This is a genomic window from Sphingopyxis sp. JAI128, assembly GCF_014207235.1.
Classification (GTDB): Bacteria; Pseudomonadota; Alphaproteobacteria; order Sphingomonadales; family Sphingomonadaceae; genus Sphingopyxis.
On the sequence record NZ_JACHDA010000009.1, the window covers coordinates 1 to 114731 of the forward strand.

Annotated in this window: 104 protein-coding genes and 1 pseudogene; 67 read left to right on the forward strand and 38 right to left on the reverse strand. The window is 63.1% G+C overall.

Going from position 1 to position 114731, the window contains the following annotated elements; all coding sequences use genetic code 11:
• Window positions 1–285: 285 nt before the first annotated feature.
• The 4 genes from HDC35_RS19980 to HDC35_RS17785 all read right to left on the reverse strand — a co-directional run bounded on the left by HDC35_RS19980 (window position 286) and on the right by HDC35_RS17785 (window position 5208).
• On the reverse strand, window positions 286–519 hold the full coding sequence (locus tag HDC35_RS19980; RefSeq protein ID WP_184648736.1) for a hypothetical protein: 234 nt from the start codon (window positions 517–519) through the stop codon (window positions 286–288).
• 288 nt (window positions 520–807) lie between these two features.
• Window positions 808–2085 carry a 2-oxo acid dehydrogenase subunit E2 gene (locus HDC35_RS17775; RefSeq protein ID WP_184648737.1) on the reverse strand — a complete coding sequence of 426 codons (1278 nt, stop codon included), beginning with the start codon at window positions 2083–2085 and terminating at the stop codon, window positions 808–810.
• 1 nt (window position 2086) lies between these two features.
• Window positions 2087–4429: a transketolase gene (locus tag HDC35_RS17780; RefSeq protein ID WP_184648738.1), complete on the reverse strand. Its 2343-nt coding sequence runs from the start codon at window positions 4427–4429 to the stop codon at window positions 2087–2089.
• 17 nt (window positions 4430–4446) lie between these two features.
• Complete coding sequence (locus HDC35_RS17785; protein WP_184648739.1) at window positions 4447–5208, reverse strand: hypothetical protein; 762 nt, start codon at window positions 5206–5208, stop codon at window positions 4447–4449.
• Here HDC35_RS17785 and HDC35_RS17790 point away from each other — a divergent pair.
• From HDC35_RS17790 to HDC35_RS17825, 8 genes are all read left to right on the forward strand, one after another.
• Window positions 5192–7330: a TonB-dependent receptor gene (locus HDC35_RS17790; protein WP_184648740.1), complete on the forward strand. Its 2139-nt coding sequence runs from the start codon at window positions 5192–5194 to the stop codon at window positions 7328–7330. The genes HDC35_RS17785 and HDC35_RS17790 overlap by 17 nt on opposite strands.
• Window positions 7331–7438: 108 nt before the next feature.
• Window positions 7439–9160: an FAD-dependent monooxygenase gene (locus tag HDC35_RS17795; protein WP_184648741.1), complete on the forward strand. Its 1722-nt coding sequence runs from the start codon at window positions 7439–7441 to the stop codon at window positions 9158–9160.
• On the forward strand, window positions 9157–10167 hold the full coding sequence (locus HDC35_RS17800) for an NAD(P)H-quinone oxidoreductase (RefSeq protein ID WP_221438327.1): 1011 nt from the start codon (window positions 9157–9159) through the stop codon (window positions 10165–10167). Before HDC35_RS17795 ends, HDC35_RS17800 begins: the two co-directional genes overlap by 4 nt.
• On the forward strand, window positions 10164–11519 hold the full coding sequence (locus HDC35_RS17805) for an MFS transporter (RefSeq protein ID WP_184648742.1): 1356 nt from the start codon (window positions 10164–10166) through the stop codon (window positions 11517–11519). Before HDC35_RS17800 ends, HDC35_RS17805 begins: the two co-directional genes overlap by 4 nt.
• A complete protein-coding gene (locus tag HDC35_RS17810; protein ID WP_184648743.1) occupies window positions 11516–12361 on the forward strand; it encodes a fumarylacetoacetate hydrolase family protein in 846 nt (281 codons plus the stop codon). The genes HDC35_RS17805 and HDC35_RS17810 overlap by 4 nt, the downstream gene beginning before the upstream one ends.
• A complete protein-coding gene (locus tag HDC35_RS17815; RefSeq protein WP_221438328.1) occupies window positions 12358–12894 on the forward strand; it encodes a VOC family protein in 537 nt (178 codons plus the stop codon). Before HDC35_RS17810 ends, HDC35_RS17815 begins: the two co-directional genes overlap by 4 nt.
• The gene (locus HDC35_RS17820) at window positions 12891–13607 is read left to right on the forward strand and encodes a 3-oxoacid CoA-transferase subunit A (RefSeq protein WP_184648744.1); all 717 of its coding nucleotides are present in this window, start codon (window positions 12891–12893) and stop codon (window positions 13605–13607) included. The genes HDC35_RS17815 and HDC35_RS17820 overlap by 4 nt, the downstream gene beginning before the upstream one ends.
• The gene (locus tag HDC35_RS17825) at window positions 13604–14239 is read left to right on the forward strand and encodes a 3-oxoacid CoA-transferase subunit B (protein ID WP_184648745.1); all 636 of its coding nucleotides are present in this window, start codon (window positions 13604–13606) and stop codon (window positions 14237–14239) included. The genes HDC35_RS17820 and HDC35_RS17825 overlap by 4 nt, the downstream gene beginning before the upstream one ends.
• Window positions 14240–14270: 31 nt before the next feature.
• On the opposite strand, the gene HDC35_RS17830 is transcribed toward HDC35_RS17825, so the two are convergent.
• A complete protein-coding gene (locus HDC35_RS17830; RefSeq protein ID WP_184648746.1) occupies window positions 14271–15032 on the reverse strand; it encodes a GntR family transcriptional regulator in 762 nt (253 codons plus the stop codon).
• A 178-nt stretch (window positions 15033–15210) separates the two neighbouring features.
• Here HDC35_RS17830 and HDC35_RS17835 point away from each other — a divergent pair, with 178 nt between their 5' ends.
• The gene (locus tag HDC35_RS17835; RefSeq protein ID WP_184648747.1) at window positions 15211–16233 is read left to right on the forward strand and encodes an aromatic ring-hydroxylating dioxygenase subunit alpha; all 1023 of its coding nucleotides are present in this window, start codon (window positions 15211–15213) and stop codon (window positions 16231–16233) included.
• A gap of 12 nt (window positions 16234–16245) precedes the next feature.
• Here HDC35_RS17835 and HDC35_RS17840 read toward each other — a convergent pair whose 3' ends face one another.
• The 5 genes from HDC35_RS17840 to HDC35_RS17860 all read right to left on the reverse strand — a co-directional run bounded on the left by HDC35_RS17840 (window position 16246) and on the right by HDC35_RS17860 (window position 20277).
• Complete coding sequence (locus HDC35_RS17840) at window positions 16246–16719, reverse strand: Lrp/AsnC family transcriptional regulator (protein ID WP_184648748.1); 474 nt, start codon at window positions 16717–16719, stop codon at window positions 16246–16248.
• Between the two features lie 29 nt (window positions 16720–16748).
• Window positions 16749–17396, reverse strand: a complete 648-nt coding sequence (locus HDC35_RS17845; protein WP_184648749.1) for an aspartate/glutamate racemase family protein — start codon at window positions 17394–17396, stop codon at window positions 16749–16751.
• Between the two features lie 65 nt (window positions 17397–17461).
• Window positions 17462–18115, reverse strand: a complete 654-nt coding sequence (locus HDC35_RS17850) for a glutathione S-transferase family protein (RefSeq protein WP_184648750.1) — start codon at window positions 18113–18115, stop codon at window positions 17462–17464.
• Window positions 18116–18428: 313 nt separating this feature from the next.
• Window positions 18429–19748 (reverse strand): PAS domain-containing sensor histidine kinase, encoded by a 1320-nt coding sequence (locus HDC35_RS17855; protein WP_184648751.1) that lies wholly within the window; start codon window positions 19746–19748, stop codon window positions 18429–18431.
• Window positions 19738–20277 carry a response regulator transcription factor gene (locus HDC35_RS17860; protein ID WP_184648752.1) on the reverse strand — a complete coding sequence of 180 codons (540 nt, stop codon included), beginning with the start codon at window positions 20275–20277 and terminating at the stop codon, window positions 19738–19740. The genes HDC35_RS17855 and HDC35_RS17860 overlap by 11 nt, the downstream gene beginning before the upstream one ends.
• 214 nt (window positions 20278–20491) lie before the next feature.
• Between HDC35_RS17860 and HDC35_RS17865 the strand changes: the two genes are divergently transcribed.
• From HDC35_RS17865 to HDC35_RS17900, 8 genes are all read left to right on the forward strand, one after another.
• Window positions 20492–21739 (forward strand): efflux RND transporter periplasmic adaptor subunit, encoded by a 1248-nt coding sequence (locus HDC35_RS17865; protein ID WP_184648753.1) that lies wholly within the window; start codon window positions 20492–20494, stop codon window positions 21737–21739.
• Window positions 21740–21748: 9 nt separating this feature from the next.
• Complete coding sequence (locus HDC35_RS17870; RefSeq protein WP_184648754.1) at window positions 21749–22429, forward strand: ABC transporter ATP-binding protein; 681 nt, start codon at window positions 21749–21751, stop codon at window positions 22427–22429.
• Between the two features lie 2 nt (window positions 22430–22431).
• Complete coding sequence (locus HDC35_RS17875) at window positions 22432–24852, forward strand: ABC transporter permease (RefSeq protein ID WP_184648755.1); 2421 nt, start codon at window positions 22432–22434, stop codon at window positions 24850–24852.
• Window positions 24853–24957: 105 nt separating this feature from the next.
• Complete coding sequence (locus HDC35_RS17880; protein ID WP_184648756.1) at window positions 24958–25644, forward strand: hypothetical protein; 687 nt, start codon at window positions 24958–24960, stop codon at window positions 25642–25644.
• A gap of 59 nt (window positions 25645–25703) precedes the next feature.
• The gene (locus HDC35_RS17885) at window positions 25704–26585 is read left to right on the forward strand and encodes a DUF4189 domain-containing protein (protein WP_184648757.1); all 882 of its coding nucleotides are present in this window, start codon (window positions 25704–25706) and stop codon (window positions 26583–26585) included.
• A 40-nt stretch (window positions 26586–26625) separates the two neighbouring features.
• Window positions 26626–26925 carry an alpha/beta fold hydrolase gene (locus HDC35_RS17890; protein ID WP_184648758.1) on the forward strand — a complete coding sequence of 100 codons (300 nt, stop codon included), beginning with the start codon at window positions 26626–26628 and terminating at the stop codon, window positions 26923–26925.
• Between the two features lie 36 nt (window positions 26926–26961).
• On the forward strand, window positions 26962–27639 hold the full coding sequence (locus HDC35_RS17895; protein WP_184648890.1) for an alpha/beta fold hydrolase: 678 nt from the start codon (window positions 26962–26964) through the stop codon (window positions 27637–27639).
• Window positions 27640–27796: 157 nt separating this feature from the next.
• Window positions 27797–28285, forward strand: coding sequence for a hypothetical protein (locus HDC35_RS17900; protein ID WP_184648759.1), 489 nt, complete (start codon window positions 27797–27799; stop codon window positions 28283–28285).
• 85 nt (window positions 28286–28370) lie between these two features.
• On the opposite strand, the gene HDC35_RS17905 is transcribed toward HDC35_RS17900, so the two are convergent.
• The 3 genes from HDC35_RS17905 to HDC35_RS17915 all read right to left on the reverse strand — a co-directional run bounded on the left by HDC35_RS17905 (window position 28371) and on the right by HDC35_RS17915 (window position 31365).
• Window positions 28371–28865, reverse strand: a complete 495-nt coding sequence (locus HDC35_RS17905) for a hypothetical protein (protein ID WP_184648760.1) — start codon at window positions 28863–28865, stop codon at window positions 28371–28373.
• A 221-nt stretch (window positions 28866–29086) separates the two neighbouring features.
• Window positions 29087–29860 carry a hypothetical protein gene (locus HDC35_RS17910; RefSeq protein ID WP_184648761.1) on the reverse strand — a complete coding sequence of 258 codons (774 nt, stop codon included), beginning with the start codon at window positions 29858–29860 and terminating at the stop codon, window positions 29087–29089.
• A gap of 38 nt (window positions 29861–29898) precedes the next feature.
• On the reverse strand, window positions 29899–31365 hold the full coding sequence (locus HDC35_RS17915; RefSeq protein WP_184648762.1) for a serine hydrolase: 1467 nt from the start codon (window positions 31363–31365) through the stop codon (window positions 29899–29901).
• 176 nt (window positions 31366–31541) lie between these two features.
• Here HDC35_RS17915 and HDC35_RS17920 point away from each other — a divergent pair, with 176 nt between their 5' ends.
• From HDC35_RS17920 to HDC35_RS17945, 6 genes are all read left to right on the forward strand, one after another.
• Window positions 31542–32324, forward strand: coding sequence for a winged helix-turn-helix domain-containing protein (locus tag HDC35_RS17920; RefSeq protein WP_184648763.1), 783 nt, complete (start codon window positions 31542–31544; stop codon window positions 32322–32324).
• 105 nt (window positions 32325–32429) lie between these two features.
• Window positions 32430–32975, forward strand: a complete 546-nt coding sequence (locus HDC35_RS17925) for a hypothetical protein (RefSeq protein ID WP_184648764.1) — start codon at window positions 32430–32432, stop codon at window positions 32973–32975.
• Window positions 32976–33343: 368 nt separating this feature from the next.
• Window positions 33344–35446 (forward strand): TonB-dependent receptor, encoded by a 2103-nt coding sequence (locus tag HDC35_RS17930; RefSeq protein ID WP_184648765.1) that lies wholly within the window; start codon window positions 33344–33346, stop codon window positions 35444–35446.
• A 91-nt stretch (window positions 35447–35537) separates the two neighbouring features.
• A complete protein-coding gene (locus tag HDC35_RS17935; RefSeq protein ID WP_184648766.1) occupies window positions 35538–36899 on the forward strand; it encodes an MFS transporter in 1362 nt (453 codons plus the stop codon).
• Window positions 36900–36909: 10 nt separating this feature from the next.
• Entirely contained in the window at window positions 36910–37959 is a 1050-nt protein-coding gene (locus HDC35_RS17940; protein WP_184648767.1) for a serine hydrolase, read from the forward strand.
• Window positions 37960–37969: 10 nt separating this feature from the next.
• On the forward strand, window positions 37970–38713 hold the full coding sequence (locus HDC35_RS17945) for a carboxymuconolactone decarboxylase family protein (protein WP_184648768.1): 744 nt from the start codon (window positions 37970–37972) through the stop codon (window positions 38711–38713).
• Window positions 38714–38734: 21 nt separating this feature from the next.
• Here HDC35_RS17945 and HDC35_RS17950 read toward each other — a convergent pair whose 3' ends face one another.
• The 7 genes from HDC35_RS17950 to HDC35_RS17980 form a co-directional block, all read right to left on the reverse strand.
• Complete coding sequence (locus tag HDC35_RS17950; RefSeq protein WP_184648769.1) at window positions 38735–40093, reverse strand: L-serine ammonia-lyase; 1359 nt, start codon at window positions 40091–40093, stop codon at window positions 38735–38737.
• Between the two features lie 2 nt (window positions 40094–40095).
• The gene (locus tag HDC35_RS17955; RefSeq protein WP_184648770.1) at window positions 40096–40629 is read right to left on the reverse strand and encodes a sarcosine oxidase subunit gamma; all 534 of its coding nucleotides are present in this window, start codon (window positions 40627–40629) and stop codon (window positions 40096–40098) included.
• Window positions 40622–43600, reverse strand: coding sequence for a sarcosine oxidase subunit alpha family protein (locus HDC35_RS17960; protein ID WP_184648771.1), 2979 nt, complete (start codon window positions 43598–43600; stop codon window positions 40622–40624). The genes HDC35_RS17955 and HDC35_RS17960 overlap by 8 nt, the downstream gene beginning before the upstream one ends.
• Window positions 43597–43878, reverse strand: a complete 282-nt coding sequence (locus tag HDC35_RS17965) for a sarcosine oxidase subunit delta (protein ID WP_184648772.1) — start codon at window positions 43876–43878, stop codon at window positions 43597–43599. The genes HDC35_RS17960 and HDC35_RS17965 overlap by 4 nt, the downstream gene beginning before the upstream one ends.
• 10 nt (window positions 43879–43888) lie before the next feature.
• Window positions 43889–45142, reverse strand: a complete 1254-nt coding sequence (locus HDC35_RS17970; protein ID WP_184648773.1) for a sarcosine oxidase subunit beta family protein — start codon at window positions 45140–45142, stop codon at window positions 43889–43891.
• A gap of 23 nt (window positions 45143–45165) precedes the next feature.
• A complete protein-coding gene (gene glyA / locus HDC35_RS17975) occupies window positions 45166–46476 on the reverse strand; it encodes a serine hydroxymethyltransferase (RefSeq protein WP_184648774.1) in 1311 nt (436 codons plus the stop codon).
• A 120-nt stretch (window positions 46477–46596) separates the two neighbouring features.
• The gene (locus HDC35_RS17980) at window positions 46597–47637 is read right to left on the reverse strand and encodes a GlxA family transcriptional regulator (protein WP_184648775.1); all 1041 of its coding nucleotides are present in this window, start codon (window positions 47635–47637) and stop codon (window positions 46597–46599) included.
• Between the two features lie 282 nt (window positions 47638–47919).
• Here HDC35_RS17980 and HDC35_RS17985 point away from each other — a divergent pair, with 282 nt between their 5' ends.
• From HDC35_RS17985 to HDC35_RS18045, 13 genes are all read left to right on the forward strand, one after another.
• On the forward strand, window positions 47920–50136 hold the full coding sequence (locus HDC35_RS17985; protein ID WP_184648776.1) for a TonB-dependent receptor: 2217 nt from the start codon (window positions 47920–47922) through the stop codon (window positions 50134–50136).
• A gap of 160 nt (window positions 50137–50296) precedes the next feature.
• Entirely contained in the window at window positions 50297–51526 is a 1230-nt protein-coding gene (locus tag HDC35_RS17990; protein WP_184648777.1) for an acetyl-CoA C-acetyltransferase, read from the forward strand.
• A 38-nt stretch (window positions 51527–51564) separates the two neighbouring features.
• On the forward strand, window positions 51565–52650 hold the full coding sequence (locus HDC35_RS17995; protein ID WP_184648778.1) for a DUF2817 domain-containing protein: 1086 nt from the start codon (window positions 51565–51567) through the stop codon (window positions 52648–52650).
• Window positions 52644–53741 (forward strand): DUF2817 domain-containing protein, encoded by a 1098-nt coding sequence (locus HDC35_RS18000; protein ID WP_184648779.1) that lies wholly within the window; start codon window positions 52644–52646, stop codon window positions 53739–53741. The genes HDC35_RS17995 and HDC35_RS18000 overlap by 7 nt, the downstream gene beginning before the upstream one ends.
• A 52-nt stretch (window positions 53742–53793) precedes the next feature.
• Window positions 53794–54225 (forward strand): Zn-ribbon domain-containing OB-fold protein, encoded by a 432-nt coding sequence (locus tag HDC35_RS18005; protein ID WP_184648780.1) that lies wholly within the window; start codon window positions 53794–53796, stop codon window positions 54223–54225.
• Window positions 54222–55376: a thiolase family protein gene (locus HDC35_RS18010; protein WP_184648781.1), complete on the forward strand. Its 1155-nt coding sequence runs from the start codon at window positions 54222–54224 to the stop codon at window positions 55374–55376. The genes HDC35_RS18005 and HDC35_RS18010 overlap by 4 nt, the downstream gene beginning before the upstream one ends.
• A gap of 2 nt (window positions 55377–55378) precedes the next feature.
• Window positions 55379–56962: an AMP-binding protein gene (locus HDC35_RS18015; protein WP_184648782.1), complete on the forward strand. Its 1584-nt coding sequence runs from the start codon at window positions 55379–55381 to the stop codon at window positions 56960–56962.
• 26 nt (window positions 56963–56988) lie between these two features.
• Complete coding sequence (locus HDC35_RS18020) at window positions 56989–58062, forward strand: serine hydrolase (protein ID WP_184648783.1); 1074 nt, start codon at window positions 56989–56991, stop codon at window positions 58060–58062.
• Window positions 58063–58153: 91 nt separating this feature from the next.
• Entirely contained in the window at window positions 58154–58915 is a 762-nt protein-coding gene (locus tag HDC35_RS18025) for an SDR family NAD(P)-dependent oxidoreductase (protein WP_184648784.1), read from the forward strand.
• 208 nt (window positions 58916–59123) lie between these two features.
• Window positions 59124–60197, forward strand: a complete 1074-nt coding sequence (locus tag HDC35_RS18030; RefSeq protein WP_184648785.1) for a CaiB/BaiF CoA-transferase family protein — start codon at window positions 59124–59126, stop codon at window positions 60195–60197.
• A gap of 71 nt (window positions 60198–60268) precedes the next feature.
• Window positions 60269–61072 carry an enoyl-CoA hydratase/isomerase family protein gene (locus tag HDC35_RS18035; protein ID WP_184648786.1) on the forward strand — a complete coding sequence of 268 codons (804 nt, stop codon included), beginning with the start codon at window positions 60269–60271 and terminating at the stop codon, window positions 61070–61072.
• The gene (locus HDC35_RS18040) at window positions 61069–61848 is read left to right on the forward strand and encodes an SDR family NAD(P)-dependent oxidoreductase (RefSeq protein ID WP_311770799.1); all 780 of its coding nucleotides are present in this window, start codon (window positions 61069–61071) and stop codon (window positions 61846–61848) included. The genes HDC35_RS18035 and HDC35_RS18040 overlap by 4 nt, the downstream gene beginning before the upstream one ends.
• A gap of 440 nt (window positions 61849–62288) precedes the next feature.
• The gene (locus HDC35_RS18045) at window positions 62289–64505 is read left to right on the forward strand and encodes a prolyl oligopeptidase family serine peptidase (RefSeq protein WP_184648787.1); all 2217 of its coding nucleotides are present in this window, start codon (window positions 62289–62291) and stop codon (window positions 64503–64505) included.
• Between the two features lie 376 nt (window positions 64506–64881).
• Here HDC35_RS18045 and HDC35_RS18050 read toward each other — a convergent pair whose 3' ends face one another.
• Both HDC35_RS18050 and HDC35_RS18055 read right to left on the reverse strand, forming a co-directional pair.
• On the reverse strand, window positions 64882–66471 hold the full coding sequence (locus HDC35_RS18050; RefSeq protein WP_184648788.1) for a S10 family serine carboxypeptidase-like protein: 1590 nt from the start codon (window positions 66469–66471) through the stop codon (window positions 64882–64884).
• A gap of 219 nt (window positions 66472–66690) precedes the next feature.
• Window positions 66691–67752 (reverse strand): aminotransferase class V-fold PLP-dependent enzyme, encoded by a 1062-nt coding sequence (locus HDC35_RS18055; protein WP_184648789.1) that lies wholly within the window; start codon window positions 67750–67752, stop codon window positions 66691–66693.
• A 736-nt stretch (window positions 67753–68488) separates the two neighbouring features.
• Between HDC35_RS18055 and HDC35_RS18060 the strand changes: the two genes are divergently transcribed.
• The 10 genes from HDC35_RS18060 to HDC35_RS18105 all read left to right on the forward strand — a co-directional run bounded on the left by HDC35_RS18060 (window position 68489) and on the right by HDC35_RS18105 (window position 77591).
• Window positions 68489–68695 carry a hypothetical protein gene (locus tag HDC35_RS18060; RefSeq protein WP_184648790.1) on the forward strand — a complete coding sequence of 69 codons (207 nt, stop codon included), beginning with the start codon at window positions 68489–68491 and terminating at the stop codon, window positions 68693–68695.
• A gap of 458 nt (window positions 68696–69153) precedes the next feature.
• Window positions 69154–71358 (forward strand): TonB-dependent receptor, encoded by a 2205-nt coding sequence (locus HDC35_RS18065; protein ID WP_184648791.1) that lies wholly within the window; start codon window positions 69154–69156, stop codon window positions 71356–71358.
• 305 nt (window positions 71359–71663) lie between these two features.
• Complete coding sequence (locus tag HDC35_RS18070; RefSeq protein ID WP_184648792.1) at window positions 71664–72707, forward strand: ornithine cyclodeaminase family protein; 1044 nt, start codon at window positions 71664–71666, stop codon at window positions 72705–72707.
• A gap of 9 nt (window positions 72708–72716) precedes the next feature.
• Window positions 72717–73949, forward strand: a complete 1233-nt coding sequence (locus HDC35_RS18075; RefSeq protein ID WP_184648793.1) for an MFS transporter — start codon at window positions 72717–72719, stop codon at window positions 73947–73949.
• Between the two features lie 196 nt (window positions 73950–74145).
• A complete protein-coding gene (locus HDC35_RS18080) occupies window positions 74146–74814 on the forward strand; it encodes a transcriptional regulator (RefSeq protein WP_184648794.1) in 669 nt (222 codons plus the stop codon).
• 796 nt (window positions 74815–75610) lie between these two features.
• Window positions 75611–76192: a helix-turn-helix transcriptional regulator gene (locus tag HDC35_RS18085; protein WP_184648795.1), complete on the forward strand. Its 582-nt coding sequence runs from the start codon at window positions 75611–75613 to the stop codon at window positions 76190–76192.
• Between the two features lie 33 nt (window positions 76193–76225).
• Complete coding sequence (locus HDC35_RS18090; RefSeq protein WP_184648796.1) at window positions 76226–76594, forward strand: hypothetical protein; 369 nt, start codon at window positions 76226–76228, stop codon at window positions 76592–76594.
• Between the two features lie 46 nt (window positions 76595–76640).
• Entirely contained in the window at window positions 76641–77066 is a 426-nt protein-coding gene (locus HDC35_RS18095; RefSeq protein WP_184648797.1) for a hypothetical protein, read from the forward strand.
• Window positions 77053–77295 (forward strand): hypothetical protein, encoded by a 243-nt coding sequence (locus HDC35_RS18100; protein WP_184648798.1) that lies wholly within the window; start codon window positions 77053–77055, stop codon window positions 77293–77295. Before HDC35_RS18095 ends, HDC35_RS18100 begins: the two co-directional genes overlap by 14 nt.
• Window positions 77296–77387: 92 nt before the next feature.
• Window positions 77388–77591 carry a hypothetical protein gene (locus HDC35_RS18105; protein ID WP_184648799.1) on the forward strand — a complete coding sequence of 68 codons (204 nt, stop codon included), beginning with the start codon at window positions 77388–77390 and terminating at the stop codon, window positions 77589–77591.
• A 5-nt stretch (window positions 77592–77596) separates the two neighbouring features.
• Here HDC35_RS18105 and HDC35_RS18110 read toward each other — a convergent pair whose 3' ends face one another.
• Window positions 77597–78184, reverse strand: a complete 588-nt coding sequence (locus tag HDC35_RS18110; protein WP_184648800.1) for a winged helix DNA-binding protein — start codon at window positions 78182–78184, stop codon at window positions 77597–77599.
• A 266-nt stretch (window positions 78185–78450) separates the two neighbouring features.
• Here HDC35_RS18110 and HDC35_RS18115 point away from each other — a divergent pair.
• Both HDC35_RS18115 and HDC35_RS18120 read left to right on the forward strand, forming a co-directional pair.
• Window positions 78451–78933, forward strand: a pseudogene (locus HDC35_RS18115) (IS110 family transposase); the annotation flags it as partial.
• Between the two features lie 124 nt (window positions 78934–79057).
• On the forward strand, window positions 79058–79282 hold the full coding sequence (locus HDC35_RS18120; protein ID WP_184648801.1) for a DUF2274 domain-containing protein: 225 nt from the start codon (window positions 79058–79060) through the stop codon (window positions 79280–79282).
• Between the two features lie 111 nt (window positions 79283–79393).
• Here HDC35_RS18120 and HDC35_RS18125 read toward each other — a convergent pair whose 3' ends face one another.
• From HDC35_RS18125 to HDC35_RS18150, 6 genes are all read right to left on the reverse strand, one after another.
• On the reverse strand, window positions 79394–80617 hold the full coding sequence (locus HDC35_RS18125) for a site-specific integrase (protein WP_184648802.1): 1224 nt from the start codon (window positions 80615–80617) through the stop codon (window positions 79394–79396).
• Window positions 80618–80749: 132 nt separating this feature from the next.
• Window positions 80750–81463: a tRNA (guanosine(46)-N(7))-methyltransferase TrmB gene (locus HDC35_RS18130; protein ID WP_184648803.1), complete on the reverse strand. Its 714-nt coding sequence runs from the start codon at window positions 81461–81463 to the stop codon at window positions 80750–80752.
• Between the two features lie 52 nt (window positions 81464–81515).
• On the reverse strand, window positions 81516–82736 hold the full coding sequence (gene metK / locus HDC35_RS18135; protein ID WP_184648804.1) for a methionine adenosyltransferase: 1221 nt from the start codon (window positions 82734–82736) through the stop codon (window positions 81516–81518).
• A gap of 52 nt (window positions 82737–82788) precedes the next feature.
• Window positions 82789–84576: an apolipoprotein N-acyltransferase gene (lnt, locus tag HDC35_RS18140; RefSeq protein ID WP_184648805.1), complete on the reverse strand. Its 1788-nt coding sequence runs from the start codon at window positions 84574–84576 to the stop codon at window positions 82789–82791.
• Window positions 84577–84931: 355 nt separating this feature from the next.
• Window positions 84932–85342, reverse strand: coding sequence for a DUF2141 domain-containing protein (locus tag HDC35_RS18145; protein ID WP_184648806.1), 411 nt, complete (start codon window positions 85340–85342; stop codon window positions 84932–84934).
• Window positions 85287–86063 carry a sterol desaturase family protein gene (locus tag HDC35_RS18150; protein ID WP_184648807.1) on the reverse strand — a complete coding sequence of 259 codons (777 nt, stop codon included), beginning with the start codon at window positions 86061–86063 and terminating at the stop codon, window positions 85287–85289. Before HDC35_RS18150 ends, HDC35_RS18145 begins: the two co-directional genes overlap by 56 nt.
• Window positions 86064–86136: 73 nt before the next feature.
• On the opposite strand from HDC35_RS18150, the gene crtY reads away from it, so the two are divergent.
• The 6 genes from crtY to HDC35_RS18180 all read left to right on the forward strand — a co-directional run bounded on the left by crtY (window position 86137) and on the right by HDC35_RS18180 (window position 91501).
• Entirely contained in the window at window positions 86137–87294 is a 1158-nt protein-coding gene (gene crtY / locus HDC35_RS18155; protein ID WP_184648808.1) for a lycopene beta-cyclase CrtY, read from the forward strand.
• Complete coding sequence (locus HDC35_RS18160) at window positions 87291–88760, forward strand: phytoene desaturase (protein ID WP_184648809.1); 1470 nt, start codon at window positions 87291–87293, stop codon at window positions 88758–88760. Before crtY ends, HDC35_RS18160 begins: the two co-directional genes overlap by 4 nt.
• A gap of 107 nt (window positions 88761–88867) precedes the next feature.
• Window positions 88868–89449 (forward strand): TIGR00730 family Rossman fold protein, encoded by a 582-nt coding sequence (locus HDC35_RS18165; protein ID WP_184648810.1) that lies wholly within the window; start codon window positions 88868–88870, stop codon window positions 89447–89449.
• A complete protein-coding gene (locus HDC35_RS18170) occupies window positions 89449–90420 on the forward strand; it encodes a phytoene/squalene synthase family protein (protein WP_184648811.1) in 972 nt (323 codons plus the stop codon). Before HDC35_RS18165 ends, HDC35_RS18170 begins: the two co-directional genes overlap by 1 nt.
• A complete protein-coding gene (pnuC, locus tag HDC35_RS18175; RefSeq protein WP_184648812.1) occupies window positions 90417–90986 on the forward strand; it encodes a nicotinamide riboside transporter PnuC in 570 nt (189 codons plus the stop codon). Before HDC35_RS18170 ends, pnuC begins: the two co-directional genes overlap by 4 nt.
• On the forward strand, window positions 90983–91501 hold the full coding sequence (locus tag HDC35_RS18180; RefSeq protein ID WP_184648813.1) for an AAA family ATPase: 519 nt from the start codon (window positions 90983–90985) through the stop codon (window positions 91499–91501). Before pnuC ends, HDC35_RS18180 begins: the two co-directional genes overlap by 4 nt.
• A 56-nt stretch (window positions 91502–91557) precedes the next feature.
• On the opposite strand, the gene HDC35_RS18185 is transcribed toward HDC35_RS18180, so the two are convergent.
• The gene (locus HDC35_RS18185) at window positions 91558–91833 is read right to left on the reverse strand and encodes a hypothetical protein (protein ID WP_058804742.1); all 276 of its coding nucleotides are present in this window, start codon (window positions 91831–91833) and stop codon (window positions 91558–91560) included.
• Window positions 91834–91965: 132 nt separating this feature from the next.
• On the opposite strand from HDC35_RS18185, the gene HDC35_RS18190 reads away from it, so the two are divergent.
• Window positions 91966–93162 carry a YdiY family protein gene (locus HDC35_RS18190; RefSeq protein WP_260397827.1) on the forward strand — a complete coding sequence of 399 codons (1197 nt, stop codon included), beginning with the start codon at window positions 91966–91968 and terminating at the stop codon, window positions 93160–93162.
• On the opposite strand, the gene HDC35_RS18195 is transcribed toward HDC35_RS18190, so the two are convergent.
• The 7 genes from HDC35_RS18195 to HDC35_RS18225 all read right to left on the reverse strand — a co-directional run bounded on the left by HDC35_RS18195 (window position 93159) and on the right by HDC35_RS18225 (window position 100519).
• Window positions 93159–93614, reverse strand: coding sequence for a VOC family protein (locus tag HDC35_RS18195; RefSeq protein ID WP_184648814.1), 456 nt, complete (start codon window positions 93612–93614; stop codon window positions 93159–93161). The two genes, HDC35_RS18190 and HDC35_RS18195, sit on opposite strands and share 4 nt — an antisense overlap.
• Window positions 93611–95146 carry a M20/M25/M40 family metallo-hydrolase gene (locus HDC35_RS18200; protein WP_184648815.1) on the reverse strand — a complete coding sequence of 512 codons (1536 nt, stop codon included), beginning with the start codon at window positions 95144–95146 and terminating at the stop codon, window positions 93611–93613. The genes HDC35_RS18195 and HDC35_RS18200 overlap by 4 nt, the downstream gene beginning before the upstream one ends.
• A gap of 110 nt (window positions 95147–95256) precedes the next feature.
• Complete coding sequence (locus tag HDC35_RS18205) at window positions 95257–96780, reverse strand: fumarate hydratase (RefSeq protein ID WP_184648816.1); 1524 nt, start codon at window positions 96778–96780, stop codon at window positions 95257–95259.
• Between the two features lie 69 nt (window positions 96781–96849).
• Window positions 96850–97692, reverse strand: a complete 843-nt coding sequence (locus HDC35_RS18210; protein ID WP_184648817.1) for a hypothetical protein — start codon at window positions 97690–97692, stop codon at window positions 96850–96852.
• 31 nt (window positions 97693–97723) lie between these two features.
• Complete coding sequence (locus HDC35_RS18215; protein ID WP_184648818.1) at window positions 97724–98188, reverse strand: Fur family transcriptional regulator; 465 nt, start codon at window positions 98186–98188, stop codon at window positions 97724–97726.
• Window positions 98189–98289: 101 nt separating this feature from the next.
• Window positions 98290–98724, reverse strand: a complete 435-nt coding sequence (locus HDC35_RS18220) for a MerC domain-containing protein (RefSeq protein ID WP_184648819.1) — start codon at window positions 98722–98724, stop codon at window positions 98290–98292.
• 127 nt (window positions 98725–98851) lie between these two features.
• Window positions 98852–100519: a long-chain fatty acid--CoA ligase gene (locus HDC35_RS18225; RefSeq protein ID WP_184648820.1), complete on the reverse strand. Its 1668-nt coding sequence runs from the start codon at window positions 100517–100519 to the stop codon at window positions 98852–98854.
• 137 nt (window positions 100520–100656) lie between these two features.
• Between HDC35_RS18225 and HDC35_RS18230 the strand changes: the two genes are divergently transcribed.
• From HDC35_RS18230 to HDC35_RS18285, 12 genes are all read left to right on the forward strand, one after another.
• Window positions 100657–101190, forward strand: a complete 534-nt coding sequence (locus HDC35_RS18230; protein WP_184648821.1) for a hypothetical protein — start codon at window positions 100657–100659, stop codon at window positions 101188–101190.
• Window positions 101191–101241: 51 nt separating this feature from the next.
• Window positions 101242–103059, forward strand: coding sequence for an aminodeoxychorismate synthase component I (pabB, locus tag HDC35_RS18235; RefSeq protein WP_260397828.1), 1818 nt, complete (start codon window positions 101242–101244; stop codon window positions 103057–103059).
• A 241-nt stretch (window positions 103060–103300) separates the two neighbouring features.
• Entirely contained in the window at window positions 103301–104512 is a 1212-nt protein-coding gene (locus tag HDC35_RS18240) for a pyridoxal phosphate-dependent aminotransferase (protein ID WP_184648823.1), read from the forward strand.
• 328 nt (window positions 104513–104840) lie between these two features.
• Window positions 104841–105533: a peptide-methionine (S)-S-oxide reductase MsrA gene (msrA, locus tag HDC35_RS18245; protein WP_184648824.1), complete on the forward strand. Its 693-nt coding sequence runs from the start codon at window positions 104841–104843 to the stop codon at window positions 105531–105533.
• 115 nt (window positions 105534–105648) lie between these two features.
• Window positions 105649–106794: a class A beta-lactamase gene (gene bla / locus HDC35_RS18250; protein WP_184648825.1), complete on the forward strand. Its 1146-nt coding sequence runs from the start codon at window positions 105649–105651 to the stop codon at window positions 106792–106794.
• A 4-nt stretch (window positions 106795–106798) separates the two neighbouring features.
• A complete protein-coding gene (locus tag HDC35_RS18255) occupies window positions 106799–107104 on the forward strand; it encodes a hypothetical protein (RefSeq protein ID WP_184648826.1) in 306 nt (101 codons plus the stop codon).
• 128 nt (window positions 107105–107232) lie between these two features.
• The gene (gene sucC, locus HDC35_RS18260) at window positions 107233–108441 is read left to right on the forward strand and encodes an ADP-forming succinate--CoA ligase subunit beta (protein ID WP_184648827.1); all 1209 of its coding nucleotides are present in this window, start codon (window positions 107233–107235) and stop codon (window positions 108439–108441) included.
• Window positions 108442–108712: 271 nt separating this feature from the next.
• Entirely contained in the window at window positions 108713–109462 is a 750-nt protein-coding gene (locus tag HDC35_RS18265) for an electron transfer flavoprotein subunit beta/FixA family protein (RefSeq protein ID WP_184648828.1), read from the forward strand.
• Complete coding sequence (locus HDC35_RS18270) at window positions 109459–110388, forward strand: electron transfer flavoprotein subunit alpha/FixB family protein (RefSeq protein WP_184648829.1); 930 nt, start codon at window positions 109459–109461, stop codon at window positions 110386–110388. The genes HDC35_RS18265 and HDC35_RS18270 overlap by 4 nt, the downstream gene beginning before the upstream one ends.
• 12 nt (window positions 110389–110400) lie before the next feature.
• Window positions 110401–111759 (forward strand): DUF389 domain-containing protein, encoded by a 1359-nt coding sequence (locus HDC35_RS18275; protein WP_184648830.1) that lies wholly within the window; start codon window positions 110401–110403, stop codon window positions 111757–111759.
• Window positions 111760–111850: 91 nt separating this feature from the next.
• A complete protein-coding gene (locus HDC35_RS18280) occupies window positions 111851–113131 on the forward strand; it encodes a serine hydrolase domain-containing protein (protein WP_260397829.1) in 1281 nt (426 codons plus the stop codon).
• 54 nt (window positions 113132–113185) lie between these two features.
• Window positions 113186–114181 carry a cupin-like domain-containing protein gene (locus HDC35_RS18285; RefSeq protein WP_184648831.1) on the forward strand — a complete coding sequence of 332 codons (996 nt, stop codon included), beginning with the start codon at window positions 113186–113188 and terminating at the stop codon, window positions 114179–114181.
• Between the two features lie 176 nt (window positions 114182–114357).
• Here the strand turns inward: HDC35_RS18285 and HDC35_RS18290 are convergent, their stop codons facing one another.
• A complete protein-coding gene (locus HDC35_RS18290; protein ID WP_184648832.1) occupies window positions 114358–114528 on the reverse strand; it encodes a hypothetical protein in 171 nt (56 codons plus the stop codon).
• Window positions 114529–114731: the final 203 nt, after the last annotated feature.

The following is a 114731-nucleotide window of genomic DNA, read 5'->3' on the forward strand; positions in this document are numbered from 1 at the left end:
GCCACCCGCTATGACAAAACCCTGCTCTCGTTCGAGAGCTTCCTCAACCTCGCCGCAACGCGCCTATGGCTGAAGTCTTTTGTCAACACGACCTAACAACTTCATTCCCTATCGCACGGTGGAGACGGCCTCGGTCGATTTTTGAGCGCCAATGGGAATTGCGCCCCCGGCTGACGTGATGATTGCCTGTGCTCGTGTGGATTCACCCCAATCACGCTGCTCGCCGTCGATGATCCGCAAATCTCAACCGTTCTTATGTTGGCCATGCTGGCCATAGGAGAACAATCATGGGAAGGTCAGAATTCGACTGTGCAACTCGGCGCCCCGCGTGGAACGCTGGAAGAAAGGTCGGTGATCTGGGCGATACACTTCTTTCTCGATCGCGAGCAAAGGCTTCGGGACCGAGCGCGGTTCGACCTTGCGATCGACTGTAAGTTGCAGGGCTGCGATGTGGTAAAAATCAAGATTGGCGATCTCGTCACCGGCAGAGAGATGCGCACGCGGGCGATCGTAATTCAACAGAGGATCGATCGACCGTGCAATTCGAGTTGATGACCCATGCTCGCGGCCGCTTGCTCGTTTAGCTTGAGCGACGCGGAGGCTCAGCCGACAACCCCGGTACGCTATCTTGGTGTCGATGTTGAATACGCGTTGATGCTGGCGGGAGGCGCCAAAATCTAGCGGTCTATACCATCCAGACGTGGAGATAACCGGGAGAGCGGGCGTCTGTGAGAATCCATCTCAAACGTCCGCTCTCATCATTCCATGCCCAAAACCGGACAGTCAACTAGCGGCCAGTATACGATCCTATGCGGCGATCCGCAGAGGGTTTTCGACGAGCGTCTTGAAGCTCCGCAAGAACTCTGCACCCGTGGCGCCGTCGACCGCACGATGGTCGAAGCTGGCGGTCGCGGCCATGATCGTCGCCAGCTTGATCCCGCCATCGACCTTCCATGGCTGTTCGATGCCGGCGGCTGTGCCGAGAATCAAGGCCTGGGGCGGGTTGATCACCGGCATAATCTCGTCGATGCCGAACATGCCGAGGTTGGAGAGCGACACGGTGCCGCCCTCAGAGTCATCGGGGACTAGCTTGCCGTCGCGCGCTTTCGCCGCGAGCGCCTTGCTCTCCGTAGCGATCGCCGACAGCGACTTCGCGCCGACGTCGCGCAGGACGGGGGTGACGAGCCCGCCGTCGATCGCAACCGCCATCGACACGTCGACGCGGCCGAAGCGGTGCAGCATTTCGCCGCCGAACTGAACATTCGCATCGGGCACTTCCTGGAGCGCAAACGCGAGCGCCTTGATCAACAGGTCGTTGACGGACAGCTTGACGCCGCTTCCTTCGAGCGCCGCATTGAGCTGACCGCGAAGGGCCAGCAACGGATCGAGATTGCAGCGCGCCGTGAGATAGAAGTGCGGTACGCTGGTCTTGCTCTCGGTCAGGCGGCGCGCGATCATTCTGCGCATCGAGCCGAGCTTGACGCTCTCGACCGGCACCCCAGCAGGCGGCGGCGCTATTTCCGGCGCCGCAATGACGGCGGTCGCCACCGGTCCCGCGGGGATGGCGAGCAGCGATGCGACGCCGAGGTCGGCACGGACTATGCGGCCGTTGGGCCCGCTTCCGGCGATCGCCTCGAGGTCGATGCCTTTGGCGTCAGCGATGCGCGCGGCGAGTGGACTGACCTTGATACGGTCGGCGGGCGACGGCCGCTTGCGCATCGGTTCGGGCGCGGGCGCCACGGGCTGTGCCACGGGTGCCGGCGTCGGCGGGATTTCGGCGCGCGCAACCGCCGGAGCCTCCGTGGGCACGACATCGGTCATCGCAAGCTCGGGCGCCGCCTCGTCTCCGCTCGCGAGCAGCGCGATCACCGCTCCCACCGCGACGTCGTCGGTTCCTTCGGCGATCACCAGCCTGGCGATGCGGCCATCCGCGGCCGCCTCATATTCCATCGTCGCCTTGTCGGTCTCGATCTCGGCGATGAGGTCGCCCGCCTTTATGGCGTCGCCTTCCTTGACGAGCCATTTGGCGAGCGTACCTTTTTCCATTGTCGGCGAGAGTGCCGGCATCGTCAATTCTGTTGCCATCTCAGTTCCCCAAGAAGAGCTCAGCCGCGGCGTCGACGATCGCTTCGGCGTCGATCCTGTAAAGGCTGTATAGGTCAGGAGCGTCGCCGGTTTGTCCGAACCGGTCGGTGCCGAGCGGGCTGACACGGCTACCCGCGACACCGCCGATCCACGACAGCGCGCCGGGCGACCCGTCGAGCACGGTGACGAGCCCCGCACCCGGGGCGAGCTGCCCAAGAAGCTGCTCAATGTGGCTCGGTGCCGGCGTATTTCCAGTCCAGCGAGCCGCGCGCCGCTCCGACCAGCCGCGATGCAGCAGGTCGGGCGATGTGACATTCAGGAGGCCGATGCCGGGCAAGTCCTCGCTGAGGATTTCCCATGCCGCGAGCGCTTCGGGGGCGATCACACCGGTGAAGACGATCGCCGCCTCGGCGTTTGGGGCAGGCGGCTTCAGCCAATAGGCTCCCTTGATGGCATCAGCCTGCCAGCCGTCGTCGCTGCGCTTGGCCTGCGCGATTGCCCGGGTGGAGAGGCGAAGATAGACCGAGCAGCCGCCGGGCTGCTGTATATGCGCGAACGCGTGGCGCATCAGCAGCGCGACCTCATCGGCATAGGCCGGCTCATAATAATCGAGGTTCGGCTGCCCCATGCCGATCAGCGGGGTGTTGATCGACTGGTGTGCGCCGCCTTCGCCCGCGAGCGTGATCCCCGACGGGGTGCCGACGAGCAGGAAGCGCGCGTCCTGGTAACAGCCATAGTTGAGCGCATCGAGCCCGCGCGACACAAACGGGTCGTACACCGTGCCGACGGGCAGCAGCCGCGTCCCGAAGTGGGGTGCGGCAAGTCCGAGCGACGCGAGCAGCAGGAAGAAATTATTTTCGGCAATGCCGAGTTCGATATGCTGGCCCGCGGCGTGCTGCGTCCATTTCTGCGCCGAGGGGATCTTCGCCTTCTGGAAGACGTCGGCAAGTTCCTGGCGCCGGAATAGCCCGCGCTGGTTCACGAAGGCACCGAGGTTCGTCGTCTGCGTCACGTCGGGCGCGGTCGTCACGATGCGGTCGGCGAGCGGTTCGCCCGATTTGGCGAGATCGAGCAGTACGCGACCGAATGCGGCCTGCGTCGATTGCTCGGCGCCGTCCGGCACCGGCAGCGCGGCGGGGACGGGGACCGCTTCGGCAGCCTCTTCGCGCAGCTTACGAGCGATCGGGCTTGCATCGACGAACGCCTGCAGGGTCGCTGTGACATTGTCGCCAAGGCCGCCCCATTTGTCCCACTCGCTGCCTTCGGGAACGCCGATACTGTCGCGGAACTGATGGATCTGCCCCGCATTCATCATGCCCGAGTGGTTGTCCTTGTGTCCCGCGAGCGGCAGGCCTTTGCCCTTCACCGTATAGGCGATGAACAGCGTCGGACGCTCGTCGTTCGCACCGTCGAAGGCCTCGACGATCGTCTCGATGCAATGCCCCCCCAGATTGGTCATCAGCGCGCCAAGACCGTCGTCGTCGAAGCTGCTCAGCAGCTTCTTCAGATGGGGCTTGTCGCCGATGTCGGCCATCAACCGGGCACGCCACGCCGCTCCGCCCTGATAGGTCAGCGCCGCAAAGTCTGCGTTGGGACAGCTATCGATCCATTGCTGCAGCGTCTTGCCGCCGGGACGTGCGAACGCTGCCTGTTGCAGCTTGCCATATTTGAGCGTGACGACGCGCCAGCCGCAGGTCTCAAAGATATCGTCGAACCGGCGAAACATACGCTCGGCAGTCGTCGCGTCGAGCGACTGGCGATTATAGTCGACGACCCACCAGCAATTGCGAATATCGTGCTTGTAACCCTCGATCAGGCATTCATAGATGTTGCCCTCGTCGAGCTCGGCGTCACCCATCAGCGCGATCATGCGCCCGACCTCCTCCTCCTCGACCTTGCCATGCGCGATCAGGTAATCCTGCACGAGGCTGGTGAAGGCGGTGATCGCTACGCCAAGACCGACCGAGCCGGTCGAGAAGTCTACCGGGATCGCGTCCTTGGTGCGGCTGGGATAGCTTTGCACGCCGCCGAGGCCCCGAAACTTTTCCATTGCCTCGCGCGACTGCTCGGCGATCAGATAGTGGATCGCGTGTAGCACTGGTCCAGCGTGCGGCTTCACCGCGACCTTGTCCTGCGGCCGCAGCGCATGGAAATAGAGCGCCGACATGATCGCCGTCATCGACGCGCAGCTCGCCTGGTGTCCACCGACCTTCAGCCCGTCCCGCTTCGGACGGATATTGTTCGCATTATGGATCATCCACGATGACAACCACAAAAGGCGCGTGTCGAGCATCTCGAGCGCGTGGATCAACTGCGATCGATCAGATTTTACGGCGGATGCCATCGGGATGTCCATTCCAGCTATGTAGTGATGCCGAAGGTGATGTGTTCCGCGGCGATTTGGTCCGAAGTCAGGCGTAGCGCGCGACGGCAAGATCGCCGGCTTCTATCCTGGGCGTCATTTTCGAAACAAGGTCCGCGATAAGGCGAGCCAAACGACCGGCGGTGGCCCACACGATCGTGCCGTTGGGGATCATCCATGAGGTAAGCCATAAGAAGGCGTGCGTCGATCCGCTTCAACCCGCGAAAAAGCACATCGCGATCATCAGACATGGTCGGCTTCATAGTCTCACCTCTTCTCCAGCCGCCCCTATAGCGCGGGCACCCGGCGCAAATCCTTGCGAAGATCGCCGCGAAAGCCGGGTGGAACAGCATAATCTGCCGCGATCCGGCGCATCCTGGCGGAATATTGCGCAACCCATCTCTTCGGGCAGCATCTTGAACACAAAAAGCAGATATTGGCATGCCAAATTGGCAATGGCTTAGCGATTGTGGCACATTTCCGCTTGCAAGAATCATTTTTGGCATGCCATTTAGGCGCCAGCCAAAAGATTGGCATTCATGAGGGAGAGTGGAGATGTCGAACGGAGCTGCGCGCGCTTGCAGATTGTCACAATGGTTGCTTGCCGGCACGGCCTTGATGTGGGCCCCGGCGGCGCTGGCCCAGCAGTCCGGCGAAGCAACGGCGAACGCGGCGCCGGCGCAAACGGATGACACATTCGAAATCGTGGTCACGGCAAACAAGCGTGCCGAGAGCATCCAGGACGTGCCGATCTCGGTCATCGCGGTGTCGCCCGTGGCGCTGGACCAGGCAGGGATCGCGAGCACCAGCGAACTTCCCCAGCTTGTCCCCGGCCTGACCTTCAATCCGGCCGGTGAAGCAAAGCTTAACAGCTTCAATGTCCGCGGCGTCGGAACCTACGCGCTGACAGCCACCCTTGAATCCTCGGTCGGGGTCGCGGTGGACGGCGTGCCATTGGCGCGGGTGGGAGGAAGTATCACCGACATGGTCGATGTCGAGCGTGTCGAGGTCCTCAAGGGGCCGCAAGGCATGCTGTTCGGCAAGAACGCCACCGCCGGCCTGATCAGCATCGTCAACCGGAAACCCGAAATCGGGACGACCGGAGGGGCGTTCAACGTCGAATATGGTTCGCACAATGAGCTCAATATCGACGGCGTCGCGAATGTTGCGCTCGGCGACAAGGCCGCGCTCCGCGTCACGGCCTGGAAATACGGCCATGACGGCTTCATCGAAGGGCCCGACGGCCAGGACTATAACCAGAAGAACAGCTACGGCATCCGCGCGGGATTGACCATCGAGCCAGCCCCCGACGTTACGGTCACGATCATCGGCCAATATGACGGCCGGGATGAACGCGCCAACGCGAATACCCATCGCCTCTTCACCGCAACGACGCCGTTCGGGATCATCGTCGAAAACTGGGCGCGCTCGCGCGGCATCACCCCCGGACCGCGTAACGAGCAAGGCGAATTCTTCGCCAGCCCCTACGCCAAGGGCAACAACTATTATCTGACCGGGCTGGTCGATGCGGATCTCGGTGGGGGCTATACGCTGTCTTCGGTCAGCTCCTACCGGTCGGTTTCGGTCGAGGGCCATATGGATCCCTTCGTGACCAGCTCGCCGCTGCTCCATCTGACCCGCCTCGAGGACCGTGAGGACTATGACCAGTTCACGCAGGAACTGCGCATCGCATCGCCCTCCGAGAAGCCGCTGAGCTTCGTTGCCGGCCTTTTCTACTATCAGTTCAAGGTCAAGGACGTTCAGGACCAGAATTTCTTCGGTCTGGTCCAGCCGGGGATATCAAATTTCTACCGGGTCAACACGGTGACCGATAAATTGCGGAACGTCGCGGCGTTTGGCGAACTGACATACCGCGTCACGCCCGGCCTTCGGCTGATCGGCGGTATCCGCATCTCGAACGACCGGACGTCGGCAACCTTCGACCGGGCCCGCGTCGGCACCGACACGGGGATTATTCCGGGCAATGTCCCGGTCTTCTCCTATGCTACGAAAAGGGTAAGCTACGACGCGGTCTCCTACCGCTTCGGGGCGCAATTCGATGTGGCGCCCGACGTCATGCTCTATGCGACCGCGTCGCGCGGCTACAAGGGGCCGGGTTTCAATCTGACCCAGACGAGCACGCCCGCGTCGATCATCGACGATGCTCGCGTGGCTCCCGAAATCGCCAAATCCTATGAGATCGGCATCAAGTCGCAATTCTTCGACCGGCGTCTCACCTTCAACCTCACCGCCTTCGATTCGACATTCGACAATTTCCAGACGACCGTCGGGCTTCCGACCAATCCGCCGACTTTCGTGATCCAGAATGCCGGGCAGCTGAAGTCGACCGGCGTCGAACTCGAGATCAACGCGCGCCCCGCGCAGGGGCTCAGCCTCGGTCTCAACGGTGCCTATATCGACGCGCGCTACACCGACTTCGACAATGCGGCCTGCTATTACAACGAGCCGACCCTGCCTGCGGGCAGCCCGCTCGCGCCAGGCGTGTGCGTCGGCGGCGTGCAGACGCTCGATGGCTGGAGCCTCGCGGTCTCGCCCAAGTGGAGTTTCAATGCATCGGCGCGCTACGAAGCCCCGATCTCCCCGGACTTCAGCGCGTTCGTCAATGCGACCTATTCGTGGCGGAGCAGCGTTGTCTACGAAGCCCGGCGCGATCCGCTGGAAGTGCAGAACGGATATGGTTTTGCGAACCTCAACATCGGCTTCAAGACCGCGGACGATAATATCTCCGTAGCGCTCTACGTCCGCAACCTCTTCGACGAGCATTTCGTGTCCCGCGTGCGGCAAGAGTTCGGCGTCTATTACCAGGCGCCTGCTTATGAAGCGCGCCGCCGCATCGGGATCCAGCTCTCCGGAAAATTCTGATCGCCCCGCCGGGCTACGCCGCGCAGCGGAGCCCGGCGCATCCTCGCATGAACAACGCGGCCCATCCTGTCGTGCCGCCAACCAAGAAAAGGACTCGCAGTTCAACCTATGTCGCACCAAACCGATATTCTCATAGTCGGCGCCGGTCCCGCGGGACTGCTCGCCGCCATCATCGCGACGCAGCTGGGGTTGAGCTTCGAAATCATCGAGGCGCGGGACGGCCTCCACCCCGAGCCGTCGGCCCATGTTCTCAAGACCCATTCGATGGAGGTCTATCGCCGGATAGGCATCGCCGACGCCATTTTCGCCCAGTCGACGCCCGAGGAGCTGCAGCGCTGCATCGTCTGGTGCGAAAGCCTCACGGGTCTGTGCTACGGTCGCCTCGATCTGAGCGGAAAGAAGGGGTTGTCTCCTCGATTTACCCGGATCAGCCCGGTCTATTCGGCGAATGTGCCGCAGAATATCCTCGAGCCGCTTCTCAAGGCGCGTCTCGTCGAGCGCCACGGTTCCGATCCGGTGCGATTTGGTCACCGTCTGGTCAATTTCTCCCAGGACGATGAAGGCGTGTCGGCTCGGGTCCAATGCGGCGAAACCACGTGCGAGTTGCGCGCGCGTTATATCATCGGCGCTGACGGTGCCGGCAGCAGCGTCCGCCGGAGCGCGGGTATCGCGATGGACGGCCCGCCGGCGCTCGCCCATTTCCTCGCGATCCATATCCGGTCCGACGCAATGCCGATTCTTGCGCGCCACCCGGGCGTCGTCTTCTTCGTCCGCGCGCCGGGGCTCAGCGGCTTCTTCATCGTTCATCAGCCCGTCGGGTCGCAGGTTTTCATGCTCCGGATCGACCCGGAGATTGATCCTCCCGAAGGGTTCGACGAAGCACAGTGCCGTGAAATCGTCGACCGCGTCATCGGATGCGCTCATGATTATTCGATCACCTCGGTCGGCAACTGGGTCATGTCGGCGCAGATCGCGCGGCACTACCGCGCAGGGCGGGCCCTTCTCGTCGGCGACGCGGGGCACCGTTTTCCGCCCACCGGCGGGCTCGGCCTCAATACCGGCGTCGAAGACGTCGAGAATCTGATGTGGAAGCTCAATGCCGTCATCCGCGGCAAGGCGGGCATCGACCTGCTCGACAGCTATGAACAGGAATGCCGGCCGATCGCCATCCGAAACACCGAGCAGTCGGTTCGCAACAATGACCGGATGCAGATCATTGAAACGGCGCTCGGCGGCGACCGGGGAGACACCGTCCTTGCCGAGACGATTGGCGAACTCCGCGGGGACGAAGCACATCCGCAGTTCGCTACGCTGCACGCGGCGGTGGAAAACCAGATCGACCATTTCGCGTTTCTCGAACTTGAGATGGCGGCGCGCCTCACCAACGGGGCGTTCGTACCGCCGGCGCGTACAGTGCCAACGCCGGTTCTCCCGTTGGAAGGCTTTCAGCCTTCGTTTCAGCCCGGAAACCATGTGCCCCATTTCTGGCTTTCGCCGGGCCGTGCCGCGCTCGACGCGCTGCGCTTCGATGCTTTCACGCTCTTCGTCCCCGCCGAAACCGAGGCGGCATGGCGGGCCGCCGCCGGCGCGATCGATGGCGACTATCTGGATCTGGACATTATCGCCCTCGATGGGACGATGCGAAGCGACCAGGCGAGCGTCGCCGATTATTGGGGACAGGATCCCTTCGCGGTCCTCGTTCGCCCCGACGGACGCATCGGCTGGATCGAACCGCCCGGACTGGCCGACCGGGCCGCCGCGCTCGAGGAGGCGCTGGGACATATCGCCGGCCGCGCCAGCGGACCTGTGCCGAAGGAGCGTGTGGCATGAGCGGCGGATCGGACATGATGCGCGCAGTCGAATTTCGCAGGGAGGCGGGACATTTCGTCGCGTCGCCGACGCTGCGTCCCGTTCCGGAAGTCGCCCCCGGCGAGGTCCTGATCGCGGTCCGGTCCGCCGGCGTGAACGGCCATGACGTTCACCAGCTCCACGCGGGTGGTCATCCGCTTCGTCCCGGCGAGACCGACATTCCGGGCCTCGAAGTGTCTGGGGAGATCGTTGCGCTCGGCGCGGGGGTCGCGCGCTGGTCGGTGGGCGAGAGCGTCTGCGCTTTGCTGCGCGGCGGGGGCTACGCCGAATATGCCGTCGCCCCCGAAGGCAATATCTTCCCGATGCCCGTCAATCTCGACTGGAACGCGGCGGCCGCCTTGCCCGAGACCTATTGTACCGTCTGGAGCAATGTCTTCATCGACAGCGCACTCGGCCCACACGAAACCTTCCTGATGAACGGCGGAACCAGCGGCATCGGCGTCGCGGCGATCCAGATAGCGCATAGCCTCGGTCGCCGCGTCTTCGCCACCGCGCGCGGCGCCGACAAGGCAAGGCGCTGCGAGGCGCTAGGGGCAGCGCGCGGTATCGATTATGAGACCGAGGATTTCGCCGAGGTCGTGATGGCATTGACCGGCAATCGCGGGGTCGACGTGATCCTCGATATCGTGGCGGGCGACTATCTGGCGAAGGATATCGATGCGCTTGCCGAAGGCGGCCGGCTCGTCTTCATCGGCGGCGCGCGCGGCTTTGCGGCCGAACTCGATATCCGCAAACTCATGCGCAAGCGTCTGCGGGTCGGCGGCAGTCTGTTGAGGCCCCGCTCCGATGCGTTCAAGGCGCGCGTCGTCGCGGAACTCGTCGAACAGGTCTGGCCGCATGTCTGCTCCGGCCGCATCGATCCGATGGTCGATCGCAGCTTTGCTCTCGAGGAGGCCGCCGACGCGATCGCCCATGTCGAAGGCCGCCGCCATTTCGGGAAAGTCGTGCTCGAGGTCTCACGGCCATGAGGGCGCGCGCGCCCGAAGGACAGGTGCCGCCGCCGCTCTCGTCGCTGCGCGTTGCGCTCGTCGTGGCGGCGCTCATGACCGCCTACGCGTTGTCCTTCGTCGATCGTCAGATATTGGCCCTGCTCGTCGAGCCGGTGCAGGACAGCCTTGGAATAAGCGATACGAGCTTCGGCCTGATCCAGGGACTGGCGTTCGCGCTCTTCTACTTCGGCTTTGGAATTCCGCTCGGCCGCATGGCCGATCGCGGCAGCCGGCGCAACCTGATCGCTGCGGGCATATTGATGTGGAGCGTGATGACGATGATGTGCGGGACCGCCCAGTCGTTCCTCGCGCTCTTCGCATGGCGGGCCGGTGTCGGCATCGGCGAGGCGGCACTTTCGCCTGCCGCCTATTCGATGATCGCCGATATGGTGCCGAAGCGCCGCCTGTCATTCGTGCTCGCGCTCTACAGCTCCGGGGTTCATGTGGGGGCCGGGCTGGCGCTTCTGGTCGGGGGCTTCCTTCTGAACTGGATCGAGCATTCGGGTGCCGCGACGTGGATGGCGGGGGCCGAGCCGTGGCGGCTCGTCTTCTTCCTGGTTGGTGCGCCCGGCATCGCGATGGCCGCGATCATGCTGCTCCTGCCCGAGCCGCCGCGGCGGCAGTTCGGCGGTGCGGTTGCGGCGGAGGCACCGTCGATCCGCGAAACCGTCGAGCTCGTTATCCGGGAACGCCGGTTATTTGCCGGTCTGATCTTCGGCTTCGCGTTTCACAACGGTATTTTCTTTGCCCTTTTGAGCTGGATGCCGACCTTTGTCGAACGCGTCCACGGCCTGTCACCCGGTGAGTTCGGGACCCAGCTGGGTCTGGCCACGGCTGTCGGGGGCGTTCTGGGGCTGCTCAGCGGCGGGCTTGTCAGCGACCGGCTCGTCGCCAGCGGCCGGCAGGACACGCCGATCGTCATGGGACTCGCCGCGATGGCCGGAATGCTGTTTTGCGCACTGGCGGCACTTTATGGCGGCTCGACGGAACTCACCTTCGCCTTCTTCGGTGCAGCCATGTTCTTCCAGGCGGCCCCCATCGGGACGATCGCGGCAGCGCTGCAGCTGGTAGTGCCGAACCGGTTCAGGGGACAGATTTCGGCGCTCTATCTGATCTCGATATCGATCGCAGGCATGACGCTCGGCCCGGCGCTCCCGCCGTTGATAAGCGACAGCCTGTTTCGCGACCCTGCCCGCATCGGTGACGCGCTTGCCATAACGCTGGTCGTGATGGCCGCGGCCGGGATCCTGTTCCTCCTGAACGGCAGGTCCGCATATGCGCGGCGCTATGCTTCCATTCATCACCCCGACAGCGAACGAGGACCGATATGAGAATTGCAAGTTTTATCGATGGTGAAACCGTCAGCTACGGGCTGGTCAAGGATGGCGGCATCATCGATGCCGGTGCCCGCTTCGGCGGACAGCCGCTCGAAGCGATTCTCCCCGATCTGACCAGGCTCGGCGAGCTTTCGGCCCTGTCGCCCGATGTTGCCTTGTCGGACGTCTCGCTCCTGCCCCCGGTGCCGAATTCGGGGCGTATCGTCTGCGTCGGGCTGAACTACAAGACGCATATTGAGGAAACCGGAAATGCGACGCCGCCCTATCCCATCCTCTTTCCCCGCTATCCCTCGTCGCTCGTGGGGCATGACGCTCCGCTCGTGAAGCCGCGTGTGTCCGAGCGTTTCGATTTCGAAGGCGAACTTGCGGTGATCGTCGGGAAAGGCGGGCGGCACATCCCCGCCGCGCGTGCCCTCGACCATGTGGCGGGATATGCCTGCTTCAACGACGGGTCGATCCGCGACTTCCAGCGCCACACGTCGCAGTTCATGCCCGGCAAGAATTTTGATCGTTCGGGGAGCTTCGGGCCCTGGCTGGTGACGCCGGACGAGGCGGGCGACGTCAATGCGCTGACGCTGACGACCCGCCTGAACGGCCGGATCATGCAGCAGAGCGGCATCGACGACCTCTTGTTCGGCGTCGAGGCGCTGATCGCCTATATGTCCCAGATCTGGGAAATCCGCCCCGGAGACGTCATCGCGACAGGCACCGCCGGCGGCGTCGGCGCGGCGCGCGAACCTCAGCTGTGGATGCGGCCCGGCGACCGGATCGAGGTCGAGATCGACCGGCTCGGCATTCTCGCCAACACCATTATCGAAGAGGAGAAGGAGCGATGATCACGCGTCCCATACGCCTGGCGCATATCGTCTTCTACACCGCCGATCTCCGCCGGATGAGCGACTGGTATTGCACCGTGCTCGGCGCGGAGGTTGTGAATGGCAATGATTTCATCGCCTTTCTTACCTACGACGACGAGCATCACAGGATCGCGCTGATCGCGCCGCCGAATATTGCGCCCAAGCCGCCGGGTGTCACCGTGGGCTTCTATCATTCGGCCTTCACCTACGCGGGGCTGACTGAGCTGCTCGAAACCCACGACCGCCTTCGCGGTCTCGGGATCACCCCGCGCCGCACGATCCATCACGGGCCGACAATTTCCTTTTACTATACCGATCCCGACGGCAACGACGTCGAGCTACAGGTCGACCGGTTCGATAATGCCCGCGACGCCCAGGCATGGATGAAGGGACCCGCTTTCACCGCCAACCCGATCGGGATTGATTTCGAGGTCGGGGATTTGCGGCGCCGGCTGGCGTCGGGCGAGCCCGTCGCCTCGATCATGATCCGTCCCGACGAAATCGTACGATGATCGACAAGCGCTTCAGAAGGGCGCTCGACGCGCTCCACGACGTCCCCGACGGCGCGACGATCCTCGTCAGCGGGTTCGGCGAGGCGGGAAACCCGACCGAATTGATCCACGCGCTGATCGAACAGGGCGCGCGGGACCTGACCGTCGTCAACAATAATGCGGGAAACGGGGAGATCGGGCTCGCTCTTCTTCTCAAGGAACAGCGCGTGCGCAAGATCGTCTGTTCCTTTCCCCGGGGGTCGCACAGCCACGTCTTCGACGAACTCTACCGTGCCGGCAGAATCGAACTCGAACTTGTCCCGCAAGGCACGTTGGCCGAGCGCATCCGCGCGGCGGGAGCCGGCATACCCGCCTTCTACACGCCGACAGGCGTCGGAACCGAAATTGCGCGCGGGAAGGAAACGCGCTCGTTCGGCGGCCGCGACTATCTGCTCGAAACCGCGCTTTCTGCCGATTTTGCCCTGATCAAGGCCGAGCGGGCCGACCGCTGGGGCAATCTCCTGTACAACAAGGCGGCGAGGAATTTCGCGCCGGTCATGGCGGCGGCGGCCAAGGTCACCATCGTTCAGGCTCGCCATGTTCTGGAACCCGGCGACCTCGACCCGGAGACGATCGTGACGCCATCGATCTTTGTCGACCGGATCGTGCATGTACCCGATCCGGTTCGCGAAAGCGATCATCTCGCGGCGCTCGACAAGGCGCGGCCCGCATGACCGGCTGGAATCGCGAAGAGATCGCTGCGCGCGCCGCGCTGGACATTCCCGATGGCGCCTATGTCAATCTCGGCATCGGGCAGCCTGAGCGCGTTGCGGACCTGATGCCGGCAGGACGCGAGATCATTCTCCACAGCGAGAACGGGATCCTCGGCATGGGCGCGTCACCCGCGCCCGGCGAAACCGATATGGAGCTCATCAACGCCGGCAAGAAGCCTGTCACGCTTGTCCCCGGCGGGGCTTTTTTCCACCACGCCGACAGTTTTGCGATGATCCGCGGCGGCCATATCGATGTCTGCATCCTGGGGGCATTCGAGGTGACCTGTTCCGGCGATATCGCCAACTGGTCGAGTGGCGGCAATGCTGCCCCGGCGGTAGGGGGCGCGATGGATCTCGTCGCCGGCGCGCGCGAGGTTCGGGTTATCATGTCGCATCAGACCGCATCGGGCCGTCCCAAGCTTGTCGAGGCGCTCACGCTGCCGGCGACCGGCCTCGGGGTCGTGAAGAGAATCTACACCGAACTCGCGGTTCTCGATCCTGCAAGAGGCGGCTTCAGACTTGTCGAGCTTGCCCCTGGCGTCGATCTGCCGATGCTGGAACGGGCGACCGGGGCGTCGATCCTTGCCGGTTGATTTCTCCGCCGCCTTGCCGCGTGCCGTGCGATCAGTCCGTCGTCGCGCCTGCCGTCGGCCGCGCCCGGCGCGTCCGGCGCGCGGGCTTTGCGGCTTCGTTCGCGGACTGCGCGGCGCGCCCGGAGCGCAACAGCCGCCCCAGATGATCGCGCGACCGATGCGCATGTTCGCGCATCAGATATTCCGCGCGCGCACCTTCGCCGCTCCGCAGAGCGTCCAGAATATGGACGTGATCGATATGCGCTTCTTGCATTCGCGATTGCGCGTCGTCCTGCTGATCGTTGGTGAACAGGATCGCGACCGGAGCGACAAGCGGCATCTTCGACAGATAGGCGTGAACTTTTTCGAGCGTTCCCAGCTTGGAGGCTTCGATGATGGCGCGGTGGAATTCGTCATTGGCGAGCGACCAGGATCGCATGTCGTCGGCGCCGCATAATCCCGTGGCAACAAGCCTTTCTCCCTCTGCGACGCATGCCTCGAGGCGCGCTATTGTGTCCGGCGGGATGCCTCGCTCGACCGCCGAGCGGGCGGCCAGTCCCTCGAGCGCGCCGCGTACGTCAAAGGCCGAGAGCACGTCGTCGATGCTGAAATCGCATACGACGAAGCCTCGGTTGGGCTCGCCGGCGACAAGCCCTTCGGCCTCCAGAATGCCGAGCGCGACGCGCACCGGCGTCCGCGAGACGCCGAAGGCCTGGGCAAGGTCGCGTTCCGGAACGCGCGAGCCCGGCGGAAGTTCGTGCGCGATGATCATCTCGCGCAGCTTCAGGGTCACGCTTTCAACTCGGGTCGACATTCTGTTCCTCCTGTTCGCGCCGCCGCTGCCTCGCGATCTCATCCTATTCGCTTCAGCCGCCTTGACGGGGCGCTCGATCCCCGTCTCGCGCCGCGGCGCCGAAGCCCGGCAAGACAAAACTAGTGCCGCCCTCGTTAGCATTGCCTGCCGAATATAATCACATGAAATGGAGTTGATCATGTCCTTTGCTTTCAACGCCTGGTACTGCGCCGCCTTTGCCCATGAGGTGACGCATGTTCCCTTCATGCGCCGGATATTGAACCTGCCGATTCTGCTCGTGCGCAACGAAGAGGGTGAAGTCCGGGCGATCGGCGATCGCTGCCCGCACCGCTTCGCGCCGCTCCATCGCGGCGTCTTCGACGGCGTGACGATCGAATGTCCCTATCATGGTCTTGGGTTCGACCTGGAAGGAAAATGCCGGCTCAACCCGCATGGTGACGGCAAGATACCCGGCGCGGCGCAGGTCCGCTCCTTTCCGGTCCGGGAGCGCGATGGCGTGATCTGGCTGTGGGCCGGGGAGCCGTCGCAGGCCGACCCCGACGACATCACGCCGCTTCAACTCGTCGACCGCGGGGACAGGCGGCCGGTGGGCGGGCATCTGACGATGGATGTCGACTATCGGCTGGTGCTCGATAATCTGATGGACCTCAGCCACGCGATGTTCCTCCACGCCGGAACGCTGGCGCCCGAACGCGCGCGCCGCGATGCCACCTATGATGCGCAGCCCGACACCATCCGCGTCGATGCGGTGATGCGCGACGTGTCCACCCCGTCCAGCCAGTTGTTGTTCTTCCATGGCGAGCGGGGCGATTTTCATTCCCGCATCGAGTGGCATTTCCCCGCCACATTGCGCCAGCGACTGTCCATGACGGACGTCGGCGGCGAACCTGGAGACGGCGCGACCACCCGCAACGCCCATCTCATCACGCCGGAAACCGCAACATCCACGCATTATTTCTGGCTTCATTCGCGCAACCGGCTGATCGAAGACGATGCGATCGACGCGCAGACGAAGACCATCATCACCAACGCCTTCACCAATGAGGACGAACCGATGATCGCCGCTTGCCAGGACTATATGGACGGCGAGGAATTCTTTTCCCTTCAGCCGGTGTATCTGCCGACGGATTTTGCGGCCACACGCTGCCGCCGCAATCTCGAACGCCGCATCGCCGCCGAGGCATCCGCCGGTGCCGGATAACAGCCGCATCGCCTAGGCCGGGATCGGCAGCTCGGTGCGATAAACCACCGGCCTTAGCGAGAAGCTCGTCGTAACCTGCGATACCCCTTCGATCTTCGTCAGCTTCTGGCGCAGGAAATTCTCGAACGCGCCGAGCGAATCGACGACGATCCGCAGCTGATAGTCGGCGTCGCCCGTCATCAGATAGCATTCCATCACTTCGCGGAAGCTTGCGATCTGCTCTTCGAACTGCGCCAGATGCCGGTCGTCTTGCCGGTCGAGCCGCACGCGAATAAAGGCGGTCACAGGGAGACCAACCGCCGACGGGTCGACGAGGGCGACATAGCGGAAAATCACCCCGTCCGCCTCGAGCTGCTTGAGACGGCGGAGGCATGGCGAGGGCGACAAGCCGATCTTTTCGGAGAGTTCCTGATTGGTCATCCGCCCATCGTTCTGGAGCGCGGCGAGAATCCGGCGATCGAAGGCGTCAGTCGGGCGTTCGGGCATAATAATCCTTCGGTTTCTGTTCGAATGCATCACCGCGCACCAGCGAAATCCGGGAGTCCCGCTGTCATGTCGCGCAGCCGCCTTGCTGCGGATTCGGGCGTGGTCACGATCGGTTCGCGTCTTGCGCGCGCCACTGCCGCCGCCGCGCGCGCCAGCGAGAACTGGCCAAGCAGGATCACGTCCACCTTTGGAAGCTCGGCCGCCGCGGCGCTCACAAGGTCGTCATGCAATGCGGCATCCCCGCGCTGTAGGGCCGCGAGGGCATCGGGGACGACCAGGCTAACGATATCGGGGGTCGCCGCTTGCCGTGCTGAGGCACGCTCGCCAAGCTCGTGGATGAGCGAAGGCAGCGTCTCCGGAAAGGTCAGGATGAGGCCCGCCCGTCCACGATCCGCGCCCGCGCCGCAAATGTCGAGTACCTCTTCGATCGCGCCCTCGGTGGGCGACACGATGGGGATAGAAAGGTTGGCTTTGACGGCCGCGATCGCCGCGGAAAACGCCGAACAGGTGAACAATATGGCATCCGCCTCCGCACCCGGCGACCGTGCGGCATAGTTGCCGAGTGCGAGGAAGCGATCGATGATCCCGGAGGAGGGGGCATCGTCGGCGGCAAGGTCGCGCGACAGCGAGTCGTCGAGAAGGGTAGTGCAGAAGGCGTCGGGCCATTGGCTCGCCATCGCGGCGCTGGCGGGGCCGCACGACGCAGCGAGGGCGCTGATGAGGGTGACGCGCGGCCGCCGGCTCAGAGAATGATCCCCTCGACGCCGGTTTTGTCCAGCGATGCCTGTTCGCGCGCGAGCACGCGCTGGAAACTCGGCCGCGCCCGCACGCGCTCTGCATGTTCGAGAAGCACGGGAAAGCGGTCGAGCGGAAAACCGCCCTTTTCCGCGGTGCTATAACCCCAATAAAGATAGGTATCGATAATTGACCATTCGGGGCCGTACCACCATCCGCCGGCGAGCCGTTTGCTCAATCTTTGACACTCGCCGAGCATGGTCTCGATGCCGTGGGCGCACACCCCCTCGGTCTCGCCGGTCGTCCATCTCATCGGCATCCGAATCTGGCGCACCGTCGGATGCATCGTGCCCGAACACCAGGCGAGGTCCGCGCGTTGGCCGTGGCTTGCGAGGGGGCCGTCGGCCTTGGGAAACAGCCCTCCCTCGGGCTTGAGGCAGTGCAGCGTCCAGATGATCGCCGCGTTCTCCGTGAGAGTCTGACCATCCACGATGAGGGCAGGAACTTTTCCCTTCGGGTTTACGGCAAGATAGTCTTCCTTCTTTTGCGCCCCCTCCCGAAAATTTACGAGGATGTCGCCATAATCGGCGCCGATCTCTTCGAGTGCGTTCATGGTGACGCGCGAGCACGCGCCCGGGAACTGATAGAGGGTGATGTTCATTTAATACTCCGGGCTTTGATCCATCCAAGCGTGCACCCATCTCGGATGGCATGCCATATATCCCTACTCCTCGCAAGTGAAGCCCGATTATCGCGCATAATCTCCACGATGGCATGCCGCATGGTCTCTGGCGATCCCAGAGGTCGAGTTGGCTGGGTCTGCACGCAACGTGACCATTCTCCGCGACGGAAAGGTCGGGGTGTCCCGTCCCAGGCCCGCAAACGGCAACTGCAGCTTATTGGGTTCCGAATGTCTGCTTCTTCATGATTTTCCGCTAAAACCTGCCTGTCTTAAATCGGCCATTCCGTTCGCATCACATCCGCAGTTGCATCAACAGTTTCGTCCCGGCTGGCAGCGGCTCGGCGGTCAGCGCGCCGCCGTGCGAGATTGCGATCTGGCGCGCGATGGTGAGCCCAATCCCGCCGCCGTCGGCCTTGGTCGTGTAGAAGGGGAGGAAGATGTCTTCGGCGTCGGGGGGAAGGCCGGGGCCGTTATCCTCGACGGTGAAGCACAGCATGTCTCCGGCGATGTCCCAGCCGAAGGTTACGACGGGTTGTGGCCGGTCCGCTGCCGCCTCGACGGCGTTCTTAAGCAGGTTGAGCAGCGCCTGTTCGACGAGCTCGCGGTCGATCGCGACGACTGCGTCGGGCGCCGCGGCGTCGATTTGCAGCGCGGCGCGCGGGTCGAACCCTCGCGCGAGTGCGACCATGTCGGCGCCGAAGGTCGCGAGGTCGACGGGCTCTGGGCGCGGCTGGGGGATGGCGAGGCACTGGCGATAGCGTTCGACAAAGCCCATCAGATGCTGCGCGCGCCGCGCGATCGTGGCGGCGGCCGCGGCGGCCTCGCCGCGATCGGGCGCGGCGGCGGGATCGAGCGCGGCGAGGCTTTCGGCGAGCGAGATCACCGGGCTCAGCGAATTCATCATTTCATGCGCGAGAACACGGCTCAGCCGGTGCCAGGCGTCCGTTTCGACCGCTCCGAGCTGTTCGGCGACGGTCTGCACTGCGATCAGCCGACGCCGCGATCCGTCGGCGATGTCGAAGAGCCCGACCGAGGCGTGCGCGCTGCGCCCGTCGGTCAGGCGCAATAGCCGGCCCGCTTCGGGCGGGCCGGCGAGCAGTGTCGCGGCGTCGGCGGCCACGAAGGCAGGATGATCGGCGAAGCGCGCGGGCGCGGCGGGCGCGAGCGCGCGCGCGGCGCGGTTGGTGCGCAGCAGGCCTCCCGCAGCGTCGGTCAGGAACAGTGCGGCGGGGACGGTGTCGAGCAGGGCGTCGTCGCTATGCGCCTGCGTGCGATGGCGGGCCTCGCGCTGCCGCATCGCATCGACCGCGCGGACGATCGCGGCGTCGAGATCGGCGAAAGCCGAGGGCAGGGCCGACGGCCGGTCGTCGATCGCGATCGCGAGTTGATCGGCGAGTTCGCGCATCGTCCGCTCGGCCTGGCGCGCGGCGCGAACGAGCGCGAACAGTGCGGTGATTGCGACTCCGCCGGCGATCAGCGCGAGCGCGGGTCTGCCCGAGAGGAGCAGCGCAGCGCTGCCTGCCGCGAAACAGCCAGCGACGAGCCCGCGCGCGGCGAGCCCGGCAGCGAACGACCAGTGGCGCTTACCGCCGCGTTCGCCGCTAGAGCCCATGTTTCTCGATGCGCCGGTAGAGCGCGGGGCGCGTGATGCCGAGCGCCGCGGCGGCGCGGCTGATATTGCCGTCGGCGCGCTCGATCGCGCGTTCGATCGCGTGGCGCTCGATCGTCTCGAGGCTCATCGCAGCGCCGGCGCGCTGGCGCGCGGTGAGTTCGATCGCCGCGCCGACGGCGGCGACGAGGCGGTCGTTGCGCCACGGCTTGAGCAGGAAATCGCACGCGCCGCGCTTGAGCGCCTCGACCGCGATCGCGACGCCGCCGAACACGGTGAGCACGACGATTGCGAGCGCCGGATCGGCGACGCGCAGCCGGTCGATCGCGCCCAGCCCGGCGCGGCCGTCGCGCTGTTCGGGGCGGAAGTTCATGTCGAGGAGGATCGCGGCATAGGCGTCGAACGATCCCGGGTCGGGCAGCGCTTCGGGGCCGGGCAAATGCTCGACCTCGGCCACGCCGCGGAGCGCGAGGCCGATCGCCTGCGCGATGGCTTGGTCGTCTTCGACCAGCAGGATTCGGGGGCTCTTCATTCCGCGATCTTACCGGAGCCCGCGCGCGCAGGGAACCTGAGCAAAAGCAGGCGCTTGCGTGGGCCGGGCGGCGAATCGCGCGATGGCGTTGTCCGATCCCGGACACCCGTCCGGCCGAGAATTCGGGAGCCATCCCTTCAAGTTATTGGAAATGTTGAATTTCCTGTTTTTGCCTCGCCACGCGATACTAGGGGCATGAGGAGCTTGTGACCCCATGGACGAACCCTTGCGGCAAAACTGGCTGCGGCGCCATCGCCGCGGAGTTGCGCTGGTGTCGGGGCTGATGGTCGCGGCGCTGGCCCTTGTGATCGGCGTACGCCAGTTCGCGACGCCGTCGTTGTCGGTGCCGGCGGGCGAGGTCGCGGTCGCGCGCGCCGAGCGCGGCCTGTTTCGCGACATGACGAGCCTGCAGGGGCAGATCGAACCGCGCGACATCATCTATCTTGACGCCGCCGAGGGCGGGCGGGTGCGCCGCCTGTTCGTCCGGTCGGGCGATCATGTCGCCGAAGGCCAGCCGCTGGTCGAGTTCACGAACACGACGCTCGAGCTCGATATCCTGTCGCAGGAAGCGCGGCTGATCGAGTCGATCACGCAGCTTCAGGCGTATCAGCAGCAGCTCGAACAGGACCGCAGCGACAATGCGCAGGCACTGGCGCTGACGCGGTACGACCGGACGCGCGTCGAGCGCGACCTTCGTCGCAGCTTGCCGCTCGCGGCGAAGGGGTTCGTGCCGGCAAAGACGATCGACAGCCTGAAGGACGAACAGCGCGCGGTCGCCGACCGGCAGGCGATCCAGGAGGCGCGCGGACGGCGGCAGGGCCGGCTGAGCGCGCTGCAGGCGCCGCAGATCGAGACGCAGCTCGCGACGCTGGGCCGGAGCCTTGCGGTGACGCGCGCAAAACTCGGCGACCTGACGGTGCGGGCACCCGCGGCGGGCCGCCTGTCGGCGTTCGACGTCAAGCTCGGCGAGAATCGCAACCGCGGGGACCGGCTGGGCGAGCTGGCGCTCGACACCGGATTTCGGGTGTCCGCGCGCGTCGACGAATATTATCTGGGGCGCGTGCGCGTCGGGCAGCGTGCCGAGGTCGACGGGCGCCGCGGCGAACTCGCGGTGTCGCGTATCTATCCGCAGGTGACGGGCGGATCGTTCCGCGTCGACCTCGATTTCGTACGCGGCGAGCCGTCGGGCCTTGTCGCGGGCGAGGCCGTGCGCGGCCGGCTGTCGCTCGGCGCCGATCGTCCGGCGCTGCTGCTTCCGGCCGGCGCCTTTCTGGAGGCGTCGGGCGGCCGGTGGGTCTTCGTGCTGGCACCCGGGGGCAATCGCGCCGAACGCCGGTCGATCCGGATCGGGCGGCGCAATGCCGACCAGGTCGAAATTCTGGCCGGGCTGGTGCCCGGCGACCGCGTGATCACGTCCAGCTATGACGGCTGGGACGCGTATCGGCGCATCAACCTTCGATAGGAGACAATCATGCTGCGCGTGGAGACCATCTCGAAAAATTACGAGACCAGCGAGGTACGCACGCATGCGCTGAGCGATGTGTCGCTGACCGTCGGCGAAGGCGAGTTCGTCGCCATCATGGGGCCTTCGGGTTGCGGAAAGTCGACGTTGCTCAACATCCTCGGGCTGCTCGACCGTCCCGACGGCGGGCGCATCGAATTGCTCGGCGAGGATGTGAGCCGCGCGAGCGAGCATGAACTGACCCGCCTGCGCCGCGCTGCGATCGGTTTCGTGTTTCAGAGCTTCAATCTGGTCGACGAACTGACGGTGGCGCAGAACGTCGAGCTGGGGCTGCTCTATCGCGGTACGAGCGCGCGCGAACGGCGCGAACGCGTCGCGCTGGCGCTCGACCGGGTCGGCATGCCGCATCGTGCCCGCCATCTGCCCAAACAACTGTCGGGCGGCCAGCAGCAGCGCGTGGCGGTCGCGCGCGCGATCGTGTCCGACCCGCGTCTGATCCTCGCCGACGAGCCGACCGGCAATCTCGACACCGCGAACGGCGAGGCGGTGATGGACCTGCTCCAGCAGGCGGTCGGACAGGGAACCAGCGTCGTGATGGTGACGCACTCGCTTTCGCAGGCCGACCGCGCCGATCGCAAGATCCAGCTGCTCGACGGCCGGGTCGTCAGCCAGACGCAGCTGGGCGCCTGACCGTGCTGCGCAGCATCCTTTCCTCCACCCGCGGCCAGCTTGCGCGCGGCAGACTCTATGCGGTCGTGACGCTCGCGGGGCTGGCGCTGGCGCTCGCCGCTGCGATCGTCACCGGGCTGTTCGTGCGTCAGCAGCACGCCTATGAAAATTTCATTCCGGGGTATGAGCGCATTTTCCGGATGACGGGCACCGTCGCCCAGCCGGGACAGCCCGAGCGCGTGTCGGCGGTGACGCCGTCGATCCTTGCGAGGGCGCTTGCAGCGCGGAGCGACCGGATCGAGACGATTGCCCGCATCTATCAGGACAATCCGGTCGTCCGCGCGCGCGCCGATGCCCCGCCGATCCGCGCGCAGGGGTTCGTCTGGGCTGATCCCGCGATTTTCGAGGTCCTGCCGCTTGCGTCCGTCAGCGGGCAGCTGGCCGGCGCGCTCGCCCAGCCGGACACGGTGGCGGTGTCGCAAAGCAGCGCGCGAAGGCTGTTCGGCGGGGCCCCGCCCCGCGGCGCGGCGATCGAGATCGTGGGTGCCGACGGCGCGGTCCGGCGGTTGCGGGTGACGGCGGTGTTCGCCGACCTGCCCGCGCGGACGCACCTCGATCTGCAGTTCGTCGCTTCGGGTCTGGGCGCGGCGTCGCCGCTCGCGCGCGCCGATGCCAGTCCGGTGCCGACGATCAATCTGCCCATTCTGACTTATGTTCGCGGCAAGCCGGGGACGCGCGCCGCCGACCTTCAGCCCGCGCTCGACGATGTCATTCGCCCGTTTCAGGCGATGGCGGCGGCCAGCGGCACGAAGGTCGGCGGCTATGCGCTGCCGATTGCCGACATCCACTTCGGACCGCCCGACGACAGTCCGCACGGCAAGCCGAGCGTCGACCCGGCCGTTGTCATGGCGATCGGCGCGGTCGGGGCGCTGATCCTCCTCATGGCGTCGACAAGCTATGTCGCGTTGATGACGGCGCGCGCGGGCCGTCGCGGGGTCGAGGTTGCGGTGCGCAAGGCGTGCGGGGCGGGGCAGGGGCAGCTGATCGCCCAGTTCCTCGGCGAAAGCCTGCTCGTCACACTTGTCGCGCTGATCCTTGGTATGGCGATCGTCGAGCTGGTGCTGCCTGCAGTGAACGGCTTGCTAGGCCTGTCGCTCGCCTTCGATCTGACGCGCGAGCCGGGGTTGCTTCTGCCGCTGCTGGCCGTGTGGCTCGTGATCGGGGTGGCGTCGGGGCTCTACCCGGCGTTCATCCTGTCGTCGCTCCGGCCGATGGCGGCGCTCGGCGGCGGAGCGACCGGCCTGTCGGCGCCAGCGTGGATCGGCCGGACGATGGTGATTGTCCAGTTCGCGACGCTGACGGGACTGCTCGTCGCTGCGATCACGGTATACCGGCAGACCGATTTCGCCATCGATCGTGCGCTGGGCGCCGGACGCGGGCCGGTGCTGACAGTCGCGACGCAATGCCGGTCGGGGCTGGCGCAGGCGGTGCGCGAGCTGCCCGGCGTGCGCCGCGCAAGCTGTTCGGCCGCGGGTGCCTTCAACCTTGCGCCGCACGGCGCGGTCACCGCGATCAACCGCGAAGGGCAACGCTTCACCCCCGGTTTCGTCGAGGTCGATCCGTATTTCTTTGCGCTCGCCGGGCTCGATCCGCTTGCCGGCCGGACTTTCGCGCCCTCGCGCGACAGCGATGTCCGCCGCGGCGAAGTCATCATCAACCAGACCGCCGCCCGCCATTTCGGCTTCGCATCGCCGCAGGCAGCCATCGGCCAGCCGCTGGGCATTTCGCTGCAGGTCGGACCCAATCCGCCGACGACCCCCTATACGGTTATCGGCGTGGTTCGCGATGCATCGGCGAGCGTGCTCGAACCTGCGGGCGAACTGATCTACAGCGCCGCGCGGCCCGAATGGGGCGTGCTCGCGGTCGAAACAAGCCCCGCAGCGCTCTCCGACGTGCGCGCGCGCCTAGGGTGGCTGTGGGAGGCGATGGGCGATAGCGGGCCGCTCGAGGCACGACTGCTGTCGCAGATCGAGGCAGACCGGTACCGCACGACGATCGTGCAGGGGCGCGTGATCGCGGCCTGCGCGCTCGTCGCGCTCGTGATCGCCGCGATGGGGCTGTTCGCACTATCGGCCTTTTCCGCCGACCGGCGCCGCAAGGAGATCGGCATCCGCCGCGCGATGGGGGCATCGCCGGGCGAGATCGTCCGTCTGCTGCTCTGGCAGTTTCTGCTGCCCGTCCTCGTCGCGTGCGCCGTGGGTCTCGGTGCCGGCTACGCGGTCATGCGCCACTGGCTCGAACAATTCGTGGCGCGGACCGACCTGCCGGTGTGGTTGCTGGCCGGGGTGGCGGGAGCGACGGTCCTCGTCGCGATCCTCGTCAGTTCCGCGCAGATCAGGGCGGCGGCGCGCGGGCATATCGTCGATGCGCTTCGCTACGAATGAGGCCGGCGCGGGCCAGCAGGTCTCAGGGTTTCACGAGATTTTGTCCGCTGAGGAAGCCTCGCATGGGCGGGCCGCAGCAATCGCAGAAAGAAGGAGACAGTTTCCGTGCGAACAAGAAAATTGGGTTTGTTCGCCGCAGGTCTGGCGGCCTTGGCGGCGACTCCGGCCATGGCCGACGAATGGTGGCTGGTATTCATGGGCGGCGAGAAGCCGGCACGGCTCGTTGTCGCGATCGACGAGGATTATATCGGTCAAGCCGGATTCTTCGGCGGGGTTTTCAAGCTCGAGACCCTCGCGATCCTCGAAAATGAAAAAAGCCCCGACTGGATCACCTCGAACGTCATCGTCGACTGCGTCGGCAAAACGATCGAGGAAAAGTTGATCCAGATATCGCCGCGCGGCGGGCCGTTGCAGCGGGCACCGGACCAACCTCCGCGCGCGCCCAAAGATGCAGTCGAGCGCCAGCTCCTCCAATTCGGCTGCGAAATGGGACTGAAGACGGAGGCGGAACGCGCTGCCTTTCGTCAGGTCGACAATATGGAGCGCGGCCTGCTCTATCTCGGCCAGTTCTCGATCGAGGGCGTCGCCGACCTGACGTGGAAGGCCATATGGCCCGACGGCACGCGCCCGCCGCACAATGAAACGCGCACGCCCGAAGAACTCGAGCAAGAGACCCAAAGAAGCCTCAAGCACATCCAGGACATCATCACGCTCACCCGCGCGATGGCAGGCCAGGTCATCGAGGAAGACAAGGCGGTGACGCAGCAGCTGATCCGTAAAAGGGGGCAATGATCAGGTTTCGGTCCCGGGGCTCCGGCCCGGTATGATTTACAGACGAAAAGGATGGAAGCATGAAAAAGATCGCGCTCACGGTAGCATTTTTGACCGGCCTCATCGGTACAAGCCCGGCCAGCGCCCAGAGCTGCCCGGCGGGAACGACCTATAATCCAGGTGGCCCGGGCGGGGCTCAGCCCTGCATTCCGATATCCGATTATTCCGGGGGCAGTTCCCCGGCGCCGAGTTCGTCGGGCAGCAACAGCTATGCGGCGATGGCACGGCACCCCGATGCCGCCGACATCTGGGCCGACGGCAATTATTCGGGTGCATATAATGACGCCGAAGCCAATTCGATCGAGATGTGCAACCGGGTGATGGGCGGCGGTTGTGCGACGGGCGGCAAATGGTGGGATTCGTCGATGAAGATCCTTCGCAACAGCCACGGCGATTTCTACAATATGTGGATGGGCGGCGACGCCGGGCAACGCAAGCAGGCGATGGCCGAATGTTCGGCGAAGCAGCTTTTGCCCTGCGAAGTGTTCGCGACGATCCGGTCGAGCACCGATATCCGCAATCCCGGCGCCGAGGCGCGCAAATATTATGCGGTCTCGGCATGGGTCATCGGCGACAAGAGCAGCGGATATAATAACAAGCTCTATGTCGCGAGCGGCCATCGCAGCTACGAGGCCGCGTCCGCGGCGGCGATCAAGGCGTGCAGCGATGCGACATCGCGCAAATGCGAAATCAATACCTGGACCGGTAACGGGGTTATCCAGGCGTTTCGAATGGACAGTAGCGAATACGGTATAGCGGAAACCTCGACCCAGCGGGCGAAGCAAGCGGCGCAGCTGGATTGCAAGCAGCAGAAGAGCAAGAAGTGCGACCTTCAGGCGGTGTTCGACAGCCGCAAGCCGGGGCTGTTCGTGCATGATTTCGCGGCGGCCAAGGCAGAATAGGATCGTTCCCCTGAGATTAAAGATGCCCGGATTTGCAAGTATGAGCGCTCGCCGCCGGATCGGCATCGGAGTGGCCGTGGCGGCGGCCGTCCTCGTTGGCTCCGGTGTCAGTTACGAATGGATTGCGCGCCAGAACGCCGCGAGGGAATTTCCGCCGCCCGGCCGACTCGTCGACATTGGTGGCCGGCGCATTCATATCGACTGCGAAGGGAGCGGATCGCCGATCGTGATCCTGGAGGCCGGCGCGGACACGAGCGGATCGGCGCTCTGGTACCCCGTGGCGCAGGCCGTTTCGCAGCGGACGCGCGTTTGCAGCTATGACCGTGCCGGTCTCATGTGAAGCGATCCCGGCCCGCTTCCGCGCGACGGCGAGGCCATCGTTGCCGATCTGCACAAGGCGCTGGAGGTAGCGAAGGAACCCGGCCCATATGTCCTTGTGGGCGCTTCGCTCGGCGGCCCGCTCGTGATGCTCTACACCGGGCACTACCCGGAAGACGTCGCAGGCGTCGTGCTGGTCGATGGCGCCCATCCCGACCAGATCGCGCGACTTGAGAAAGCGTCGGGCGTCGAAGACGATCCTGCTCCGCTGGTTTTTCGGGCGCTAGCGAACCTCGCATGGACCGGCCTTCCCCGTTTTCTGCTGCCGGTTCCGGAATTGCCCGAGTTGCCCGCCCGCGTGGCAGCTGAAGTCGCGGTTTACCAAGCGCCATCGCTGAGCGCTGCACTTGATGAAGCATCAGCGATGCCAATGACTTTTCAGGAGGCCAGCCCCTTCCGGGACTTGGGGCGCCGTCCGCTGGCGGTGCTGTCGCACGGAAAGCAGTGGCAGGATTACAGTCCGGCGCAGCGAGCCCGCGCGGGCATGAGCAAGGAGCAATTTGAGCGCCACGAAAGGGCGTGGGCGGAGATGCAGGCCGAACAAGCAGCCTGGTCGAGTGATAGCTCGCACCGCACATTGCCCGATTCGAGCCATGTGGTGCAGTTGGAACGGCCCGACGCTGTCGTCGCGGCGATTACCGAGGTCGTCGCCAAGGTGAGAGCGCCGCAGAAGTAACCCTACTCCCCAGGAAGGGACACGAATGCCACATTCACGGGCGGTGCGAGGTCCATCGAGGTCCCATCCGGTCGATATATCCGCTCTTTGATCGGATTTCCCGAATATGCGGTCTGCGGTGATCCCGATCGAAGGGGGCCGGAGAAGGAGAAATATAATGTCTCGAATTCATATCCTGACCGGCAGCCTCGCGGCCATGCTGCTGTGCAACACTTCGATGGCTGGAGCGAGCGGCAGCGTCGCCATGCCTGAGCAACAACAGAAAATGGCGAGCTTCGAGGCCTGCCATGCTTTTCTAGAGGACAGGGCCGCACAGGACCGCAAAAGCGAAGCTCCGCTCACCACAGATGCCGAAGGCAATCGCCGTGCAGTGACGGTCGAACTCAGGACCGATGGAGTCGAGCGCTCCAGCAAAACCAGAGCGCGCTATGGTGCGCGAATATGGTATTCGAACGGAAAGCCGCTCCCTGAATTCGGGACAATCGAAGATCGGGCGAGCTGGGAGGAGCATGATTATGAATGCCGCGGGCGGACGCTCACGATCAACACGTCTCAAGGCTCTACGCTCGAAAGCTATATACCGATAGATGCGGACAAGGCGGCGAGTGATCAGCCGGCACCAACCGGAAAAACCGGTGTCGACTGAACCCGCGCCGTATACGATCATGGAACGACGATGATGGCACCGCGGTGTCGTCGGCACAGCGAAGCTTGCTGAAGTTCGATCAGGCTCAACGCCAGCCGCTGAACGGCCCATTTTCCTCGTCCGCCGGAACGAATGACGGAATAGCCGAAGACGTAAGCGGGATCAGCATTTTACCGCTGCACTGTCTATTGCTCGTCGAGGCGGTGCCATCGAGCACGTCGAGACCCGACCATTGCTTGCCCGGACTGTCGGTGAGGCTGCCCGCATAGCCGCTGAATATGATGTAATGCGTGTTTCCGTTGGTGAAGCGCAGGCTGGTCTGCTGACCGCCGCCACCGCCGACGACGGCATCGCTGTGAACACGTCCGTCTTTACCATCGCTGCTGATCTGCATTTCGGGCGCCTTGCCCGGCGTCCCGTAGCGATAGGTCAGAAGACGATCACCCGCGCAAACCGAGACCTGCTTCCGGCCAAGCTCGCACGAGAAAACAGGTGTCTCCGAGGGATTGCAGAATGTCGAGCCGCCCGTGGCTGCCGTGGCCAAGGCAAGGGACAGTGCTATCGGATATAGGGAAAACATGGGAACTCCTCAAATGGCAGAGATTGCACGGTGCGATGACCTGCAATTATTCGCGTTACTAGATTCCGAATAAAGCCAATCTATGCTTGCGATCACAAAGTTCGAAGAGTCGAGGCCTCCGGCCTCCAACCGTCGTGTTCCCAAGAGGGAAGTTTATTCGGACGGGGCGGGTTCCAGTGACCGACTCCACAGCGCTTCGGTGCTCGACATGCGGGGCTCGCTCAGCGGACAAAAAAGGCCGTACGGGCCACGCCAGTGTTGTTGCTTGACTGTACCCAAGCTCGAAACTCGACCTCGTACAATCCGGGTCGAAGATCGGAGATGCCGGCCACGAACTCCGACGCTTCCGGATCGAAAGTCAGGCTGATCCGCTGCGGGGCCGCCCCGTCCCGCGTCACATAGGCTTCGACTTCGGTATCCGCCGCGCGCCACGGACCTTCCTGCGAGATCGGGCAGCCGCACAACATGGTCACGCCGGCGCGCAGCCCGATCGATGTACCGGCCTTCACCTGTTGGTAGGCCGTTGGCGCTGCCACATCGACGATGAGACCCGGCATCTCGAGCAGCCATCCGTCCCCTGCTGTCAGGTCTCGGCCCGGCAGAATCCATTGGGTACTGGTTACGGTCGTCGCGGCCTGCGGCTGGCTGAGCGGGCCGCTTGCGCTGATGGTGATGCGTCGCGGACGGTCCAGATCGAGGATCGCGCGAAAGACGGCCGAGTCCTCGGTCGCCATCCGTTGCTCGCCTGCGGCTCCCCGGCCCATGATGCGTTGCGTGTCGCCCGTCGTTCCCTGCGTCTGGCCGCGTGCAAGGACTTCCCCGGTGTCGGCATCGGTGAGCGTGATGCGAACGGGAGCCTGAAACCCGCCGAGGAACTTGGCTCCGCGAGCGATCGTTCGCGCCTCTATGATCGTGGGTTCAGCGCGAATGGCCTGAGAAAATTCACTCGAGAGCATCGCTGCTGCCAGAACAACGCGAACACCCGGTTTCATCATATAACGCTCCCATGCGATGTTACTCTTGGCTGCGAATGTCATTGCGGCAGCTCGGTCAGGATTTTCCGGATGCGCGCATCCCCGGGAGCCAGCGTCAGAGCACGCGCATAGCTGTCACGCGCGGCCGTCAGCCGGCCAGCGGAGCGATAGGCCTCGCCGAGGCTGTCATGCGCGTTGGCCGAGTTGGGGAAGCGCCGGGCGTTCCAGGCGAGCGGTGCAACCGCGGCTTCGGCGTCCCATATGTTGAGGGCATCATAGCCGACACGGTTCACGATCGCCTCGGTATCGGCGGGAGCAACCCGTTGAAGGCGTTGGACTGCGGCATCCCACTGGTTCGAAGCAAGGCCTCGGAACAGACGTTCTTCCTCGATTTCGGCGCGGCGCGCGGCCCCGGGCATGACCCGATCGGCAAGTAGTGCCGCGACGCGGTGGCGGTCGAAATGCGATCGTCCGCCATTGTCCAGGTAGATCACGGTGGCCGAATCTCCGGGGTCGGTGGTCCGGAAAAAATGCCTCCAGACCAGGCGAACGCCGCCGCCATGGCCGACGATCGTAACATCGTCGTGGCTATAATATTCCCAGCCGTGCGTATGCCAGGCCGGGGCGCCGGTGGACGTGGGAAAGGGCGTCCATGAGCTATGGAGGGTCGCAGGCGGCAACAGCGCGCCGCCGAGCAAGGCTCTGCTCCACAGGATCATGTCATTTAGCGTCGAAAAGACGCCGGCCGAACCGAAGGTGTAGGTCGGCCGGGAGGGGAGCGCGAACGGCGTCGGCGCTCCCGCGCGCCCGGGAACCGGTTGATAGTTTGTCACCAGATTCGGCAACGAGACGGACCCGAGCGGATATTCGCTATGATAACCGGTTTGGATCATGCGCGCCGCGCGGAACTGCGTCCCGACGAGGTCGGTGAGCGACTTGCCGGTCAGCTGCTGCAAAGCCGCGCGGGCGAGCAGGAAGTTGGTCTGGTTATAGTCGTTACGGGTTCCTCGCGGAAAGCGAAGCGGCTTGTCGTAGAGGCTCTCGAAGGCTGCGTCTTCGGTCGGTGCAACCCAATCGGGCATATAGTCGGGCAGGCCGGATACATGCGCGATCGCCTGCGCCAGCGTTATTCCCCTCCACGTCTCCGGCAGGTCCGGCCGGATATCTTCGATGGGAATAGTGAGATCGAGGTCGCCCCGCTGAACCAGCTTCAGCAGTTCGACGACGAGGAAGAGTTTCGAGATCGAGAAGATGGGGTAGACCGACCGTTCGGTGATCGGACTCCCGGAATCGCGATCCGCCAGCCCCGCATGACGGACATAGACAGGCGTGCCTCGCCGGAACACTGCCACCGAGTGGCCGATGGTGCCATAGCTGGAGGCCGTTGTGTCGAGAAGTGCATCCAGTTCCCCGAAAATCCCCGGCGACGCCTTTGCACTGACCGTCGCGAGCGGCGATGTAGCGAGGCCCGCAAGCGTAAGGCCGATCATCTGCCGCCGGCCGAAGTTGTGATGGCTGTCTTGCAAAGCATTGTTTCCCGCAGACGGCCGGGCAGGGCCGTTTTCGTGGGGTCTCGACTATTGCGGCTGGCATCCGGAAACCAATGACATCTTGTGACGCGGGCTGACATCTTGCATTCCCGCTTGTGTCCATCGGCCCCGGCAGGGCAGATGAAGCCACGTGACTGGTTCGACGAAAGCCGATGATGATTGTCTTTGATGCATTCCGGCTGGATCCGGCTGCCTTGCACATATTCCGTGACGGACATCGGCTCGAGGCGCCGCCACAGGCTGTAGAAGTGCTGGCCTATCTCATCGCCCATGCCGACAGGACGGTAACGCGGCAGGAATTGCTCGACCGCTTCTGGGCTCGCGCCGGAACGGGCGGCGACGCCGCCCTGAATACCTGCATCCGCCGGATCAGGACGCTTCTCGATGACGACAGCGAGACGCCGCGCTTCATCCAGACGCGGCCGCGCTCCGGGTATCGCTTTATCGGTAATCTCGTTCCTGAGGCCGGCAGAGAGGCCACGCACTCGCGCCGCGGTGTGATGCTGGGCGTAGGGGCGCTCGCCCTTCTGTTGATCGGCGGAGGGGTGCTGACGCAGGGCGCATTCTTCCCCTCGCATCAGCGTCTGGCGATCGGCGCTGCAAACGGCCTTTGCGAATATACGCTGTTTCCGAAATTCAATGCCGGCTTGCGCGAGAGCTTCCTCGCCGAGGTCAGTCACCGTGTTCCGGAGCATTATTCCGTGGTCGCCGCAGACGCCAAAGCCGATCTGCGCGCCAAGACCAGCGTCCGGCAGACGCCAACCCGCACGGTGGTGACGGTCACTCTGGTGCGCGAAGAGGACGGCCGGCTGCTGTGGACGGGCGAATATGCCGACGCCACCGACACCGACGACTATGTTCCGTTGCAGCGTTCGCTGGCCCAGCGCATGGCGCGCGGGCTGGCGGAAGCACTGCGGACAAAGGCACGAATTTGAATTCGGACGAGTTCGCCTTGTCTTGTCTTCGACCGCAGCGAAAACCAGATCATAAATGCCATGACGCCGGAGCTATCGCTCCCCATCAAGAAAAAGGATTCCGGCTTGAAACCACTCGCGGTTCTCTCGCTCTTTGCGCTCGCGCTTTTGCCCGCATCGCCGTCGCTTCCGGCGAGTTCCCTACATGGCGCAACCGTAGATCGGGGCGCCTTCAACGGCGGCTGGTCCAGGTGCGATGACGATACTGGCGTCGCGGTTTGCGAACTGATTTACGTGGAACAACGGGGTACGCGGGTCTGTGGAGTCTCGGAAGAAAGCTCGTCCAATTATCAATATCGTGACCGCTTTGTTGCGACGGCCACGGGCGATCGAGCCAAGCTGGAGAAAGTGTGCGGCGAGGGTGGAAGCGCGGATACTTCGAAATGCCCTGGAGATTCCGACGTGTCGGGTGAAGCAATTGGCTGGACCAAGTCCGAAGCCTCGCTCGCGCTGTGCAACGGCAGGCTGGTCAGCAACAACACTGGGGAGGTCGGATGCGGAATCGCCCGCGAACGCGCGGGCTTGAACCGTTCGAGCGATGCAGGTTTCATCGACAATTTCTCGGTCGAAGACAAACAATGGCTGGCCTCATGCATCGCGGGGCAAGAATGATGCTTCCGGGCGCTATGGCCCATGACACCTCCGCGTAGCGGCGCGCTTGGGAGCGGACCGCTGTGATATGTCCGCTATCTTTAATTGGAACCTGGAAGCTGCCGGTCCGCTAGCGGCCATAACGCTCCGTCAAACTCGCAGCGGGATCATATCGGCAGTGGCAGCGAGTCGTCAATCTACAAGACAATGTCACCTTTTATCAATCTCGGGCTGAAGCGAGCGTCCAGTCTCACGCATGCCACCATCGGTAAACCTGTGGGGCGTGGTCAATAAGGGGATGGATAATGAAACTCGCGATTCGGCGCCGCACGGCACTTACGTATCTTCTCTCTTCGTGTGTCGTCGCAGGCGGGTGGTCAACTTCAGTCTTGGCCCAGACCGCGCCCGCCGAGGTGATCGCAGAGGGTGACATCGTAGTCACCGCCCAGAAACGCGAGGAACGTCTCCAGGACGTGCCGGCTGCCGTTTCGGTGCTCAGTGCCACGACGCTGGCGACTGCCAACCAGACGCGGCTGCGCGACTATTTCGACACCGTTCCGAGCTTTCAGGTTTCCCCTTCACCGGGCGGCGGCAACCAGCAGTCGCTCGCCATCCGCGGCGTGTCATCGGGTGCCTATGCGAACCCGACGGTCGGCATCATGATCGACGAAGTCCCGTTTGGCGCCGTGACATATGATTTTTCGCCCGAGGTCGATCCCTCGGATCTCGCAAGGATCGAAGTGCTGCGCGGGCCGCAGGGCACCCTTTACGGCGCAAGCAGCATCGGCGGACTGGTCAAGTTCGTCACGCTGGACCCGTCAACATCCGACGTCAGCGCGCGCGCGGAAGCCGGTGTCAATACCATCAGTCACGGCGACAAGCTGGGCTACAGCGTCAAGGGCTCGCTTAATCTGCCGCTATCCTCAACCTTGGCGGTGCGGATCAGCGCATTCAACCGCGAAGACCCCGGCTATATCGACAATCCCACCACCGGGCGGGAAGACGTCAATTCGCTCCGGGCGACAGGTGCGCGCTTCTCGGCGCTGTGGAACGCAACCGACAATATCTCCGTCAAACTGAACGCACTTTATCAACGCAGCCGGGCCGATGGTTCGTCCGAAGAGATTCACGGCTTCGGGCTCACCGACTATCAGCAGAACTATATCGCCAACACGGGGCAGTCGGGAAAGACGATCCAGTCGTACAGCGCGATTATCAACGCGGGGTTTGGGGCGGTCGATGTCACGTCAGTGTCCGGCTATAGCCATTACAAGGTTTTCAGCGTCCAGGATTACACCAACAACGCGCCCTGGGGCGCCCGCGCGCAGCTCTTGTTCGGCACGCCCGGCGCCTCGTCGCGTTTCAATGCCGGCGTCGACCGCTTCACCCAAGAGGTGCGCGCGACATTCAAGACCGGCGAGGCGCTGGACTGGCTGGTCGGCGCATTCTATTCCAACGAAGATACACCGATCTTTCAATCGATCGCGGCCGCCAACGTCACCACCGGCGCCATTCTCGGCGACATCCTGAATTTCGACATCCCGTTCAAGCAAAAGGAATTTGCGGTATTCGCTGATCCCACGCTGCACCTTTTCGATCGCTTTAGCATCCAGTTCGGTGCGCGTTACAGCTGGCTGGACGCGACGTTCGATTCCGTCCGACAGGAAGGCCGCCTCCTTGCCGCTCCTGTCGTGCTGCCTGCGATCACACAGAAGGCCAATGTCTTCACTTATCTGGTCACCCCGCAGTTCAAGGTGAACCGCGATCTCATGATCTACGGCCGTGTCGCGACGGGGTACCGGCCCGGCCGGTCAAACTCCTTCAATCCCGACCTCACGGTCCCGCGGGCGGCCGATGCCGACACGACGACAAATTATGAAATCGGCATCAAGGGGGCGCTGCTGTCGAACATGCTGTCATTCGATGCATCCCTCTATCACATCGACTGGAAGGACATCCAGATCACCTTGGTGAGCGTGAACAACGGCATTGCCTACACCGCAAATGCGGCGCGTGCGAAGAGCCAGGGTTTCGAGCTGTCCTCAACTCTTCGGCCCGGCGGAGGCCTGACCGTTGCGGGCTGGCTGAGCTTCAACCACGCCGTTGTCACCGAAGGGGTCGTCAATGCGGCGACCTTTGCGCCTGCCGGTGCGAGGCTGCCGTTCAGCACCAAGTTCACCGCCAATATTTCCGCCGACCAGAAATTCGAGATTTCGGGAGATCTCACGGGATCGGTCGGCATTACCTTCGGCCATACCGGCAAGCGCTTCGGTACCTTCATCGGAAATCCAAACCGTTCGGTCTATCCCGCCTTCAACAAGATCGATCTGCGGGCCGGCCTCGAATATGGGCCGTGGGCCTTCAACGTCTATGCCCGGAATATCGGCGATACCCACGGCCTGCTGGGCGGCGGAGCGGGGAGCTTCCCGCCCAGCGCTTTCACCTATATTCAGCCGCGCAGCATCGGCGCATCGCTTTCGAGAACCTTCTGACACGGCGACGGGCGCCGATCTCCCTGCCGGGCAGGCGCCTCCTGCCCGGCAACCGGACTGATCACCAATCTCGAGGGCGAGAGGACGCATTGTGGCTGCACAGCAAATTGTCAAGTTGCCCGGAAATCATGTTGCGGGAGCCGAAAATCCCGCGCTGCAGGGTGACGACGCTTCCCAATCACCCTGGCTTCTTTATTCGGGCCGTCAGCAGCTCGCATTCCTCCTGGTCCTGTTCCTGGTCGGCGCATCCTATAATATCGACCGGAATATTCTCGGTGTGCTGTTACCCCAAATCAAGATCGAGTTCGCGCTGAGCGACACGGAACTCGGGCTTTTGAGCGGCATCGTGTTCGCATTCTTCTACGCAACGCTAGGGTTGCCGCTGGCGCGCATGGCCGACCGGGGCAATCGCGTCCACATCCTCTCCTACTCGCTGGTCGCCTGGAGCGTGATGACGGCGCTGTGCGGTCTCGCCCAGTCCTTCTGGCAGCTCGTCGCGGCGCGCATCGGCGTCGGGGCGGGGGAGGCTGGTGCCTTTCCGGCAGCGCAGAGCCTGATCGCAGACTATTTCGCTCCGGCAAAGCGGGCGGGAGCAATGGCCGTCTTCATGACCTCGTCCGCGATCGGCTATGGCGGCGGCCTCATTCTCGGCGGCTATGTCGCCGAGCATTACGGTTGGCGCAGCGCGTTCCTCCTCGTCGGGGTGGTCGGGATCATCCTCGGACCGATCAGCCTCTCGGTGCTCAAGGAGCCGCGTAAGGCCTTCCGGGCGAAAGTCGTCACCGAACCATTTCGCGCTGCGGCGATTGGGCTTTTCAAGGTCCCCGCTTACCGCAACATCCTTTATGCCATCGTCATCTATTTCTTCATGTCCTACGGCGCGCTGGTTTTCATCGTTTCCGCGATGATGCGCCTCTTCGACGTCAATGTGCAGGTCGCTGGCGCTACTTTCGGAACGATCACGATGATGTCCGCGATCGTCGGGAATATCTCGGGCGGCCTGATTGCAAACCGGCTCGCCCGCAAAAATCTCGCGAACCTCCCGCGCACGGCCGCATGCGCAATGATGGCGACCGTCCCACTTTTCATTTTTGCGCTGTCGCGATCCTCGATGGCGGAAATGGAGATACCCCTCGCGCTCGCAATGGTCGCCCTGAACATGATGTCGGCGCCGATGTTCGCGTCGCTTTATCTGGTTTGCGGCCCGAACCGGCGGGCCACGGCCGTGGCAATCGTCCTGCTGTTCGCAAATCTCGTCGGCCTGGGCCTCGGACCATTCGTCACCGGGCTGATCAGCGATTTCCTCGCGCCGACGATGGGCGCGGCCGAAGGACTCCGTACATCGCTCCTGATGCTGTTCGGCGTCATGATCATCGGCGGCATCTTCATGCTGCGCGCAGCCAATCACATCGAGGCATCGATCAAGGCTGAACATGCCCAGTCGCTCTCCTGAGGGCGCAGCGATGGCGGTCGCAGCGGCATCGCGGGACCTGAGATCACATCTCTTCGAGCTGATGGAGCAGCGCCGAATTCCAGGTTTACAAGCTGCGATTGTTCGAAATGGTGCCATGGTGCGCCTCGAAGCCCTGGGCGTCGCCAATATCGAGCATGACGTTCCCGTGACCAATGCTTCGGTCTTCTCGATCAACTCGATTGCCCAAGCCTTCACCGGCATATCGCTCCTTCAGCTCGTCGAGGCAAATGCGCTGAATATTGACGCGGCCATCTCGACCTATGTGGAGGGTCTGCCGGAAGCATGGGGGCGGGTGACGTCCCGGCAGCTCGCGACCTTGTCTTCGGGGCTACCCGAAATCGTTTCCTACGGTTCCGGCAACTCGATCGGGCTTATCGGCGTCGACGAGGAGGCGGCATGGGGCGCGGCCTTCGCCTTGCCGATCGAGTTTGAGCCCGGAACGGATTATGCCTTTACGCGGACCAATTATGCATTGCTTGGCAAGGTCATCGAGAGCCTATCCGGAATGGACTACACCGACTTTATCCGGACGAGGCAGTTCGCCGTCGCCGGGATGACTGAGACGCGCTTTTCGGACGACCGCGACCTGATTTCGCGCCGCGCCGACAGCTATTCGATCGTGCGCCCCGACGGCACGTCCGCCGAGGCCCTTTACAAGAGCCATATGAACTGGCCGCCCGTCCTGCATCCGGTGTCCGGTCTGCATAGCACCGCCCAAGATCTGGCACGCTGGCTGATCGCCCTTCAGGCCGGGACGCTCCTGCGCGAGCAATCGAGCCTTGAGACCCTGTGGCGACCTGGAATGCGCTCGAGCGGACAATGGGAAAACTGGGGCATCGGCTGGCCTGTCGCCCAGGTCGAAGGTCACCGGGTGCCAGCGCCGGCGGGAGGCTGCAAGGCACAAATTGCCCTCTATCCCGATGGTCAGGCGATCGTCGTGCTGACGAACCTTATCGGCGCCTTTCCGGAGCAACTCGCGGCCTATCGCGACGAAGCTTTCGACATTGGCTTCATGAACGAATTACGCACATATTGTTGAGGAATCCCAATTGAGTATCACGCTGTCGCCCGATGAAGAGCGCTTCAAGGAAGCCTATATCCGCTCGCGCGGATATTGGGTCGAGTTCAACGACGGCCTGTTGCGGCACAATCCACGTTGGCTGCGAGCGCATCTTGCCTATGCCGATACAATTCAGGAGGAAGGTCCACTCGGCGAGCGGATACGAGAACTCATCTTCGTCGCTGTCGATGCCTCAACAACTCACCTCTATACCCGGGGTCTTGAAATCCATATCCGCAAGGCGCTCGCAGCGAACTGCTCGGCTGCCGACCTCATCGAAGTGTTGCTCATCTCCGCCGTGCAGGGCCTCGATAGCGTTGTCGCAGGCGTCGCCATCCTTGCCGAGGAGGCAGGGCGCGACTTCGAGGGCGACGGGGAAATCGCTACAGCCCTCCTCGATCGTTATGCATCGATCTTCGGCGATCGTCCCGATTGGCTATCGCATGTTGCACTCCTGGCACCCGGCTACGCGCGCGCGCTGATCGATCTTGCCGAGATCGCCGAGGCCGATGCGGGGCTCACGCCGCGCGAGCGCACGCTTGTCCGTCTCGCGCTCGCTGCGTCGCCGACACATCTCAACCGCGAAGCGATGCGAACCGAGACGCGCCACGCGCTGGACGCGGGAGCTAGCCCGGCGGAAATATTGGAGGTTTTCCAACTCGTCGGTCTGCTGGGAATGCACGCCTGTGTCGATGGTATCCCGGCGGTTATCGCCGCCGCCGGGAAGGGCTGACCTTCAGAATTTCAAACAGCGTCAGCATTCCGGAAAGCTGACGGCGAGGCCGCCCTGCGAGGTCTCCTTATATTTGCTATGCATGTCGCGTCCCGTGCGCATCATCGTCTCGATGACCTGGTCGAGCGAGACGACATGGGTTCCATCGCCTCGCAGCGCCAGCGAGGCCGCATTGATAGCCTTGATTGCGCCGAAGGCATTGCGTTCGATGCAAGGGACCTGAACGAGGCCCGCGATAGGATCGCAGGTCATTCCAAGATGATGCTCCATGGCGATCTCGGCCGCATTCTCCGCCTGGGCGTTGGTCCCCCCCATCGCCGCCGCAAGACCCGCCGCCGCCATGGCACTGGCCGTGCCGACTTCGCCCTGGCATCCGACCTCGGCACCCGAGATCGATGCGTTCAATTTCGTCAAGGTCCCGACCGCCGTGGCGGTCAGGAGAAAATCATGCATGCCCGCGCGATCCGCGCCGGGCCAGAAATCCCGGTAATACCGCAGGACCGCAGGGACGACTCCCGCCGCTCCATTGGTCGGCGCAGTAACAACCCGTCCGCCGGCGGCATTCTCCTCGTTCACTGCGATGGCGAACAGGCTGACATGGTCCATGATCGCATGCGGCGCCTGCTGGTTTCGAAAACGGTCGGCGTCGAGTTTTCGCCTCAAGCCTTTTGCGCGGCGCTGCACGCCTAGCCGTCCGGGCAGCACGCCTTCGGTGCGCATGCCGCGATCGATGCTGTCCATCATGACTTCGACGATCCGGTCGAGACAGGCTTCGAGCTCGGCACTGGTCGTGCGCGCGCGTTCATTCGCACTCCCGATCTCAGCGATGCTGAGCCCGTGGCATTCGCAGAGCGACAGAAGTTCGTCTGCGGTAGCGAAGGGGAAGGGAACTTCAACCTCCTCGGCAGGCGCGGGCGTGCCCACCTGATCCTCGCGGGCAATGAAGCCGCCGCCGATCGAACACCAGCGCTCGGCGAGCAATTCGTCGCCGCCCTTGTCCAGTGCCACGAAGTGCATCGTGTTGGGATGGACCGGCGTGCGGCTCTTGCGGTCGAAAACAATGTCACTTGGCGGGTCAAAGCCGATCTCGCGCCCGGCGACTCGCAGCCTTTTCTTCGAGGCGGCGCGCTGCGAGACGACGTCCATCAGATCGGGATCGACCGTGTCGGGCAGATAGCCCGCAAGGCCCAGTATCACCGCCTTGTCGGTCGCATGCCCGGCGCCTGTCCAGGCCAGCGAACCCATGAGCTCGCATCGGACGCGAGCGAAATCCAGACCTTCGAGGCTCCTGACGAATTGTGCGGCGGCTTTCATCGGTCCGACGGTGTGCGACGAAGACGGTCCGATGCCGATGCGAAAAATGTCCCCGAGGCCGATCACGGCTAGTTCTCGCTCTCCGCTTCCCGCAGCAACGCCTCGACATAGCGGGCGAAGGATCGCCACACGTCGAGATGAAAGCTCATGGAGCCGGTGCGCCAGAGAACGACCTCCGCCCGCGCGAACATTGTGCGTGTGCACATGCCCACAGGAAAGGCGCGAGGAGACAGATCGAGCGCGCAGCCCGAAGCCAGGATCTCTGCGGCGCGCGCGCCTTGGACTGCCAGCGCGACCTGGCGGTGGCTGACATCGACGAGTGAGCAAAGTTCACCCTCGAGGTGGGCGGCGAGCCGCGACACCCAGTCATCCTGTAAATCCGCGTGCAGGAGCAGCCATTCGTCCGGGCCAAGCCACAACGCGCTACTCGGGCCGTTGCTTTCCGAGCGGCATGCCGCGCGAGGGAGCGCGATCCCGAGCTTGTCCGAAATGCTGCCGATGTCGGCCTCGCGGCAGCGAAGGACAGCGCGGCCAATGGGCCCCAGCGACGCAATCGCGTCACTTTCGCCTGCGAATGGAGAGGCGATACGCGATTCAAACATTTACCCGGTCCCCCTTCGGATCGAAGAAAACGGGCGCGACGACGTCGACCGCGATGCTGCCGCCCGGCATGGGAACCTCAAGCCTCTCGCCGAGCCGCGCGCGGCCGGCGCGGACCATCGCGAGCGCGATCGACTTGCCGAGCACCGAACTATGATAGGCGGACGTCACATGGCCGATCGAGCGGTCTTCCGCCGCAGGCGCGACGATCTGCGCGCCCTCCTCGAGCACGATGCGCGGATCGCGGGTCAGCAAGCCGACAAGTTGCTTGCGGTCGGGATCAGTCATCGCGGGACGGGCCAGCGAGCGCTTGCCGACAAAGTCGGGTTTTGCCTTGCCGATCGCCCAAGCGAGCCCCGCATCGTCGGGTGTCACCGTGCCGTCGGTTTCCTGCCCGATGATGATAAAGCCCTTTTCGGCGCGCAGAACGTGCATCGTTTCGGTGCCGTAGGCCACCATGTCGTGTGCCTGGCCGCGCTCCCAGATCGCTTGCCATACCATCGCGCCATAGCCGCTTGGGACATTGACTTCGAAGCCGAGCTCGCCCGTGAAGCTGACGCGCATCAGCCGCATCGGCACGCCGCATATCCGCGCGTCGGCGATGCTCATGTGCGGGAATGCATCGGGAGAAAGGTCGAGACCTTGGACGAGAGGCTCGATCACTTCGCGCGCTTTCGGACCTTGGACCGCGATAACGGACCATTGCTCGGTGGTTGAGGTTAGCCAGACGTCGAGGTCGCTCCATTCGGTCTGGAGATAATCCTCCATCATGCCGAGCACGCGCGCCGCCCCGCTGGTAGTGGTCGTCACGTGGAAGCGATCGGGAGCGAGGCGACCGACGACGCCGTCGTCGAGGACGAAACCGTCCTCGCGGAGCAGCACGCCATAGCGGCATTTCCCGACGCCCAGCTTCGTCCAGGCGTTGACGTAAAAGCGGTTCATGAATTCGGCGGCGTCCGGCCCGACGATCTCGATCTTTCCGAGTGTCGATGCGTCGAAGATGCCCACGCTTTCGCGAACCGCAAGGCATTCACGCGCTACGGAGGCGTGGAGGTCCTCGCCATTCTTTGGAAAGAAATGCGCACGCTTCCAGTTGCCGACATCTTCGAACACCGCGCCCTGCTCGATCGCCCAGTCGTTGATCGCGGTGATCCGCGCCGGATCAAGGAGGTCGCGCCGCGCCCGTCCCGCAAGCGTACCGAAACTGATCGGCGTGTAGGGGGCGCGGAAGGTGGTGAGGCCAACTTCGGGGATCGTGCGGCCTGTCGCCTCGGCGACAATGCCGAGGGCATTGATATTCGACAGCTTGCCCTGGTCCGTTGCCATCCCGGTTGTCGTGTAGCGCTTCACATGCTCTATCGACAGGAAGCCCTCGCGGGCGGCCAGCAGGATATCGGCGGCCGTCACGTCATTCTGCCAGTCGACGAAGGCCTTCGGTCTGGACGGGTCGGAGGTCGGCGCAGCGCCGATGTGGCCGCCGCCGCCGACTGGATGCGCGACGGCGCAGGCGAGCGGAATGATCGCGGGCCGGAAAGGATAGCCCGCCGCTTCCGCTGCCGACCGGCCCGCTTCGGCGCCATCCGCGAGGGCCTCATCGAGCGCGAAATGTCCTCGGCAGGCGCCTGCCGAGCGTTCGGCCTCGGCCGACTGGTCCGGAAGATAGGCCTGAAGATCCTCGTTCCACATGAGCTTTCCGCGCGACTGCGAGAAAAGATGTACGCTCGGCGTAAAGCCGCCGGCCATCAGCACCGCGTCGCAGGCAAAGGTTTCCCGCTTGCCCCCGGATGTCAGCGTGATCGACGCGACGCGAAGCTTGCCCGTGGTGCCGTCGATGGCCGCGTTTGTCAAAACGCGGAGGCCCGCTTGCCGCGCGCGCGCGGCGACGGGCGAGTCGCCGCGGATATCGGCAATCGCCGCGATATCGATGCCCGCATCCTTCAGCTCATGCGCTGTCCGGTAGCCATTGTCGTGCGCAGCCACGATCACGACCTTTCGGCCGACCTCAACGCCATATTGCTGCAGATAGGTGCGCGCCGCGTCTGCGAGCATGATTCCGGGGCGGTCGTTATCGGGAAAGACGAGCGGACGCTCGATCGCACCCGCCGCTATTACAACCTGTTTCGCGCGGACCTGCCACAACCGCTCGCGCGGTTGCCCGGGCGCCGCATCGGCCAGATGGTCGGTCAGCTTTTGGGCAAGGCCGATCCAGTTGTGCGGATAATAGCCGAAGGCCGAGGTCCGCGGCAGCAGCGTGACATTGGCCATGCCGGCCAGGCTATCCAACATTCCGGCCAGCCAGCGTGCGGCGGGCGCGCCATCAATCGTCACCTGATTGGCGGCGAGCAGTGAGCCACCCATCGCCGCGCGGTCGTCGCAGAGGATTATCTGCGCGCCGCTCTTTGCGGCCTCCATCGCGGCGGTCAAACCCGCTGGACCGGCGCCGATAACGAGCACATCGCAGTGTGCATAACGCTGGGCATAGCTGTCGGGGTCCGACTCCGAAGGCGCGATGCCGAGCCCCGCCGCGGCACGGATTCGGGGCTCGAACAAGCGGTCCCATGCCTTGCGCGGCCACATGAAGGTCTTGTAATAGAATCCGGCCGGGATGAAGCGGCTGAACCGGTCGTTGACCGCCATGCGGTCCTTCTCGAGGCTCGGGTGGCGATTCTGGCTGACCGCGTCGAGACCGTCGTAGAGTTCGGTCTGCGTCGCGAGCAGGTTCGGCGTGTATCGGCCCTGGTCGCGCCGGACGCCGATGAGGGCGTTAGGCTCGTCTGGCCCCGCACCCATGATGCCGCGCGGCCGATGATATTTGAACGAGCGCCCGACGAGATGCACGCCGTTGGCGAGCAGCGCCGAGGCGACTGTGTCGCCCTCGAACCCCGAATAACTCCGGCCGTCGAAGCTGAAGCGCAGCGGCCTTGACCGGTCGATCCGGCCGCCGCTCGGCGTGCGGAAGTGTCCGGTCGTCATGCGGGAATCTCCGGTTCAGGCTCGCCGACCTTGTAGGTCGCGAGGATATGATCGGTTCGCGTGTCGCGCACCGCATTGAAAAAGCGTGCGCAGCCATGGATATGACGCCACCGCTCGGCATGCCGGCCCTTGGGATTGGCGCGGACGTAGAGATAGCTGTTCCACTCCTCGTCGCTCAGATCGCTCGGCGCCAGCGGCCGATCGATATGCGCCTGGCCGCCATAGGAGAATTCCAGCTCGGGCCGTTCGCCGCAATAGGGGCAGGGGATGATCAGCATCGCATCGTCCTCAATGGGCGACAGCGGCGGCGGCCGCCTCGTCGATCAGATAACCATCACGGAAGCGCTCAATCGTGAAAGGCGCGTTGATCGGGTGCGGCTCGTCGCGCGCCATCGTGTGCGCGAACAGATGTGCCGCACCCGGGGTCGCCTTGAACCCGCCGGTGCCCCACCCGCAGTTGACGTAGAGGCCCTTCACCGGTGTCTTGGCGATGATCGGCGAGCGGTCGGGCGTGACGTCGACGATTCCGCCCCAGTTACGGAGCATCCGCATGCGCCGGAATTGCGGGAAGAGCTCGCAGATTGCCGCCAGCGTCTCGGTCGCGATGTGGAGACCGCCGCGCTGCGTATAGCTCGTATAGGCGTCGGTGCCCGCACCGATGACCAACTCGCCCTTGTCGGACTGGCTCATATAGGCGTGGATCGTGTTCGACATCACGACGCAGGGGAAGATCGGCTTCACCGGCTCGGAGACGAGAGCCTGCAGCGGATAGCTCTCGAGCGGCAGTCGGACATGCGCCATGTCGAGAACGACGCTGCTATGTCCCGCCGCCGAAACCCCGACGCGCTGGGAAGCGATGAAACCGCGCGTCGTCTCGACCCCGGATACGGCGCCCGCGGCATCACGTCTGATCCCTGTCACTTCGCAGTTTTCGATGATATCGACACCCAGCGCGTCGGCGGCGCGGGCGTAGCCCCAGGCGACGGCGTCGTGCCGCGCCGTGCCGCCGCGGCGCTGGAGTGCCGCCCCCAACACGGGATAGCGAACATTCGGGTCGATATTGAGCGGCGGGCAGAAATCCTTTGCCTCTTCGGCAGTCAGCCATTCATTGTCGACACCATTGACCCGGTTGGCGTGGATGTGCCGCTTAAACACCTGGATGTCGTGGATATTGTGGGCGAGCATCATCACGCCGCGCTGCGAGAACATCACATTATAGTTGAGTTCCTGGCTGAGCCCTTCCCACATCTTAAGGGCATGGTCGTAAAGCGCCGCACTCTCGTCGAAGAGATAGTTCGACCGGATGATCGTCGTATTACGGCCCGTATTTCCGCCGCCGATCCAGCCCTTTTCGAGCACCGCCACATTGCGGATGCCGTGAACCTTGGCGAGATAATAAGCAGCCCCAAGGCCGTGACCCCCGCCGCCGACGACGATCGCGTCATAGGCCGGCTTCGGGTCGGGCTTGCGCCACTGGTTCTTCCAGCCCTTTTGGCGATCGAGGCCCTGACGGAAGAGCGAGAAGGCGGAAAATCTTTGCATGGCCGGTCCCCCGTTGCCGCTCTTCAGCCGCGCGCCGTCGCGTAGATCGGAAAACGGCTGCACAGCGACGCGACGCCCGCGCGGACCGCGCCGTTCAACGCCTCCGGAACATCGCCGGCTGCGGCCGCATCGAGGACGAGGCTGATGAGCCGTCCGACCTCTTCAAACTCTGCCGTGCCGAAGCCGCGCGTGGTGAGAGCCGCAGAACCGAGCCGGATGCCTGAGGTCACGAATGGCTTTTCCGGATCGAAGGGAATGCCATTTTTGTTACAGGTAATCCCCGCGTCGCCCAGCAGCTGTTCCGCGCGTTTGCCGGTCAGGCCCTTCGCCCGAAGATCGACGAGGACCACATGTGTGTCGGTGCCGCCCGATACGATGTTGGATCCGCCGCGCTCCAGCGCGGCCGCCAAAACCTTCGCATTTTCGACAACGTTGCGCGCATAATCGGCGAAGCCGGGCCGCAGCGCTTCTCCGAAAGCCACCGCTTTCGCGGCGATGACATGTTCGAGGGGACCGCCCTGTAGACCTGGGAAGATGGCCGAGTTGAACTTCTTCGCCAGCGCCTCGTCATTGGTGAGAATAAGGCCGCCGCGCGGACCGCGAAGCGTCTTGTGGGTCGTCGAGGTCACCACATGCGCATGCGCGAGCGGATTGGGGTGCGCGCCGCCCGCGACGAGCCCCGCGAAATGCGCCATGTCGACCATCAGCTTGGCATCGACCGAGTCGGCGATGGCGCGAAAACGTGCGAAGTCGATCTGGCGCGGATAGGCCGAACCGCCCGCTATGATGAGCTTGGGATGATATTCGCGTGCCAGTTCGGCGACCGCGTCATAGTCGATCCGCTGGTCATCCTCGCGGACGCCATATTGCACGGCGTTGAGCCATTTACCCGACAGGGTCGGTGCCGCGCCATGTGTCAGATGTCCGCCATGCGCCAGGCTCATACCCATTAGCGTCTCGCCCGGCTGAAGGAGCGCAAAGGCGACCGCCATGTTCGCCTGCGCGCCCGAGTGCGGCTGGACGTTCGCGAAGCTGGCGCCGAACAGCTCGCAGGCGCGATCGATCGCGAGCTGCTCGGTCGTGTCGACGTGCTCGCACCCGCCATAATAACGCTTGCCGGGATAACCCTCGGCATATTTGTTGGTGAGAATGGAGCCCTGCGCCTGCAGCACCGCGGTCGAGACGATATTCTCCGAGGCGATCAGCTCGAGCTTGTCCTGCTGCCTGCCCAGTTCGGCTTCGAGCGCCGCATGCACAGCCGGATCGACGGCGGAAAGGCGTCCGCCAAAGAAGCCGGCTCCGGACCCGCTGCTGATTTGTGCCGCGCTCGCCATTGTCCATCCTCCCATCTCGCATGCCGTCGGTCGACCCGGTTTCGGCTTCTCTCGAGACGAGCAGTTATCGCCGGGAAAGGCTGCGAATGGATTGAAAGAAAGCGTCACTCAATTGGATTGTTACGACATTGGCGCTTGAGTCCGGGTTAGTTTGCGGCTCATTGAGGGGAGCGTATGAAAATGTTCCTTGAAGGTCCGCGAAAAATGGGCGGAGTCGGAAAAGCCGCAGTCGAGTGCGATCTTCGTCATTGGCCAGTCGGTATGTTCCACGAGCCATTTCGCGCGCGCGAGTTGCAGGCTGCGCCGATATTCACGCACACCAATGCCGATGTCCTTCTCGAACCGCCGCTGAAGCTGGCGGATACTGATGCCGAGCGAACGGGCCAAGGCGGGCAGATGAGTGCGATCGCTGATATTCCGCTCGATCTGCAGCATCGCCTTCTTGACGAGATTGTCATGTGATGATCGCGTCACGATCTCTTCCGGCTGCCAAGCGCTGGCCGGCAGTGACGCTTCCTCGATCATGATGCGGAAACTCTTGAGCGCGCGGCCGCGGCCGACATGCTTTTCGATCAAATGGCCCGCGAGATGCGCGGTGCTGATCCCGCCAGCACAGGTCAGCCTGTCGCCGTCGACGATAAACTGATGTTTCGACTCCACCTTGAGCGAAGGAAACTCCTCCCTGAACTCGCCGATATGAAACCAGCTGACGCAGACCTGGTAACCGTCCAGCAAACCGGCGCGCGCAAGGATAAAGGATCCGGTACATAAACCCACCAACGGAACATGGGCATTGGCCGCTGCGGTGAGGAAGGCATTGATGTTGGCGGAGACGCGCGTGCGACTCTGCAGCAGGCCGCCGACGACGACGACATAGTCGAACCGCTTCGGGCTTTCGAACAAGTCCCACGGCTGGACGCGCAGGCCGCAGCTGGACTCGATCAGTTCGCCTGGCTCGCCGAGGACAGCCCATTGGCAATCGATCTGTTGGCTGAGGTCGCGACTGTCGGCGGCGAGCCGGATCGCGTCGATGAAATTAGCGAAGGCGGCAAGTGTGAATTGCGGAGCCAGGATGAATCCGATCCTGAGCTTGGGTTCCCTCTTCGGCTCGGACTGCGGATCCGGCATCACACTCTCCTCGGTGATTGCCAGCCGGTCCATGTCATGACTGGTGGCTCAAAAGTTCAACACAGCGTCGTCACATGGGCAGACGTTTCCGGTGAGATCTTCGCGTGCTAAACCCATGGCATCGCCGCCGTGCGAATGATCGCGCTCCCGTTACAGGCGCAGATGCCCCAGGCAGCATACCTCATGTCGTAATAGTTCAATTATACGCCGTGGACATTCTATCTGTCTACTGCCCCTTGCAACAAAATCCCGTTCAACGCCGGTCGCAGTTCACGCATGTGTCGGGATACGGCTGAACTGACAAGAGGAGGGGACATGATGACCAAGACCTACAGCCAGGTTTCTCGCATCGCCATCATCGTGGGCGGTTCCATCGGTATAGCGACCGGGGCGGCCGCCCAGGATTCATCGCCCCCGGATGGGGCATCGGAACCCGGCGGCGTGCAGGACATTGTCGTCACGGCAACGCGGCGGTCCCAGTCGATCCGCGATATCCCCGCCAGCATTTCGGCTCTCTCGCAAGAGCAACTTCAGGAGGCCGGCGCTTTGCAGGCCAAAGACGTCGCCCGGCTGGTTCCCGGTTTCGCCTATACCGAGGTCAACTCGGGCCAGGCTGTGCTCGCTGTGCGCGGCGTCCAGACGAGCGCCGTGTTCGGCAACGTGCAGCAGCCGGTCGCCCTCTATTATGACGATGTACCGGTTCTCGACCTTACCATTCCGTGGACGGTCCCGCGCCTTCAGCTGTTCGACGCGGAGCGCGTCGAGGTTCTGCGAGGGCCGCAGGGCACCCTGTTTGGCGCTGGAGCGCTCAGCGGCGCCGTTCGCGTCATCAACAACAAGCCCGATACGACGAAGGTCGAGGCCGCGGCCGAAGGAGTCTTGACCTCGACCAAGCACGGCGGGATCGGCGGCAGTCTGAACATGATGGTCAACGCGCCCGTCGTGACCGACAAGTTCGCGCTGCGTCTCGTCGGGCACTATGATTACAGCCCGGGGTGGGTCGACAATGCCTCGCTCGGCAAGAAGGAAGCCAATCACGGCGAATCCTACGGCGGACGGGTCGTTGCGCTGTGGAAGCCGCAGGACGATTTCGAACTGGTCGCAACGGCAGGGATAGAGGCCAATCGGCCCTATGATTCGGCCTATGTTCCGTACGGCAGCGGGAGCGACACCTCGACGTTCCGGGTCCGGACCTACAACAACGACACGTCGAAGATATTCAGCCTCAACGCCAATTATTCGCTGCCGTGGGCGACCCTCACGTCCACCACGAGCCACATCAGCCGACGCGCCTATTCGTCGATGGACCTTAGCGGTTTTGCGAATGTGCTCACGGGCCTCACAACGGTCTCACCCCTGATCGACAAGTTCCGGACGAAAAACTTCCTGCAGGAGGTCCGGCTCGCTTCGGATTCGGACCATCCTTTCAAATGGGTGATCGGCGGCTTTTACGAAAATTACGATTTCAAGCTGCGTGAGACGATTTCGCAGGAAGGCGTAGCGGGGACGCCTTCACCTTATGGCGGCGTCTTCGGGACCAACTTTCTCGAAGACATTGGAATCCAGTCCAAGATCGAGGATTATGCGGTCTTCGGTGAGGCCTCTTATGACATCACCCCGAGCCTGATGCTCACCGCCGGCGCGCGCTACAGCAACTACTCGATTAAGGTTCACGAGGATTTTGCGATCTCGGGCACGACCCTGTTCGACGGTCCGCCCGCGGTAATCGACCGCAAGTCCTCGAACAATTCGGTGACGCCGAAAGTCAGCCTCTCGTTCAAACCGAGCAAGGATTTCATGCTCTACGCGCTGGCGGCGAAAGGCTATCGGACGGGCAACTCGAATCTGGTGGCGCCGATCGATCCGTTCACCGGCCAGCCGCTGCCTCAGTCCTACGACCCGGATTCACTCTGGAATTATGAGATCGGAACCAAGTTCGCGATGTTCGATCGGCGCCTTACTGTCGATTTCGTCGCCTTCTACATCGACTGGAAGAAAATCCAGCTCCAGGTGCGCGCGCCGAGCGGCTTGCCCTACACGGACAACGCCGGGTCGGCGACGTCGAAGGGTCTCGAACTCCAAGTCGTGGCGCGGCCCGTGGAGCAGTTCGAGCTCGGCACCTCGCTCGCCTATACCGATGCTAAGCTCAAGTCGGTGAAGCCTGGCGTCCCTGGGGCGAAGGTCGGCGACCAGCTGCCCGGATCGACGCCGTTCACGGCCTATGTTTATGGTCAATATGGAGTGCCGGTCGGCGCGGACTCGAAGCTGCTGCTGCGCATGGACTATTCCTACACGGGGCGCGGCTTCAGCGACCTTGGCAACGACAACAACCCGGCGGCGCTGCGCTACGGCAAATATTCCGAACTCGGCGCCCGCGCGACGCTGCGCAGCGGAAATTACCAGCTTGGCCTGTTCGTCCAGAATCTCACCAACAGCCGAGGTCGGATCGCCGCGCGGACCTATTTCGTTGATCAGGTCGAAATCCGGCAGATGCCGCGAACCATCGGCGTCAACTTCCGCGTCGATTGGTAGGACGGTCTTGCTGGCCGATCGGCGCGCAAGCGGCGGAAGACGAATAGCCGCTGCACGGCCGCGGATAGGTGAGTGCCTCTTCGGGAAATTCGGACGGCGGAGCGCGCCCGGCGCTCCGGCCAGTCCTGTCGATCAGACACGGGCGAATTGGGAGCGATGAATGCGTGAGGCTTGGATTATCGATGCGGCGCGCACGCCACGTGGTATCGGACGCGCTGACAAGGGCTCGCTGGCCGCGGTGCACCCGCAGCGGATATTGTCGACCGTCCTGAAAGCGCTCGGCGAGCGCAATGGACTGAAGACGACCGACATCGACGACGTGATCATCGGCTGCTTTTCGCAAACCGAAGGCCAGGGGGGCTGCATTGCGCGGCAGGCCGTACTCGATGCGGGATGGGGGAGCGAGCCGCCGGGCTTCACCGTCAATCGCTACTGCGGTTCGGGCCTGACCGCAGTGAACCAGGCGGTCATGGGTATCTGGTCAGGTGCGCAGGACCTCGTGATCGGGGGCGGCGTCGAGCAGATGTCGGGCACGCCATCGGTGTCGCAGCCGACACTGTTCGATTGCGGAAATGTCCAGCTTCGCGCCAGGCACGCGCAGACGCACCAAGGAATTTGCGCGGATCTTATCGCCACGATGGAGGGGATCAGTCGCGAGGAGCTCGACAGCTTCGCGCTTGAAAGCCAACGGCGCGCGGCCGATGCAATCGACGCGGGCGCCTTCGCGCGCAGCACCATTCCGGTTCTGCATGCGGACGGCAGCGTAGCGCTCGACCGGGAGGAATATAATCGGCCGGGTACGACAATGGAGCGCCTCGCCAGCCTCAAGCCCGCGTTCGACGGCATGCTCGACGCTCCGCTTGACGCGACGGGGCTGACCTATCGCCAACTGGTCGAGCGCGACTATGGCGGCGTCGAAATCAGCCACGTCCACCACGGCGGCAATTCCTCTGGCATCGTCGATGGTGCAGGTGCGGTTGTTCTGGCCTCGCCCGACTATGCCCGCGCCAACGGTCTCAAGCCGAGGGCCCGCATCCGGGCTATCGCGACAGCGGGCGGATCGCCTGAACTGATGCTCAATGCGCCCGCACCGGCCGCACAAAAGGCGCTCAATTCGGCCGGGATGGCCGTCGACGACATCGACCTGTACGAGATCAATGAAGCCTTCGCGATCGTGCCGATGATCTTCATGCGCGAACTTGGTATCGATCATGACAAGGTGAATGTGGTCGGCGGGGCCATCGCGCTGGGTCACCCGATCGGTGCCACCGGTGCCATGCTGGTTGGCACCGTTCTCGACGAACTCGAGCGACGCGATCTGGCGACGGGACTCGTAAGCCTCTGCACCGGGGGCGGTATGGCTCCCGCCGCCATCATCGAGCGTATTTGAATCCGAGCGGGGTATCGGGGCGAATTTGGAGAGAAGCGATGTCCGACAGTTATAGCAAAACCTATGCCGAAGCCCGCCAGAAATTCCTGTCGATCGCGTCGACGCGCGACGCGAAAGTCATCACGGCCGTGCATCCAAGCGAGCGGGGCGTAGAGGGCGAGGAGTTGGCAATCGACATCGCCATCTTCGGCGATCCCGACGCGGAGAAGACGCTGTTTCTCGTTTCGGGGACCCACGGGCAGGAGGGCTATTATGGCTCCGCACTGCAGATTGAGTTCCTGCGCGACCTCGACATACCCGAGGGCATCAACATTATCGCGCTGCACGGCCTCAATCCATGGGGGTTCTCGCATCTCTCGAGAACGGATAACGAGAATATCGACGTAAATCGAAATTTCACCGACTATGGCGTCGCGTCCAATAGAGACGAAATTTATCCGCCGCTTTTCCGCGCGCTCTGCCCGGACGACTGGACCGAGGAGACGACCGACTGGAGCGGCGTGCGCGACGAATTGACGCGCAAATATGGCGCGAAGCGCCTAGTCTCGGCCGCCGGCGGCGGCCAGATCATCGAGCCCACCGGCATGAATTATATCGGCACGGGCCCCTCCTGGTCGCGCTCGGTGGTCGAGGACTTGCTGCCGAAACTCTTCGCCAAGGCGAAGAAGATCGCCTTCATCGAATGGCACACCGGCCTCGGCGACTTTGGCGAACTCAGCCACATCCCGATGATGGAGGCGGGCTCTCCGGGTTATGAGCGCATGTTCGACTGGCTCGGGGACGATGCGCGGTCGACCTGGACAAAGGGGATGGGCGATTTCGATGGTGTGACGCCCGACTATCGCGGCTGGTTTTCCGCCTGGCTGCCGACCGTCGCGCCGCAGGCCGAGTGGGCCGGCATGGTGATGGAGGCCGGGACCTATGGTGTCGTCGAGGTCATGGACGGCATCCGCATCGATCGCTGGCTGAAGTTCGGCAAGGGACGCTCCTATCTTTCGCGCGAGCAAATGCGGGAAAAGATGATGGACAAGCTCTACCCCACGGCGCCCGACTGGCGCGCGGCTGCGCTCAAGAACGGACTGGCCGCACAGCAGAGCTTCCTTGAAGGACTGCAGCGGTGGTAATCGCGCCCGAACCGGCTTTCAGCGAAACCTATGCGGTGGCGCGGCGGAAATTTCTCCTGCTCGCCGCAGAGCGCGGCGCGATGGTCAGTTCGGCGGTTCACCCGACCGAGCGCGGAGCTGAGGGCGAGGAGCTCGCGATCGATATCGCGACCTTCGGCGATCCCGATGCGGAAAAGACTCTGTTTCTCGTTTCGGGAACGCACGGGCAGGAAGGCTTTCTCGGCTCAGCGCTCCAGATCGCCTTCCTGCGCGACCTTGTAATCCCGGACGGCGTTAACGTCGTGGCGCTTCACGCGCTCAACCCTTGGGGATTTTCGCATCTGTCGCGCACCGACGAGGCGAATATCGACCTCAATCGCAACTTTACCGAGGGTGCGTTGAACCTCGTGGAGGATGAGCTCTATCCCGTGCTGTTTCGCGCGATGTGCCCTGACGATTGGACCGAAGAAACGATCGACTGGAGCGGGGTTCGCGATAAGGTCGTTGCCGACCATGGCTTCAAGCGGATGGTCACGGTGCTCGCCGGGGGACAAGCCATAGAGCCGACGGGACTTAACTTTGTCGGCACGGGTCCGTCCTGGTCGCGAACGGTTGTTGCCGAACTTCTGCCGCAGATATTCGCGAAAGCGAAAAAAATTGCCTTCATCGAATGGCACACCGGTCTCGGAAAATTCGGCGAGCTCAGCCATTTGTGCAGCCTCTTGGCCGGCTCTCCGGGATACGAGCGGGTCTTCCACTGGATGGGCGACGAAGCCCGCGCGTCGTTTGCGGCGACGTTCGAAGTGACCGGGGGCGAGGTGCCTACCTATGAAGGCCTTTTCTCTGCATGGCTCCCTTCCACGGCGCCAGCAGCGGAGTGGGCGGGCGTGCTGATCGAGGTCGGGACCTACGATAATATCGCGGTGGGTGATGCGATCCGCATGGATCGCTGGCTGAAGTTCGGGCGCGGACGCACATCGATGCCGCGCGAAGAAATGCGCCGGATCATGATGGACCGGCTGAATCCCGAAGATCCCGAGTGGCGCACGAAGGCTCTGGAAAACGGACTCGACGCCCAGATGCGCGCGCTGCGTGGCTTGCAGGCTTGGTGAGACGACGCGGAAAACGCGACGGAATAGACGAATTGATTTTAAGGAGAGAGCAATGAGCGATCCGATCGCAGAACCCATCGCCGCAGTACCCTATGTGATCATAGACCGCGACGGTGATCACCATCTTGTCGGTAGCCGCTGCGCCAAATGCGGTGCGACGTTGCTTGGTCGCCGTGTTGCATGCGCCGCTTGCGGCGCCAACGACAGCGTCACCCAAGTCCGCCTGTCCGACAAGGGACGCATACGGACCTGCACCGTCGTCCATCGCAGCTATCCTGGCGTTCCGGTTCCCTTTATCGCGGCGGTGATCGATATCGATGGAGGTGGGGTCGTGCGCGGCACGCTTCGCGGTCCGATTCCTTCCGACCCGGTCGCAGAAGTGGGTCGACCGGTGCGTATATGCGTCGAAGATACTGGCCAGCGCGACGCGCTGGGCCGCGCCTTCTATTCCCAAGTCTTCCGGCCGCTGGAGGCCGCAGCATGAGCGGCGCGGTGATTGCCGGGATCGACATGATTCCGTTCGGACGCTTTCCCGATCGTAGCCTTGAGGATATTGGCGCCGAAGCGGCGTTGATGGCGCTCGCCGATGCTGGTCTGACAATCCATGACGTTCAGGCATTTTACTGCGGTAGCGCGCTCCAGGCGACCGCGTTTCCCGGACAGCGAATCCTGCGCCGGATCGGCCAAAGGATGATGCCGGTCCTGAATGTGGTGAATGGCTGCGCGACCGGCGCTGCCGCGTTTCGCGAGGCGGTTCTCGCAGTCGCAAGCGGGCGCCATGACGTGGCGCTTGCGGTGGGCGTCGAAAAAATGGACCGCGGACTGATCGTCATGCCCGGCCGGCCGGCGGACTTTCAGGAAGAAGGCGCCATAGGAACCATCACGACCCCGTGCCTGTTCTCGCAGGCTGGCGTGATACACAGTGCGGAATATGGAACGACCTTTGAGCAGTTTGCCAAAGTCTCGGTGAAGAACCATCACCACGCGACGCTGAACGAGAAGGCATTTATCCGCCGCGAGACACCGCTTGAGGAAGTCATGGCGTCAGAGATGATTGCCTATCCGAACACCAAGCTAATGTGTTCGATCAATGTCGATGGCGCTGCCGCGGCGATCGTCACCAGCGAGGCCTTCGCGCGGCGGCACGGCCTCATGAACCGGGCGGTACGGGTCCGCGCGGCCGCCATGCTCGCCAGCGTGTTTACTGACATGGAGGACGGGCTGACCGACTTTAACGAGGTCACGCGCGAAACTGCCAAGCAGGCCTATGAGGCGGCGGGACTTGGTGTCGAGGACATCGATCTGATCGAACTTCACGACTGTTTCGCTACCGCCGAGCTCCTCCATTACGAGAACCTGGGGCTCTGCGGGAAGGGGGAGAGCGGCGCTCTTATCGACAGCGGCGAGACTGCGCTGGGCGGCCGGCTGCCCGTCAACGTCTCCGGCGGATTGCTGTCAAAGGGACATCCGCTGGGCGCCACCGGAATAGCCAACCTCTACGAAATCTGCCTGCACCTTCGCGACGAGGCAGGTCAGCGTCAGGTCGAGGGAGCGCGCATTGGCCTCGCGCATATCGTCGGCGGCATGACCGACTATGGTTCGGCTTCCGCAGTCCATATCCTCGAGCGGGTCTGATCATGACCGACCCTATCGAAGTCGCGCGCGCGCACTGCTCGGGCCGCACTTTCGAGCATCTGAATGACCTTACAGTGAGGGGGCTTCGGACCCATGCCGATACGGTCCTGTTGCGCGCGGCAGATGGCAAGACTTACACGGGAGCGGCGATTGAAGGCGAGATTGCTCGGTACGCGGCGGTGCTCGAGAAGGAAGGAGTCTCCCTCGGCGTTCGTGTAGCCTTGCTCGCCGGGAACAGTGTTGGCGTGCTCTTCATTCAACAGGCCGTCAGCGTGCTCGGCGGCGTTTTTACGCCGCTGCATCCCTTGGGCGCGCCGTCGGACTTTGCCTATATGATCAGCGACGCGGAGATCGATATCATTATCGTCGACGCGGCACGGCGACAGGAAATCGAAACTGCCGCCCGCCTGTCCCGCCGCTCGGTGCGTATATTTACGTTGGGTGGTGGCAGCGAGCATGATCTCGTCGGCCGGGCGCAACGTGAAGAGGCCGTCCGGATCGAACTTCGGCCGATCGATCCCGAAGCGATTTGCCGGATTGTATACACTGGCGGCACCACGGGTGTCCCGAAAGCCGCTCAATCAAGCTATCGTGCCATGTCGACCATGTACGGCATCGAGCTTGCCGACTGGGAATGGCCCGACGAAATCCGGCAGTTGCTGGTTGCGCCGCTCAGCCACGTCGGGGCGGTTTGCTTCACGCCGACCGTTGCGCGCGGAGGCTGCCTCTTCGTTGAGAGCGGTTTCGACCCGATCCGGGTGCTATCTCTCATTGAGAGCGAACGGATCACGTGCATGCTCATGGTTCCGACCATGATCGGTATGATACTCGATCATCCCCGCCTGAGCGAATTCGACGTATCGAGCCTCGAAACCATCTTCTATGGAGCATCACCGATATCGCCTGCGCGTCTTCGCGAAGCCATTGCGCATTTCGGGCCGATCTTCTTTCAGTTCTACGGTCAGGCCGAGGCGATCACGACGGTCACCGTGATGCGCCGCGACGAGCATGACCTGACATCGGACGAGCGACTGGGTTCGTGCGGACGCCCCGTACCGGAAATGGCCGTGCGACTTCTCGATCCCGACGGGAACGAGGTGCCCGATGGCGAACCGGGCGAACTCTGCGTGCGGGGGCCTCTCTTGATGAGCGGCTATCTGAATCGACCGAAGGAGACAGCGGAGGCGTTTCGGGGCGGCTGGCTTCATACGGGTGATATCGCGATCCGAGATGGCGACGGATTCCTCAGGCTCGTCGACAGGGCGAAGGACCTGGTCATCACCGGCGGCTTCAACGTCTTTCCGCGGGCGGTCGAGGACGTGCTGGAAACCCATCCTGCGGTCGCAGCGGCCAGTGTCTTTGGTCTGCCCGACGACCGGTGGGGCGAAATTGTTGTCGCAGCCATTGTTCGCCGCGATGGCGATGTCGAAGCCTCGGACCTGATCGCCTATGTCCGCGAGCGAAAAGGTGCGGTCCAAGCGCCCAAGCGCGTTGAGTTTCTCGACCAAATCCCGCTGACCGCGGTCGGCAAGCCCGACAAGAAGGCCTTGCGGCTCATGTTTTCGCAGGAGGCTTCGCCGGCTTGATGCCGCCGTTTTATAAGGAGAATCCCATGAGCGAACCTCTCTCGCGCGCAACCGCGCCTGCCCCGGTACGAGATTATCTTCTCGAACTCATGGATAGGCGGTCTATCCCGGGCCTCCAGGTGGCGGTGGTCAACAACGGAGCTATCGAAATGCTCGACGTTTTCGGACACGCGAATGTCGAACATGAGGTTCCCGCAACGCATAAGTCGATCTTTTCGATCAACTCCATGGCGAAGGCATTCACGGGTGTCGCGCTGATGCAGTTAGTGGAAGCGGGGCTTCTCGATCTTTCCGCGCCGATCAACAGCTATCTCGACGATCTTCCTGAAGCGTGGAGCAACGTTACGGTTCTTCATCTCGCGACTCTCTCCTCGGGGGTGCCGGAAATCATGGTCTATACGGCGGATAATTCGACCGCCCTGATTGGGGATGGCACGGTCGAGGGCGCCTGGAAGGCCGTCTACTCGGCGCCAATGGAGTATCCAGTCGGCGAAGGATACAGCTACACTCAGACCAATTTTGCGCTGTTGGGCAGAATTATCGAACGCCTCGCCGGCAAACCCTTCGAGGAGTTTATCGCCGAACGCCAGTTCGCGGTGGCCGGGATGCCGAACACACTTTACTTCAACGACTATGACGTCATCGCGAACCGCGCCAACACCTACATGAATACGGACGTCAACGGCAAACCCTCGGGCAGGATGTCCAACAGTCATCTTAACTGGCACCCGATATTGCGTACCGCCGCCGGTCTGCATAGTACCGCAGAGGACCTGGCAAACTGGGCCATAGCGCTTCAAAATGGTTCGCTCCTGTCCAATCCGGTGAATATCGAAACGATGCGTACGGGCGTCACCCTATTTGATGGCCGACCCGGGATATGGGGTATCGGGTGGCTTGTCGGCCGGAGCGCGGCGGGTCGCCTTTCTGCGCCCGCGGGTGGCTCGAAGGCGCAGATGGCTTTCTATCCGAGTGGCGTTACAGTCGTCCTCCTCACCAACCTCATCGGCGCTTTTCCTGAACAACTCGCCCCCGTGACCGGCGACGAGATCGACCTCGGCTTTATGGACGAGATCGCCGCCCATTATCAGGCCGTCTGACCGGTCGGTCCGGCACCCAATTCGATGCGCGGAGCTCAATTCCTGCGTTCTCCGGCCGCGTCGGAATACTCATCATCTTTAGGAGATAGAAATGGACATCAAGGGTCTCGCCGCCATCGTCACGGGCGGCGCCTCAGGTTTGGGCTTCGCTACTGCCAAGAAGCTTGCGGCCGAAGGCGCGCAAGTCACCCTGTTCGACCTTAATGAGCAGGTTGGACATAAGGCGGCCGGCGAAATCGGCGGCGTCTTCGTCAAGGTGGATGTCGCCGACGACGCGAGCGTGACTGCGGGTCTGGACGTTGGCGAGCGCGCGCATGGAGTCGCCCGCATTCTCGTTAATTGCGCGGGCGTGTCGCAGATCATGAAGACGGTCGGCAAGGAATTCGTGCCGCATACGCTCGATGCCTATCGCCGTACGATCGAGGTGAACCTGATCGGCACGTTCAACACGATTTCGAAATTCGCCGCACGCGCGGCGGCCGCCGACGAAATCGACGGGGAGCGTGGCGTCATCGTGAACACTGCGTCCGTCGCCGCGTTCGACGGCCAGATCGGACAAGTTGCTTATGCCGCCTCTAAAGGCGGCATTGTCGGGATGACGCTGCCGATCGCGCGCGATCTCGCGCAGCACAAGATACGGGTGGTGACGATCGCGCCCGGAATTTTCCTGACCCCGATGGTCGAAGGGCTGCCGCAGAACGTACAGGATTCCCTGGGCACGCAGGTCCCGCATCCCTCGCGTCTCGGCAAGCCATCCGAATATGGGCTACTGGTGGAGAGCATCATTCGCAATCCCATGCTCAACGGCGAAGTGATCCGGCTCGACGGTGCTATCAGGATGGCGCCACGATAAGCCAGGGCTGCATCAGACGGCACAATTTTGGCGCGCGCCTTCGCATGCCCGAAGCTGAAGTCGATGCCTCACCTGGGTAAGTGATCATCTGCGGAAAGTGGCCAGTCTCGGAAAGCCAGTGTGTGAACGTCTCAACCATCTCGACCTTTTGCAATGCGACCTCAGCGAGTGTGGTCCAGCGCTTTGATGATATCGAAGGCACTGGCCGATGAGCGGTCCGCTCGCCGGCCTTCGCGTCCTCGAATTCGCCGGCATCGGGCCCGGACCGCATTGCGGCATGCTGCTTGCCGATTTGGGCGCCGAAGTCGTGCGGATCGACCGGCCGGGTGGGAATGGCTGGCCCAATCCCGTTGTCGATCGCGGCCGATCAACCGTGACGATAGACATTCGATCGGAAGAGGGACGCGCCTTTTGCTACGAGGCCGCAGACAAGGCTGACGTCCTGATCGAAGGATTTCGGCCCGGCGTCATGGAAAGGCTCGGTTTTGGGCCCGACATCCTGTGCGAGCGTAATCCGAGGCTTGTCTACGGCCGGATGACCGGCTGGGGCCAATCAGGCCCGCTGGCGCAAGCGGCGGGCCACGATATCAATTACATCGCCGTTACGGGCGCGCTCGCCGCTATGGGCACCGCCGGACAACCGGCGATGCCGCCGCTCAACCTTGTCGGTGATTTTGGCGGCGGATCGATGTTCCTTGCGTTCGGGATCATGGCCGCGCTGTGGGAACGTCAGTCGTCCGGACGAGGACAAATCATAGATGCGGCTATCGTCGATGGCGTGACGTCGTTGATGACGATGTTCGCCGGTCTGCTGCCCGACGGCCGCATCTCGATGGCGCGTGATAGCAACTTGCTGGCCGGGGCGTCACCCTTTTACCGCTGCTATCGTTGCGCCGACGGCGGCGAGATCGCGGTCGGCGCGCTCGAGCCGCAATTTTACCGTGAGCTCATCGCATTGAGCGGCGCGCCTTCCGATCTTCTGGATCAGCAAAATGATGAAAGCGGCTGGGCCGGGCGGTCGGACCGATTGGCCGATCTATTCGCCACGCGGACGGTCGCCGAGTGGTGTGCGATGCTGGAGGGGAGCGATGCCTGCTTCGCGCCCGTCATTGAACTGTCTTCAGCGCCCAGCCATCCGCATCTCGCCGCGCGAGAAACCTATGTAGAGGCCGACGGCCTCGTCCAGGCGGCGTCGGCTCCACGATTTTCGCGAACGCCCGGCACTGTTCGCGCGGCGCAGCCGGACGGGCGAGAAGCGATTGCCCGATGGCCTACGCAGTGAATTGTCGCCCAGATACGAAGCGTTAGCAGCCAGCCTGGCGTTCGATTACCGAGGTTATTGGAGGAGCTGACATGATACTTCCCGAGTTCGAGACAATCGAGATGTCGCGTCGCGGCCGAATTCTGACGATCATGCTGAATCGGCCCGACAAGCTCAACGCTTTCGATGCGGCGCTCCACAGGGAACTTCCGAAGGCCATCGATTTCGCAAGTCATGATCCCGGCAGCGACATCATCATCCTGACCGGAGCGGGGCGCGCGTTCAGTGCGGGTGGAGACATGAACTGGCAACAGGATGGCTACGACGAGCCAGCTCGCTTCGAGGTGACTGTCCGCGAAGCGCGGCAAATCATATTTGGGCTCATCGATTGCGAAAAGCCGGTGATTGCACGGATCAATGGTCCGGCTGTCGGTCTAGGCGCCACGATCGCGCTGTTCTGCGACATCAGCTTCATGGCCCAGTCCACCTATATTTCGGATCCCCATGTGTCTGTCGGCATGGTGGCCGGAGACGGAGGCGCGGTCATCTGGCCGCAGCTCATCGGGTTTGCCAGGGCGAAAGAATATCTTCTGACGGGCGACCGCATCCTGGCGCCTGCTGCAGCTCAAATGGGCCTCGTCAATCACGCCGTACATGATGACGAACTCGATCAACGCGTCGATGCGTTTGCGGATCGGCTCGCGTCGGGTGCCCAGCAGGCCATTCGTTATTCGAAGTTGACGATGAATGTCGCGCTGCGACAACTCGCCGCATCGATTATGGACGTGGGCCTCGGCTACGAAAGCCTGACCAATATTTCCGACGACCATCGTGAAGCGTTGTTGGCCTTTCGCGAAAAGCGTCCACCGCGCTTCGGACCAGAGCGCCCGTCGTGATAGACTTGTCGGGACGAACCGCGCTGGTGACTGGCGCCGCACGCGGGATCGGCTTCGGAATTGCACGGATGCTCGCCGAAGCTGGCGCCACGGTTGCAGTAAACGACCTTGATGCCGTGCCAGCTGAAGAGGCCGCCGCGCAGCTTGGGGGCGATTGCTTCGCCGTGCCGGGAAATGTGACGAGCGAGGCCGCAGCCCATCCCATTGTTGCCGGCGTGGTTGATCGTGGGCACGATCTGGATTTCCTGGTCAACAACGCCGGGGTCGCGGCGCCGCTGGTTCCTCTTGCGGATTTAAGCTCCGAAGATTGGCAGCATGTTATCGACGTCAATCTGAAAGGCGCATTTTTGATGAGTCAGGCTGCCGCGGCCGTGATGCGGGGCGGATGCATCGTCAACGTGGCCTCGGTTGCGGGCCTCGTAGGATTTCCGGCTTCGCACGCTTACGGCGTATCGAAGGCTGCGGTCGTGATGCTGACGAAGACGCTAGCGACCGAGCTCGCGCGGCGCAGAGTTCGCGTCAATGCGGTGGCCCCAGGCCTGATCGAGGCACCCATGCTCGATGTGATGATCAGAAATTCCGAAGATTCCGATGCACTGGCCGCAAGAATTCCCATGGGGCGCCTCGGAAGCGCGGAGGAGGTAGGTCGCGTTGTCGCTTTTCTTTGTTCTGACTCTGCAAGTTACATCACCGGCGCAGTTCTGCCGGTGGACGGTGGTTGGCAGGCCTTTGGAGCGGCTGGTCCAGCATCGCGCCCCGGCGGACCGAGTTGTTAAATGCGGACTGGTGCAGTCGGGAGCAGAACCTAGCCGGGCCCCGCAAACGCAGCGTGCGCGGCTTGATCAGCTTTCCGGTGACCTGCTGCAAAGGATCACGAATGGCATGATAACCTGCTGGCGAAGATCGATGGGGAGTTGCTAGTGATCCCATCGAGCCGGGATTCGGCTCGCATCTTCCTCCACTTTTTAGGAGGGCGCCCCTCGGGCCATTCGGGGATGCAATCGCACCCCGCGTCGGCGAGGACACCTTCGCTTCCTCCGAAATCCTTGTGCCGATCAAGCAATGTCCATCGACGGGCTGCAATGTGCGCCCCCCCCCAATAAGGCGCTGCGGATCGGAGCGGCAGCGCCGGCGTCCGCACGAATCTGTTGACATTATGATATTCTGGACGAATTGTCATATGGGCAGTTCAGCGCATGGGGACAGGAGAATATTTATGCAGGGTGCGACAAACCAAAACGCGAGGCGCACGATCAGCGCAGAGGGGCGATACTCCTATTCTCGCGGCTTGACGGGTTCCTTGTTTGCCGCTTCGGTCCTTGCTCTGTCGCCGACAGCATCCTGGGCATTTGATCCGGGCGCGGAAGACCCGGCCGCACCAGACCAGTTTACGTGGCTAGCAAATGCGCGCGATCCAAAGGCGTTGGAATGGGCGGCCGAGCAATCCAAAAAGACCATGAAGCGTCTGACCGCCAGCTCGGAATTCGCGAAGGTCGAGGCGGAAATCCGGGATGCGCGAGCTGCCAGTTCGCCGAAGCCTAGCTATTACCTTCTCCAAGACAAGGTCGTCCGCTTCGTGCGCAACAGCGAACATCGGGCCGGTGCCTTTTACGTGGCACCGCGCTCAGCTGTCACCAAGGGCGGGGCGATCGATTGGCGTCTGGCGCTGGACGTCGATGCCCTGAACGCACGCGAGAGCAAACGCTATGAGGTCATGTTCCTGAACCTGAATGTCCAGTGCATGCCACAGAAGGACCGATGCCTTATTCCCTTTGGTGATGGCGGCTCATCCCTGGTGGAATATCGCGAGTTCGACTTTTCGGCGGGGCGGTTCGTTGAAGGAGGTTTTCACAGCCCGCCAACCCGTGGCGACTTCGGCTGGCTCAATCCGGACACGATTCTGATCGGCTATATTGGCAAGCCCAGCGACCGCTTGGACAGCGGCTTTGCGCAAACGATCGTCGCCTGGAAGCGAGGAACGCCGATTGCCGAGGCCAAGCCGGTCTATTCTGCGAAATCTACCGACTCGATGGTGAGCGCAACGACGATTGGAACGGGGCCGAGCCAGCAAGTTCTGCTGAACCGCGTGCTCGACTATTCGAACTTCGAACTTCTTGTCGTGGGACAGGACGGCGCAGTCGAGCGGCTCGACCTTCCGACCAAAATGCAAAACTTCGGCACCGCCTTCGTGACTGGCAGCAAGCTTGTCGTGCAGCTCGCGGATGCAGCCGTGATTGAGGGCAGGACCTACGCGGCGGACACACTTGTATCCTATGATCCTACCGAGCCCGCAGGCCGCCGAGTCACCGAGGTGTTTGCGCCTAAAGCCGGGTCGTACGTCAACGACCCGTTCGAAGGCATTGCAGGAACAGCAGACGGGTTGGCATTCGTCGAGACCCGCAATCTCCAAAAGACACTGCTCATTGCGCGGCCGAGTGCGCGCGGGTGGACGATCACGCGTTCGCTTACGGCCGCGCCCGGCGTCGCGATGACGATCCCTAGCTATGATCGCTTCGGCTCGGGCCTGATCGTGGAGCAGACGGGTTTCCTGACACCGACCGAAATCAAGCTCGTGGTGCCCGGTCGCAAACCCGCCGCGCTGTTCAAAGGCAAGGCTGTTGTCGACGCCAGAAAATTCGTGACGGAAATTCGTTCGGCGCGGTCCCGCGACGGAACGATGGTCGACTATTATCTCGTCAGACCGAAGGAACGACAAGCAGGTCCGACCCCCGTCATTCTCGCCGGCTATGGCGGCTATGGAATCAATGTGGAACCAAGCTATTTCACGGGGGATCTCGGCTTGGGGCTCGTTTCCTGGCTAAACCGCGGTGGCGCGTTCTCGCGTGCGGCCATTCGAGGTGGCGGTGAACGTGGTTCGGCTTGGACAAATGCCGCGAAAGGCATCAACCGGCAGCTGTCGTATGACGACTTCGCGGCCGTTGCAGAGGACATGGTGAAATCGGGTCTCACCGCTCCACGAAAGATCGGCAGCTTCGGCCGCTCTTTCGGTGGCTTGCTCTCCGCAAATATGGTCACACAACAGCCCGAGCTGTTCGGCGCGTCTATTGTTGGCGTGCCCGTCACCGACCTGTTTCGCGGCGTTGACGACGGCAGCATTATCGATGCCGGCGGGGTCTCGGAGACGGGCGATCCTAAAGATCCGAAGCAGGCGTCAATCATGCTCGGTTATTCTCCTTACCAGAATATCCGCACGGGCGTGAATTACCCGCATGTCCTTACCGTGGTGTCGACCGAGGACGGACAGGTCGGGCCAGGCTATGGACGCCGCTTCGCGGCAAAACTGCAAAGCGTCGGCGCGGACTCGCTGCTTTTGGAAGGACCCACGGGCGGCCATGGTTTCCCGAACGAATTCGCCAATCCAAAAGAGCATGCCGCGCAGGTCACATTCTTTATCGAAAGCCTGATGAAATAGCCTTTCGCGCGATCTTCGCTGCCGCCCGACGTCGTTCGCGGACGTTGGGCGGCGCCGCGAGGCATACGCCTTTAATTGGATAGATCCGCGCCGGACTTTGCGACGTTTAGAATGGCCGTGGCGATTTGCCATCGAGACGGCGCTGCCGGCGGCCTAATATGGTGGAGAAGATCCGCTCGAGCAGAAGCTTCGCGCAGATATCAGGCGTTCGTCAGCCCGTCACACGAGAGCTTTCCGCTCGGCGCGGCCGTTAAGCCAGCGCGCAAGACGGCTGCGGCCTCGGCCCAGCGATAGAGCTGGTGACGTTGTCAGAGTTGGTCCAAGGTGCCCAGCTCCGCCCCACAAATCTGACCTCGTGGAGCACCGCGAATTCCAGCTATTTCTCGATGGCTGACTCGCGAACAAATTTTGCGAAGTCGCGCGACAGCTGGGCTCGCTGCTCATCATATCTGTAGACGATATGGCCCGCTTCATAGCATCGGTTTTCGATGCGTCGAGCAAGGTCGTAAGGAAGGGTCGCGGTCACGATCTCATTGCCTTCGCACATGTTCAGCGGATCGTAACGGCCCGTGATAACGAGCACGCGCAGCGACTTGTCCCGCTTCAGCGCATTGACGATCCACGGCGGATTCAACTGGGCAAGCTTGGTGACTTCGCCGGTTGCAATCAGATCCTGCATCGCTTCATCGGTCATCCCCGGCTGGTTGTAGTGAAATTGCTGCCGGGTTGTTTTGGCGGGCGGTCCGGGCGTCGGCATATAGCCGCGTTCGATACCGCGATACGTAAGGTCGGTCGTATATTGCAGCTCGCCGCGCATATAGGCGTCGAGCGGCCCTTCCGCCCACACATCTTCGCTGCCGTCGGAAATGCGTGTGTCGATATCGCTCAAAGGACGGGTCAGATCGCCCCCGAGGAACTGCGCAAGATAGGTATTGACCGGAACCACCAATGTCTTGCGGTTGACGAGTTCGGGTGAAACGCCGGTGTAGCGCGCCAATGCAAGCGCGACTGCCTCGCGCTCAGCGTCGGTCAATTGTGCAATTCGCGCCAACGCAGGTTGATAGACATTACGCGCCCAGTCGAGGGCCTCTCTCATCGTCTCTGCGCGATCACGCATGAGTTCGGGCGGCAATTTTTTGTAGAAGAATGCAGTGGCCGTGCGCGCGGGCACATGCATCGCATTATAGAATTCCGTCGGTTGGGAAATGTTGGGGATGTCGCCCGAGATCAACAACGCTCCGGCAACCGGCACGCCACGCTGTCCAAGCTCATCGACGACGGCTGCTGCGCGAAAGACGCCATAGCTCGTCCCGCCGATATACAGGGGCTGCGAATTCGCCCGGAACCGCGTCCGATAGGCGCGAATAAACTCAACCGTCGAAGCGACATCGCCCTGAAACTGAAAAAATTCTGGAGCAAACTCGGGTTTCGCCAAACGGCTGAAACCGGTTTCCATCGCATCCATGAAGACCAGGTCGCTGTCCGCGAGCAATGTGACGGGATTGTCCACGAAACCGCCCTCGCTTCGCACTCTCGGGCCCGCTCCCAACGTATGGAAGTTCCACGACGCGGCAGTTGGGCCACCATTCCACAGGAAGGAGATGGGGCGATTTTCCTTACGCCCGACGGCATGATAGGCGACAAAGAACATGTACCCGCGCACTTCACCAGTCTGTTCATTTCGAATGGGAAGGCGACCAGCTCGCGCTTCATAGGCGAGCGGACCGCGCGGCGTGTCGATCTTGTGCTTTGTCACGATGATCGGCTCGTCACCTTGAACGACCGGGTCGATCGTCCGGACCGGCAAGGTTTGCGCCAAGGCCAATTCGCCGCCAAGCATCGCCAGGCAAGTCATGACCAACGGGCCGGCCAACCGTCTGCGACGCGCCGCCACCACCTGGCGTCCAGCGGCAAAGTCGCATTCCAGGCGCGGCTGCGCGTTCAATCGATTTCTGGAAAACATCATTCGCTATTGCCTCGCCTCATTCCTGAACCCGCCCATAAGGACAAGTTCAGGCTAGACAGTCAAGTCTAATTGGATATTTTGTCAGGCCTCAGTCATTCTTGTCGATTTCGATGCGCATAGCGTGGGCTGCCGGAAGGGGCGAGGGCACCCTCTGCCTTCGGCTTCGGCATCATCCCGCGGTACGCATAATATCAGCTGTTTCGCAGCAAGGTTTGTCCTTCAACCGGCCTTGGAAAGGACGTCGATAAGCTGCTCGATATCATCACGGCCATTGTGGACCGAGGGCGCGATCCGGATCTTGTCTGGTTGTAAAGTGACCGCAATTTGCGCCTCTGCGAGTTTCGCCTGCACCCGTTCGCGCAATCCAGGCCTCTCGAAAACGACAAAAGGACTGGCGGCGCCGCGGGGCGTGAGCGCCGCATAGCCGAGGTCCGGAAGAGCTTCCTGCAGGCGGTCCAGCAGTCCTGCCCGATGCTTCGCGAGCCGGTCGAGACCGATGCTCTTGATATATTTCATCGCGGCCACGGCAATGGTGAGACTTCCCCACGCCGGCGTACTGACTTCGAACAGGCTGGCCGTATCGGTTCCGAGCGCCCACTCTCCGCCGGCGGGCCCGGGCGGCTGGCTTGGCAGGGCATGCATCTGGAATTTTTTAACGCCGCGCCAGCCGAGCTGCACGCGCCGCAATCCTGCCAGTCGGTCGGCGCGAACATAGAGAAACGCCGTGCCGAAATCGCCCATCAACCATTTATAGGCACCGGCGCAGCAGAAATCGACGCCAGAGGATCGAACGTCGATCGGAAAAGCCCCGGCCGCCTGGATGATATCGGCAAAGACGAGCGCACCGCGCGCATGCGCGATTTCGCATACGCGGCGCAGGTCATGTGTGTGTCCCGTCACGCTGGATACAAGCGTAATCGCTACCAGCCGCGTGCCAGGAACGATCGCGGTTTCAAGCGCGTCATAGTCGATCGTACCGCCCGTCGGCGCGATGACGCTCAATGGCATTCCGAGCTTGTGCCGCTCCCCGTACATGGCGAGCGAAGCGCTATAGTGAAACGAGTCCGTGACGACGCCGGCCCCGGGCCCGAGATTGAGGGCGTCCGCGATCAGATTCTCGCCCTCGTTCGTGCTTGGAACGACCGCGACTTCCTGTGGATCTGCGCCGATCAAAGAGGCAAATTCCGACACCGCTGCATCGCGGTCATTGTTAGCCGGATAATCGTGCCAGCTGTCTGTTCGCCTGGTGTCCAGATGCCGCCAACCGGCGTTCGCCGCCACATTTGGCAGAACATGCGTATAGGCGGCGTTGAGGTGAATGCCCTTATGCGAAAAGGCGGTTCGATCGGGCAGCGGCAGCTTTGTTTTTCCACCCTCGCCCGCATCAGCGATGCCGGAGCGAAAGGCTGAAGATGCGCCTAAGGGCGCGGCTGTCGCTGCGTAAAGAAGCCCGCGCCTGGTTAACATATCGCCTCCACTTCACGGCCTGATAACATAGGACCAAAGACCGAATGTCATCAACTAACCCCGTCGACTGCGACTGCACCAGCCGGCCCTCAACCAGCCAACACCAGAAAATCTGTCTGATTACCGATCGGCGACCGCCAAGGCTGCCAGACTGCTCCTGACATAATGTCCAGAGGAGCACATTGTTAAGTGTCGCGGGCATACTTTGCAAGAGGTTCGGCTTCTCAGCGTCTGATCGGGCGGAAGCGCCAGGCCCCGCGGTCCATTTTTGCTCGTCACCCCTCCGCGAGCGGCACCCCAAGACATTCCGCAGTTTTGCCCGAAGCGGTTCCGTCGACGGGAGTCATGAAGGTCGCGCCTGACCATTTGTCGATCGCTGCTCTGGCAAAGCGACACCAAAGCAATATGAAATTCACGGGCATAGGTGGGAAGCATCATCGCAAACGAACGTCTCGGATCGCGCCGACTTCTGCTACAGGATGACCTCGCCGGAGGGGATATCACCTCGGGTCGGTTTCGACCGTACGGGGTAAATGAGAAGAAGGACATCATGATCATCGCCAAAGACACGATGGATATCGTCGCAATCGAACTTCCTTCAGGAACCCGTGCCGTGCTGGAAGGGGTTGCCGCCGAGAATTTTACGACCCCGGAGGCGCTCATGTCGCGTTACGTCCTGGACGGCATCGAGCAGACGATATTGGGGCGCCGGTTCGACATGGCGCTCAGAGGTGAGGCTGGCTGCCAAAAATATTGATTGCCATTTTTGTGCCGGACTTGGCCGTTCCGGTCTGGTCCTAGGCATGGAGTGATGGACGCGGCGGCAAATCGTCGAGGACGGCGAGATTGAGCCGGACGCATCAGCGCTCACAGCGACGGAGCACGGCAGCGCCACGGATCGCTGGTAGCGCGTTTTGGATGTGAGCATCTGCGTGCGGGTGGGCGAGTCGCTCGTTCGACGCCTTTTCGCTCCGTCTCATTCAGAAAATTGTTATGACATTATGTCAGGTATAGACGCTTTACAGTGATTTATCTCGCCGGTTATGCGCCGGGATGAGCTGTTACTTCAGAAATATCTATTTATTTCAAGATATTGAGACCTTTTATGCATTGTAGGCAGATCATCAGCCGAGCGTGACAAATTGTCCATTTAGTATTGACGTAAACCGCATTGGCGCGCATGTCCTCGATATACGGCATTGGGGAGTCAAGACGATGGGGACAAACGTGCGCAAGCTGCAGATCAAGACCAGCCAATTGGGCGGACATGTCGGCGTCGCGAGCGCGGCGTTGATCGCCGCTTCGATGTGGGCACCGTCCGCCACCGCGCAGGAGGCGCCATCCGCAGATGAGGCGCTCGCGACCGACATTGTCGTCACGGCAAACAAGCGCGAAGAACGCGTGAGCCGCGTCGGGGGATCGGTCGTCGCGGTGTCCGGCGCCAAGCTTGAGGAGCGCAGCGCAACCAGCCTGCAGGATTATCTTGCGCTCATACCCGGTATCTCGATCCAGTCACAGGGCGCGGCTGGCTGGGGCGTGGTCCAGATCCGCGGTGTCTCGTCGCAAAATGTCTCTGCTGCCACCGCCACCTATATCGACGAGATCCCGGTCGGCGCATCCAGTTCTACCGTGCGGTCGAACTTCTACACGGTCGATCTGGACCCAGCCGACCTAGAACGGGTTGAAGTCCTGAAGGGGCCGCAGGGAACCCTCTATGGCGCATCGTCGATGGGCGGCGTGATCAAATATGTGACGCGCCGTCCCAGCCTGACCGACACCGAAATTCGAGCCTCGGAGGATTTTTATGTCGTCGAAGGCGGCGATATCGGCACGAAGCTGCGAGCCTCGCTTTCGACCCCGCTCGTCGAGGGGAAGGCGGCTGTTCGCGTAAGCGGCTATTATCGCCGCGACGCGGGTTATATCGACAACCTGCAACTCGGCCGCCGCGATATCAACAAGGGCGACGCCTGGGGTGTTCGCGGTTCACTCTTTTTCAAGCCGGTAGAGACTGTTTCGGTTGCCCTGACCGGTCTCTATCAGCAGTCGAAATACGGCGGTCTCGCAGTAATCGACCTCGACCAGAACACGCTCGAGCCGCGCGACAGGGACCTGTCGCAGCGTCGCTATGTGCCCGAACCCTTCTCCGCGAAGAACCTGCTTTTGTCAGCTGAGATCAAGTGGGAATCCGGCGCGGGCACGCTTATATCCGCAACCAGCTTTTCGCAAAGTCGGCCCAAGGATTCCACCGACTTTACCGAATATTACAACGGCTTTTTCGGTGTCGCGCTCGACAACCCCTTCTCCAATAATGGGAGAAGGCACGCGACGGACAAGATTACGCAAGAGCTGCGGTTCAACTCGAGCCGGCTTGGTGCGGTGGAATTTATCGTCGGCGGCTATTACACTCATGAAAAGCTGAGTGACGTCCAGGCCTATGAATTCATGGGCCCCGACTTCCGCCCGGACCCGACGCAAGATCCCCTCGGCCTCGCTGAACGCAACGGGCAGCTCGACGAATATGCCGCGTTCGTCAACGCGACCGTCTATCTGTCCGAAGATTTCGATCTGACGGGTGGCTATCGCCATGCCCGCATCGATCAACAAGGCACGCGCCGCGATTCTGGCCTTCTATTCGGCGAAAGCGCGTCAGCGTACAGTATTTCCGAAGATGCCGACACGTTTCTCGCAGGACTGCGCTGGCGGGCGACCGACAATATCCTCTTCTATGCCCGGGCCGCGAGCGGCTACAGGCCCGGCGCTTCGCGCGGTGTGCCGCCGGGCGCGCCTCCGGGGTTTGCAGATTTCTATACGTCGGATTCGCTTTGGAGCTACGAAGCGGGCGTGAAGGCGACGGGTCTGAACGGGCGTTTCTCTGCCGAGCTGTCCGGCTTCTGGATCGACTGGTCGGATATCCAGACGCTCATTCCAATCGATATGGTGATCGTCAGCGGCAATGCGGGGACCGCGCGAAGCCGGGGTTTCGAAGCGCTGGCGAGCTATATGCCCGTGCGCGGCCTGACCTTGAGCGGAAATGTCTCCTATACTGATTCGCGTTTCACCGAGGACAATGCCGCCACCGGCGTTCTCGACGGCGACCGGCTGTATTATGTTCCAAAGTGGCGGGCGCTCGCGTCGGCAGACTATAATTTTGCCGTGGGCAATCTCGATGCCACGATCGGGGGCGAGGTCTCCTACACCTCCAACGTCCTCGATCTGACGCGCTTCCCATTGCCATCCTATACAATGATCGGGCTTCACGCAGGGATCAAGAAGGACAATCTCTCGGTCAACTTCTACGTGAAAAACCTGACGAACCGGCGCGCATGGACAGGGTCTTCGGGCTATTATCCGGATTTCTTCTATCAGCCGAGTATCGTTCAGCCGCGAACGTTAGGAGTGACATTCAGTCAAAAATTTTGACGCGACGCTGCGGCGACTTTGAAAAAGGAAGTCGCCGCGGAATGTTGTTTCGGGCGTTGCAAAAGACACGTCGCCCCGGCCTGCCGCTTTCCGTCCGCTTATGTCCGGAAGTTCGCAAAATATATTCGATGGACGTCGCGTGCCGTCGTCCGGCTCGCTGCAATATGAGCAACGAAGGCAACGTTACGTGGGCAGCGCTCCTTGAGACAGAATTTGATGTTGGTTGAATATCCTATGCGAGCAAAAATTCTTGTCGTTCCACATATCCGTTCATTGGCCGACGGCCGGACCGGCGATCGCAAAAGATGAGCGCCCATGGCAGCGGCACGGAGACGATTTCGATCCCGCCAGCTGCGGGGACGATGTCGCCGGGCACGATCGCTCTCGTCAATTCGGCAGCACTTGCCGACCTGATATCGATGGCTGAGGCAATCGAGTTCATCGACGGCGCAATGCGCGACCTGTCCGCTGGCGACATCGAAGCACCGCAGCGCTGGCAAATGCCGATTCACGCGGGCGCGCGGCTGGCGATCATGCCGGGCAACGCAGCGCTTTCCGGATTCTTTGGCGTCAAGCTGCTGAGTCTTTATGACAATGCCGACGACAACGGGCTTCCGGGACATCAGGGAGTCATGCTGCTGTTCGACCGCGAGACCGGGCGGATTGTCGCGATCATCGAAGCCAGCGCGCTGACGCGCCTTCGCACGGCGGCCGCCAGCGCGGTCGCAACGCGCGCCCTCGCGCGTACCGATGCGACGTCGCTTGCGATCCTGGGTTATGGGGAGCAGGCCCGGTGGCACGCCAAGGCTATTCCGCTCGTTCGTCCGATCACGCAGGTTCGCTTGTGGGGACGCTCTCCGGAAAAGGCACGCGAATTTGTCCGTCAGCATCTGAGCCACTTCGACGATGTCGTGATCGCAGGCTCGGCAAAAGAGGCAGTCAGGAGCGCGGACATCATCTGCACGACAACCCATGCCAGTACTCCGATCCTCGCCGTCGATTGGCTCGAGCCGGGACAACATTTAAATCTCGTCGGGGCGAGCACCCGCAACGAGCAGGAGGTCGGAGGAGAAATCGTCGCTCTCAGCCGCTTCTTTGTCGATTGTCGCGAGCATGCGCTCGCGCAAGCGAGCGAATTGCGCCAAGCGCTTGACCGAAAATGGGCCGGTCTTAAGGATGTGCGCGGAGAGATTGGCGAACTGCTCGACGGAAAGGTCGAAGGTCGTACGAACCCGACGCAGATCACCGTATATAAATCGCTCGGCCATGTGGCGCAGGATATTGCGGTTGCGGCCGCCATCCATGAACGCCTGGACCGTTCGGCGCTCGTCGCGCGCGTCCCGTTCTGAAGCCGGCGCGTGATCTGCAAACACCGCGGAAGGACGATAATGGAAACTTATAAGCCGCGCGTCGCAACGGTCATCTTCATCTGCTTTCTCATAGCGGTGTTTGAAGGCCTTGATATCCAGTCGATGGGCGTCGCCTCGCCAGGTCTCGCGCGCGAGCTGGGCTTCTCGGCCGGCGAAATGGGCGTCCTCATGAGTGCAAGCACTGTCGGCTTGATGATCGGCGCTGCGCTGGGAGGGTGGTTTTCGGACATATATGGCCGCCGCTCCGTCCTCCTTGTGTCGATGCTCGTGCTCGGGGTCTTTTCGCTGGCGACCGCCGCTGCATCGACGTTCCCCCTTCTGATCGCCGTCCGCCTGTTGGCGGGCCTCGGCCTTGGGGGAGCCTTCCCCAACCTGATTGCCCTGACGTCCGAATCCGCGCCTTCCCGCTATCGTGCCACGGCGCTCAGCTTGATGTACTGCGGACTTCCGATCGGAGGCGCTGCCGCCGGTGGGCTGCTCGGCTTTCTCGGCGGCACTGAATGGCGCATGGTGTTCTGGGTCGGTGGATTGGGCCCGCTGTTACTCCTCATCCCGATTGCCTTTGGCCTGCCGGCAGCGAAGCGCAGCATCCAGCGGCCAGCCAATGATTTTGCATGCCCGTCTGACGACGGCCTCGACGCAAAGCTGTTGGGAGCGCGGGCACCGGTCACGCTACGCCTCTGGATTGCCTATTTCTTCACGCTGCTCGTCGTCTACCTCTTGCTCAACTGGTTGCCGTCGCTCCTGGTTTCGCAGGGTTTCTCGGGCGCGGAGGCAGCGCGCTTCGCGTTGATCATGAATGGCGGCGCCGTTCTGGGAAGCCTCATCCTAGGAAGACTGGTCGATGTGGGTCGGCCGCGGATTGTTCTGATGATGGTCTATGTCGGCATGGTCGCGGCCTTGCTCATACTCGCTCTCGGCCCCGACGGACTTCTCATCCCCGGCGTATTCGCCGTCGGCTTTTTTGTCATCGGGGGGCAACTTGTCCTCTATGCCCTTGGCCCGATGGCCTACCCGCCCTTCATGCTGGGCGCGGGCGTCGGCACCGCGGTGTCCGTCGGCCGGGCCGGTTCGGTTGCGGGGCCGCTCCTGGCCGGTCTGGTGATCTCGGCCGGGGTAGCCCCCAATCTGGTCCCGGCGCTTGCGGCGCCGGGGCTCGCATTGGCCCTGATCGCCGGCTTGGGCGTCTTGCGGCGATTGCCCGGCGAGCGTCCGCGGTGACGTCAAGCACCGGATTATATTGGCTGACCTGCTTGCGAGGAGGTCGGATCTGGTTCCAATCGGCGGCGCGATGACCATGGTGATGGCGCCCCGCATCCTTTGACAAAATGACCAATTTGCCCAAAAGAAGATTCAGGTAGCATCGGGGAGCCATGTCCCGGGTGCGTGTCGAAAAGCAGGTGGAACGCGTATGACAATGGTGAAACAGGCCGTTGCGAACTCGGCGATGTCCGATCCATTCGCCGCGCATTTCGCCACAGGCGAAGCGATTGCCACGCTGCTCCATCCTTACGCCGAAGTGGTGCTCCATGACCTTGGTACCGGACGTATCGTGCGGATCTGGAATAGTTTCACCGATCGCCAGGCCGGCGACCTTTCGAATTTGAACAATGCGGGAGATATGTTTCCCGCCGATCAGGCCATTCTTGGACCGTATGAAAAGGCTCTGCCCTCGCAGGGTCGCACCAAGTCGATCACCGCAGGTTTGCGCGGCGATGGGGGAGCGCTCATCGGGTTCCTTTGCGTCAACCTCGACGTCACGATTCTGGATCGCGCGCAGGCGCTGATGTCCGTTTTCGCTTCGCCGGAGATGAAGCGGCCCGAGCCGATTTACCGAACGGATATCCAGCAACATATCAGCTATCTGGTTCGCGACTATTCGATCCGGGTCAATAAGCCGATTGACAATTTGACCCGCCCGGAGCGCATCGAGCTGATTGCGCAGGTCGATAGGGATGGCCTCTTCCAAGCGCGAAATTCGGTGATGATCGTGGCCAGGGCCATGAAGATTAGCCGTGCGAGTGTCTACAATCTTCTGTCCGAAATCAACGGGCGTACGGGGGAGGGCGCCGACGCGAGCGCATGAAGCGGGAGAGGGAGCGGACGCGTGCTTCGTCCATTACCTGCAACGTCCGGGTCTTACGATTAACGTCCAGAAGCGGGATGAAAGCAACCGGCCAGCCATGGTTATCGGCAAGAGCATCTCGTTTACACCGAGAGGGTCGGCGATCGAACGTCCGCTTTGCCACGGCCGCGTCCGAAAGCTGCCTGACCGCTAGCGGCCATCTGTGCCTTCTCATTGGCCTGAGGCGCAGGCATAAAGGTGTAATGGAGGATCTGAAACCGAAACGGCGAAGCATGCTGCTTTTGGTGGAATTCTGGTTCGCGCAGCTGCTCACGATCGGCATGATGCTCTATGGGGCATGGGGCGCGATCGGCACTTTGTTCGACACGGCGTGACCCTCACATCCGACGAGCATTTCTGGGCATGTGCCCTCGCTGTCGAAAAGCAACATGGCGAAGCCGCACCGCCGTTTGTCGCCGAGCGTCGGCGCGCTCGCGTTCGCGGGTGATGACGCGGGCGTCGCGATCTGGAAGGTAATTGCCGCTCGGCTGGAAATCCTTTGAGGCGGCGCGCATCGGATTTAATAGCAACATTGCACTGCCAAGTTGCGCCGATTGAGCACTCCAAAGATACCGAATCCGTCCCTAACGTCATCTTGCCTTTGGGGCTGCGCCAGAACCGGCCGGACGACAGGACCAATTCGCGTCATGACAGCGCGCACCGCAAATATTCGGTTTCCCCGACGTAAACCAAAGCTTGATTGAAGCATGAGGTTGGCGGCATTATCGCACCCGGGGAAGGGGCGGGAAACGACAAGATGGTATATGATAAGGCCGCCCATAAGGAATTGTTCGACCGAATCGCGAGGCTGAATGCGACCGAACGGGATTGTTTGTTGCGCGTCAACGAGGGCAAGGCTTCAAAGGATATTGCGCGCGAATTGGGTCTGTCCCCGAATTATGTCGACACTTGCCTGAAGCAGGCTGCCGTGAAGCTCAATGTGAAGGGGCGCTATCTCGCGGCAAAATTGCTCGCGGATGCCGGGAGTTCGCCGCAGGAAGATACGGTAACATCGACCCCCACCAATTTGGTGCTCCAAACGGCAGGGCTTTCCTCGACTTCCGGAAGCGGCGACAAGGCGGCATCGGCGGGGGAAGGCAACGGCCCCGGCGATCTCGGACATCGCCGCCATCACGAAACGGAATCTGGTGATTCCCGCGACGGAGGTGTTTGGCCGAAGCTATCGGGTCCGTTCGCCAAGTTTTTCACGGGTGAGAACCGGCTTTCGAAAAGACAAAGACTGCTGCTCATCTTTGCTGGCACGATCGCGATCATTTTTGCATTCGGCGGCTTGGTGAACATCGTTCTCGGAATTTCGAGGTTTCTATCTGACCCGTGACATGGCCGCCTCGAATACGGCCAAGGGGGAAATATGCTCACGGAACGTCGCAAAGCAGCAAATGAAGTCGCCGCGAAACTGTTCGAAGCGGAAGCCGCGATCGACCACGCCATCGTCGCTATCGGCGCACTCGCGTCGGCGATGCCCCAGGCACAGGCGGCTGCGAAGCTCTCCGCCGTCGTCGGCAGTGACGCCTATACCCATCTTGGCGCAACGGTCGCGGCCCTGTTCGATGGACGGAGCCACGCGGTAGCGCTTCATCAGGCGCTGGACGAGGTCAAGACGGGCATCGGGCTCCGCAATTTCCGCGTCGTCGGAACGGGCGACGCCGGCAAGATATTGCGCCCCGAAGGACGAAACGACGATGCCGCAATCGCCGCGCGATCCTCGGAAGCAGCTTAAGTCAGGCAAGCCCCGGGTCGTGGATATTGTCCGGAAGGGATGAACCATGATCTGGGGCTATGTCTACATCGCGCTGATCGTTGGGATCACGCTGGTGGTTTTCTGGATCGGAGATCGGGAATGCCGGCTCGCAATCACAACCTTGCTTACGGGCTCCGCACTGACGCTCGCAGCATTGCTATTTACCGGTTCATATTTCGAGCGCATCGACTGGCTGATGCTCGCCATCGATCTGGCCGTATTGGTTGCGTTTCTCGCTCGGGCCTTGGTCAGCCGCCGCTACTGGCCGATGTTATTGCCGATGTTCCAGACGATAACCTGCGCCACGCATCTGACCAAGCTCGCTGCCCCCGAGATTGTTCCCGACGCCTATTCGGCAGCTCAAGGACATTGGTCCTACTGGCAGATGGCGATCATTCTGATCGCAGCTTTCTATGCGCGGGCCGAGAAGACTACTCATGAACGGACATAGCGTTCGCCCGGCCGCGGTCTTTCATAAAGGGTTCGCAATCTTCAATTCGATCTGCGCGGGGGCGACATCGATAGCCGCAATAAGAGAAGCGACAGGTTTCCCGCCGTCCACGATCGTGCGCGTCCTTGCTGTCCTCGTCCACGAAGACAATATCGTCGAGGCGCACATGGCGGGTGGCGTGCTGCATCTTGCCGCCAAGATGCGTTATAATCCGAATGATCTTCGCTGACGCTTTGCTATTTGCGTGCCCGGCGGACTTTGCTACATGCTCCGCGCCTTCGCTGCGCCAGCTAGCCTGAGGGCGGCCGGGGAAGGGGTTGCATGACCGAGCCATCGAAGGACGTTGTCGCCGTCCGGGCAATCCGGGATCGCTTGCGCATGGAGCTGAAGAAGCTCGACCGGCTCGGCGAGCAGATGGCGGCGATCGAGCTCAATTCGGCGATCGAGATACTGAACACGCGCCTCGGCGAAGAAGATGATCCGGCCGAAACCGAACGCCTTTTTCGGCGGCACTTCGATAACTGACGCCTCTATTCGTCCAGCGCCTCGAAGTAATTGTCCATTCCGCTGAATGCTCCATCCGCAAGCGCGATGAAGATTCGTCGACCGTCATTCGGATCGGCCTCGCGCACAAACAGTCCGGCATCGGTCATCGTCTTGATCCAGCGCAGCGCCGTCGTCGCGGGGACCGCAGCCGCGATACACAGGCTCGAGACCGAGACTGGCTGGCGATCGAGCCGGGCCGCATAAAGATCGAGCAGCATGTCCCAAGCGGGGTCAGCGAACATGTCTGCCGGGAAATATTGCTCGCGCATCCGGCGCTGGCGCAGCATTCGTCGCACCTCTTTTGCGCGCTGTCGCTCCAAAACCCTTTGCTCGGGCTCGAAAGTTCGCGGATGCAGAGCAAAGCTATGCGGTGTCCGGAATGGAACGGGCAACTCATCCGCGCCGGCATTCCGCGAATAGCGCGGGCGTGGAGATGATGCCCCGCCCCCGGTGAGTTCGTCGAGGAGGTGCGATATTCGCGCCACTTCGGCTTGCAATCGATCCATTCGTTCCATCGGATCGCCGTGCCCGGCGTCGTTCTGGAACCTATCTCGATCCATGTTCGGCCCCATCGTCACCCCCGTTTCGTTAGGACACGGGCAATATGGCTCAAATTGACGCAGAAATCACTCGCCTATGGGTCCATATCGGAAAAAGTTACTGCCAGTTTGGCGGCAAGTGTTGGCCGCAATCATATCATAATGAACTGGCGTCCCGCCAAATGTCTGCTTCTCTCGGCTTGCGCTCCGAAGCGGATGAGGTGGATGGCTCCCGCTCACGGCATCTAGGTGCCAAGATGGGTTGCTGTCATGCAACCCGAGCAAAGGAGCCACCCACCATGGAGATTAGCACGATCGGCCTGGATTTGGCCAAGAACGTTTTTCAGGTTCACGGCATCAGTGCGACCGGCGAGGTCGTAATTCGCAAGGCGCTGCGGCGATCGCAGATGCTGCCGTTCTTCGAGAAGCTGCCGCCGTGCCTGGTAGGCGCCGAGGCGTGCGGGACGTCGCATCACTGGGCGCGCGAACTGACCAAGCTGGGTCATGAGGTGCGGCTGATGCCGGCGGCTTACGTGAAGCCCTATGTGAAGCGCGGCAAGAACGACGCCGCCGACGCGGAAGCGATCTGCGAAGCGGTCACACGCCAGACGATGCGGTTCGTGCCGATCAAGTCGCGCGAGCAGCAAGCGGCCTTGTCGCTGCATCGTGTGCGCAGCCTGTTGATCAAGCAGCGCACGCAGCTGGTCAACATGATGCGCAGCGTGCTCGCCGAGCTGGGCGTCGCCATCCCGGTTGGTATCGTAAAGGCACTGCAGATGGCGCGGGAGATCGTCGATGGCGAGTCGAGGCTCGATTTCCCTCGACGATCACGATCCGGCCTGGCTTCGCTCTGCGCGTCCTTGTGACCCGTGACCTCATCCTCGAGCCGTTGGACGGAGAAACCCGATGACGAAATTAAGACTCGGACCTGTTGCCGAGGAAAAGCCGGTCAAGCTCACGCTTGAGCTGCCCGGTTGGCTGATGCGCGAAATCATGGACTATGCGCGGGTGCACGCGCGTCTCAATGCCCTTGGCGCTCCTCTTCCACCCGAGCGCATTCTGCCCGCAATGATCGACCGTTTCATCGCGGGCGACCGGGAATTCAGCAAGCAGCGCCGGCGAGCACAATGATTTCGCTGTTCAATCAGCATGCTTGATCCCTAGTGCTACAAGGGAGTGCTTCGGCAAAGAGGGACGGCCCACCACTTCGAGTGGATCTGATTGAGCGGTTCCGCGATTCAACTACGCAGTCATCTCGGAGCGCCTCGATGCGCGGATGATGGCCGATACATGGTCATTCCAACCTTTCATGGCCTCGCGCTTTTCTTCCTTCCAGTCGTGCCGCTGGTAGATGCCAGCGACGCCCGCGCGTGATCCGCCCACGTGGTTGAGTACGGCTTCGGTCACTTCAAATCGGACACCGAGCCGTTGGAATCCGGTCGCGAGCGTTCGCCTCAAATCATGCAATCTCCAGTCCGGGACCGGTTCGCCACCGTCCTTCGACATCAACAGGTCCAGCTTGTTCTTGCCTTTGCTGTATCCTGTAAAAGGTCCGCCTCTCGATGTCGCGAATATGCGCCCGCTACGCGGCCAGACTTTCGATCCAGCGACATCATCCAGAACGTCAACCGCAAGGTCGTTGAGCGGAATTCGATTGGGCTCGCCATTTTTTGCTCTTTCGCCAGGTAGCGTCCAGAGTAGCTCCTTTCGTTCCAGCTCTTCCCAATGAAGCGACGAAACTTCCTCCCGTCGCTGGCCTGTGACGATCAGCAGACGAAGGATGGGCCCGAAACAAGGGTGTGTGTGCGGGGCTGCCATCCAGGCACGACCAAGTTCCTCGTCGGAAAGCCAGCGGTCGCGAGGCTTGACGGCGGGCGGTGTCTCCATCCCCTCCATCGGACTGCGTTCAATGTCCCCGCGGCTTACAGCCCAGCGAAAGAGCCGGCGCATCACTGCAAAGACGTTTCGGATATTGCCGATCTGAGTTCGAGGCATTTGGTCAAGGACCATTACGATATCGGGTCGCTTCAGCTTCGGGAGGGGTTTAGAACCCAATACCGGCTTCACATGAAGCCGGAGGCTCCGGTTCACGAGGCGCCTCCAACCTTCGCCGACGCACGCGTCCGCAAATCGATCGGCATAATTGTCGAAAGCCAGATCGACCGCCTCACGACGGCGTTGCCGCTCCGCATCTCCCGGATCAGTGCCTTGGGCGACGAGAATGAACAGCCGCTCCGCTTCGGCTCTCGCAGTGGTTGGCGTCCAGGGCGAGCCGTGGCTGCCGATCGTGTATCGGCGGGTCTTGGATTCTCGTCCTCCCATTCGAAATTGCAGGACGTATGAAACGGTGCCAGATTTTGTTCGCTTGGCGCCGAAGCCTCTGATGCTATCATCCCAAAGAATGTCATTTTCTCTGCTCGCAATCAGAGCATCGATAGAGCGTTTCGTGATCTTTCCGCGTGCCATAAATTGGTCTCCCAATACGGCGTTTCCAGCAATCACCGGGCAATCACCGTGAGGGAAATTGCCGCGTAATTGGGGAAAAGATAGCATAGGGAGGGGCTATAAAAAACTAGCCTTTTCAACTCTATAGCTCTCTTATTTACGCCTCCAGCGGAAATACCAGACCTCGTGCCCCTGCGCGCGAGCCTTGGCCTCGTAGCGGGTTTCGGGCCAGCCGCCAGGGCGGACCTGGAAATCGCGCGCATCCTGCGCCAGCCATTCGAACTGGTGGCGGTGGCGGCGCATCACCATCAGCGCGTGCCGGAGGTAGATCGGGTGATCGGTGCCGAAGCGGAACTCGCCGCCGGGCTTCAGCTTCGCCGCGATCAGGTCGAGCGGCCCGTCGTTCATCATCCGCCGCTTGGCATGGCGGGCCTTGGGCCAGGGGTCGGGGTGGAGCAGATAGGCGAAGGAGAGCGCGCCGTCGGGGATCCGCCGCAGCACCTCCAGCGCATCGCCATGGTGGATACGGACATTGCCCAGTGGCAACTTCGCACCATGATCGCCCGCGACATGGACCAGCGCCTGGGCAACGCCGTTGATGAACGGCTCGGCGCCGATGAAGCCATGGTCGGGCAGCATGTCGGCGCGTCCCGCCATATGCTCGCCGCCGCCGAAACCGATCTCGAAATGGAGCGGACAGTCCTGCCCGAACAGACGCGGCGCAGAAACTTCGCCAACCTCCGGCACCGCGATCTGCGGCAACAGCGTATCGACCAGGTCCTGCTGCCCCGCGCGCAGCGGCTTGCCCTTCGAACGGCCGTAGAGGCGGTTGAGGGTCGTCGGGTCACCGGGTTTATGCGCAGTCATGGCGCGCCCGTTAGCGCGGCGAAGCGGGGGCGGCAAGCGCCCCCGCGCCGTGTCAGGCGGCGAGCGCGGCCTTCAGCTTGTCGACGAGGTCGGTGCGCTCCCACGGAAAGGCATCGCCTTCGGCCGTGCGGCCGAAATGGCCATAAGCGGCGGTCTGCCGATAGATCGGCTTGTTGAGGCCGAGGTGCGTGCGGATGCCCTTGGGCGTCAGGCGCACGAGCTGCGGGATCGCGGCCTCGATGCGGCCTTCCTCGACCGTGCCGGTGCCGTGCAGGTCGACATAGATCGACAGCGGCTCGGCGACGCCGATCGCATAGCTGAGCTGGATCGTACAGCGGCGCGCAAGACCCGCGGCGACGATATTCTTCGCCAGATAACGCGTGATATAGGCCGCCGAACGATCCACCTTCGTCGGATCCTTGCCGCTGAACGCGCCGCCACCGTGCGGGCTGGCGCCGCCATAGGTGTCGACGATGATCTTGCGGCCCGTCAGGCCCGCGTCGCCGTCGGGGCCGCCGATCTCGAAGCGGCCGGTCGGATTGATGTGATAGACGGTGTTCGCCGTGAGCAATTCGGCGGGCAGCACGTCGGCGATCACGCCGAGCACATATTTGCGCAGCTCGGTATATTTGGCTTCGTCGCCTTCGCCATTATGGAAAAAATAGCCCGGCGCATGCTGCGTTGACACGACGATCGCGGTCGCCTCGACCGGGCGCTCGTTGGCATAGCGCAGCGTGACCTGGCTCTTGGCGTCGGGTTCGAGGAAAGGCGCGGTGCCCGCCTTGCGATCGGCGGCCATGCGCTCGAGGATCTTGTGGCTGTAATCGAGCGTCGCGGGCATCAGGTCGGGGGTTTCGTCCGACGCATAGCCGAACATGATGCCCTGGTCGCCCGCGCCCTCGTCCTTGTCGCCGCTCTCGTCGACGCCCTGCGCGATATGCGCCGACTGGCCGTGGAGGTTGTTTTCAAAGCGGAAGGTTTTCCAATGGAAACCGTCCTGCTCATAACCGATCTCGCGCACCGTATTGCGCACCGTGGCTTCGATCTCCTCGAGCGCGCCCGGCGCCCACTCGTCATTCTCGAACACGCCCTTGCAACGGATTTCACCGGCGAGCACGACGAGCTGGGTCGTGGTCAGCGTTTCGCACGCGACGCGCGCTTCGGGATCCTTCGAAAGGAACAGGTCGACGATCGAATCGCTGATCTGGTCCGATACCTTGTCCGGATGTCCTTCGGACACGCTTTCGGAGGTGAAAAGGAAGCTGTTGCGCATGGGAGAACCTTCTGCAAATCGTATATAAAGGAAGCTTTATGTCGGGGTGCTGTTAGCGCCCGCGCCCGCGAAAGGCAATGGCGAGCGCGAGCAGCAGCAACGCAAATCCGACAGGCAGTATGTTGCCGAAGCGGGCGAACAGCGTCGGCGCGTGCGCGGGCGGGATGACGGTATCGATCCGTCCCGCGGTGTGCATCGGCAGCGATTCGAGGATGCGCCCATCGGCGTCGATCACCGCGCTGATCCCCGTCGGCGTCGCGCGCACAACAGGCAAGCCTTCCTCGATCGCGCGCAGCCGCGCCTGCGCCAGATGTTGCGGCGGGCCCCAGGCCCCGAACCAGGCGTCGTTCGAGGGGTTGAAGATGAAATCGGGGCGATGGTCGCGGTCGACGACCTGTCCCGAAAAGATGATCTCGTAACAGATTTGCAGCCCCGCCCGTCCGAAGGCGCCGAGGTCGAGCGTGTGCGGCCCCGGCCCCGGCCAGAAATCGATGTCGCCCGGCGCGAGCCGCGACAGGCCGATCGCCGACAGGATCGGGCGCATCGGCAGATATTCGCCGTATGGGACAAGGTGCGACTTGTCGTATCGCGGGCCGAGCGTGCCGTCGGCATGGACGGTCATCACCGCATTGCGCGCGCCGACGACGTCGCCGTTTTTGTCGAGTTCGAGTTTGAGCGCACCTAGCAGCATGACGTCGCCGGGGTTCATCAGGTTCGTGATCCGGCCGCGCGCCTCGGCGGGCGATCGGTCGTAATAAACGGGCGGATAGCCGGTCTCGAGATAGTCGGGAACCGCCGCCTCGGGCCACAGGATCAGGCGCGGCGTGTCGTCTTTCGGGCTCGTCAGCCGCGCGAGCTTGGCGAAATTGGCGTCGGCCTTGCTGCCCTCCCATTTGTCCTGCTGGCCGATATTGGGCTGGACGACGGTGATGGGGATGCCCTGTTGGGCCTTGATGCGGGCCACCATTTCTTCAAGCGTTTCACCCTTCGGCGGCGTTGAAGGATAGTCGCGCGACGGCGAAGGAAAGATTCCGGCAACCATCATCAACAATGCGAGGCCGGTCCCGACAGCAAGCACCTTGGCAAAACGGCGATTGTCGAAATCTTCCAGGGGCGCACCGCGGAGGTCGTCTTGTTCGCGCGGATCGACAATGCCGCGCGCCTTCAATGCGCGCAGGACCAGATATTGCTCGATGCTGGCGGCGATCAAGGCGCTCCACATCACCACTAACCCGCCGGCCCCGTAAGTGCCAATCAGCTCAAGATAATTTTCCCCGAGAATGCCCGAAATATTGCCTGCAAGGGCAATGGCTGCGAGCGGGTTCCAAGCGAAACCGGTGAAGAGCCATGCGCGCAACCATTCGGTGAGAATCCACATCCCGGCGAAACTCAACAGATAAGAGGTGGTGATCGCGGTGAAAGGGAGCGATCGAGGCGCGCCCTTTGCGCGACGCAAGGGGAGGGCCGGACCTGCAAGAGATCGGACCAGCCACGCCCCCCACGCAGCGAGCGCCGGATACACCGCCAGATAGAGCGACAGCAGCACCACCGCGATCCAGCCGAGCCATGCGGGCATCGCCGCCTGATAGGTGAAGGCGGTCGCGATCCAGTTCAGCCCGACGACAAAATGCCCGACCCCGAACGCCCAGCCGATCCCGAATGCCCGCCAGCCGCGCGAGGCTCTTGCGACCAGCGCCATCCAGCCCGCCAGCGCGACCAGGGTCAGCGGCCACAGGCCAAGCGGCGCGAAACCCGTCGCCGAAACGGCGCCCAGCAACAGGGCAACAAGCTTGGGCCAGCGGTCGGCGAAAGCAGCGATGCGGGGGAAGGGCGCGGTCACATGCGCTGCCTTAGCCGGGCCGGGGCGCGCCCACAATGGCGCTCGGCCGCGTCGCCGCGACTGAGCATGGTGAAAGGGCGAGGCGGTATACACCCATTGCGGGTCGCTGCGGGGTCGGCACAGGAAAAAAGCCCTTTCCTAAAATATCGGGCCGTGCCAGCGTCGATTCGGGCTCCTTCCTCCGGTGGCCCAAAACGGTTGCCGTTCGATTTGCGGGATCGGGCATGGACAGTATATTGATACGGCAGCAAGAGCTGATCGGGGCACGCCACAGGGCTGATCTTTCCTGAACTTTGGAAATGCGATGCGTCCGCTCCCTTCCCCAAAACCGCCGCAACACCGGCCGGCCAGGCCCTTACAGCATATATTTCATCTTGATCGATTGGTGCACATCGCCCGTGACCGCAAAGCTTGCCGATTTGAAGCTGGGCGGGCCGACGGTGATCGTCGGGTTGCGCGAAAAACCGAAGCCTTCCTTGGGCAGGAAGATCGCGGTATCCATCTTGTTATTGCCATTCTCGTCATGCACCACCGCGATGGCATAGGTGCCGGTCGCGGGCGCATGGACCGCGAAATTTCCCGCTTCGGCCGCCTTCACCGCCATCCGCACCGAGCCTGCATCCTTGCTGCAATCGGGAAACGCCTTGCGGTTCGTGGTCAGGCAGACGAGCACCTGACCCTTTGTGCTGCGCAGCCCGGTGATGCTGAGATCAACCGTCGGCGCGGTCGTCGGCGCGCTCGCAGCGGGGGGCAGCAGCGGCAACATCGCCGCCAAAGCGGCCCAAGCCGATATCCGTGCCACACGCTTTGTCCCAGAAGCGGAAATAAAGTCCATAATTCCCCCGGTACGACGCATGATGCGCCTGATGATGCGTAGCGGTTATCAGCCATCGCCCTGCTGGTCCATGAACAAGCCCGCGCGGAAACATCTCCCACCCCATATGATTGCCGACGCCCATCACCGTCATGATCGCGAGCACCGTCCCCAGCACCGCGACATGGATCGGGATGATAAAGACAAGGACGGGAATGACGAGGGCGCCGGTGATCGCCTCGACCGGATGGAAACTCATCGCCGCCCAGGCCGTCGGCGGGCGGCTGTCGTGATGGACGCTGTGCGCGATGCGGAACCAGCGCGGCCGGTGCATCCAGCGATGCGTCCAGTAGAACCATGTGTCGTGGACCAGCAGGTAAGAGAAAAGGCTGAGAGGCAGATACCACAGCGGAAAGGCGTGGATATCGGTGTAGATGCGCGTCCAGCCGTGCGCCTGCCAGCCCCAGGCGACGACGCCCGCTGGAATGCCGTAAATGGCGGCGCTCGCGAGACTCCAGCCGATCTCGCGGCGCATCTGCGGTTCGAGCCCGCGATAGAGGCCGGGATGCTTCAGCCGCGTAGCGAAGGCAAAGGCGCCGCTGGTGATCAGATAGCGCACCCCGACGATCGCGGTCATCGCAAGCGCGGAGAAAAGGATCGCCCAGCCGGTCATCGCGCAAGGCTAGCCGCTCGTCGCTGCGTTGCAATGGCTTTGCGCGAGCGCCGCGGGCGGCTAGGGCAGGGCTATGGTGGGGCAGAATAACGATAGATGCGACATCGCGATCGTCGGCGGCGGGCTCGCCGGAGGGCTTGCCGCGCTCGCGCTTGCGGCGAAGAGGCCCGACCTCGACGTCAGGCTGGTTGAGCCAGGGCCGGTCGGCGGCAATCATATCTGGTCCTTTTTCGACAGCGATATCGCGAAAAGCGATCGCTGGCTCGTCGCTCCGCTCGTCCGCCATCACTGGCTACGCTACGATGTCCGTTTCCCTGCACATACGCGGAGCCTGCGCATGGGGTACAAGAGTATCACCGGCGAAGCGCTTGCCGAAGCGGTCGAGGCGGCGCTGCCGGCCGGGCATGTCATCGCCGACAAGGCGAAGCATGTCGCCCCCGACCATGTCCTGCTGTCGCGCGGCGGACGATTGTCGGCGAAGCATGTCATCGACGCGCGCGGTGCAGGCCGATTTCCGACGCTGACAAGCGGCTGGCAGAAATTCGTCGGACAAGCGCTGACGGTGAAGGGGGGACACGGCATCGTGCATCCGGTCGTGATGGACGCGACCGTCGATCAGTTGGACGGCTACCGCTTCGTCTACCTCCTTCCCCTCGATGACCGGACGATCTTTGTCGAGGATACCTATTATAGCGACGATTCCGATCTCGACCTGCCTGTCGTTCGCGAACGCATCGCGGCCTATGCCGCGGCGCAAGGCTGGGACGTGACGGCCACGGGCCGCGAGGAAACCGGTGCGCTCGCGGTCGTGATCGCGGGGGATTTCGAGCGGCTGTGGCCGTCGTCCGACCGGACGGCGCGAATCGGCGCGCGCGCGGGGGCCTTTCACGCCATGACCGGTTATTCCTTGCCCGATGCGGTGCGTACCGCGACGGCATTGCCCGCGTTGGCCGCCAGCGCCGATCTTGCCGAACGGCTGCGCGATCGCGCAGCCGCGTCGTGGCGCCGTCAGCGCTTTTACCGCATGCTCGGCGCGATGTTGTTCCGCGCCGCAAACCCGGGCGAGCGGTTCCGCATATTCCAGCGCTTCTACCGCCTCGCGCCTGGACTGATTGCGCGTTTCTATGCGGGCCGATCGACCGGCGCCGACAAGCTGCGCATCCTTTCGGGCAAGCCGCCCGTGTCCGTACGCCGCGCGATCGCGGCGCTTTCGGGACTGGACTGGAAATGAACCGCAGCGCGATCGTCATCGGGGCCGGTTTCGGCGGTCTCGCGCTCGCGATCCGCCTGCAATCGGCAGGCGTGGCGACGACGATCGTCGAGGCGCGCGACAAGCCTGGAGGCCGCGCCTATCATTGGCAAAAGGACGGCTTCACCTTTGATGCCGGGCCGACGGTCATCACCGATCCGCCGTGCCTCGAAGAATTATGGGCGCTGAGCGGGCAAAATATGGCGAGCGATGTCGAGCTCGTCCCGGTGGCACCCTTTTACCGTCTCAACTGGCCCGACGGGACGAATTTCGACTATTCGAACGACGAGGCGGCGCTGCGGGCGGAGATCGCTAGGCTCCATCCCGCCGACGTTGCGGGCTACGACCGCTTTCTCGAATATTCGAAGGGCGTGTACGAACAGGGCTATGTGAAACTCGGCGCTGTCGCCTTCCTCGATTTCGCGTCGATGATCCGGGCCGCCCCGGCGCTGATGAAATATCAGGCGTGGCGGAGCGTCTATTCTATCGTCTCGTCTTATGTGAAGGATGAGCGACTACGGCAGGCCTTGTCGTTCCACACCTTGCTCGTCGGTGGCAATCCGATGACGACCAGCGCGATCTATGCGCTGATCCATACGATCGAGAAGGACGGCGGCGTCTGGTTCGCGCGCGGTGGCACCAATGCGCTCGTCGGCGGCATGGTGCGATTGTTCGAACGGCTCGGCGGGACGCTGCGTCTTGGCGACCCTGTGGCGAAGATCGAGACCTCGGGCAACCGCGTCACCGGCGTCACGGCGCAAAGCGGCTGGCGGTCCGACGCAGACATGGTCGCGACCAACGCCGACCTGATGCACAGTTACCGCGACCTGCTCGATCATGAGCGCGGCGCCAAAGTCGCGAGAGGCCTGGCGCGCAAGCGCTGGTCGCCCTCGCTCTTCGTCGTTCATTTCGGCGCGAAGGGCGACTATCCCGATATCGCGCACCACAGCATTCTCTTCGGTCCGCGCTACAAGGGATTGTTGGGCGATATCTATGGCGGCACGGTGCCGGACGACTTCTCACTCTATCTCCACCATCCCAGCATCACCGATCCCGGCATGGCGCCGCCCGGCCATTCGTCCTTTTACGCGCTCGCCCCCGTCGCACATCTCGGCAAGGCCAAGGTCGACTGGGATGGCGAATTCGGGGATCATTATGCCGAAGCGATCCTCGAGGAAGTCGAGCGCCGCGTGGCGCCTGGCCTTCGCGCCAACCTCGTTACGCGCTTTCATTACACGCCCGCCGATTTCGGCCGCGACCTCGCGGCGCATGTCGGCAGCGCGTTCAGCCTCGAGCCGGTGTTGTGGCAAAGCGCCTGGTTCCGCGCCCACAACCGGGACGACCGGATTTCCAACCTTTACTTCGTCGGCGCGGGAACACATCCCGGCGCCGGGATCCCCGGCGTTGTCGGCAGCGCGAAGGCGACCGCTGCCTTGATGTTGGAGTAACTATACCTTGGCCAAGCTTGTCGAAGGATCGTTCTTCCTGCAAAGCCGCAGAATATGGAGCGGGCCTGGACAGCCTTCCCCTATGGAATTTTGAAAGCCACCAAGTGATGAAACGCCTTGCCGTCTATTGCGGGTCCGCGACCCCCGACGATCCGATCTATATCGAAACCGCGCGCCATGTCGGCCGCACGCTTGCGACACGCGGTATCGGCGTTGTTTATGGCGGCGGCCGATTGGGGCTGATGGGCGCGGTCGCCGATAGCGCACTTGAAGCCGGCGGTGAAGTTATCGGCATCATCCCTGACGCGCTTGTCGGGGCCGAGGTCGCGCACCGCGGCTGCACGGAATTGCACGTCGTTGGCGGCATGCATGAACGCAAGAAGATGTTCACCGACCTCTCGGACGGTTTCCTCACCATCCCCGGCGGCGTCGGGACGATGGACGAGCTGTGGGAGGCGATCAGCTGGGCGCAACTCGGTTATCATGCCAAGCCCGTCGGGCTGCTCAACGCCGCCGGCTTCTACAACGAGCTGATCGCCTTCAACCGCAAGATGGTCGACGTCGGCTTTATCCGGCCCGCGCATGCGGGGATCATGATCGTCGACGCGGGGCTCGACGAATTGCTGGACAAAATGGCCTCTTATGCCCCGCACAAGACGATTTTCGCCATGAAGGCCGAAAATCTGTAATGACGCCGGAGGGGGTCTATGACGCACATGCCCTCCACGGTTTCGCGCACGACAGCATCGCGCGCGGATCGAAAAGCTTCGCGCTCGCCAGCCAGCTTTTCGACCGCGAAACGCGCGAACGAGTCTGGCTGCTTTATGCCTGGTGCCGCGCCGCCGACGACTTGACCGACGGACAGGATCATGGCGGTGCCATGACGCCGAATCATGATCCGGCGGCTGCCCTCGCCTATATCTGCGCGCAGACCGACAAAGCCTTTGCCGGCGAGCCGACAGGCGACATGGCGTTCGATGCGCTGGGCTTCCTGCTCACCGAGGTCGCGATTCCCCGCCGGGTGATCGACGACATCGTCGCGGGGTTCGAACTCGACGCAAAGGACTGGCGTCCGCGCAGCGAGCAGGATTTGTTGCGCTATTCCTATCATGTCGCGGGTGCGGTCGGGGTGGCGATGGCGCTCGTGATGGGGGTCGATCCGGCCGACGAGACGACGCTCGACCGCGCCTCGGACCTCGGCATTGCCTTCCAGCTCGCCAATATCGCGCGTGACGTGGCCGAGGATGCGGCGGCCGACCGCTGCTACCTCCCCGTCGAATGGCTGGTCGAACTCGACATCCCGCCGGGCCAGCACATGCATCCCGCTTTTCGGTCGCGCCTGTCGGTGATGGCGCGATGGCTGGCCGAAATGGCCGAGGAATATGAGGCGTCGGCGCGGTGGGGCGCACGCAAGCTTGGCTCGCGCAGCCGCTGGGCAGTGCTTGCCGCCGCCGGCATCTATGGCGATATCGCGCGCGAAGTCCGCGCTCGCGGCGACCATGCCTGGGATCATCGCGCGTCGAGTTCGCTCGGTGCCAAGCTCGGCTGGGTCGCGCGCGCGGGCTGGTCGGTGCTCCGCCGCCCGCCGCAACGGCGGATCAGCCGCGACGGCCTGTGGACGCGGCCCAGACACGTCGAGCGCCACGGGGCAGGCGAATGAGCTACATCGAGTGGGCGGCCGCCGCCTTCGTCCTCGTCAACGTTGCGCTCGTCGCGCTGCGCAGCGTGTGGAACTATCCCTTCGCGCTCGTCGCGGTAACGCTCTACGCCTTCGTTTTCTTCGAAGCGAAGCTGTACAGCGACATGCTGCTTCAGGGGTTCTTCTTCGCGCTCAACCTTTATGGATGGGCGGCCTGGATGCGTGCGCGCGATGACAGCGGCGTGCCGGTCGGCTGGATGACGCGTCGGTCGCGCGTCGGCTGGGGGATTGCGACGATCGCGGCGTGGTTTGGATGGAGCTTCGTCATGGACCGCCATACCGATGCGGTCGCGCCATGGCTCGACGGCGCGATCGCGATGCTCAGCATCACCGCGCAATGGCTGCTCGCGCGGCGCCGCGTCGAAAGCTGGTTCCTGTGGATACTCGTCGACCTGATCGCGGTGCCGCTTTTCGCATCGCGTGGGCTTTACGCGACCAGCGCGGTCTATGTCGTGCTGCTCGGCCTGTCGATCGACGGCCTGATACAGTGGCGCCGCGCAGCAGCGACGGGCAGGCTCGCGCTATGACGCGCCACATCTGCCTTCACGGCGCCGAAAGTACGGGAAAGTCGACGCTCGCACCGCGCCTTGCGCTCCAACTAGGCGGGCTCGTCGTTCCCGAATATGGCCGTACCTATGCCGAAGCGAACGGCACCGACCTCGACGAGATCGATCTGCTCGCGATCTTCGACGGTCATCTTGCCGCGACGCGCAAAGCGATGGCGCAGCGCCCCGAATGGCTTGTATCGGACACCGACCCGCTGATGACGCAGGCGTGGGCAATCATGCTGCTCGGCCGCCGGCTGCTCGAAATCGACCATTGGGACGATGTCGCCGACCTCTATCTCGTCCCTGCGATGGATTTGCCCTGGCAAGAAGACGGAACACGCCTGTTCGGCAGCGAACTCGCGCGCGAGCAGTTCATGGAGGTTGCGATCGCCGAACTCGAACGCCGCAGACTCAATTGGGCGTGGGTCGAGGGCGCAGGCGATGCGCGCCTTCAAAGCGCGCTCGCGGCAATCGCGGCGGCGGATCTGGAATAAGCTTGTCTGAGGGCCGGGATGACGACGAAGGAGATGCCACACTCGCTCGCCGCCGCTCAGCGCGGCCGCTGCATGATCCAGCTGAATGCCATCGCGTTGAAGATTGTATAAAGGCCGTAGAGCATCAGCGCGGTGAACCAGTTGCGCGTCGCGATCGCCATCGCGCCGACGAGTAGAAGAAACTCGAAAATATAGGTGATGTGCGGCCCGACCTTGTCGGCAAGCGGCTTTACCATCTGCTGGACCAGAGGGTCGTCGCTTTCCATGAAGGCGCGGTGCATCGCAAAATTGCCGATACCGGCGCAGAAAATGGCGATGATTGCGATATACATAGGTTTGCAAATGGAGGCAGCGGGGTGGAAATGCCAGCATCTTTCGGCCTATAGACGAGACAAGAAGCGGCGGGCCTCGGCCGGCTTCACGATCGAACCCCGGATACGGCCCCCCAAAGAAGGACGTCTTCGATGGCATCTCTCCCCCGCCCGGCTGCGCTTTGTCTGCCGCTCGCGCCCCTTGTGCTTGGGGTGACCGTTTCGCCGGCATATGCATCGCAGGAGCCTGCGAACCCGCCGCAGCCGAATCCCGTGCTCGCCGACCCGGTCCTCGCCAATCCCTATCCGATGGAGATCGTGCCGCTGCATCCCATGCTGCCCGATGACGTGCGCGACATGATCGACGCGGCGATGGCGAGCGGCGAGGATGCTGATGTCGAAGCGGTGGTCAAGGTCGCCAAGCTCGCCAATCCCTATAGCGCCCGGGAGATCGACGCGTTGCTCGCGGATTATCGGAACAGGCATGCGCCGGTGGTTCCGCCCGACCCGGTGCGCGACATGCTGGTCGCCGCAATCGCGAGCGGCAAGGACGCCGATGTTGAAGCCGTGGCAAAGCTGGCAAAGGCGGCGAACCCTGAAAATGCAGCGGAGATCGAAGCCCGGGTGGTCGCTTATCGCGCCGAGCGGAAACGGCTGAAGGAGGAAGCGGCGGCGGCGGCGCGCGCGAAGCTGGCGGCAGCGAAATTCTGGCAGAATTGGAAGGGCGAGGGGCAGATCGGCGCGTCGCAGAGCAGCGGCAACACCGAATCGGTTGGGCTCAGTGCTGGCATTGCACTCGCGCGCAGCGGGATCGACTGGACCCACAAGCTGCGCGCGCAGGCGGACTATCAGCGCACCAATGGGAAGACGTCGGTCGAACGCTATCTGGCGGAGCTGGAACCGCAGTTCCGGATCGACGACCGCAGCTTTGCCTATGGCCTGACCCGCTGGGAACATGACCGGATTTTGGGATATGACACGCGCTGGAACCTGTCGGGCGGGCTCGGTTACAAGGTCATCGACAGCAAGAAGATGACGCTTAGCCTGAAAGGCGGCCCGGCGTTCCGCCAGACCGATTTCGTCGATGGCGGCAACGACACCGAACTGACAGCGCTCGCGGGGCTCGATTTCGGCTGGCAATTGTCGCCGACGTTGCGGCTGACGCAGGTCGCGTCGACGATCATCGGCGAAGCCAATGGTTCGACCAGCTCGCAGACCGCGCTCAACGCCAAGCTGACTGGCGCGCTGTCGGCACGGATCGCCTATTCGGCGCAGATCGATACGAGCCCGCCGCCTGGGATCGAAAGCGTCGACACGCAGACGCGCTTTACCTTGGTCTACGGCTTTTAATCGAACGCGTTCGCGCCGCCGATCTGTTCGCCCTCGGCGAGTAGGCCTGTCCCCGGGACGTGGTTGAACTCGATACGGATGCCGTCGGGGTCTTCGAACAGGGTCGAATAATAGCCGGGCGCCCAAGGCTCTTCCTGCGGCGCGTGGACGAGGCGGATGTCGCTGCGATCCTTCAGAAAGGCGTAAAGGCGGTCGACCGCGGCGCGATCGCGCATCCGGAAACAGGCGTGGTGCAGCCCCGGCGCGCCCTGATCGAAGCGCTTGCCCTCGTTTTCAGGGTTGCCCGTGCGGATACCAATCGCGGTGCGACCCCCGACTCCATAGAGCATATGTTCGTTGTCGAGTACGATCTTCAATTCGAGATAGCGAATGACATCGCGCCAGAAGGCGGTCGAGCGCGCGAAGTCGCCCGCGGTCAAGATGACGTGCGCAACGCCGTTGAGGTCGCTCATTTTATCGCCGCGAGAACATAGAGGAATTCGGCGAAGCCCATGGTCGCGTCGACCAGCCCCGCAACCTTGGGGTTGGTCGAATCGATCAGGTAATATTCGTCGGGAGCATGCGCGCCCGACCCGTGGCCGATGCCGAAATGCGCCGCGGGGATCGACACCGGCGGCGCGGTGAAGGTCGCGCCGGGCCAGCTCCCCGCCATGCGCGGGTTGACGCTCGTCGCGACGCCGAGCGACCTATAGGTCGCGAGTTCCGAGCGGACGAGGCGGCTGTCTTCAGCGACCTCGGTCGGGTCGTAACCGCCCGAAACCTTCACCTCGACATCAGGGAAGCCATGTTTGTCGAGGTGCACGCGCAGCTTCTTCTCGGCCTCTGCGCGCGTCTGGTTGGGGACGAGGCGCAGGTCGAGCTTGGCGACCGCGCGGCCGGGCAGGATCGTCTTGCCGCCGGGGCCGGTATAGCCCGCGACCAGCCCTTCGATATTGACCGTCGGTTCCTGCGCAAGACGGATCAGCGCGTCGTCATAGGACAGGTTATCGATCCAGTGGGTGATGCCGAGCGCCTGCTTTTGCGCGGCCTCGTCGCCTGCTTTCGCGGCCTCGCGGATCAGCGTCTTTTCGCGGTCGGTAAGCGGGCGGACATTTTCGAACCAGCCCTCGATGGCGGGCCTGTTGCCGTCTGGGGTGACGAGCGTTTGGAGCGCCTGCACTAACCGCCACGCGGGCGAATCGACCATCGCTTTTAGGCTGGAATGCACGTCGCCCTTCGGTCCGCGGCCCCATTTTTCGCCGCTCGCGACGAGTTCGAGCTCGATGATGCCTTTGGAGCCGAGGTTGACCGTGACATTGCCGGTCTTCCCCTGCGAGGCGAAGGGGATGAAGATGCCCTCGCATTTCTTGAGCGCGGCGAGGATGTTGGGCTTGGTCGCGATCTGGCGGAAATGCGGCGATCCGATCTCCTCCTCACCCTCGCACACGAGCACGATGTTCACCGGCAGCTTGCGCCCGGCGGCACGGATCGCGTGGAGTGCGGCGAGGAAGGTCGCTTCGGGACCCTTCTGGTTCACCGCGCCGCGGCCCATGATCGCCTGCCCGAAACCGGGACGCTCGACCATCTTGCCTTCGAGCGGCGGCGACGACCATTCGGCGGGGTCGAACTGCTTGACGTCGTACATGAAATAGATGCCGAGCGTGCGCGGCGCGCCGACGTCGATCGTTCCGAACACGCCGGGGTGGCCGTCAGTGGGCACGATCTCGACGTTGTTGAAGCCTGCATCGCGTGCGAGTCCGGCCATAAAGGCCGCCCCCTCGACCATGTTGCGGTTCTCGGCCGCGATCGAGGGCAGGGCGATCCAGTCGCGGATGCGCTGGATCGAGGCGGCCTTGCCCGCTTCGGCGGCCTTGCGGATGTCCGCCATGCTTCCCGACTGCGCCCAAAGCGGGATCGGCTGCATGAGCGCCGCGCCCGCGCCGACTATCGCGGCGCCGCGCAGCATGTCGCGGCGATCCAGCCGGTCAAGCTCCCGGAAATCCATCACAAGTCCCCTGCTGCTTCGAATGCGAAGCAATGTGCCGCATCGGCGGCGAAACGCAAGGGGGCGTCGGGGACTTGCCGTTACAGGGTGAAGATCGGATGTGCTGGAGGTTATGCCTTCTCCAGCAACCCTTCGTCGGCGATCCGCTTCTGCCACAGCATCGGCGCGTTGACGTGGACATTCTGGCCCTCGCTGTCGACCGCCACCGTCACCGGGAAGTCGCTCACCTCGAACTCGTAGATCGCCTCCATGCCGAGGTCGGCGAAGCCCACCACCTTGCTGCCCTTGATAGCGCGCGCGACGAGGTACGCCGCGCCGCCGACCGCCATGAGGTACGCGCTCTTGTGCTTGGCGATCGCCTGCGTCGCGGCGGGGCCGCGTTCGGCCTTGCCGACGCAGGCGAGCAGGCCTTGATCGAGCATCATGTCCATGAACTTGTCCATGCGCGTCGCGGTGGTCGGACCGGCTGGGCCAACGATTTCCTCGCCGACCGGATCGACGGGGCCGACATAATAGATGACGCGGGCGCGGAAGCTGACGGGCAATTCTTCGCCCTTGGCGAGCATCTCGGCGATGCGCTTGTGCGCGGCGTCGCGGCCGGTGAGCATCTTGCCGTTGAGGAGCAGGCGGTCGCCCTGTTTCCAGCTTGCCACCACTTCGGGGGTGAGATTGTCGAGGTCGACGCGGATCGCCGCGGTGTCGGGCTGCCAGTCGATCTGCGGATAGTCGGCGAGCACCGGCGGTTCGAGGAAGGCGGGACCGCTGCCGTCGAGGGTGACGTGCGCGTGGCGCGTCGCGGCGCAGTTCGGAATCATCGCGACGGGCTTCGAGGCGGCGTGCGTCGGCCAATCGGCGATCTTGACATCCAGCACGGTCGCGAGGCCGCCCAGCCCCTGCGCGCCGATGCCGAGCGCATTGACCTTTTCATACAGCTCGATGCGCAGTTCCTCGGTCGGGTTCGCCGGCCCGCGCGCGAGCAGCTCGGTCATGTCGATCGGGTCCATCAGCGACTGTTTCGCGAGCAGCATCGCCTTTTCGGCGGTTCCGCCGATACCGATGCCGAGCATCCCAGGCGGGCACCAGCCGGCGCCCATCTGCGGCACCATTTCGAGCACCCAGTCGACGATGCTGTCGCTGGGGTTCATCATCTTGAACTTCGACTTATTCTCGCTGCCGCCCCCTTTCGCGGCGACGTCGATTACGACCTTGGCGCCGGGGACCATTTCGACGTTGAGCACCGAGGGCGTATTGTCCTTTGTATTGACGCGGCTGAATGCCGGGTCGGCGAGGATCGAGGCGCGCAGTTTGTTTTCGGGGTGGAGATAGGCGCGGCGCACGCCTTCGTCGACGACCTGTTGCAAGCTGCGGGGCGAATCGAGGCGGCAGTCCATGCCCCATTTGATGAACACGGTGACGATACCCGTGTCTTGGCAGATCGGGCGGTGTCCCTCGGCGCACATGCGGCTGTTCGACAATATCTGCGCCATTGCGTCCTTGGCAGCGGGCGACACCTCGCGCTCATACGCCGCGCCGAGTGCGCGGATATAGTCCATCGGATGGAAATAGCTGATGTACTGGAGCGCGTCGGCGATCGTTTCGATCAGATCGTCTTCGCGGATGATCACGGTGTTCATGTGCAGCCTTTCGCCCTTTTTCGGGATTCGCGGGCTTCCCTAGACCCGCGTTGCCGGGGTGGAAAGGGGTCAGGTGCGGCGGCGGCCGAAGACGCTGCGGGCGGGCGGCGCGGGCTCTGGGATGGCAGGTGCGGGCGGCGCCGCATCGCCGAAATCGACGAGCGGGCTTTTGCGTGCGGCGGCCTGCCAGGTGCCGACCGTCGCCAGCGCGAGAAGCAGCAGCCAGCCGCCTGCGGTCGATGGGATTAACGCCCAGGCGAAGGCGGCGGGGGTGATGATCGCCATCGCGGTCGGGATCGCGGCAAGGATAGCGACGGTCCCGAACAGCGCCCACCAGCGGCCGAGCCGCGTCGCCGCCGCGCCGATCATGACGTTGGTTGCCGCGAGCAGAAGGAATTTCGCGGCGACCGGATAGGGCAGGTTCGCCATTGCCGGCGAATAGTCGCCGAGCGTGAAAGCCGCCTGGATGTCGAACAGCAGGTAATTTTCCCACGCGTCGCATAGCGCGGCAGCGATCGGCAGCACGGCCGCGGCAAGAAGCGCGCGGAGACGGAGCTCGCGCCACAGCGCAAGGCATCCGCCGGTGAGGAAGGCCGCATAAAGGAGCATATAAAGATAGTCGCGCTCGTTGCCGATGCGCATTGCGGCGAGGCGCTTCACTTGCTGCGGATCGGTATAGAAGCCGAAGATCGCCTCTAGGTCCGACTGGCGCCCCGCGAATTCGAACGCGAGCACCGGCCGTCCATAGCCGGGGGCGATGTCATGGCCCGTTTGCGGGAAGACCTGACCCAGATAGAGGCCGAAGAGCAGGGTTGCGATACCGAACGCTAGCGTCCAATACCAGGCACGCGTCGGCGCGGGCGGTCGAGTCCGCTGTTCCTCGATCCAATGCTGGAGCCCCCCGACCGGCATTCAACCGTCCGGTGGAGCGCGGCGGCTCACCTTATTGGCACTCGGCGCATTTGCCGCGCACTTCGATGACGGGACGCTCAGCGGCGAAGCCGGTCTTTTCGGCGGCGGCGCGAACGCCGATCGATAGCGTATCGTCGTCGACATGCACTGCGGTACCGCAACTGTCGCAGATCAGGAAGATGCAGTCGTGGAGGCAACCGGGATGGCTGTTCGCGACAAAGGCGTTGGCGCTCTCGACGCGGCGGACGAGGTTGTTCGCGACGAAGAGGTCGAGGATACGATAGACGCTGTTCGGCGCGACGCGCTTGCCGCGCTTCTGCGAGACGATGTCGGCGATCTCGTAAGCGCTCGCGGGCTTGCCGATTTCCGCCACGGCGTCGAAAATCTCGGCGCGCATATCGGTCCAGGCTTCGCCCGCGCCCTCGAGCGCGGTCTGCGCAGCCCTGGCGAGCGAAGCGCCGCTGGCCTCGACGTGCGGATGGTCATGCTTGCCCATTGGCGTTCCTCAGGCGCGAGTAATGCCGCGCTACTATCGGCCAATGTAGGCTCTTTATGGGATCCCCGCAAGCCGCGGACCAGTCCGTTTCGGTGAACGCGTCAGCCGTGCGCGCGACGGTTGAGATCATGGCCCAATGCGACGACTGCGACGCCGATCATTGTCGCGACCACTTCGCTGCCGTCATGCGGCCGCGACAGTGCGCCCGCCATCATGCCGAGCCCGAAACTGCCGACCGCGAACGGCATCATATAACCATGGCTGAGGACGCCCGAAACGAGTGTGATCAGGGCAAAGCCGATCGCGATGATCAGACCGATCTCGTGGAACAGGTGGTTGTCGAGGAAGACGCCGCCCACCGACGCGACCGACGCAAAAAAGATGGTCGTTGCTAGGCAATGGACGAGGCAGAGCCCCGACAGCCCCATCGCCAGCTGGTCGCCCGACAGCGAGGTAAGCGGCCGCGAATCACGCGCAGCCCGAACCACCGCGCCGAGGCGCGTCAGGGTAGGGGCTTGGCTGGCGACGTGGGTCACCCGATTCTCCGTTGAAGCAATTGCGATCGTTGATATGGCATAACATGACAGAGGTTACAATGTCTCATTGCGACCTAAATTTTTTGGATCAAACCCGTGAGCCCGCCTTTGCAGGGGGTGAGGGGGATCAGGCCCCCTCTTCGGTCCTGAGCGCTTTGCGGTCGAGTTTGCCGATCATTGTCTTCGGCAAACTCGACCGCACCTCGACCGCATTCACCCGCTCATGCTTGCCGAGCTGGGGGTTGAGCCAGGCGGCGAGCGCTTCGTCGCTGACGTCGAAACCGTCTTCGAGCGTCACGAACGCTTTTGGGACCTCGCCGCGATAAGGATCGGGGACGCCGAGCACGATCGCTTCCTTGACTGCAGGATGTTCGTAGAGATGCGCCTCGATCACGCTGGGGTAGACTTTGAACCCGCCGACCGCGATCATGTCCTTCAACCGGTCGACGATACGGATATAGCCGCCTTCCTCAACCACCGCGACGTCACCGGTGCGCAGCCAGCCGTCGTTGGTAAAGCTGTCCTTGTCGGCATCGGGGCGGTTCCAGTAACCTTGCATGATCTGCGGCCCCTTGACCGCGAGTTCGCCCGGCTCCCCGTCGGGCGCCTCCTTAGACGGATCCTCCTTGTCGAGCAGCCGGATGTGCGTTGCGGGGATCGGCTGGCCGATCGTGCCGGCGCGCACCGGGCCTTCATAGGGATTGGTCGCGACGACGCCCGAACTTTCGGTAAGGCCATAGCCTTCGACGAGCGATGCGCCGGTGGCGGCGACGAACTTCTCGCGTAGTTCGGCGGGCATTGGCGCACCGCCCGAGATGCAGACGCGCAGGCTGGAGAAGTCGGTTTTTGCAAGGCCGGGATGGTCGAGCAGCGCCTGATACATCGTTGGTACGCCGGGAAGGGCGGTGGTCTTCGTGCGCGTAATCGCTTCGAGCGCCTGCTTCGCATCGAAGCGCGGCAGCATCGTGATCGATCCGCCATTGAGTATCGTGCGGTTAAGCACACAGGTGTTCGCGAAGACGTGGAAGAAGGGCAGCACGCCTAGAATGCGATCCTCGGCATCATGGTCGGGATCGATCGCATTCACCTGCCGCGCATTGGCGGTGAGGTTCTGGTGGGTCAGCTTGGCGCCTTTCGGCGTCCCGGTGGTGCCGCCGGTGTACTGGATCAGCGCGACATCCTTTTCAGCGTCGATCGCGACGGGATCGGGCCTGCCGTCGTTGTCGGTGAGTGCCGAGAAGCGGATGACGCGCTCGTCATCCGGCAAGGCTGCGACTTCGCTGCGTTTGAACAGGCGGTAGAGGATCGACTTTGCGGGGGGCAGGCCGCCCGCGACCGAGCCAACGACGAGCCGGCTCAGGCTCGACCCGTCGAGCACTTTCAGCGCCGTGGGTAGCAGCGCAGCCGCGCTAATGGTAAACAGGAGGTCGGTGCCCGAGTCCTCGACCTGCGCCTCGAGTTCGGCAACCGTATAAAGCGGCGAGAAATTGACCACCGTCGCACCGATGGCGAGTGCGCCATAATAAGCGGCGACATAATGGGGCACATTGGGCAGGAACAGGCCGACGCGGCTGCCCTTGCCGATCCCGCGCTGCTGAAGCCCGCGGGCGACGCGTGCAGCACCGCGCGCGACTTCGGCGTAACCGAACTGGCGGCCCAGAAAATCGAGCATCGGCGCATCGCCGCGCCGCGCGACGCTGGCGGCAAGCATGTCGGGAAGCGAGAGCGGAGGAAAGCGCTGATTCCAGGCGGTAGGATGGTGATAATCGGTCGACCAGGAAAAGCGGCTATCCATTGCAGGCGGATGTCCTTGTGAACAGAGGGGGTTCCTTACACTTGGGTCAGTAAGCTGTGATTTGCAACCGGGCTCGCTTGCGGCGCATCGCCGCCCCCGCTAGTCAGGGCCATCGTCATCGCCCAAGGGGTTCTGCCATGTTGCAATTGTCATCGCGCTTCGCTGTGGCGCTCGTCCTTCTTGCAGCTGCCGCCGTACCGGTAGCCGCGAAAGACAAGGCGCCGATGCCGCGCCCGGCGCAAATCCAGCAGCTTTACGATTGCCGGGAGATCAGCGACGCCGCGGCGCGCCTCGCCTGTTTCGATCGCGAAGTCGGCGAATTGCAGGCGGCCGATACTCAGCGCGAAATTACCTTTGCCGACAAGGAAACGGTCAAGAAGACGCGGCGCGGCCTGTTCGGATTCGACCTGCCCGACCTTGGCATATTCGGCGGCGGCGATGAGGATAAGGTCAAAAGCGTGGAGACGACGGTCGCCTCAACGTCGAACACGGTCAATGGCGGCTATCGCATCGAAATGGCCGACGGGTCGGTCTGGGTCCAGATCGACAACAAACGCATGCCGCTCGCGCCGCGACCGGGACAGAAAATCCTCATTAAGACAGCGTCGTTCGGAACCTATTTCCTTAGCCTCGAGGGGCGTCCTTCCATTCGTGTTCGCCGCGAGAGATAAACGACGCCACGGGGGCCTGGCTGGTCGCGCGGACGGGCGCGGATGTTAAGCATGCCGCCAATCGGCGAAGGCGCCGCGCCCTTCGTTTTTCTCGAGGACGCGCGCGCGGATGGTGCTGCGCCCGCGCGCTTGTTCCGCGACCCCGTCGGAACGCTCGTCGCGAAAAGGGCGGGCGACATACCCGCGCTGTTGGGGGCCTTGGAGGCGGCAGGCGCACGTGGGCTCCATGCCGCAGGCTACCTCGCCTATGAAGCCGGCAAGGGCCTGGCGCCGGCCTGGCGCGGGCCTGCCGATCATGCGGTGGCCGATGATGCGGCCGGCGAAACGCCGCTCGGCTGGTTCGGGCTGTTCGAGACGGTCGAGCGGATCGACCCCGAACTGGTGCCGGACCTGCTGCCCGACCCGGCGGCGGCGTGGATCGGCGCCGTGGTGCCGCGCGTGCGGCGCGCCGACTATCTGACGGCGGTGGAGGCCGTTCTGGACTATATCCGCGCCGGCGACGTCTATCAGGTTAATTTGACCTTCCGTGCCGACGTGTCGTTGCTCGGCAACCCGCTCGCGATCCATGCGCGACTGCGGCAGACGGCGCGCGCGGGTTATGGCGGGGTAATATGGACGGGCCGGCAGGCGATCGTCTCGCATTCGCCGGAGCTGTTTTTCGCGCTGCGCGGGGGCGAGGTGATGGCGCGCCCGATGAAGGGCACGGCGCAGCGGCGCTCCGAACCCGAGGCCGACCGGCGCGCGGCGCGGGGGCTTGCCGAAGACGCGAAGCAGCGCGCCGAAAATCTGATGATCGTCGATCTGATCCGGAACGATCTGTCGCGCGTTGCCGTGCCCGGCTCGGTCGCGGTGCCCGACCTGTTTCGTGTCGAGAGCTTTCCGACGATCCACCAGCTGGTGTCCGACGTCGCGGCGCGCCTGCCCGATGGCGCGGGGGCGGTCGACGTGCTGCGCGCCGCTTTTCCGTGCGGTTCGATCACCGGCGCGCCGAAGGTTCGTGCGATGGAGATCATAGACGAGCTGGAAGCGGGCGCGCGCGGACTATATACCGGCTCGATCGGTTTTATCGAGCCCGGCGGCGATGCGGCCTTCAACGTCGCGATTCGGACTTTGGTATTTCCGCCCTGCCATGGCTTGCAGAACGGCGCGATGTGCGCCACGCTTGGATTGGGCTCCGGGATCGTCGCCGACAGCGAACCGGTTGAGGAATGGCGGGAATGTCTGGCGAAGGGGGAATTTGTGGCTGCAGCGGGGGCGAGTTTCGATCTGATCGAAACGATGTTCTTCGATCCCGTCGAGGGCGTCCAGCGACTCGAGGGACATCTGGCACGTATGAAGGCAAGCGCCGAAGTGCTCGGTTTCATCTTCGACCGGCACGGCGCGCGTAACAGCCTGCAATCGGCGACCTTCCGCTTGCGCAGCGCGGCGCGGGTGCGGATGCGGCTGGCGCGGTCGGGCGCGCTCGCGGTCGAGGTGTCGCCGCTGCCGCGGCTTGCCGAACTGCCGGTTCCGGTCGCCATATGTCCTGCGCCGATGGCGGCGGGCGATTTCCGCCTGACGCACAAGACCAGCCTGCGCGACACCTATGACGCGGCGCGTCACGAGAGGGGTGCGGCCGAAGTCGTTTTCGTCGACGAGCCGGGGTTCGTGACCGAGGGCAGCTGGAGTAACATTTTCGTCGAGCGCGACGGGCAGTTGTTGACACCGCCGCTCGCGCTGGGCTTGCTTCCCGGCGTGCTGCGCGCCGAACTGATCGAAAAGGGCCGCGCGGTCGAATCGCACTTGCGTCTCGCCGATCTCGAAAGCGGTTTCTTCATCGGCAACAGCTTACGCGGACTGGTGCCGGCGCGGCTTGCGGACGCAACCTGATCCGTCTTCCTTTGTCTGTCATTCCGACAAAAGCCGGGATCTCGACCTATCCTCGATGACGCCCCGGTGAGACCCCGGCCTGATCCGGGATGAGGTTGTGGTGAGTGAGAGTAGTTGGGCCGTGCATAGGTAAATTATCAAGCAGCGCGCTTGCGAATTTCGGCCGGAGGCTTTAGGCGCGGCCCCGCGCAATTTCCTGTCCTTTTGCAGCCCTCCCGCGCAAGCCACGGAAGATATCGTCATGTCGCTGAAGCCCCATGTCTCCGCCGCCCTCAACCGGATCCGGCCCTCGGCAACGCTCGCGATGACCGCGCGCGTGTCGGCGCTGAAAGCGTCGGGCGTCGATGTTATCGGGCTCAGCGCGGGCGAGCCCGATTTTGATACTCCCGATTTCGTCAAGGAAGCGGCGATCGAGGCGATCCGGGCCGGGCAGACAAAATATACGCTTGTCGACGGGACGGTGGCGCTGAAGGAAGCGATCCGCGGCAAGTTTCGCCGCGACAATGGTCTCGATTACGGACTCAACCAGATTTCGGTCAATGTCGGCGGCAAGCACACCTTGTTCAACGCGCTCGTCGCGACGGTCGATCCGGGCGACGAGGTGATCATCCCCGCGCCCTATTGGGTGAGCTATCCCGATATCGTTGCCTTTGCCGGCGGCACGCCGGTGATCGTCGAAGGGACCGCGGCCCAAAATTACAAGATCACTCCGGAGCAGCTTGAGGCCGCGATCACGAAGAAGACGCGCTGGGTGATGCTCAATTCGCCGTCGAACCCGTCGGGCGCCGCCTATTCAGGCGAGGAACTTGATGCGCTCGGTGAGGTAATTCGTCGCCACAGCCATGTCATGGTGATGACCGACGATATGTACGAGCATGTCTGGTACGCCGATTTCGAATTCACGACGATCGCACAGCGTTGCCCCGACCTCGCCGACCGTATCCTGACCGTAAACGGCTGTTCGAAAGCTTATGCAATGACCGGCTGGCGCATCGGTTATGCAGGCGGCCCCGCGTGGATAATCAAGGCGATGGGCAAGCTGCAGTCGCAGTCGACGTCGAATCCCTGCTCGATAGCGCAGGCCGCGGCCGCTGCCGCACTCGGCGGGCCGCAGCAGTTCCTCGACGACCGAAACGCCGCCTTCAGAAAGCGCCGCGACATGGTCGTCGCGATGCTCAACGACGCGCCGGGGCTGAATTGCCCGGTCCCAGACGGCGCCTTCTATGTCTATCCCGATGCGTCGGGCTGTATCGGCAAGAAAACGCCCGCGGGGCATGTGATCGACAGCGACGAAGCACTGATCGATTATTTCCTCGACGCAGCCAAGGTGGCCGCTGTGCATGGCGGCGCTTTTGGCCTGTCGCCGGCATTCCGCGTGTCCTACGCGACGTCGGAAGCGGTGCTGAAGGAAGCGTGCGTACGCATCCAGCAGGCCTGTGCCGCGCTGAGTTAAGCGACCGTTTACGCTGCATAGGAATTTTATACCGATCGGTCTTGTAATACCGGCGGGGCAGTCTATCTGAACCTGAACGCCGGTTAAGTGCCCGGTTCACCGGATGGTCAGTCATCTCGTATAGAGTGACCGCCATCACCGACGGATGGCAAGGGGCGCGTCATATTGCCGGTGTAACCAGAGCGGCTCCGGCCGCGAACAAGACAATATGATACGAGGCCCCTATGCTCTCCATGCTCCGCTCCGACTGGTTTTTGACCATGCTCGCCGGTTTCGCGATTGGCGCGACCTACATCGTGCTCAACCAACCGGCGCTGCCGATCCCCGCATGACCCCGCCGCCGCGACGCCTGCTTACCCTCCGAGCCATTGCGGCGCTGGCGGTCGGGGCAGTCGTTGTGCAATGCGCGCCCGCGCAGGCCGAAAATGTGGTCAAACTGCCCGCCGCGGCGGTCGATCCCGCAGTCAAGGCGAAGCGCGCGACGGCGGTGTTGGCCGGCGGCTGTTTCTGGGGCGTTGAAGGGGTATTTTCGAACGTCAAAGGCGTGATTTCGGTCGAATCGGGCTATCATGGCGGCAGTGCGGCGACCGCACGCTACGACCTGACCCACGACGGGACCTCGGGCCATGCCGAGGCGGTGCGCATCGTCTACGACCCGAGCCAGGTCAGCTACGGCAGCCTGCTTCGCATTCTTTTTTCGGTGGTCGCCGATCCCACGCTGAAAAATCGGCAGGGCCCCGACGTTGGCTCGCAATATCGGGCCGCGATCGTGCCGATGGATGCGACGCAGCGGCGGGTCGCGACCGCCTATTTGGCGCAGATCGGTCGTGGTCGCTATTTCGCTAAACCGGTCGTCGTGCCGATCGAACGCTACAAGCGCTTCTATCGCGCCGAGACGAACCACCAGGATTTCATGCGCCGCAATCCGCGCAACGGCTATATCCTGCGCTGGGACGCGCCGAAGCTTGCGGCGCTGAAGCGGCTTTTCCCTGCCATGGCGCGCGCGGCCCCCGCCCCCTGAGGATCCGCTACTGGTCGTGGCGGAAGAATCGTTCATCGCAAATCGCTGGTCGCCTGCGCCCGCCTGCGAGAGGGACGCCGTGGGATAATATAAAAATCGCGAGTGCGGGGTTTGAATGAAGTTTGAGTATTCGGGCAGGGCGCTTCTCGCCGTGACGATGAGCGCGGCGGTGCTTGCCGGCTGCGTCAGCAGCGCCGCGATCGTGCCGCCGCCGCGTGCGCAGCAGCCGGCAGCCGCGCGCGGCTCCGCGGGCTCGGTAACTGTGCCGATCGGCCAGCCCGTGCGCTCGGCCATGCCTGCCCCGCGCGGCGTGATCGATCCAGGGTTTCGCCGCGCGCCGGACGGCCTCAACGACCGCCTGTTCAATCTATGGCGCGCCTTTCCCGGCAAGACGGGCATTGCGGTGCAACGCATCGACGGCGAATGGACCTTGTCGCAGCGCGGCGACGAATTATTTCCACAACAGAGCGTTTCGAAGCTGTGGGTGGCGCTGGCGGTGCTCGATGCGATCGACCAGGGCCGGCTGCGCATGGATCAGCCGGTGCGCATCGGCCCAGAGGATTTGACGCTGTTTCATCAGCCAATCGCCGCGCGTGTGCGCTCCGAAGGTTCGGTCAAGATGACCGTGCGCGAACTCATCGAAACCGCGATCACCCACAGCGACAATACCGCGAACGACAGCCTGCTGCGCACTGTCGGCGGTCCCGGCGCTGTTCGCGCCTTCATTTCGAAAATGAATCTGGGATCGATCCGCTTCGGCCCCGGAGAACGGCTGTTGCAGAGCGGCACAGCAGGACTGACCTGGCAGCAAAGCTATTCGATCGGGCGGAATTTCCAGGCAGCGCGCTCGGCGCTCGCGCCAGCGACGCGCCGCGCGGCGATGGACAATTATTTGGCCAATCCCGTCGATGGCGCAAGCCCTTCGGCGATCGCGAGCGCGCTCACGCGGCTCGCGCGCGGGGCGCTGTTGTCGCCCGAGTCGACCGATTATCTGCTCGGCGTGATGAGCCGCACGAAGAGCGGTCCGAAACGTCTGAAGGCCGGCCTTCCCGCGGGTTGGACATTCGTTCACAAGACCGGGACGGGGCAGGATCTTAACGGTATGACCGCGGGCTACAACGATATCGGCATCGCGACCGCTCCGGACGGTACCCGCTATGCGATCGTCGTTATGCTGGGCAGCACGACGTCGAGCATTCCGTCGCGTATGGCGCTGATGCAAGCGGTGTCGGGCGCGGTCGCCGAATTTCACGGGAAATAGCGATATGAAGCCTCTGGTCCTGCTGCTGCTGTCGCTGTCGCTCGCCGGCTGCGCGACGCCGGAGACGCGCTTGCGCACCGGGCTCCACAATGCCGGTCTGTCGAAAGCGATGTCGGCCTGCATGGCCGAACGGATGGTCGATCGGCTGTCGCTGCTCCAACTCCGCCGGCTGTCGGCGCTCGGCAGCCTGAAGGACAGGCAGATCACCGATCTGTCGCTCGCGCAGTTCCTGCATAAGGTCCGCGCGCTCAAGGATCCCGAAATTCTGACTGTCTCGACAAGCTCGGCGGCGCTCTGCGCGCTGCGCTGAGGACGGGGGCTTCCGCTTTTGACGTCTCAATTATTTCTGGGAGCGGTAGGGGTAGCCTTGCCGCGCAACTTGTGCTTAGGCGGCGCCGATATCTCCCCGCTCCAGAGTCGAAAGGCCCGGCAGACCTCATGAACATCCACGAATATCAGGCGAAAGAACTGCTCGCGAAATTTGGCGTCGCAGTGCCCAAGGGCATCGCGGCTATGAGCGTCGAGGAGGCCGTCGCGGCGGCGAAGCAACTCCCCGGGCCGCTCTATGTCGTGAAGTCGCAGATCCACGCGGGCGGCCGCGGCAAGGGCAAGTTCAAGGAACTCGGCCCCGACGCGAAAGGCGGCGTCCGCCTCGCCAAGAGCCTCGAAGAGGTCGAGGCGCATGCCAAGGACATGCTCGGCAACACGCTGGTGACGATCCAGACCGGCGAAGCCGGCAAGCAGGTAAACCGGCTCTACATTACCGACGGCGCCGACATTAAGAAGGAGTACTACCTCGCACTCCTCGTCGACCGCGCCACCAGCCGGATCGCGGTGGTCGCTTCGACCGAGGGCGGGATGGACATCGAAACCGTCGCGCACAACACGCCCGAGAAAATCCACACGATCGTCATCGATCCCGCCACCGGGCTGATGCCGCACCACGGTCGTAGCGTCGCTGCGGCGCTCGAACTCGAAGGCGATCTTGCCAAGCAGGCCGCCAAGGTCCTTGCCGGCCTCTACAATGCGTTCCTCGTGACCGATGCCGAGCAGATCGAGATCAATCCGCTTGCCGTCTGCGAAGGCGCGAATGGCGACGAGTTGCTTGTCCTCGACGCAAAGCTCGGCTTCGACGGCAATGCGATGTTCCGCCACAAGGATATCGCCGAACTACGCGACCTGACCGAAGAAGATCCCGCCGAAGTCGAGGCGTCGGAATATGACCTCGCCTATATCAAGCTCGACGGCAACATCGGCTGCATGGTCAATGGCGCGGGCCTCGCGATGGCGACGATGGACATCATCAAGCTCAACGGCGCATTCCCGGCGAACTTCCTCGACGTCGGCGGCGGCGCTTCGAAGGAAAAGGTCACCGCGGCGTTCAAGATCATCCTGAAGGACCCGGCGGTCGAGGGTATCCTCGTTAACATCTTTGGCGGCATCATGAAGTGCGACATCATCGCCGATGGTATCGTCGCGGCGGCAAAGGAAGTGAATCTCTCGGTCCCGCTCGTCGTTCGCCTCGAAGGCACCAATGTCCAGCAGGGCAAGGACATCCTCGCCAATTCGGGCTTGCCGATAGTCGCGGCGAACGATCTCGGCGACGCGGCAAAGAAAATTGTCGCCGAGGTTGCCAAGGCGGCGTGATAACAGATTAGACCCTCTTCCCCAGAGGGAGAAGGTTGCGGAGACGAGCAAGCTTGCTCGCTAGTCGAAGCTGTGAGGGTAAGCGAGCCAAAAGGTTCGCGCTGAGCTCTGCTCCGCTCGCCCTCATCCAAGTCTGCCTAGTCGCCTGCGGCGATAAGGCTCCCTGTCCTTCTCCCCGCAAGGGAGAAGGTAACCGGGGACTGCTGGTTGACGTTTACGTAAACGCCAATTATGGCGCAGTGCACAATTTGCTGAGAGGAGCTTTGAGCCCATGAAAATCCTCGTCCCCGTAAAACGGGTTCTCGATTATAACGTCAAGCCGCGGGTGAAGGCCGACGGTACGGGCGTCGATCTTGCCAACGTCAAGATGTCGATGAACCCGTTCGACGAAATTGCGGTCGAAGAAGCGATTCGACTGAAGGAAAAGGGTGTTGCCACCGAGATCGTCGCCGTCAGCGTCGGTCCGGCGAAGGCGCAGGAAACGCTGCGCACCGCGCTTGCGATGGGCGTCGACCGCGCGATCCTCGTTCAGATCGATGATGAGGTTGAACCGCTGGCGGTCGCGAAGATCCTGAAGGCCATCGGCGACGCCGAGCAGCCCGGCCTCGTGATCCTCGGCAAGCAGGCGATCGATGGCGACAACAACCAGACCGGCCAGATGCTCGCCGCGCTCACCGGCTGGGCGCAGGGCACCTTCGCCAGCGCGGTGAATGTCGAGGGCGATCATGTCAGCGTCACGCGCGAAGTCGATGGCGGCCTTGAGACGGTGAAGCTCAAGCTTCCCGCGATCGTCACCACCGACCTGCGTCTGAACGAGCCGCGCTATGCCTCGCTGCCGAACATCATGAAGGCGAAGTCGAAGCCGCTCGATACCAAAGCGCCCGCCGATTACGGCGTCGATACCGCGCCGCGCGTCAAGACGGTGAAGGTGTCCGAACCGCCCGTCCGCTCGGCCGGCGTCAAGGTCGCCGATGTCGATGAACTGGTTGCCAAGCTGAAGGCGATGGGAGTGCATTCATGAAAACGCTTGTTTGGGTCGAACATGACGGCAGCGCCGTCAAGGATGCCACGCTCGCCGCGGTGACCGCTGCCTCGAAGCTCGGCGAAGTCCACCTGCTCGTCGCCGGTGACGGCGTCGACGGCGTCGCCAAGGCCGCGTCGGAAATCGCCGGTGTCGGCAAGGTCCACGTCGCCGACAATGCCGCTTTCGGTCATAACCTGCCCGAAAATGTCGCGCCGCTCGTCGCGGAACTGATGGCCAGCCACGACGCGTTCGTCGCGCCCGCCACGACCACCGGCAAGAATATCGCGCCGCGCGTCGCCGCGCTGCTCGACGTGATGCAGATTTCGGAAATCCTGTCGGTCGAAGGTCCGAAGACCTTCACGCGTCCGATCTATGCGGGCAACGCGATCGCGACCGTCGAATCGTCGGATGCGAAGCTCGTCCTCACCGTCCGTGGAACCGCCTTCGAAAAGGCCGCCACTTCGGGCGGTTCGGGTGCGGTCGAGGCCGTTTCAGCGGGCGGCGATGCTGGTATCTCGAGCTTCGTCGGCGCAGAAATCGCCAAGCAGGATCGTCCCGAGCTTACCTCGGCGAAGATCATCGTGTCGGGCGGCCGCGCGCTCGGTTCGAGCGAGAAATATGAGGAAGTCATCGTCCCGCTCGCCGACAAGCTCGGTGCTGCGCTCGGTGCCAGCCGCGCTGCGGTCGATGCGGGTTATGTCCCCAACGACTATCAGGTTGGCCAGACCGGCAAGATCGTTGCCCCCGAAGTCTATTTCGCGATCGGCATTTCGGGTGCGATCCAGCACCTTGCCGGCATGAAGGATTCGAAAACGATTGTCGCGATCAACAAGGACGAAGACGCCCCGATCTTTCAGGTTGCCGACTTCGGCCTGGTCGCGGACCTGTTCAGCGCCGTGCCCGAACTGACTGGCAAGATCTAAAAGTCTGCCCATATGGCCGGCAATCATCCCGGGGTGCCCGGACTGGGCGACGCGCCGTTTAACGCCGGTGGTCGCCGGTCCGCACGCCCCGGACCCGGCCGCGAAACGGGCGATGACGAGAATGGCGTCGGCGAAGACGACGTCCACGGTCGCGCTCTCATTCTCGCGAGCGTCGCGCGCGATGCACGGCTCAACCAGAAATTCCTGCTGCTGATCACGCTGTCGGCGGCGATCGCGACGCTGGGCCTGCTTCAGGGATCGGCGGCGGTCGTCATCGGCGCGATGCTCGTATCGCCGCTGCTCGGCCCGATCATGGGGGTCGGCTTCGGCCTCGCGACGCTCGAAAGCAATCTTATCAAACGATCGCTGATCACCATGGCGGCGGGCATGGCGGTTGCCGTGCTCGTCGCGATGTTGATCATCTGGCTGTCGCCAATCAACGACGTCACCCCCGAACTACGCGCCCGGACGCAGCCGACCCTGCTCGACCTCGGCGTCGCAGTCGTAGGCGGCATTGCCGGCGTCTACGCGATCATGCGCAAGCTGTCGGGGGTGATGGTCGGCGTTGCGATCGCGACAGCGCTCGTTCCGCCGCTCTCGACTATCGGCTTCGGTCTAGCGACCGGCCGCTTCGATTTCGCGCTTGGTTCGGCGCTGCTCTTCCTCACCAACACGCTCGCCATCGCTTTCGCAGCGACGATCGTCGCGCGCGTCAACCGTTTCGGGCCGTCGCTGACCGCGCAGCATACGATGATGCAGGTCGCGGGGATTGTCGTGACGCTGGGCATATTGTCGATCCCGCTTGCGCTCTCGCTCAACGCCATCGTCCGCGAGATCGGCGCGCGCAACGCGGTGCAAACCGAACTCGACCGGTTGCTCGACCCCAGCGACCGCGTGGACAGCCTCAATGTGCGGATGGACGGCGAGGATGTTTCAGTCGATGGCGTCGTGCTGGTCGATCAATATGCCGCGCAGCTCAATCCCGACCTGGCGCGGCAGGTCCAACGCAAGCTCAAGCGTTCGGTGCGGGTCAACATCGTCCAGCTCCGGCAACAGACCAACGCCGCTGCGCAGGTCGAGGAACAGTTGAACCGCCGCGTCACGACACTCGAACAGCGCGAGGGTGACAGCCGCGACATCATCGCGGGGCTCACCGTCGGCGAGTTGGTGCCGCGCGAGCGGGTGCTGGTTGACGCGCAGGCGCGCCGCGTCGTTGTCCAACGCGACCGCGAGGCGGAAGGCGAACAGGTCGCGGCCGCGATCGACCGCATCATGTCGTCGGTGCAGGCGAACTATCCGCAATGGCTGATCCAGAATGGCGTGCTGACGGTAGCGGAAGCGCCGGCTGCGGAAGCGCCTGCGGCCGAATAACCAGCCGCAGACCTATTCGGGTTGACCAGCCGCGCCCGATCGCATGGGATGGGCGCCCATCGGCGAGCGATGGCGGGCAGGGGGAGACTCTATGGGCGGCAAGCGATTGGCACTGGCGATGATGATGGCGTGCGCGGGCGTCGCGATTGCACCGCCGCTTTCACATGCGCGGACCGCACCCGCCCAAGTGGTGAAAATCGACAAGGCGCGGATCGACGCCGCGCTTCAGGCGATGGTCGCCGACGGTCGCGCCGCCGGCACGTCGGCCTTGATCTGGCAGGACGGGCGCGAGGTCTATTTTGGCGCGGCGGGCATGGCCGACAGCGCGGCGAAGCGCCCGATGCGCCGCGATGCGATCGTTCAGATCTATTCGATGACCAAGCCCGTCACTGGCGTCGCGCTGATGCAGCTGTGGGAGGCTGGAAAATTCCGCCTCGACGATCCGCTCGCCAAATATCTACCTGAATATGCGGATATGCGCGTCTATGCGGGCAAGGATGCGGCGGGTCGGCCGCAGACTGTGGCGGCTGCGCGCCCGATCAGCGTGCGCGACATAATGCGTCACACGGCGGGCTTCGCCTATGGCGCGGGGCCGACGCCCGCGCACGACGCCTATGTCGCCGCCGACCCGCTTGCGCTGACGATCCCGCTATCCGAGGCGAGCAGGCGCCTCGCCACAGTGCCGTTGCTCTATCAGCCGGGCGCGCAGTGGGAATATAGCATCGCGGTCGATGTGCAGGCGGCACTTGTCGAGAAACTGTCGGGTGAGCGCTTCGCCGACTATGTTCGCGCCAATATTTTGCAGCCGCTGGGGATGGCCGACACCGCGTGGCGCCAGCCCGATGCGCGGCTGGCGCGCTTCGCGGCGATGAATGTGAAGAAGGAGGGCAAGCTGGTTCAGCAATCGGCGGCCGAGGCGCAGACGCTGAATTTTCGCGATCATGCGCTGACTCCCGGCGGCTTCGGCCTCGCTTCGACGCTTGACGATTATTCGCGTTTCGCGCGTATGCTGCTGGGCAAGGGCGAACTCGACGGCGTGCGCATTCTCAAATCCTCCACGGTCCAGCTGATGGCGACCGATCAGCTCGATCCCGCCATCACCGAGCGCGCATGGTTGCCGAGCAAGGGCGCGGTCGGCTTCGGCTTCGATTTCGCGGTACGCAAGTCACCACCGCAAAGTCCGGAAGAGAATCGCGGTGCGACCGGCGAGTATTTCTGGGACGGCGCCGCTTCGACCCTGTTCTGGGTCGATCCGGCCAACAAGCTGACCGCGGTCTTCTTCGTCCAGACGATGCCTTATGACGGCACGCTCCACCGCGATTTCCGGGCGGCGGTCTACGGACCGGATTATCGGGGACCCGCGGGCGACTAGATTTGTCATATATCGGTCATCGACACGCGCTTGAGCGGGTCCGAGGAGTTTCCGATGTCGCAGACCGATAAACGCCGCCTGCTCGCCGAAGGCCTCGCCGCGGGCGAGGACGATGCCGCGCTCCATGCGCGGCTCGTCGCCGCCGGTGTGTCGGCGGCGGCGGCAAAATATGAGGTCGACCGGCTGGCGAAGGACCCGATGGCAGCGATGCTGCGGCGGCAGGCTGCCCGCACGGCGAAGCAGGGCTGGCTGCTCGACAACCAGCAGCGGCTCGCGCTCGAAGCCGATGGCGGCTTTGCGCTCGATACGCTGGAGCGGCCCGATCCCGATCATTTCTATCGCCATTATTATGAGGCGAACCGGCCGGCCAAGATCGCCGGGCTCGTCGAGCGTTGGCCCGCACTGGCGCGCTGGTCGCTCGACCATTTCGCACGGGTTTCGGGCGACGCGATCGTCGAGGCGCAGGTCGAGCGCGAAAGCGATCCCGATTATGAGCTTGCAAAGGACGACCACCGCCGCCTCGTCCGCTTCGTCGACCTGATCGACTGGCTCCGCAAGGACGAAGCGAGCAACGACATATACCTCACCGCCTATAACAGCGGGGCTAACGCCGCGGCGCTGGCGCCCTTGTGGGACGATATGGCACCGATCGACCTGCTTGACGGGACGCGGACGCGCGACGGCTTTTTCTGGCTGGGCCCGAAGGGCACGCTTACGCCCTGGCACCACGATCTCACCAACAACCTGCTCGTGCAGGTGGTCGGACGCAAGCGGGTGCGGATGGCGCCGCCCTGGGCGTTCGCGCGGATGCGCAACAGCCGCCACTGTTTCTCCGACTGGGGCAATGACGTGCTGCCGGCCGGTACTGGCGATACGGGGACGCCGCCGGTACTCGAAACGATCATCGGTCCCGGCGAGGCGATTTTCCTGCCCGTCGGCTGGTGGCATCAGGTCGAAGCGCTCGACCTGTCGGCGAGCATGAGCTTTACCAGCTTCCGCCGCCCCAATGCACATGTCGAGGATTATGCCTCTTACGGTGCCATAGGTTGACCGATTTTCCCGAGCGATCCAATAGGTTTGAAAAGGGGTTCACCCCGGGGTCTCTCGAAGACGGCACGGCGGCCCTGGTGCTCTCCGGTGGCCTGTGGATCGCCGGCTAACGGCAGATATCAGGGGCTGGTTCACTTCCGTCCGATCGTCGGCGAGCAGGGCAAGCCCCGAAGCTGTCATATACAGCAATCCACGCGGCCAAAGGCGTTCGACGATGCGGTGTGCCGGGGATGATGGAGCGCGCGCAGTTCGAGCCCGCGCTGGAACCGTCTCGTCTCGACGCCGCCGACCGCGCCATGCAGGTCGGTGGCGGCATCGGATACCCGCGCCCCAAACCCCTCCAACATATGTATCGACACCACCCGCACCTTAGCGTGGCGGCTACGCGGTCATTCCAAAGGTCAGGAAAGGTCAGCCTTGTGCAGCCCCCATTTGTCGCGCTCGGCGGTGAGGCCGCGTCCGGTTCGTGCGCGCATCCATAAGCCGGGAAACGCATGCTTTTGCCGACATGGAGAAAGAGCCGGGACGAAGGCTGGCACGGCTGGATAAT

What these genes read in the sequence shown, in the direction of transcription:
- HDC35_RS18215 (WP_184648818.1), bottom strand. Translation starts at nt 98,188, where the DNA reads ATGGGCAAGCATGACCATCCGCACGTCGAGGCCAGCGGCGCTTCGCTC.
- HDC35_RS17810 (WP_184648743.1), top strand. Translation starts at nt 11,516, where the DNA reads ATGAGAATTGCAAGTTTTATCGATGGTGAAACCGTCAGCTACGGGCTG.
- HDC35_RS17885 (WP_184648757.1), top strand. Translation starts at nt 25,704, where the DNA reads ATGAAAAAGATCGCGCTCACGGTAGCATTTTTGACCGGCCTCATCGGT.
- HDC35_RS18030 (WP_184648785.1), top strand. Translation starts at nt 59,124, where the DNA reads ATGAGCGGTCCGCTCGCCGGCCTTCGCGTCCTCGAATTCGCCGGCATC.
- HDC35_RS18165 (WP_184648810.1), top strand. Translation starts at nt 88,868, where the DNA reads ATGAAACGCCTTGCCGTCTATTGCGGGTCCGCGACCCCCGACGATCCG.
- HDC35_RS18195 (WP_184648814.1), bottom strand. Translation starts at nt 93,614, where the DNA reads ATGAGCGACCTCAACGGCGTTGCGCACGTCATCTTGACCGCGGGCGAC.
- HDC35_RS17775 (WP_184648737.1), bottom strand. Translation starts at nt 2,085, where the DNA reads ATGGCAACAGAATTGACGATGCCGGCACTCTCGCCGACAATGGAAAAA.
- HDC35_RS18060 (WP_184648790.1), top strand. Translation starts at nt 68,489, where the DNA reads ATGATCATCGCCAAAGACACGATGGATATCGTCGCAATCGAACTTCCT.
- HDC35_RS17990 (WP_184648777.1), top strand. Translation starts at nt 50,297, where the DNA reads ATGCGTGAGGCTTGGATTATCGATGCGGCGCGCACGCCACGTGGTATC.
- HDC35_RS18180 (WP_184648813.1), top strand. Translation starts at nt 90,983, where the DNA reads ATGACGCGCCACATCTGCCTTCACGGCGCCGAAAGTACGGGAAAGTCG.
- HDC35_RS17840 (WP_184648748.1), bottom strand. Translation starts at nt 16,719, where the DNA reads ATGCCCGAACGCCCGACTGACGCCTTCGATCGCCGGATTCTCGCCGCG.
- HDC35_RS18095 (WP_184648797.1), top strand. Translation starts at nt 76,641, where the DNA reads ATGATCTGGGGCTATGTCTACATCGCGCTGATCGTTGGGATCACGCTG.
- HDC35_RS18280 (WP_260397829.1), top strand. Translation starts at nt 111,851, where the DNA reads ATGGGCGGCAAGCGATTGGCACTGGCGATGATGATGGCGTGCGCGGGC.
- HDC35_RS17860 (WP_184648752.1), bottom strand. Translation starts at nt 20,277, where the DNA reads ATGAAGAGCCCCCGAATCCTGCTGGTCGAAGACGACCAAGCCATCGCG.
- HDC35_RS18065 (WP_184648791.1), top strand. Translation starts at nt 69,154, where the DNA reads ATGGGGACAAACGTGCGCAAGCTGCAGATCAAGACCAGCCAATTGGGC.
- sucC (WP_184648827.1), top strand. Translation starts at nt 107,233, where the DNA reads ATGAACATCCACGAATATCAGGCGAAAGAACTGCTCGCGAAATTTGGC.
- HDC35_RS18100 (WP_184648798.1), top strand. Translation starts at nt 77,053, where the DNA reads ATGAACGGACATAGCGTTCGCCCGGCCGCGGTCTTTCATAAAGGGTTC.
- glyA (WP_184648774.1), bottom strand. Translation starts at nt 46,476, where the DNA reads ATGGCGAGCGCGGCACAAATCAGCAGCGGGTCCGGAGCCGGCTTCTTT.
- HDC35_RS18025 (WP_184648784.1), top strand. Translation starts at nt 58,154, where the DNA reads ATGGACATCAAGGGTCTCGCCGCCATCGTCACGGGCGGCGCCTCAGGT.
- HDC35_RS18240 (WP_184648823.1), top strand. Translation starts at nt 103,301, where the DNA reads ATGTCGCTGAAGCCCCATGTCTCCGCCGCCCTCAACCGGATCCGGCCC.
- HDC35_RS17960 (WP_184648771.1), bottom strand. Translation starts at nt 43,600, where the DNA reads ATGACGACCGGACACTTCCGCACGCCGAGCGGCGGCCGGATCGACCGG.
- pabB (WP_260397828.1), top strand. Translation starts at nt 101,242, where the DNA reads ATGCCGCCAATCGGCGAAGGCGCCGCGCCCTTCGTTTTTCTCGAGGAC.
- HDC35_RS18185 (WP_058804742.1), bottom strand. Translation starts at nt 91,833, where the DNA reads ATGTATATCGCAATCATCGCCATTTTCTGCGCCGGTATCGGCAATTTT.
- HDC35_RS18020 (WP_184648783.1), top strand. Translation starts at nt 56,989, where the DNA reads ATGAGCGAACCTCTCTCGCGCGCAACCGCGCCTGCCCCGGTACGAGAT.
- HDC35_RS18105 (WP_184648799.1), top strand. Translation starts at nt 77,388, where the DNA reads ATGACCGAGCCATCGAAGGACGTTGTCGCCGTCCGGGCAATCCGGGAT.
- HDC35_RS18230 (WP_184648821.1), top strand. Translation starts at nt 100,657, where the DNA reads ATGTTGCAATTGTCATCGCGCTTCGCTGTGGCGCTCGTCCTTCTTGCA.
- HDC35_RS18130 (WP_184648803.1), bottom strand. Translation starts at nt 81,463, where the DNA reads ATGACTGCGCATAAACCCGGTGACCCGACGACCCTCAACCGCCTCTAC.
- HDC35_RS18285 (WP_184648831.1), top strand. Translation starts at nt 113,186, where the DNA reads ATGTCGCAGACCGATAAACGCCGCCTGCTCGCCGAAGGCCTCGCCGCG.
- msrA (WP_184648824.1), top strand. Translation starts at nt 104,841, where the DNA reads ATGACCCCGCCGCCGCGACGCCTGCTTACCCTCCGAGCCATTGCGGCG.
- HDC35_RS18045 (WP_184648787.1), top strand. Translation starts at nt 62,289, where the DNA reads ATGCAGGGTGCGACAAACCAAAACGCGAGGCGCACGATCAGCGCAGAG.
- HDC35_RS18265 (WP_184648828.1), top strand. Translation starts at nt 108,713, where the DNA reads ATGAAAATCCTCGTCCCCGTAAAACGGGTTCTCGATTATAACGTCAAG.
- HDC35_RS17910 (WP_184648761.1), bottom strand. Translation starts at nt 29,860, where the DNA reads ATGATGAAACCGGGTGTTCGCGTTGTTCTGGCAGCAGCGATGCTCTCG.
- HDC35_RS18145 (WP_184648806.1), bottom strand. Translation starts at nt 85,342, where the DNA reads ATGTTGCCGCTGCTGCCCCCCGCTGCGAGCGCGCCGACGACCGCGCCG.
- HDC35_RS17985 (WP_184648776.1), top strand. Translation starts at nt 47,920, where the DNA reads ATGATGACCAAGACCTACAGCCAGGTTTCTCGCATCGCCATCATCGTG.
- HDC35_RS17995 (WP_184648778.1), top strand. Translation starts at nt 51,565, where the DNA reads ATGTCCGACAGTTATAGCAAAACCTATGCCGAAGCCCGCCAGAAATTC.
- HDC35_RS18085 (WP_184648795.1), top strand. Translation starts at nt 75,611, where the DNA reads ATGGTATATGATAAGGCCGCCCATAAGGAATTGTTCGACCGAATCGCG.
- HDC35_RS17870 (WP_184648754.1), top strand. Translation starts at nt 21,749, where the DNA reads ATGCTGCGCGTGGAGACCATCTCGAAAAATTACGAGACCAGCGAGGTA.
- HDC35_RS17820 (WP_184648744.1), top strand. Translation starts at nt 12,891, where the DNA reads ATGATCGACAAGCGCTTCAGAAGGGCGCTCGACGCGCTCCACGACGTC.
- HDC35_RS18190 (WP_260397827.1), top strand. Translation starts at nt 91,966, where the DNA reads ATGGCATCTCTCCCCCGCCCGGCTGCGCTTTGTCTGCCGCTCGCGCCC.
- HDC35_RS18200 (WP_184648815.1), bottom strand. Translation starts at nt 95,146, where the DNA reads ATGGATTTCCGGGAGCTTGACCGGCTGGATCGCCGCGACATGCTGCGC.
- HDC35_RS18110 (WP_184648800.1), bottom strand. Translation starts at nt 78,184, where the DNA reads ATGGGGCCGAACATGGATCGAGATAGGTTCCAGAACGACGCCGGGCAC.
- HDC35_RS18160 (WP_184648809.1), top strand. Translation starts at nt 87,291, where the DNA reads ATGAACCGCAGCGCGATCGTCATCGGGGCCGGTTTCGGCGGTCTCGCG.
- HDC35_RS18120 (WP_184648801.1), top strand. Translation starts at nt 79,058, where the DNA reads ATGACGAAATTAAGACTCGGACCTGTTGCCGAGGAAAAGCCGGTCAAG.
- HDC35_RS17825 (WP_184648745.1), top strand. Translation starts at nt 13,604, where the DNA reads ATGACCGGCTGGAATCGCGAAGAGATCGCTGCGCGCGCCGCGCTGGAC.
- HDC35_RS18270 (WP_184648829.1), top strand. Translation starts at nt 109,459, where the DNA reads ATGAAAACGCTTGTTTGGGTCGAACATGACGGCAGCGCCGTCAAGGAT.
- HDC35_RS18125 (WP_184648802.1), bottom strand. Translation starts at nt 80,617, where the DNA reads ATGGCACGCGGAAAGATCACGAAACGCTCTATCGATGCTCTGATTGCG.
- HDC35_RS17815 (WP_221438328.1), top strand. Translation starts at nt 12,358, where the DNA reads ATGATCACGCGTCCCATACGCCTGGCGCATATCGTCTTCTACACCGCC.
- HDC35_RS17940 (WP_184648767.1), top strand. Translation starts at nt 36,910, where the DNA reads ATGGCGGTCGCAGCGGCATCGCGGGACCTGAGATCACATCTCTTCGAG.
- HDC35_RS18170 (WP_184648811.1), top strand. Translation starts at nt 89,449, where the DNA reads ATGACGCCGGAGGGGGTCTATGACGCACATGCCCTCCACGGTTTCGCG.
- HDC35_RS18015 (WP_184648782.1), top strand. Translation starts at nt 55,379, where the DNA reads ATGACCGACCCTATCGAAGTCGCGCGCGCGCACTGCTCGGGCCGCACT.
- HDC35_RS17980 (WP_184648775.1), bottom strand. Translation starts at nt 47,637, where the DNA reads ATGGACCGGCTGGCAATCACCGAGGAGAGTGTGATGCCGGATCCGCAG.
- HDC35_RS17830 (WP_184648746.1), bottom strand. Translation starts at nt 15,032, where the DNA reads ATGTCGACCCGAGTTGAAAGCGTGACCCTGAAGCTGCGCGAGATGATC.
- HDC35_RS18050 (WP_184648788.1), bottom strand. Translation starts at nt 66,471, where the DNA reads ATGATGTTTTCCAGAAATCGATTGAACGCGCAGCCGCGCCTGGAATGC.
- HDC35_RS17865 (WP_184648753.1), top strand. Translation starts at nt 20,492, where the DNA reads ATGGACGAACCCTTGCGGCAAAACTGGCTGCGGCGCCATCGCCGCGGA.
- HDC35_RS18225 (WP_184648820.1), bottom strand. Translation starts at nt 100,519, where the DNA reads ATGGATAGCCGCTTTTCCTGGTCGACCGATTATCACCATCCTACCGCC.
- HDC35_RS18255 (WP_184648826.1), top strand. Translation starts at nt 106,799, where the DNA reads ATGAAGCCTCTGGTCCTGCTGCTGCTGTCGCTGTCGCTCGCCGGCTGC.
- HDC35_RS17850 (WP_184648750.1), bottom strand. Translation starts at nt 18,115, where the DNA reads ATGAACATCACCCTCTATCAGTTCCCGGGCGCGTGCTCGCGCGTCACC.
- HDC35_RS18080 (WP_184648794.1), top strand. Translation starts at nt 74,146, where the DNA reads ATGGTGAAACAGGCCGTTGCGAACTCGGCGATGTCCGATCCATTCGCC.
- HDC35_RS17970 (WP_184648773.1), bottom strand. Translation starts at nt 45,142, where the DNA reads ATGCAAAGATTTTCCGCCTTCTCGCTCTTCCGTCAGGGCCTCGATCGC.
- HDC35_RS18090 (WP_184648796.1), top strand. Translation starts at nt 76,226, where the DNA reads ATGCTCACGGAACGTCGCAAAGCAGCAAATGAAGTCGCCGCGAAACTG.
- HDC35_RS17900 (WP_184648759.1), top strand. Translation starts at nt 27,797, where the DNA reads ATGTCTCGAATTCATATCCTGACCGGCAGCCTCGCGGCCATGCTGCTG.
- HDC35_RS18210 (WP_184648817.1), bottom strand. Translation starts at nt 97,692, where the DNA reads ATGCCGGTCGGGGGGCTCCAGCATTGGATCGAGGAACAGCGGACTCGA.
- HDC35_RS18290 (WP_184648832.1), bottom strand. Translation starts at nt 114,528, where the DNA reads ATGTTGGAGGGGTTTGGGGCGCGGGTATCCGATGCCGCCACCGACCTG.
- HDC35_RS17805 (WP_184648742.1), top strand. Translation starts at nt 10,164, where the DNA reads ATGAGGGCGCGCGCGCCCGAAGGACAGGTGCCGCCGCCGCTCTCGTCG.
- HDC35_RS17965 (WP_184648772.1), bottom strand. Translation starts at nt 43,878, where the DNA reads ATGCTGATCATCCCCTGCCCCTATTGCGGCGAACGGCCCGAGCTGGAA.
- crtY (WP_184648808.1), top strand. Translation starts at nt 86,137, where the DNA reads ATGGTGGGGCAGAATAACGATAGATGCGACATCGCGATCGTCGGCGGC.
- HDC35_RS18275 (WP_184648830.1), top strand. Translation starts at nt 110,401, where the DNA reads ATGGCCGGCAATCATCCCGGGGTGCCCGGACTGGGCGACGCGCCGTTT.
- metK (WP_184648804.1), bottom strand. Translation starts at nt 82,736, where the DNA reads ATGCGCAACAGCTTCCTTTTCACCTCCGAAAGCGTGTCCGAAGGACAT.
- HDC35_RS17920 (WP_184648763.1), top strand. Translation starts at nt 31,542, where the DNA reads ATGATGATTGTCTTTGATGCATTCCGGCTGGATCCGGCTGCCTTGCAC.
- pnuC (WP_184648812.1), top strand. Translation starts at nt 90,417, where the DNA reads ATGAGCTACATCGAGTGGGCGGCCGCCGCCTTCGTCCTCGTCAACGTT.
- HDC35_RS17835 (WP_184648747.1), top strand. Translation starts at nt 15,211, where the DNA reads ATGTCCTTTGCTTTCAACGCCTGGTACTGCGCCGCCTTTGCCCATGAG.
- HDC35_RS18035 (WP_184648786.1), top strand. Translation starts at nt 60,269, where the DNA reads ATGATACTTCCCGAGTTCGAGACAATCGAGATGTCGCGTCGCGGCCGA.
- HDC35_RS17905 (WP_184648760.1), bottom strand. Translation starts at nt 28,865, where the DNA reads ATGTTTTCCCTATATCCGATAGCACTGTCCCTTGCCTTGGCCACGGCA.
- HDC35_RS17890 (WP_184648758.1), top strand. Translation starts at nt 26,626, where the DNA reads ATGAGCGCTCGCCGCCGGATCGGCATCGGAGTGGCCGTGGCGGCGGCC.
- HDC35_RS18205 (WP_184648816.1), bottom strand. Translation starts at nt 96,780, where the DNA reads ATGAACACCGTGATCATCCGCGAAGACGATCTGATCGAAACGATCGCC.
- HDC35_RS17785 (WP_184648739.1), bottom strand. Translation starts at nt 5,208, where the DNA reads ATGACCGAGATCGGCACGTCCTGGATGCTCTCGGCACGCTTGTTTGCC.
- HDC35_RS17800 (WP_221438327.1), top strand. Translation starts at nt 9,157, where the DNA reads ATGAGCGGCGGATCGGACATGATGCGCGCAGTCGAATTTCGCAGGGAG.
- HDC35_RS17845 (WP_184648749.1), bottom strand. Translation starts at nt 17,396, where the DNA reads ATGGCGAGCCAATGGCCCGACGCCTTCTGCACTACCCTTCTCGACGAC.
- HDC35_RS17795 (WP_184648741.1), top strand. Translation starts at nt 7,439, where the DNA reads ATGTCGCACCAAACCGATATTCTCATAGTCGGCGCCGGTCCCGCGGGA.
- HDC35_RS17855 (WP_184648751.1), bottom strand. Translation starts at nt 19,748, where the DNA reads ATGGGCTCTAGCGGCGAACGCGGCGGTAAGCGCCACTGGTCGTTCGCT.
- bla (WP_184648825.1), top strand. Translation starts at nt 105,649, where the DNA reads ATGAAGTTTGAGTATTCGGGCAGGGCGCTTCTCGCCGTGACGATGAGC.
- HDC35_RS18150 (WP_184648807.1), bottom strand. Translation starts at nt 86,063, where the DNA reads ATGACCGGCTGGGCGATCCTTTTCTCCGCGCTTGCGATGACCGCGATC.
- HDC35_RS18070 (WP_184648792.1), top strand. Translation starts at nt 71,664, where the DNA reads ATGAGCGCCCATGGCAGCGGCACGGAGACGATTTCGATCCCGCCAGCT.
- HDC35_RS18005 (WP_184648780.1), top strand. Translation starts at nt 53,794, where the DNA reads ATGAGCGATCCGATCGCAGAACCCATCGCCGCAGTACCCTATGTGATC.
- HDC35_RS17955 (WP_184648770.1), bottom strand. Translation starts at nt 40,629, where the DNA reads ATGTTTGAATCGCGTATCGCCTCTCCATTCGCAGGCGAAAGTGACGCG.
- HDC35_RS17780 (WP_184648738.1), bottom strand. Translation starts at nt 4,429, where the DNA reads ATGGCATCCGCCGTAAAATCTGATCGATCGCAGTTGATCCACGCGCTC.
- HDC35_RS18010 (WP_184648781.1), top strand. Translation starts at nt 54,222, where the DNA reads ATGAGCGGCGCGGTGATTGCCGGGATCGACATGATTCCGTTCGGACGC.